General features: G+C 65.3%; 113 protein-coding genes, 2 tRNA genes and 1 pseudogene (2 of these 116 only partly in view). 83 read left to right on the forward strand and 33 right to left on the reverse strand.

Annotation, left to right across the window (positions count from 1 at the left end):
• The 8 genes from birA to ACSQ19_RS10135 form a co-directional block, all read left to right on the forward strand.
• Positions 1-680, forward strand: the 3' portion of a protein-coding gene (gene birA / locus ACSQ19_RS10100) for a bifunctional biotin--[acetyl-CoA-carboxylase] ligase/biotin operon repressor BirA (RefSeq protein WP_436000937.1). It extends 322 nt beyond the left edge of the window; the window shows 680 of its 1,002 coding nt (coding positions 323-1,002); the start codon falls outside the window, past its left edge; it ends in the stop codon at positions 678-680.
• On the forward strand, positions 677-1,414 hold the full coding sequence (locus ACSQ19_RS10105) for a type III pantothenate kinase (RefSeq protein ID WP_435996722.1): 738 nt from the start codon (positions 677-679) through the stop codon (positions 1,412-1,414). The genes birA and ACSQ19_RS10105 overlap by 4 nt, the downstream gene beginning before the upstream one ends.
• 19 nt (positions 1,415-1,433) lie before the next feature.
• Positions 1,434-2,090, forward strand: a complete 657-nt coding sequence (locus tag ACSQ19_RS10110) for an SPOR domain-containing protein (RefSeq protein WP_435996724.1) — start codon at positions 1,434-1,436, stop codon at positions 2,088-2,090.
• 12 nt (positions 2,091-2,102) lie between these two features.
• Positions 2,103-2,178 (forward strand) — tRNA-Thr (locus ACSQ19_RS10115).
• Between the two features lie 97 nt (positions 2,179-2,275).
• Complete coding sequence (gene rocF / locus ACSQ19_RS10120) at positions 2,276-3,199, forward strand: arginase (protein WP_435996726.1); 924 nt, start codon at positions 2,276-2,278, stop codon at positions 3,197-3,199.
• Positions 3,200-3,347: 148 nt separating this feature from the next.
• The gene (locus ACSQ19_RS10125) at positions 3,348-3,500 is read left to right on the forward strand and encodes an entericidin A/B family lipoprotein (protein WP_055937078.1); all 153 of its coding nucleotides are present in this window, start codon (positions 3,348-3,350) and stop codon (positions 3,498-3,500) included.
• Positions 3,501-3,701: 201 nt separating this feature from the next.
• Positions 3,702-3,836: an entericidin A/B family lipoprotein gene (locus tag ACSQ19_RS10130; RefSeq protein WP_055937075.1), complete on the forward strand. Its 135-nt coding sequence runs from the start codon at positions 3,702-3,704 to the stop codon at positions 3,834-3,836.
• A 215-nt stretch (positions 3,837-4,051) separates the two neighbouring features.
• Positions 4,052-4,273: a CsbD family protein gene (locus tag ACSQ19_RS10135; protein WP_296279403.1), complete on the forward strand. Its 222-nt coding sequence runs from the start codon at positions 4,052-4,054 to the stop codon at positions 4,271-4,273.
• 63 nt (positions 4,274-4,336) lie between these two features.
• On the opposite strand, the gene ACSQ19_RS10140 is transcribed toward ACSQ19_RS10135, so the two are convergent.
• Entirely contained in the window at positions 4,337-5,140 is an 804-nt protein-coding gene (locus ACSQ19_RS10140; protein WP_435996730.1) for a hypothetical protein, read from the reverse strand.
• A gap of 191 nt (positions 5,141-5,331) precedes the next feature.
• Between ACSQ19_RS10140 and ACSQ19_RS10145 the strand changes: the two genes are divergently transcribed.
• The 5 genes from ACSQ19_RS10145 to ACSQ19_RS10165 all read left to right on the forward strand — a co-directional run bounded on the left by ACSQ19_RS10145 (position 5,332) and on the right by ACSQ19_RS10165 (position 10,249).
• Positions 5,332-6,627, forward strand: coding sequence for a tryptophan--tRNA ligase (locus ACSQ19_RS10145; RefSeq protein WP_435996732.1), 1,296 nt, complete (start codon positions 5,332-5,334; stop codon positions 6,625-6,627).
• Between the two features lie 3 nt (positions 6,628-6,630).
• On the forward strand, positions 6,631-6,930 hold the full coding sequence (locus tag ACSQ19_RS10150) for a hypothetical protein (RefSeq protein WP_435996734.1): 300 nt from the start codon (positions 6,631-6,633) through the stop codon (positions 6,928-6,930).
• Positions 6,931-7,024: 94 nt separating this feature from the next.
• Entirely contained in the window at positions 7,025-7,954 is a 930-nt protein-coding gene (locus tag ACSQ19_RS10155) for an MBL fold metallo-hydrolase (protein ID WP_435996736.1), read from the forward strand.
• A 141-nt stretch (positions 7,955-8,095) separates the two neighbouring features.
• Entirely contained in the window at positions 8,096-9,742 is a 1,647-nt protein-coding gene (locus ACSQ19_RS10160) for a M28 family metallopeptidase (protein WP_435996738.1), read from the forward strand.
• 72 nt (positions 9,743-9,814) lie between these two features.
• A complete protein-coding gene (locus ACSQ19_RS10165; protein WP_296279413.1) occupies positions 9,815-10,249 on the forward strand; it encodes a BLUF domain-containing protein in 435 nt (144 codons plus the stop codon).
• Between the two features lie 7 nt (positions 10,250-10,256).
• Here ACSQ19_RS10165 and ACSQ19_RS10170 read toward each other — a convergent pair whose 3' ends face one another.
• From ACSQ19_RS10170 to ACSQ19_RS10195, 6 genes are all read right to left on the reverse strand, one after another.
• On the reverse strand, positions 10,257-10,643 hold the full coding sequence (locus tag ACSQ19_RS10170; RefSeq protein ID WP_296279414.1) for a VOC family protein: 387 nt from the start codon (positions 10,641-10,643) through the stop codon (positions 10,257-10,259).
• Between the two features lie 135 nt (positions 10,644-10,778).
• Positions 10,779-12,197, reverse strand: a complete 1,419-nt coding sequence (locus ACSQ19_RS10175; RefSeq protein ID WP_435996740.1) for a dihydrolipoamide acetyltransferase family protein — start codon at positions 12,195-12,197, stop codon at positions 10,779-10,781.
• Positions 12,194-12,562, reverse strand: a complete 369-nt coding sequence (locus ACSQ19_RS10180; protein ID WP_299340320.1) for an SH3 domain-containing protein — start codon at positions 12,560-12,562, stop codon at positions 12,194-12,196. Before ACSQ19_RS10180 ends, ACSQ19_RS10175 begins: the two co-directional genes overlap by 4 nt.
• Complete coding sequence (locus ACSQ19_RS10185) at positions 12,562-13,605, reverse strand: alpha-ketoacid dehydrogenase subunit beta (protein ID WP_299342577.1); 1,044 nt, start codon at positions 13,603-13,605, stop codon at positions 12,562-12,564. The genes ACSQ19_RS10180 and ACSQ19_RS10185 overlap by 1 nt, the downstream gene beginning before the upstream one ends.
• Before the next feature lie 8 nt (positions 13,606-13,613).
• Complete coding sequence (pdhA, locus tag ACSQ19_RS10190) at positions 13,614-14,699, reverse strand: pyruvate dehydrogenase (acetyl-transferring) E1 component subunit alpha (protein WP_435996743.1); 1,086 nt, start codon at positions 14,697-14,699, stop codon at positions 13,614-13,616.
• Positions 14,700-14,973: 274 nt separating this feature from the next.
• Positions 14,974-18,213, reverse strand: a complete 3,240-nt coding sequence (locus ACSQ19_RS10195; RefSeq protein WP_436000939.1) for a lamin tail domain-containing protein — start codon at positions 18,211-18,213, stop codon at positions 14,974-14,976.
• 217 nt (positions 18,214-18,430) lie between these two features.
• On the opposite strand from ACSQ19_RS10195, the gene ACSQ19_RS10200 reads away from it, so the two are divergent.
• Together ACSQ19_RS10200 and ACSQ19_RS10205 are read left to right on the forward strand one after the other, a co-directional pair.
• A complete protein-coding gene (locus tag ACSQ19_RS10200) occupies positions 18,431-19,291 on the forward strand; it encodes a tryptophan 2,3-dioxygenase (protein ID WP_435996745.1) in 861 nt (286 codons plus the stop codon).
• Between the two features lie 196 nt (positions 19,292-19,487).
• Positions 19,488-20,984 (forward strand): peptide MFS transporter, encoded by a 1,497-nt coding sequence (locus tag ACSQ19_RS10205; protein WP_435996747.1) that lies wholly within the window; start codon positions 19,488-19,490, stop codon positions 20,982-20,984.
• Between the two features lie 185 nt (positions 20,985-21,169).
• Here ACSQ19_RS10205 and ACSQ19_RS10210 read toward each other — a convergent pair whose 3' ends face one another.
• Positions 21,170-21,646, reverse strand: coding sequence for a MarR family winged helix-turn-helix transcriptional regulator (locus ACSQ19_RS10210; RefSeq protein WP_296279425.1), 477 nt, complete (start codon positions 21,644-21,646; stop codon positions 21,170-21,172).
• Positions 21,647-21,723: 77 nt separating this feature from the next.
• On the opposite strand from ACSQ19_RS10210, the gene hppD reads away from it, so the two are divergent.
• The 3 genes from hppD (at position 21,724) to hmgA (ending at position 24,598) form a co-directional block, all read left to right on the forward strand.
• On the forward strand, positions 21,724-22,821 hold the full coding sequence (hppD, locus tag ACSQ19_RS10215; RefSeq protein WP_296279426.1) for a 4-hydroxyphenylpyruvate dioxygenase: 1,098 nt from the start codon (positions 21,724-21,726) through the stop codon (positions 22,819-22,821).
• 63 nt (positions 22,822-22,884) lie between these two features.
• Complete coding sequence (locus tag ACSQ19_RS10220) at positions 22,885-23,283, forward strand: endonuclease domain-containing protein (protein ID WP_435996749.1); 399 nt, start codon at positions 22,885-22,887, stop codon at positions 23,281-23,283.
• 10 nt (positions 23,284-23,293) lie between these two features.
• Positions 23,294-24,598, forward strand: a complete 1,305-nt coding sequence (gene hmgA, locus ACSQ19_RS10225) for a homogentisate 1,2-dioxygenase (protein ID WP_435996751.1) — start codon at positions 23,294-23,296, stop codon at positions 24,596-24,598.
• A gap of 7 nt (positions 24,599-24,605) precedes the next feature.
• Here the strand turns inward: hmgA and ACSQ19_RS10230 are convergent, their stop codons facing one another.
• Positions 24,606-25,136: a hypothetical protein gene (locus tag ACSQ19_RS10230; protein ID WP_435996753.1), complete on the reverse strand. Its 531-nt coding sequence runs from the start codon at positions 25,134-25,136 to the stop codon at positions 24,606-24,608.
• A 125-nt stretch (positions 25,137-25,261) separates the two neighbouring features.
• Between ACSQ19_RS10230 and ACSQ19_RS10235 the strand changes: the two genes are divergently transcribed.
• The 9 genes from ACSQ19_RS10235 (at position 25,262) to ACSQ19_RS10275 (ending at position 33,848) form a co-directional block, all read left to right on the forward strand.
• Positions 25,262-25,882: a lectin gene (locus ACSQ19_RS10235; protein WP_296279433.1), complete on the forward strand. Its 621-nt coding sequence runs from the start codon at positions 25,262-25,264 to the stop codon at positions 25,880-25,882.
• Positions 25,883-25,972: 90 nt separating this feature from the next.
• Positions 25,973-26,923, forward strand: coding sequence for a sodium:calcium antiporter (locus ACSQ19_RS10240; protein WP_435996756.1), 951 nt, complete (start codon positions 25,973-25,975; stop codon positions 26,921-26,923).
• A gap of 93 nt (positions 26,924-27,016) precedes the next feature.
• Complete coding sequence (locus ACSQ19_RS10245) at positions 27,017-29,848, forward strand: monovalent cation/H+ antiporter subunit A (protein WP_435996758.1); 2,832 nt, start codon at positions 27,017-27,019, stop codon at positions 29,846-29,848.
• Positions 29,848-30,270 carry a Na+/H+ antiporter subunit C gene (locus ACSQ19_RS10250; RefSeq protein ID WP_296279438.1) on the forward strand — a complete coding sequence of 141 codons (423 nt, stop codon included), beginning with the start codon at positions 29,848-29,850 and terminating at the stop codon, positions 30,268-30,270. The genes ACSQ19_RS10245 and ACSQ19_RS10250 overlap by 1 nt, the downstream gene beginning before the upstream one ends.
• Positions 30,267-31,832 (forward strand): monovalent cation/H+ antiporter subunit D, encoded by a 1,566-nt coding sequence (locus tag ACSQ19_RS10255; protein WP_435996760.1) that lies wholly within the window; start codon positions 30,267-30,269, stop codon positions 31,830-31,832. Before ACSQ19_RS10250 ends, ACSQ19_RS10255 begins: the two co-directional genes overlap by 4 nt.
• A 2-nt stretch (positions 31,833-31,834) precedes the next feature.
• Entirely contained in the window at positions 31,835-32,335 is a 501-nt protein-coding gene (locus tag ACSQ19_RS10260; RefSeq protein WP_296279442.1) for a Na+/H+ antiporter subunit E, read from the forward strand.
• A 17-nt stretch (positions 32,336-32,352) separates the two neighbouring features.
• On the forward strand, positions 32,353-32,616 hold the full coding sequence (locus tag ACSQ19_RS10265; RefSeq protein ID WP_296279827.1) for a K+/H+ antiporter subunit F: 264 nt from the start codon (positions 32,353-32,355) through the stop codon (positions 32,614-32,616).
• Entirely contained in the window at positions 32,613-32,984 is a 372-nt protein-coding gene (locus ACSQ19_RS10270) for a Na+/H+ antiporter subunit G (protein WP_299340356.1), read from the forward strand. The genes ACSQ19_RS10265 and ACSQ19_RS10270 overlap by 4 nt, the downstream gene beginning before the upstream one ends.
• 6 nt (positions 32,985-32,990) lie before the next feature.
• Complete coding sequence (locus ACSQ19_RS10275) at positions 32,991-33,848, forward strand: SDR family oxidoreductase (protein ID WP_299340358.1); 858 nt, start codon at positions 32,991-32,993, stop codon at positions 33,846-33,848.
• Between the two features lie 82 nt (positions 33,849-33,930).
• On the opposite strand, the gene ACSQ19_RS10280 is transcribed toward ACSQ19_RS10275, so the two are convergent.
• Complete coding sequence (locus tag ACSQ19_RS10280; protein ID WP_299340361.1) at positions 33,931-34,410, reverse strand: DUF962 domain-containing protein; 480 nt, start codon at positions 34,408-34,410, stop codon at positions 33,931-33,933.
• Between the two features lie 170 nt (positions 34,411-34,580).
• Positions 34,581-35,507: a phosphoribosylaminoimidazolesuccinocarboxamide synthase gene (locus ACSQ19_RS10285; protein WP_299340364.1), complete on the reverse strand. Its 927-nt coding sequence runs from the start codon at positions 35,505-35,507 to the stop codon at positions 34,581-34,583.
• Positions 35,508-35,704: 197 nt separating this feature from the next.
• On the opposite strand from ACSQ19_RS10285, the gene ACSQ19_RS10290 reads away from it, so the two are divergent.
• From ACSQ19_RS10290 to ACSQ19_RS10340, 11 genes are all read left to right on the forward strand, one after another.
• The gene (locus tag ACSQ19_RS10290) at positions 35,705-36,034 is read left to right on the forward strand and encodes a J domain-containing protein (protein WP_296279451.1); all 330 of its coding nucleotides are present in this window, start codon (positions 35,705-35,707) and stop codon (positions 36,032-36,034) included.
• Between the two features lie 8 nt (positions 36,035-36,042).
• Positions 36,043-36,717 carry a ribulose-phosphate 3-epimerase gene (rpe, locus tag ACSQ19_RS10295; RefSeq protein ID WP_299340367.1) on the forward strand — a complete coding sequence of 225 codons (675 nt, stop codon included), beginning with the start codon at positions 36,043-36,045 and terminating at the stop codon, positions 36,715-36,717.
• A 344-nt stretch (positions 36,718-37,061) separates the two neighbouring features.
• Positions 37,062-37,994 (forward strand): lipid kinase YegS, encoded by a 933-nt coding sequence (gene yegS, locus ACSQ19_RS10300; RefSeq protein WP_435996766.1) that lies wholly within the window; start codon positions 37,062-37,064, stop codon positions 37,992-37,994.
• Between the two features lie 246 nt (positions 37,995-38,240).
• Positions 38,241-39,710, forward strand: a complete 1,470-nt coding sequence (gene trpE, locus ACSQ19_RS10305; protein ID WP_435996768.1) for an anthranilate synthase component I — start codon at positions 38,241-38,243, stop codon at positions 39,708-39,710.
• Entirely contained in the window at positions 39,710-40,774 is a 1,065-nt protein-coding gene (locus ACSQ19_RS10310) for a threonine aldolase family protein (protein ID WP_435996770.1), read from the forward strand. Before trpE ends, ACSQ19_RS10310 begins: the two co-directional genes overlap by 1 nt.
• Positions 40,775-40,841: 67 nt before the next feature.
• Entirely contained in the window at positions 40,842-41,621 is a 780-nt protein-coding gene (locus ACSQ19_RS10315) for an SIMPL domain-containing protein (protein WP_435996772.1), read from the forward strand.
• 10 nt (positions 41,622-41,631) lie between these two features.
• On the forward strand, positions 41,632-42,210 hold the full coding sequence (locus tag ACSQ19_RS10320; protein ID WP_299340382.1) for an anthranilate synthase component II: 579 nt from the start codon (positions 41,632-41,634) through the stop codon (positions 42,208-42,210).
• Between the two features lie 65 nt (positions 42,211-42,275).
• The gene (gene trpD, locus ACSQ19_RS10325; RefSeq protein ID WP_435996774.1) at positions 42,276-43,319 is read left to right on the forward strand and encodes an anthranilate phosphoribosyltransferase; all 1,044 of its coding nucleotides are present in this window, start codon (positions 42,276-42,278) and stop codon (positions 43,317-43,319) included.
• A 1-nt stretch (position 43,320) separates the two neighbouring features.
• Complete coding sequence (locus tag ACSQ19_RS10330) at positions 43,321-43,680, forward strand: antibiotic biosynthesis monooxygenase family protein (protein ID WP_435996776.1); 360 nt, start codon at positions 43,321-43,323, stop codon at positions 43,678-43,680.
• Positions 43,681-43,730: 50 nt separating this feature from the next.
• Positions 43,731-44,525: an indole-3-glycerol phosphate synthase TrpC gene (trpC, locus tag ACSQ19_RS10335; protein WP_435996778.1), complete on the forward strand. Its 795-nt coding sequence runs from the start codon at positions 43,731-43,733 to the stop codon at positions 44,523-44,525.
• Positions 44,522-45,241 (forward strand): HAD-IB family phosphatase, encoded by a 720-nt coding sequence (locus ACSQ19_RS10340; protein WP_299340390.1) that lies wholly within the window; start codon positions 44,522-44,524, stop codon positions 45,239-45,241. Before trpC ends, ACSQ19_RS10340 begins: the two co-directional genes overlap by 4 nt.
• 99 nt (positions 45,242-45,340) lie before the next feature.
• Here ACSQ19_RS10340 and ACSQ19_RS10345 read toward each other — a convergent pair whose 3' ends face one another.
• The 3 genes from ACSQ19_RS10345 to ACSQ19_RS10355 all read right to left on the reverse strand — a co-directional run bounded on the left by ACSQ19_RS10345 (position 45,341) and on the right by ACSQ19_RS10355 (position 48,088).
• A complete protein-coding gene (locus ACSQ19_RS10345) occupies positions 45,341-45,715 on the reverse strand; it encodes a zf-TFIIB domain-containing protein (RefSeq protein ID WP_299340393.1) in 375 nt (124 codons plus the stop codon).
• A gap of 70 nt (positions 45,716-45,785) precedes the next feature.
• Positions 45,786-47,456 carry a type IV secretory system conjugative DNA transfer family protein gene (locus ACSQ19_RS10350; protein ID WP_435996781.1) on the reverse strand — a complete coding sequence of 557 codons (1,671 nt, stop codon included), beginning with the start codon at positions 47,454-47,456 and terminating at the stop codon, positions 45,786-45,788.
• 41 nt (positions 47,457-47,497) lie between these two features.
• Complete coding sequence (locus tag ACSQ19_RS10355; protein ID WP_435996783.1) at positions 47,498-48,088, reverse strand: hypothetical protein; 591 nt, start codon at positions 48,086-48,088, stop codon at positions 47,498-47,500.
• A 655-nt stretch (positions 48,089-48,743) separates the two neighbouring features.
• Here ACSQ19_RS10355 and ACSQ19_RS10360 point away from each other — a divergent pair.
• From ACSQ19_RS10360 to ACSQ19_RS10440, 17 genes are all read left to right on the forward strand, one after another.
• Positions 48,744-49,184 (forward strand): hypothetical protein, encoded by a 441-nt coding sequence (locus ACSQ19_RS10360; RefSeq protein WP_435996785.1) that lies wholly within the window; start codon positions 48,744-48,746, stop codon positions 49,182-49,184.
• A 16-nt stretch (positions 49,185-49,200) separates the two neighbouring features.
• Entirely contained in the window at positions 49,201-50,118 is a 918-nt protein-coding gene (locus tag ACSQ19_RS10365) for a virB8 family protein (RefSeq protein WP_435996787.1), read from the forward strand.
• Positions 50,115-50,879 (forward strand): TrbG/VirB9 family P-type conjugative transfer protein, encoded by a 765-nt coding sequence (locus tag ACSQ19_RS10370; RefSeq protein ID WP_435996789.1) that lies wholly within the window; start codon positions 50,115-50,117, stop codon positions 50,877-50,879. Before ACSQ19_RS10365 ends, ACSQ19_RS10370 begins: the two co-directional genes overlap by 4 nt.
• The gene (locus ACSQ19_RS10375; protein ID WP_435996791.1) at positions 50,876-52,075 is read left to right on the forward strand and encodes a TrbI/VirB10 family protein; all 1,200 of its coding nucleotides are present in this window, start codon (positions 50,876-50,878) and stop codon (positions 52,073-52,075) included. Before ACSQ19_RS10370 ends, ACSQ19_RS10375 begins: the two co-directional genes overlap by 4 nt.
• 13 nt (positions 52,076-52,088) lie before the next feature.
• Entirely contained in the window at positions 52,089-53,129 is a 1,041-nt protein-coding gene (gene virB11 / locus ACSQ19_RS10380; RefSeq protein ID WP_296279481.1) for a P-type DNA transfer ATPase VirB11, read from the forward strand.
• 113 nt (positions 53,130-53,242) lie between these two features.
• A complete protein-coding gene (locus ACSQ19_RS10385) occupies positions 53,243-54,043 on the forward strand; it encodes a lytic transglycosylase domain-containing protein (protein WP_436000941.1) in 801 nt (266 codons plus the stop codon).
• A gap of 74 nt (positions 54,044-54,117) precedes the next feature.
• Positions 54,118-54,492, forward strand: a complete 375-nt coding sequence (locus ACSQ19_RS10390; protein WP_435996793.1) for a TrbC/VirB2 family protein — start codon at positions 54,118-54,120, stop codon at positions 54,490-54,492.
• Entirely contained in the window at positions 54,485-54,799 is a 315-nt protein-coding gene (locus ACSQ19_RS10395; RefSeq protein ID WP_435996795.1) for a type IV secretion system protein VirB3, read from the forward strand. Before ACSQ19_RS10390 ends, ACSQ19_RS10395 begins: the two co-directional genes overlap by 8 nt.
• A gap of 3 nt (positions 54,800-54,802) precedes the next feature.
• Entirely contained in the window at positions 54,803-57,310 is a 2,508-nt protein-coding gene (locus ACSQ19_RS10400; RefSeq protein ID WP_435996797.1) for a VirB4 family type IV secretion/conjugal transfer ATPase, read from the forward strand.
• A 21-nt stretch (positions 57,311-57,331) separates the two neighbouring features.
• Positions 57,332-58,114 (forward strand): hypothetical protein, encoded by a 783-nt coding sequence (locus ACSQ19_RS10405; protein WP_435996799.1) that lies wholly within the window; start codon positions 57,332-57,334, stop codon positions 58,112-58,114.
• A gap of 59 nt (positions 58,115-58,173) precedes the next feature.
• Positions 58,174-59,247 carry a type IV secretion system protein gene (locus ACSQ19_RS10410; RefSeq protein WP_435996801.1) on the forward strand — a complete coding sequence of 358 codons (1,074 nt, stop codon included), beginning with the start codon at positions 58,174-58,176 and terminating at the stop codon, positions 59,245-59,247.
• 185 nt (positions 59,248-59,432) lie between these two features.
• Complete coding sequence (locus ACSQ19_RS10415) at positions 59,433-59,798, forward strand: DUF4189 domain-containing protein (protein ID WP_435996803.1); 366 nt, start codon at positions 59,433-59,435, stop codon at positions 59,796-59,798.
• A gap of 774 nt (positions 59,799-60,572) precedes the next feature.
• Positions 60,573-61,148 (forward strand): hypothetical protein, encoded by a 576-nt coding sequence (locus ACSQ19_RS10420; RefSeq protein WP_435996805.1) that lies wholly within the window; start codon positions 60,573-60,575, stop codon positions 61,146-61,148.
• Positions 61,145-62,434, forward strand: a complete 1,290-nt coding sequence (locus ACSQ19_RS10425) for a lipase family protein (protein ID WP_435996807.1) — start codon at positions 61,145-61,147, stop codon at positions 62,432-62,434. Before ACSQ19_RS10420 ends, ACSQ19_RS10425 begins: the two co-directional genes overlap by 4 nt.
• A 55-nt stretch (positions 62,435-62,489) precedes the next feature.
• The gene (locus tag ACSQ19_RS10430) at positions 62,490-62,846 is read left to right on the forward strand and encodes a hypothetical protein (RefSeq protein WP_435996809.1); all 357 of its coding nucleotides are present in this window, start codon (positions 62,490-62,492) and stop codon (positions 62,844-62,846) included.
• Between the two features lie 49 nt (positions 62,847-62,895).
• Entirely contained in the window at positions 62,896-63,777 is an 882-nt protein-coding gene (locus ACSQ19_RS10435) for a hypothetical protein (protein WP_435996811.1), read from the forward strand.
• Between the two features lie 97 nt (positions 63,778-63,874).
• The gene (locus ACSQ19_RS10440) at positions 63,875-65,710 is read left to right on the forward strand and encodes a peptidoglycan-binding protein (protein ID WP_435996813.1); all 1,836 of its coding nucleotides are present in this window, start codon (positions 63,875-63,877) and stop codon (positions 65,708-65,710) included.
• 576 nt (positions 65,711-66,286) lie between these two features.
• On the opposite strand, the gene crp is transcribed toward ACSQ19_RS10440, so the two are convergent.
• Positions 66,287-66,973, reverse strand: coding sequence for a cAMP-activated global transcriptional regulator CRP (crp, locus tag ACSQ19_RS10445; RefSeq protein WP_296279500.1), 687 nt, complete (start codon positions 66,971-66,973; stop codon positions 66,287-66,289).
• Between the two features lie 186 nt (positions 66,974-67,159).
• Here crp and speD point away from each other — a divergent pair, with 186 nt between their 5' ends.
• Together speD and sugE are read left to right on the forward strand one after the other, a co-directional pair.
• Positions 67,160-67,954: an adenosylmethionine decarboxylase gene (gene speD, locus ACSQ19_RS10450; RefSeq protein WP_055936923.1), complete on the forward strand. Its 795-nt coding sequence runs from the start codon at positions 67,160-67,162 to the stop codon at positions 67,952-67,954.
• Between the two features lie 180 nt (positions 67,955-68,134).
• Positions 68,135-68,449, forward strand: a complete 315-nt coding sequence (gene sugE / locus ACSQ19_RS10455; protein ID WP_435996816.1) for a quaternary ammonium compound efflux SMR transporter SugE — start codon at positions 68,135-68,137, stop codon at positions 68,447-68,449.
• A gap of 89 nt (positions 68,450-68,538) precedes the next feature.
• Here the strand turns inward: sugE and coq7 are convergent, their stop codons facing one another.
• On the reverse strand, positions 68,539-69,180 hold the full coding sequence (gene coq7 / locus ACSQ19_RS10460) for a 2-polyprenyl-3-methyl-6-methoxy-1,4-benzoquinone monooxygenase (RefSeq protein ID WP_296279518.1): 642 nt from the start codon (positions 69,178-69,180) through the stop codon (positions 68,539-68,541).
• A 189-nt stretch (positions 69,181-69,369) separates the two neighbouring features.
• Between coq7 and rplM the strand changes: the two genes are divergently transcribed.
• The 6 genes from rplM (at position 69,370) to maiA (ending at position 72,926) form a co-directional block, all read left to right on the forward strand.
• Positions 69,370-69,798, forward strand: a complete 429-nt coding sequence (gene rplM, locus ACSQ19_RS10465; protein WP_055936916.1) for a 50S ribosomal protein L13 — start codon at positions 69,370-69,372, stop codon at positions 69,796-69,798.
• Between the two features lie 2 nt (positions 69,799-69,800).
• On the forward strand, positions 69,801-70,193 hold the full coding sequence (rpsI, locus tag ACSQ19_RS10470) for a 30S ribosomal protein S9 (protein WP_056879499.1): 393 nt from the start codon (positions 69,801-69,803) through the stop codon (positions 70,191-70,193).
• 33 nt (positions 70,194-70,226) lie between these two features.
• Positions 70,227-70,301, forward strand: a tRNA-Gln gene (locus ACSQ19_RS10475).
• A 67-nt stretch (positions 70,302-70,368) separates the two neighbouring features.
• Entirely contained in the window at positions 70,369-71,115 is a 747-nt protein-coding gene (locus ACSQ19_RS10480; RefSeq protein ID WP_435996819.1) for a 2OG-Fe dioxygenase family protein, read from the forward strand.
• Between the two features lie 63 nt (positions 71,116-71,178).
• The gene (locus ACSQ19_RS10485; protein ID WP_435996821.1) at positions 71,179-72,168 is read left to right on the forward strand and encodes a fumarylacetoacetate hydrolase family protein; all 990 of its coding nucleotides are present in this window, start codon (positions 71,179-71,181) and stop codon (positions 72,166-72,168) included.
• Between the two features lie 98 nt (positions 72,169-72,266).
• Positions 72,267-72,926, forward strand: a complete 660-nt coding sequence (maiA, locus tag ACSQ19_RS10490; protein ID WP_435996823.1) for a maleylacetoacetate isomerase — start codon at positions 72,267-72,269, stop codon at positions 72,924-72,926.
• 75 nt (positions 72,927-73,001) lie between these two features.
• Here the strand turns inward: maiA and ACSQ19_RS10495 are convergent, their stop codons facing one another.
• Positions 73,002-74,138: a PilT/PilU family type 4a pilus ATPase gene (locus ACSQ19_RS10495; protein ID WP_296279530.1), complete on the reverse strand. Its 1,137-nt coding sequence runs from the start codon at positions 74,136-74,138 to the stop codon at positions 73,002-73,004.
• A 94-nt stretch (positions 74,139-74,232) separates the two neighbouring features.
• On the opposite strand from ACSQ19_RS10495, the gene ACSQ19_RS10500 reads away from it, so the two are divergent.
• The 12 genes from ACSQ19_RS10500 (at position 74,233) to ACSQ19_RS10555 (ending at position 85,543) form a co-directional block, all read left to right on the forward strand.
• Positions 74,233-74,610 carry a DUF4398 domain-containing protein gene (locus ACSQ19_RS10500; RefSeq protein WP_296279832.1) on the forward strand — a complete coding sequence of 126 codons (378 nt, stop codon included), beginning with the start codon at positions 74,233-74,235 and terminating at the stop codon, positions 74,608-74,610.
• The gene (locus ACSQ19_RS10505; protein ID WP_435996826.1) at positions 74,607-75,500 is read left to right on the forward strand and encodes a hypothetical protein; all 894 of its coding nucleotides are present in this window, start codon (positions 74,607-74,609) and stop codon (positions 75,498-75,500) included. The genes ACSQ19_RS10500 and ACSQ19_RS10505 overlap by 4 nt, the downstream gene beginning before the upstream one ends.
• 189 nt (positions 75,501-75,689) lie before the next feature.
• Positions 75,690-75,815, forward strand: a complete 126-nt coding sequence (locus tag ACSQ19_RS10510) for a hypothetical protein (protein WP_296279532.1) — start codon at positions 75,690-75,692, stop codon at positions 75,813-75,815.
• 41 nt (positions 75,816-75,856) lie between these two features.
• Positions 75,857-76,075, forward strand: a complete 219-nt coding sequence (locus ACSQ19_RS10515; RefSeq protein ID WP_055940917.1) for a YdcH family protein — start codon at positions 75,857-75,859, stop codon at positions 76,073-76,075.
• 109 nt (positions 76,076-76,184) lie between these two features.
• On the forward strand, positions 76,185-77,555 hold the full coding sequence (locus ACSQ19_RS10520) for a pyridoxal-phosphate dependent enzyme (protein WP_435996829.1): 1,371 nt from the start codon (positions 76,185-76,187) through the stop codon (positions 77,553-77,555).
• A gap of 94 nt (positions 77,556-77,649) precedes the next feature.
• Complete coding sequence (locus ACSQ19_RS10525; protein WP_435996831.1) at positions 77,650-78,843, forward strand: cystathionine gamma-synthase; 1,194 nt, start codon at positions 77,650-77,652, stop codon at positions 78,841-78,843.
• A 107-nt stretch (positions 78,844-78,950) separates the two neighbouring features.
• Entirely contained in the window at positions 78,951-80,078 is a 1,128-nt protein-coding gene (locus tag ACSQ19_RS10530; RefSeq protein ID WP_435996833.1) for a DegT/DnrJ/EryC1/StrS family aminotransferase, read from the forward strand.
• Complete coding sequence (locus tag ACSQ19_RS10535; RefSeq protein WP_435996835.1) at positions 80,075-80,632, forward strand: GNAT family N-acetyltransferase; 558 nt, start codon at positions 80,075-80,077, stop codon at positions 80,630-80,632. Before ACSQ19_RS10530 ends, ACSQ19_RS10535 begins: the two co-directional genes overlap by 4 nt.
• Positions 80,629-81,426 carry an ABC transporter permease gene (locus ACSQ19_RS10540; protein WP_435996837.1) on the forward strand — a complete coding sequence of 266 codons (798 nt, stop codon included), beginning with the start codon at positions 80,629-80,631 and terminating at the stop codon, positions 81,424-81,426. Before ACSQ19_RS10535 ends, ACSQ19_RS10540 begins: the two co-directional genes overlap by 4 nt.
• On the forward strand, positions 81,423-82,148 hold the full coding sequence (locus ACSQ19_RS10545; RefSeq protein ID WP_435996839.1) for an ABC transporter ATP-binding protein: 726 nt from the start codon (positions 81,423-81,425) through the stop codon (positions 82,146-82,148). The genes ACSQ19_RS10540 and ACSQ19_RS10545 overlap by 4 nt, the downstream gene beginning before the upstream one ends.
• Entirely contained in the window at positions 82,145-82,750 is a 606-nt protein-coding gene (locus ACSQ19_RS10550; RefSeq protein ID WP_435996841.1) for a hypothetical protein, read from the forward strand. Before ACSQ19_RS10545 ends, ACSQ19_RS10550 begins: the two co-directional genes overlap by 4 nt.
• A 69-nt stretch (positions 82,751-82,819) precedes the next feature.
• The gene (locus tag ACSQ19_RS10555) at positions 82,820-85,543 is read left to right on the forward strand and encodes a glycosyltransferase (RefSeq protein ID WP_435996843.1); all 2,724 of its coding nucleotides are present in this window, start codon (positions 82,820-82,822) and stop codon (positions 85,541-85,543) included.
• Positions 85,544-85,564: 21 nt separating this feature from the next.
• Here the strand turns inward: ACSQ19_RS10555 and ACSQ19_RS10560 are convergent, their stop codons facing one another.
• The 5 genes from ACSQ19_RS10560 to ACSQ19_RS10580 all read right to left on the reverse strand — a co-directional run bounded on the left by ACSQ19_RS10560 (position 85,565) and on the right by ACSQ19_RS10580 (position 91,035).
• Complete coding sequence (locus ACSQ19_RS10560) at positions 85,565-86,740, reverse strand: hypothetical protein (RefSeq protein ID WP_435996845.1); 1,176 nt, start codon at positions 86,738-86,740, stop codon at positions 85,565-85,567.
• A complete protein-coding gene (locus tag ACSQ19_RS10565; protein WP_435996847.1) occupies positions 86,737-88,137 on the reverse strand; it encodes a glycosyltransferase family 2 protein in 1,401 nt (466 codons plus the stop codon). The genes ACSQ19_RS10560 and ACSQ19_RS10565 overlap by 4 nt, the downstream gene beginning before the upstream one ends.
• A 189-nt stretch (positions 88,138-88,326) precedes the next feature.
• Positions 88,327-89,277 carry an electron transfer flavoprotein subunit alpha/FixB family protein gene (locus ACSQ19_RS10570; protein WP_435996849.1) on the reverse strand — a complete coding sequence of 317 codons (951 nt, stop codon included), beginning with the start codon at positions 89,275-89,277 and terminating at the stop codon, positions 88,327-88,329.
• Positions 89,277-90,023 (reverse strand): electron transfer flavoprotein subunit beta/FixA family protein, encoded by a 747-nt coding sequence (locus ACSQ19_RS10575; RefSeq protein ID WP_435996851.1) that lies wholly within the window; start codon positions 90,021-90,023, stop codon positions 89,277-89,279. The genes ACSQ19_RS10570 and ACSQ19_RS10575 overlap by 1 nt, the downstream gene beginning before the upstream one ends.
• Before the next feature lie 79 nt (positions 90,024-90,102).
• Positions 90,103-91,035, reverse strand: coding sequence for an ATP-grasp domain-containing protein (locus ACSQ19_RS10580; RefSeq protein WP_435996853.1), 933 nt, complete (start codon positions 91,033-91,035; stop codon positions 90,103-90,105).
• 112 nt (positions 91,036-91,147) lie between these two features.
• Here ACSQ19_RS10580 and ACSQ19_RS10585 point away from each other — a divergent pair, with 112 nt between their 5' ends.
• The 3 genes from ACSQ19_RS10585 (at position 91,148) to ACSQ19_RS10595 (ending at position 95,048) form a co-directional block, all read left to right on the forward strand.
• Positions 91,148-91,879 (forward strand): CoA transferase subunit A, encoded by a 732-nt coding sequence (locus ACSQ19_RS10585; RefSeq protein ID WP_435996855.1) that lies wholly within the window; start codon positions 91,148-91,150, stop codon positions 91,877-91,879.
• On the forward strand, positions 91,879-92,514 hold the full coding sequence (locus ACSQ19_RS10590; protein ID WP_435996857.1) for a CoA transferase subunit B: 636 nt from the start codon (positions 91,879-91,881) through the stop codon (positions 92,512-92,514). The genes ACSQ19_RS10585 and ACSQ19_RS10590 overlap by 1 nt, the downstream gene beginning before the upstream one ends.
• A 179-nt stretch (positions 92,515-92,693) precedes the next feature.
• Positions 92,694-95,048: a reprolysin-like metallopeptidase gene (locus ACSQ19_RS10595; protein ID WP_435996859.1), complete on the forward strand. Its 2,355-nt coding sequence runs from the start codon at positions 92,694-92,696 to the stop codon at positions 95,046-95,048.
• 89 nt (positions 95,049-95,137) lie between these two features.
• Here ACSQ19_RS10595 and ACSQ19_RS10600 read toward each other — a convergent pair whose 3' ends face one another.
• Positions 95,138-97,198 (reverse strand): glycoside hydrolase family 99-like domain-containing protein, encoded by a 2,061-nt coding sequence (locus ACSQ19_RS10600; protein ID WP_435996861.1) that lies wholly within the window; start codon positions 97,196-97,198, stop codon positions 95,138-95,140.
• Between the two features lie 7 nt (positions 97,199-97,205).
• Positions 97,206-98,816: an electron transfer flavoprotein-ubiquinone oxidoreductase gene (locus ACSQ19_RS10605; RefSeq protein WP_435996863.1), complete on the reverse strand. Its 1,611-nt coding sequence runs from the start codon at positions 98,814-98,816 to the stop codon at positions 97,206-97,208.
• A gap of 82 nt (positions 98,817-98,898) precedes the next feature.
• Between ACSQ19_RS10605 and ACSQ19_RS10610 the strand changes: the two genes are divergently transcribed.
• Positions 98,899-99,522, forward strand: coding sequence for an alpha-ketoglutarate-dependent dioxygenase AlkB family protein (locus ACSQ19_RS10610; protein ID WP_435996865.1), 624 nt, complete (start codon positions 98,899-98,901; stop codon positions 99,520-99,522).
• A gap of 19 nt (positions 99,523-99,541) precedes the next feature.
• Here the strand turns inward: ACSQ19_RS10610 and ACSQ19_RS10615 are convergent, their stop codons facing one another.
• Genes ACSQ19_RS10615 through ACSQ19_RS10635 form a run of 5 tightly spaced genes read right to left on the reverse strand, consistent with a single transcriptional unit; the run spans position 99,542 to position 103,916 of the window.
• On the reverse strand, positions 99,542-100,171 hold the full coding sequence (locus ACSQ19_RS10615; protein WP_435996867.1) for an ABC-type transport auxiliary lipoprotein family protein: 630 nt from the start codon (positions 100,169-100,171) through the stop codon (positions 99,542-99,544).
• Entirely contained in the window at positions 100,168-101,094 is a 927-nt protein-coding gene (locus ACSQ19_RS10620; RefSeq protein ID WP_296279576.1) for an MlaD family protein, read from the reverse strand. Before ACSQ19_RS10620 ends, ACSQ19_RS10615 begins: the two co-directional genes overlap by 4 nt.
• 3 nt (positions 101,095-101,097) lie before the next feature.
• The gene (locus ACSQ19_RS10625) at positions 101,098-101,907 is read right to left on the reverse strand and encodes an ABC transporter ATP-binding protein (RefSeq protein ID WP_296279577.1); all 810 of its coding nucleotides are present in this window, start codon (positions 101,905-101,907) and stop codon (positions 101,098-101,100) included.
• Between the two features lie 6 nt (positions 101,908-101,913).
• Positions 101,914-103,029, reverse strand: a complete 1,116-nt coding sequence (locus ACSQ19_RS10630; protein ID WP_299340472.1) for an ABC transporter permease — start codon at positions 103,027-103,029, stop codon at positions 101,914-101,916.
• Positions 103,026-103,916 carry a DMT family transporter gene (locus ACSQ19_RS10635; RefSeq protein WP_435996870.1) on the reverse strand — a complete coding sequence of 297 codons (891 nt, stop codon included), beginning with the start codon at positions 103,914-103,916 and terminating at the stop codon, positions 103,026-103,028. The genes ACSQ19_RS10630 and ACSQ19_RS10635 overlap by 4 nt, the downstream gene beginning before the upstream one ends.
• An 83-nt stretch (positions 103,917-103,999) precedes the next feature.
• Between ACSQ19_RS10635 and ACSQ19_RS10640 the strand changes: the two genes are divergently transcribed.
• Positions 104,000-105,247: a threonine/serine ThrE exporter family protein gene (locus ACSQ19_RS10640; RefSeq protein WP_299340475.1), complete on the forward strand. Its 1,248-nt coding sequence runs from the start codon at positions 104,000-104,002 to the stop codon at positions 105,245-105,247.
• Between the two features lie 67 nt (positions 105,248-105,314).
• Here ACSQ19_RS10640 and ACSQ19_RS10645 read toward each other — a convergent pair.
• From ACSQ19_RS10645 to ACSQ19_RS10660, 4 genes and pseudogenes are all read right to left on the reverse strand, one after another.
• Positions 105,315-105,677, reverse strand: a pseudogene (locus ACSQ19_RS10645) (H-NS histone family protein); the annotation flags it as partial.
• A 120-nt stretch (positions 105,678-105,797) separates the two neighbouring features.
• Positions 105,798-107,492: a proline--tRNA ligase gene (locus tag ACSQ19_RS10650; protein ID WP_435996873.1), complete on the reverse strand. Its 1,695-nt coding sequence runs from the start codon at positions 107,490-107,492 to the stop codon at positions 105,798-105,800.
• Between the two features lie 70 nt (positions 107,493-107,562).
• The gene (locus ACSQ19_RS10655) at positions 107,563-107,850 is read right to left on the reverse strand and encodes a DUF4124 domain-containing protein (protein WP_435996875.1); all 288 of its coding nucleotides are present in this window, start codon (positions 107,848-107,850) and stop codon (positions 107,563-107,565) included.
• A gap of 9 nt (positions 107,851-107,859) precedes the next feature.
• Positions 107,860-108,261, reverse strand: a complete 402-nt coding sequence (locus ACSQ19_RS10660) for a DUF4124 domain-containing protein (protein WP_435996877.1) — start codon at positions 108,259-108,261, stop codon at positions 107,860-107,862.
• Between the two features lie 91 nt (positions 108,262-108,352).
• On the opposite strand from ACSQ19_RS10660, the gene pssA reads away from it, so the two are divergent.
• The 3 genes in view from pssA to rimI are tightly spaced (each overlapping or abutting the next) and all read left to right on the forward strand, a layout consistent with a single transcriptional unit that may run on beyond the window.
• Positions 108,353-109,132: a CDP-diacylglycerol--serine O-phosphatidyltransferase gene (gene pssA / locus ACSQ19_RS10665; protein WP_296279591.1), complete on the forward strand. Its 780-nt coding sequence runs from the start codon at positions 108,353-108,355 to the stop codon at positions 109,130-109,132.
• A complete protein-coding gene (locus ACSQ19_RS10670) occupies positions 109,129-109,566 on the forward strand; it encodes an alanine acetyltransferase (protein WP_299340490.1) in 438 nt (145 codons plus the stop codon). The genes pssA and ACSQ19_RS10670 overlap by 4 nt, the downstream gene beginning before the upstream one ends.
• Positions 109,563-109,729 carry the beginning of a ribosomal protein S18-alanine N-acetyltransferase gene (gene rimI, locus ACSQ19_RS10675; protein ID WP_296279593.1) on the forward strand. It continues 343 nt past the right edge of the window, so the window shows 167 of its 510 coding nt (coding positions 1-167); its start codon is at positions 109,563-109,565; its stop codon lies beyond the right edge, outside the window. The genes ACSQ19_RS10670 and rimI overlap by 4 nt, the downstream gene beginning before the upstream one ends.

Consider the following 109,729-nt stretch of genomic DNA (forward strand, 5'->3'; position numbering starts at 1 on the left):
TGCGGCGCCCGGCACCGGAGCGCGGCGTGGAGGTGTTGTTGGCCGAACAGCAGACCGGGGGCCGCGGACGACGTGGCCGCCAGTGGGCATCGCCGATCGCGTCGAACCTCTACCTGTCGCTCTCGCGCCAGTTCTCGGGCGGGCTCGCCCGCCTGGCAGGCCTGAGCCTGGTGGTCGGCGTGGCCGTCGCGGAGGCGCTGCGGCAGGCCGGGTACGCCGCGGTAGGGGTGAAATGGCCCAACGACCTGCTGGCGCACGACCGGAAGCTGGGTGGCATCCTGGTGGAAGGGGGGGGCGAGCACGGCGGACCGGTACGTGCGGTGATCGGCATGGGCGTGAACGTGCGCATGCCGGCGCCGGTCGGTGCCACCATCGACCAGGCATGGACGGACTTGGCGAGCCTTGCCGAGGGCGCGCCATCGCGCAACACACTGGCGGCCCGACTGCTGGACGCCCTGCTGCCCGCGCTCGACCAGTTCGACCGTGATGGGCTTTCGCCCTTTCGCGCGCGCTACGCCGCGCTGGATGCACTGGCAGGACGTGCCGTCACCGTGCATGGATCGCAGGGCGACGAGCAGGGCGTGGCCGACGGCATCGGCGACGATGGCGCGTTGCGGGTCAGGATGGGCGAAGCGGTGAAGTACGTGCATGCGGGCGAGGTCAGCGTGAGGGCGATATGACGCAGTGGCTGTTCGATCTCGGAAATTCGCGGCTGAAATGCGCGCAACTGCACGACGATGGGAGCGCCGGGGACGTGCGGGCGATGGCGTATGAGGAAGGCCTGGCGGACGCGCTCGCGGCTACCGTGGGGCATGACGGAACGTCGGCCGTCCTCGCCAGCGTGGCGTCGCCGGTGCGCACGGCGATGGTCGTCGACTGGTTGACGACACGCTTCCAGACCGTATCCATCGCACGCACGCAGGCTGCATTGGCGGGCGTCCGTATCGCATATCCCTACCCTGCCCGGATGGGCGTGGACCGCTTCCTGGCCCTGCTCGGGGCGCGCCGGCGAGGTGCTGTCCCGTGGCTGGTCGTGGGGGTGGGCACGGCGATCACCGTGGACCTGCTCGATGGCCGCGGGCAACACCGGGGTGGGCGCATCGCGCCGTCGCCGCGCCTGATGCGCGATGCGCTGCAGGCCGCGGCCGCGCAACTGCCGGCATGCGGCGGCGACTATGTGGAGTTCGCCACGGAGACGGCCGATGCCTTGGCGTCCGGCTGCGAGGGCGCCGCGTTGGGGCTGATCGAGCGCAGCCTGCAGCAGGCGCATGCACTGCTGGGAGATCGGCCCGCCCTGCTGCTGCATGGCGGGGGTGCCCCCGGGCTGGCGTCGCAGTTGGATGCGCCGGCCGTGGCACCGGCACTCGTGCTCGAAGGACTGGCGGTGTGGGCACGTCTCGGTGCGGCCGCTTGAGCGCGGATAGAATCGCATCATGCTGATCCGCGCCCTGATCGTCTTGTTGGTCGTCCTGAATCTGGGAGCCGCCGCGTGGTGGCTGAGCCGCCCCGCGCCGTTGCCCGAACCGGAGCCGGTGCTTCCTGCAGGCGTCGCCCGCCTGCAATTGGTGGATGAAACGGGACCGGCGGCGCTTCCGTCATCCCCCACGGCCGCACCTTCGGCCACGCCTACCGCCTGCGTCAGCCTGGGGCCCTACACGAGCCAGGCTACCGCGACCCAGGCACAAGCCACGGCCGCCCGCCACCTGGTGCGCCCGCGCGTGCGTGAGGTCCCCGGCATGAGCGCCAGCGGCTATCAGGTGGTGATCCCGCCCGCAGCATCGCTGGAAGACGCACAGGCGGAAGCGGCGAAGATCGGTGCTGCCGGCTTCGACGACTTCCTCGTCGTGCGGCAGGGTGACCAGGCCAATGGCATCGCCCTGGGACGCTACCGCAGCCGCGACGCGGCGGAGCGTCGACTCGCCCAGCTGCAGGCAGCGGGCTTCGCCGCGCAACTGCAACCGGTCGGTCGCGCCGGGCCCGGCCTCTGGTGGCTGGATGCCGGCATCGTCGAGGGTACCGACCCCGCCGCACTCGCGCGCACGGCAGGCAGTGGGGAGCCGCAGCCGCTCGAATGCACCGCGCTGCGCTAGAATTGCGCCCGCGCCGCTTTAGCTCAGCTGGTAGAGCAACCGCCTTGTAAGCGGTAGGTCATCCGTTCGATTCGGATAAGCGGCACCACGCTTCCCCGCCTCGCCGTCGCGCCACGTGCTGCGATGCCACAGGCCCGTCATCGCCGACCGCATAGACTGTGCGCCTGTTTTCGCAGGACGTACCCATGAGTCGAGTCTTTCCCCCCGTCTCCCTGATCGGCGTTCCCACCGACGTCGGCGCCGGCCATCGCGGCGCCCGCATGGGCCCGGATGCACTGCGCATCGCCGGCCTGGGCGAGGCGCTGGCGGCGCGTGGCGTGGACGTCGTCGATACCGGCAACGTGCAGGGGCCCGCCAATCCCTGGACCGGTCCGGTCAGCGGCTACCGTCACCTCGACGAAGTGGTGGCATGGAACCGGGCGGTGATGGATGCCACCGCGGCGGAACTGGCGCGCAACCGTCTCCCGATCATGCTGGGGGGTGACCACTGCCTGGCGATGGGGTCCATCACGGCCGTGGCGCGACACTGTCGCCAGGCCGGCAAGAAGCTGCGCGTGCTGTGGCTGGACGCGCATTCGGATTTCAATACCAGCGACGTCACGCCGTCGGGCAACATCCACGGCATGCCGGTGGCGTGCCTGTGCGGCATCGGCCCGGATGCGCTGACGAAACTGGGTGGGGAGTCGCCGGCCATCACCCCGGCGATGGTCCGGCAGATCGGGATCCGCTCGGTCGATCCGGAGGAGAAGCGGCTCATCAAGGACCACCAGGTCGATGTGTACGACATGCGATACATCGACGAGGTCGGCATGAAGCGCACCATGGAAACGGCGCTGGAGGGGCTGGATGCCGATACCCACCTGCACGTGAGCTTCGACGTGGATTTCCTGGACCCCAGCATCGCGCCCGGCGTAGGCACCACGGTGCCCGGCGGGCCCAACTACCGCGAGGCGCAGCTGGTGATGGAGATGATCGCGGACACGCGGCTGATGGGTTCGCTGGACATCGTCGAACTGAATCCCGTGCTGGATCGCCGCAATCGCACTGCCAAGCTGACGGTGGACCTGGTGGAAAGCCTGTTCGGCAAATCCACCCTGATGCGCGACTAGGCCTGCCGGGACGAGGAAACTGCGCCTGAACGCGCCGGCAGGGGCTTCACGCGGCCTATACGCCACGACGACGAAGGTGCACGCACACGCCGCTGCGGTGTGGGACGCACCCGCATCGGCACCCCTTTTTCCACCCAGGAGATGACACATGAAGCGTGCAATGATGCTGCTGCTGACGGCGATGTTCTCGATGGCGGTCCTGTCGGGCTGCAACACCATGGCCGGTGCCGGCAAGGACGTGCAGAAGGTCGGCGAGAAGGTCGAGGACAAGGCCCAGGACTGCAAGGACGGCAAGTGCTGATGCATGCGGGTTGATGCGACCGCTCCTCGCGGAAGCGTTACAGGAAGGGGCCGGGCGACCGGCCCCTTTTGCTTGTCCGCCCGCGGCGCATGGTCAGCCTGCAGCCAGCGTGGTTGAATGACACTGCGGTCGTGGGGAGGCCGGGTCCCGCACCCGGTTCGGCTTGCCCCGGCCCGTGAATACTGTCCACAGGAGTCGCCTATGAAGCGTGTCGCCGCGTTGCTGATGTTGTCCCTGTTCTCCATCGCCGTGCTGTCCGGCTGCAACACCGTCAAGGGGTTCGGCAAGGACGTGCAGAAGGTGGGCGAAAAAGTCGAGGATTCCTCCGGCAAGTAAGCGCCGGCTTCCTCATGCGTCATCGAGACGGGCCGCCATGCGGCCCGTCTTTTTTTGCCTCGCCGCGTGTTCATTGCCGCGAAGGCGCCGTCATTCGACTGAACGAGCCCGCGTTTCCTAATACCGCGTTGACACGCGTTTGATCGGATGGGAACGCCTGCCTTGCGATGCTGTCCCCGCGGCGCCCCCTGCCGCTCACTCAATGAGGCAACACCATGAATCAGGACATCATCGCCGGCAACTGGAAGCAGCTGAAAGGCAAGATCCAGGCGAAGTGGGGCGATCTGACCGATGACGATTTCAAGGTCGCGGAAGGCAACGCGGAGTATCTCGAGGGCAGGCTGCAGGAGCGTTACGGTTACGATCGCGACCGCGCCCGCACCGAGGTCGCGGACTTCCAGCGCACGCTGCGTTCCGACAGCAGCTTCAAGCACTGAGCCATCCGCGTTTCGCGGACGCCGGAACAAGACGGGCCGCCCCAGGGCGGCCCGTCTTTTTTGTCAGCGGCGAGGAGGATCGGCGACGAATCCACCCGGGAAGGCACGTGGCGCATCGTCGCGCCAGATCGGGCCTTGGCGGTGGCGCGGCAGGATGCCCATCGCGACCAGTCGACGATGCTCGTCGTAGCGCAGTTCACTCACCTGTTCGGGCTGGCGGGTTGCGCGCTCGAAGCCGGTACGTGAGGTCGGGGCCCATTCCCGGCCACCATGGCCGGTGCCGATGCTTTGCTGGCGCGAATATTCGTCGGCAACGATGCTGCGCGATGATACGACAGGCGCCGCGGCTTCGGCTTCCGCCTGCTTGCTCATCGTCCCGCGGGCGATCGGCGGCGGTTCGTACTGCGGGTAGCGGTAGGCAGGCGCTTCGCGGAATGCCGCTACGCCGATGACACCGACGTTGCGTTGACGCCCAGTACGCGCGGCGTAGCTGTCGCCCAGATCGGTGAACACGAACTGCGCCACGTCGTCCATCGACTTCCGCCAGCCGTTGATCTCGGTGGTCTGCCATGGCTCCAGTACATAGCCGGCTTGTGAGGGGTTCGCTGTCTGGCCGGTGACGGCGTTGATGCCGTCCACCGACAGCACGACCAGCACGCGCTCGCCGGTGGTGTTGGCCAGCCGCACGCTGTAGCGATGACCAGGCATGCCGGCGACCCAGAGCTCACCGCGATGCGGGTACCGTGCCAGCGATTCGCCAGTGTCGCGGTCGACCACGCTGACGTCCACCAATGGGCGGGCATGAGACGGGGCGCACGCGGCGAGCAACGCCAGCGTGGCCAGGGAAGCAAGGAAGCGATGCAGCATGTCCGTTCTCCAGGTGGGGACGATGCTGGGAACGGATCGTCGGCGGCAGTGGGGTTGCCTGGAACGGCGATGCCTGCCCCGGTTAAGCCGCCAGTGGGCCGCGCCTGCGACGCCGTGTCGCAGGCCGGCCACCGGCATCGCCCGCCCCCAGCCGGTAAACTGGCCGCTTTCCCGCATTCCCCGCTTCGCACATGACCACCCGCGTCCTTACCGGCATCACCACCTCGGGCACGCCGCACCTGGGCAACTACGTCGGCGCCGTGCGCCCCGCCGTGGCCGCCAGCCGTGCCTCGGACACGGAGAGCTTCTACTTCCTGGCCGACCTGCACAGCCTGATCAAGGCCCAGGACCCGGCGCGCACCCAGCGCTCCACGCTGGAGATCGCGGCGACCTGGCTGGCCTGCGGCCTGGAACCGGACAAGGTCTGGTTCTACCGCCAGAGCGACGTGCCGGAGATCACCGAGCTCACGTGGTTCCTGACCTGCGTGGCGGGCAAGGGCATCCTCAACCGCGCGCATGCGTACAAGGCCGCGGTGGACAAGAACAACGCCGACGGTGAAGACCCGGATGCGGGCGTCAGCGCGGGCCTCTTCATGTACCCGGTGCTGATGGCGGCAGACATCCTGATCTTCAACGCGCACCAGGTGCCGGTGGGTCGCGACCAGATCCAGCATATCGAGATGGCGCGCGACTTCGGCCAGCGCTTCAACCACGTCTACGGCAAGGAGTACTTCACCCTGCCGGAGGCGCTGATCGACGACAACGTCGCCACGCTGCCCGGCCTGGACGGGCGCAAGATGAGCAAGAGCTACAACAACACCATCCCGCTGTTCGCGCCGCGCGAGGAGCTCAGGAAACTGGTGTTCTCCATCCTGACCGACTCGCGCGGACCCGGCGAGCCGAAGGACACCGAAGGTTCGGCGCTGTTCCAGCTGTATCAGGCCTTCGGCAGCGCCGAGGAAACGCGCGCGTTCGCCCAGAAGTTCGCCGACGGCATCAGCTGGGGCGATGCCAAGCAGCAGCTGTTCGAACGCATCGATGCGGAAATCGCACCGCTGCGCGAGAAGTACGAAGCGCTGATGGCCAAGCCGGCCGACATCGAAGCCATCCTGCGCGACGGCGCCCGCCGCCTGCGCGAACGCTATGCCACGCCGCTGCTGGCCGAGCTGCGCCATGCGGTGGGCCTGCGTGACCTGTCCCAGCAGCCGGTAGTCGAGGCGAAGGCCACGGCATCGAAGGCCGCGCTGCCGGCGTTCAAGCAGTACCGCGATACCGATGGCCGCTTCTACTTCAAGCTCACGGACGCCGAGGGCAACGTGCTGGTGCAGAGCAACGGCTTCGATTCGCCGAAGGACGCCGGCAAGCTGATCGGTGTGCTCAAGCAGGCCGAGCAGGCGGACGCGATGGAGACGCCGGAGATCGTGCTGCAGGTCCCCGCCGGTGATGTGCTCGCGGCGTTGGCCGCGCTGCGCGCCGCGGAGGCCTGAGCCATGCCGTACCTGGCGGTCATCCTGTTCCTGCCGTGGTTCCTGTTGCTGGGATCGTTGTACTGGCTGTTCCCGCGTCAGCCGCGCAACGGGCGCCGCAAGGGCTTCGATCTCGCGGCGCTCGCGGTGGCCTTCGTGCTCAGCTTCATCGGCATGCAGTGGGGATACGCGCTGGGTGCGTCCGATGTGGGCACCGGCGCGATCTGGAAGCAGGTGCTGGCGACGCTCGTCGCCTACGGTGCTTTCCTGTTCGTGCTGACGTTGGCGGTACCGCTGCGCGGCTGGTGGTTGTCGCGCGGTTGACCTGCGCGTGGATGGCGGGTTCCACCAAAGGCGGGTCGTGCTGCCGCGGATCGCGGACTAGAATCGGGTCATCCGTCCCCACACAGGCCCGCGGATGAGCCTCCACGGCATCCATACCATCGACACCGCGTTCCAGCGCGACCACTTCGACGCCGCCTACCTGATCGTCGAGGAAGGTCGCGGTGCGTTCATCGATTGCGGCACCAACCATTCCGTGCCGCTGTTGCTGGCGGCGGCGCAGCGCGCCGGCCTCGCCGCTGCCGACATCGAGCTGCTGATCGTCACCCACGTGCACCTGGACCATGCCGGTGGCGCTGGCCTGCTGATGCAGCACTTGCCGAACGCCACGCTGGTCGCACACCCGCGTGCGGCGCCGCACCTCATCGACCCTGGGAAGCTCATCGCTGGGGCGACCGCGGTGTATGGCGAAGAAGAGATGCAGCGCAGCTACGGCGCCATCCAGCCGGTGCCGGAGGCGCGCGTGCACATCGTCGAGGATGGCGAGACGGTGCTGTTGGCCGGCCGCGCGCTGGAATGCATCGATACGCCGGGGCATGCGCGCCACCACCACTGCATCTGGGATGCGCGCAGCCGCAGTTGGTTCACCGGCGACACGTTCGGGCTTTCGTATCGCGAACTGGACGGACCACACGGCGCCTTCATCCTGCCGACCACCACGCCCGTGCAATTCGAACCCGGGGCGCTGAAGGCCAGCATCGCGCGCATGGTCGAGCGCGCGCCGGAGGCCATGTACCTCACCCACTACGGGCCCTTGTCCGACGTACCGCGCCTGGCGCAGTCGCTGTACGAACAGATCGATGCGATGGTGGCCATCGCCGACGCCTGCGACGGGCGTGCGGATCGTCATCGCTGCATCGCCGCCGCACTGTCGGCGCTGTACCTCGAGCGCGCCCATGCCCAGCAGGTGCCGCTGGCGGACGAGGACGTGCTGAGCCTGCTCGCCATGGATGTCGAACTCAATGCGCAGGGTCTGGGCGTGTGGCTGGATCGTGGGCGGCCGTGACGCGCCGGCGACGCTGAATCTCTGCTCTCGTGGGAGCGACCTAAGTCGCGATGATGCCTCGTTGGCGCTCCATCGCGACTTACGTCGCTCCCACATCGATCCTTTAGACTCGCGACGTCTGCCGGATGAACCAGAATACACATGAAGCATGCCCTCCCGTTGCTGCTCCTCTCGCTCGGCACGCCCTCAGCTTTCGCCGCCGACATCCCCGGCGGCGGCATCAATGCCGACAACCTGTCGCGGCATGTGCGCGTGCTTGCGTCGGACGAGTTCGAGGGCCGTGCACCGGCGACGCGCGGTGAAGAGAAGACCGTCGCCTATATCGTCGACGAATTGAAGAGGGCGGGCGTCCGCCCCGGCGGCGAGCAAGGCACCTGGACGCAGGACGTGCCGCTGGTGCGTGCGCAGGTGGATGGCACGGTGACGGCATCCCTTCGCATCGGCGGCAAGACGCAGGTGCTCGCCAATGGCGATGACGTTGTTCTGCAGAGCCTGAGCCCGGTTGACCGTGTGTCGCTCGTCGACGCGCCGCTGGTGTTCGTCGGCTACGGCATCACCGCGCCCGACCGCAGGTGGAACGATTACAAGGGTGCCGACCTGAAAGGCAAGGTCGCGGTGGTGCTGGTCAACGATCCGGACTTCGAAACCGCGTCGCCCGGTGCATTCGACGGCCGCGCGGTGACGTACTACGGCCGATGGACCTACAAATACGAGGAACTGGCGCGACAGGGTGCCGCAGGGGTGCTGATCGTCCACGAGACGGAACCGGCCGCGTATGGCTGGGCGACCGTGCGCGCGTCGGGCGTGTCTCCGGTGTTCGACATCCCGCGCGCGGACGCCGCGACCTACCACACGCCGCTGCGCGGCTGGATGCAGCGCGACCTGGCGGTGTCGCTGTTCCAGCGTGCCGGACTGGACTTCGAGATGGAGAAACGCCGTGCGCAGACGGCCGCCTTCGCTCCCGTGGCGCTGGGCGATGCGACCTTGTCGGCCACGTTCGCCGTCAAGCGTGACCAAGTGGTAACGCGCAACGTCATCGGACGCTTGCCGGGTGCGACCCGACCGGACGAAACGGTCATCTATTCCGCGCATTGGGACGCCTTTGGCATCGGCGAGCCGGACACGACAGGCGATGCGATCCGTCATGGAGCGGTCGACAATGCCACCGGTGTCGCGGCGGTGATCGAACTGGCGCGCGTGTTCGCCGCCGGTCCACGCCCGCAGCGGACCCTGTTGTTCATGGCGCTGACCGCGGAGGAAAAAGGTCTGCAGGGCGCCAGCTATTACGCCGCCAACCCGGTGGCGCCGCTGGAGAAGACGGCGGCGGTGCTCAACATCGAAATGCTCAGCTCCGATGGCCCGAATCGCGATATCGCTTCGTGGGGCAAGGGCCGTGTGTCGCTGGAAGGCGACCTGAAACGCGTGGCGGAAGCGCAGGGACGCAACTATTCGGAGGATCCCAACCTGGAGGCGGGCTTCTTCTATCGCGCGGACCACTTCGCCTTTGCGCGCGCGGGCGTTCCCGCGATCACCGTGGGTGCGGGACTGGATCGCGTGGAGGGCGGCGTCGCAGGCGGCCGGGCGCTGCGCGATGCCTATTTCGCCCGTTGCTACCACCAGCCCTGCGATGCGTGGACACCGTCGTGGGATGCAGGCGGTCAGGCACGGGACGTGACGCTGCTCTACACCCTCGGCCGCGAGATCGCGGACAGCGATGCCTGGCCCCGCTGGCTGAACGGTTCAGAATTCGAAGCGATCCGCGCGCGCAGCGAGACTGAACGCGAATAGCGGCGCACGCGCACGGCGTTCATGTGATTCGCTGCGCTATGCTGCGTGTCCTTTCCCAATACCGGAACGCACGTGGCCCCTCTTCATGCCCTGGTCTATCAGAGCCAGGCCACGCGCCCGCTGGATGCGGCCGATCTCGACCAGCTGCTGCTGGATGCGCGCGTGGCGAATGAACTCGCCGAGGTGACCGGTGCGCTCCTGTACGGTGGGCAGCGCTTCGTGCAGTACCTGGAAGGCGCACGTGCCGACGTGGAGCAGATCTACGCCCGCATCGCGCGCGCCAGCCAGCATCAGCGGCTGGAGATCCTGGAGCAGGGCAGGGTGGAAAAACGCCAGTTCCAGCGTTGGCATATGGGTTTCGCCACCGCACCGCAGACGCTGGTGCAGCAGCTCAGCCAGTCGCAGTGGCGTCGCGAGATTCCGTGGCTGGAAGACGAATCCGCCGACTCTGCGGGCCTGACGCGCTTGCTTGCCTTCTGGAAAGACGAAGCCAGGCTGACGCGCTGAAGGCGCCTCAGGGCCAGCGGTTGGGTCTGCCGCGCGGGCTGCCTTCGTCCATCGGCACCACGCAGAAGCGATGGCCGGTGGGCGCTTCCATCACCCACCAGCGGTTGCGTACGTGCTGGATGCGCCTGGCGCCGAGCGCTTCCAGCCGCGCGACTTCGGCCTCGATGTCGTCGGTCTCGATATCGAGGTGCACGCGCGCGTCATGCTTCACCTTCTGCACTTCGATATGCAGGCCACCCGGGCCGGGCTCGAACTTGTCGTAGATGCCCAGGCCGCCGTCGTCGGGATCGGTGACCTTCAACCCCAGGGCGGCGCTCCAGAAGGCGGAGGCGGCGGGCAGGTCGTCGACCTGGCTGTCGATGATGAAACCGGCGAGACGGCTGCGGTGGCTCATGGCGACTCCTGCGGTGGGATCATGGCGGCATCCTGCCACGCTTCGCGGTCGCGCGTTGTCCTCTCACCACAGCGCTTGCCCACTGGAGGATTGAGCGACGAAACCCTGCGTCGCTCATCCCTTGCGACGGCCGCTCTACTGGGGCAGGGCCAGATCGTCGATCAGCGCCTTCAGGAAACGCGCCGCTTCGCCACCCGTGCACGCGCGATGGTCGAACGTCACCGACAACGGGATCACCTTGTGCGATTCGAAGCCGCCCATCACCGGCGTAACCTGGTGGCGCGCGCGACCGGCGGCGACGATGGCCACGCACGGCGGCACCACCACAGGGGTCGCGTAGCGGCCGGCGAACATGCCGAAGTTGCTCAGCGAGATCGTGTAGCCGGTCAGCTCCGACGGCGGGATGCTGCGGTCTTCCACCTGCGCGCGCAGGCGGTTGATGCTCTCGCGCACGCCGCCGGCCTCCAGCAGGTCGGCGTTGCGCAGCGCGGGGACGAACAGGCCGTCATCGGTATCCACGGCGATGCCGATGTCGACATGCGGGTGCAGCGTGCGGGTGAGCTTCTCGCCATCGAACCAGGCGTTCATCGCCGGCACCGACTTGCAGGCACGGACGATGGCGCGGACCAGGCGGCCGGTCATGTCGTTGCCGGGTGTCCAGTCGTGCACGTCGGCGTCGTCGCTGAGCGTGGTCGGCACGACCTTGGCATGCGCATCGGCCATCACGCGCGCCATGTTCCGGCGCACGCCCTTGAGTTGTTCCGGCTGTCCGCTGACCGACACGCCCGGCGGCTGCGTGCGCATCGGCTTGCCGCTGGCGGACAGCGCAGTACGTTGATCTTCCCTTCTCCCTTCGGGAGAAGATGCCCGCAGGGCGGATGAGGGTTCGGTGCGAGTACTGGCGGTCGGATGCTGCGAACCCTCACCCCCAACCCCTCTCCCGACGGGAGAGGGGAGCAGGCGCGTCCCGTCGGCAGCCGCCTGCTTGACGTCCTGCATCGTCACCGCGCCATCGGCGCCAGTGGCGCGCACGCGCGCGAGGTCCACCCCGAGCTTCTTCGCCATCGCGCGCACGGCGGGCATGGCCTTGACGCCGCCCACGGCGATCGCCTGCTCGGTATGGATCGCGTTGGACGATTGCATGGCACCGACCACGGTGCCGGCGTCGGTCTCCGCGGGAGCGACGTCAGTCGCGACGACGGGGGATCCGGTTGCAGGGGTCGCGACTGACGTCGCTTCCGCAGAAGCGGACTTCGGCGGACCGTGGTGATGGCCGGTGTCCTGGCCCTCCGCACGCTGCGGCAGGCTGGCATCGGGCTCGAACACGGCCAGCATGCTGCCGGTGATGACGACATCGCCCGCGGCGCCGGCGAGCTTCATCACCTTGCCGGACACCGGGGAGGGCACTTCGACCACGGCCTTCGCGGTCTCCATCGACACCAGCGGTTCGTCCAGCCGGATCACGTCGCCTTCCTTGACGAACCATTCGACGATGGTCGCGTCCGGGAGGCCTTCGCCCAGGTCGGGAAGATGGAAGGTCTTGCTCTCGCTCATTCGGAAGTCTCTTCGGAAGTCGTGTCGTTGATCAGGTACAGGTCGCGCGCCGGCAGCCAGCCTTCGCGTCCATCCGCATGCGTGCACCACCACCAGTCGCCGAGGTCATGATGCAGTTCGACGATGTCGCCGGCCCGCACGTCCAGTTCCTGCGCGGAATAGTCGCGCAGGGCGACGGCAAGGCCGTCGTCCTGTGGTTGCAGCCAGTCCACCGGCGCCCAGCCGGCATTGCCATCGGCCGTGGTGGTCCAGGCGAAGGCCGGCCATTCGGTGTCGCGTGCGCCGAGTGCGACCACGTCGCCGCGCGCGAACCGGATCGGGTTCGCGTACTGCCTTCGGTAGTCGCGGACGGCGCGGGCGCGCATCAGCCGTTCGCCATCGCCCGCTTCGCCGCCGCGACGATCTTGTCGACGCTCGGCAGGTACTTCATTTCCAAGCGGAACAGCGGGATGTGGGTGTCGTAGCCGGTGACGCGTTCGACCGGGGCCAGCAGGTCGTACATCGAGTGTTCGGCCAGACGCGCGGCGATCTCGGCGCCGAAGCCCGCGGTGCGCGGCGCTTCGTGCACGATCACGCAGCGGCCGGTCTTGGCCACCGATTCGGCGATGGTGTCGAAATCGAGCGGACGCAGCGTGGCCACGTCGATGACTTCGGCGCTGATGCCTTCGCCGGCCAGCTTGTCGGCGGCTTCCAGCGCTTCCTTCACCTGCGCGCCCCAGGTCACCAGGGTCACGTCGGTACCGTCGCGCAGTACGTAGCACACGTCCAGCGGCAGCGCTTCGCCGTCGTCGGCGACCACTTCCTTGTACTGGCGGTAGATGCGCTTGGGCTCCATGTAGATGACCGGGTCCGGGTCACGGATCGCGGCCAGCAGCAGGCCGTAGGCGCGCTGCGGCGAGGACGGCATCACCACGCGCAGGCCGGGCACGTTGGTGAAGATGGCTTCGTTGGCCTCGCTGTGGTGCTCCGGCGCGCGGATGCCGCCGCCCCACGGCACGCGCAGCACCATCGGGCAGTGCAGGCGGCCGCGCGTGCGGGTGCGCAGGCGGGCGGCGTGGCAGATGATGTGGTCGACCATCGGATAGACGAAGCCGTCGAACTGCGCTTCGGCCACGGGCTTCATGCCTTGCGCCGCCAGGCCGACGGTCAGGCCGGCGATGGTGGTTTCGTCCAGCGGCGTGTCGAGCACGCGCTCCGGGCCGAACTTCTGCTGCAGGCCGGCGGTGGCGCGGAACACGCCGCCGTTCACGCCCACGTCCTCGCCCAACACCAGCACGGATTCGTCGTGCGCGATCTCCCACGCCAGCGCCTGGGTGATGGCTTCGATCAGGGTGATCGCGGTCGGGGTCGCCGCGGCGTCCTGCTTCGCGACTGACGTCGCTCCCACAGTCTTGTTCTCGGGCTTCATCACGGTGCTCATGGGCGGTTCTCCGCGGCGATCGCGGCGGCGCGTTGCTGCAGCAGTTCCGGTGGGGGATCGGCGTACAGGTAGTCGAACATCGTCTCGACCGGCTGCACTGGCGTGTTGAGGTAGCTGTTGACCTCTTCGTCCACGCGCACGCCGCACTCTTCCTTCCATGCGGCCTCGTCGGCTTCGCTCCACGCGCCCTGCGCGGTCAGCCAGGTGCGCAGGCGCGTCATGGGTTCGCGTTCCCAGCCGGCTTTCACTTCGGCGTCATCGCGGTAGCGTCGCGCGTCGTCGGCGGTGGTGTGGTCGGACAGGCGGTAGGTGACGAATTCGATCACCGTGCCGCCCTGGCCCTTGCGGGCGCGCTCGCTGGCACGGCGCATGCCCTCGAGCACGGCGATCAGGTCGTTGCCGTCCACCTGCAGGCAGTGCAGGCCGCCGGCCAGGCCCTTCTGCGCCAGCGTCTGCGCGCCGGTCTGCGCACTGCGCGGCACCGAGATCGCCCAGCCGTTGTTGATCACGCCGAGCACCAGCGGCAGCTCATAGGCGCCGGCGGAATTCAGCGCGGCATAGAAGTCGGTCTTCGACGAACCGCCATCGCCGCAGGTCGCCACCGCGATCTGGGGTTGCTTGCGCAGCTTGAACGACAGCGCCGCGCCGGCGGCGTGCAGGCACTGGGTGGAGATCGGCACGCAGAACGGGAAGTCGATGCGCGCATCGCTGTCGCGGTCGTAGTCGCTGCCGCGCTCGTCGCCGCCCCAGTACATCAGTACGTCGCGCGGCTTCACCCCGCGCATGAACATGGCGCCGTACTCGCGGTAACTGGGGGCGTAGACGTCGCCGGTGCGCATCGAGGCGCCGATGCCCACATGGGTGGCCTCGTGGCCGAGGCAGCTGGCGTAGGTGCCCAGCTTGCCGGTGCGCTGCAAGGCGATCGCCTTGGTATCGAACGTGCGCACGAACAGCATCTGCTTGAACAGGTCGCGCAGGCGGGCGATGTCGCGCCCGGCTTCGGGCAGATCATTGCGCACCAAGGAGCCGTCGGGGCCCAGGTACTGGAGGTATTCGATCTCGAAGCTTGCGGCGGTGGTCATCTGGACGGTGTTCTCGTCAGCCGGCGGAATTGGTTTCAGATGTAATTTTAGGAGCGATGGGGCTGGCGGCTGTCGTGCAATGCAGCAAGACGGGGGTGCATGGCAGGTGGCTGCGCGGAGAAACCGGTGCGGAAACAGGCGCTTGCCCGGGTGTCGTTCGGTGTCAGCCTGCCTGCAGCCGGCGTGGGCCGGACGTGATCCGCGTCGCGGGCTGCGCAAACGACAAGGGGCGCGGTCGCCCGCGCCCCTGTCGACCCCACGATGGCGGGAAAGTTCAGCGGATGCGCTGGACCAGCCGGTCGTGGTTGTTGGCGGGGTTGGGGTCCGTCGTCGTGCTGCTGACGGTGGCGTCGAACTCCAGTTCCGTACCGCGCTTCGGCTTGCCCGGCACCACCAGGGCGAAGGCCAGCGTCTGCACGCCGCGCGGCATGGTGCCACGACGGGTGCAGTCGGCGGCGGCGCCGTCGGTGGTGTCCTGCACGCGCGTGCAGCTCCAGCCGCTGGGGGCGGCGACGGCGGCGTAGCGGGCATCGACGTTGCTGGTCAGCCGCACGGTGACCTGCTCGGCCGCATCGGGGCCGGCGTTGCGCACCGGCACCAGCAGCGTGGCGATGGTGCCGCGACGCAGCGGCAGGGCGGCGCCGAGCAGCTGCACCGACAGGTCCGCGCGGGTCTGCGGCAACGCGGCCACGGCCACCGACACGGCGGCGGTGTTGTCGCCGTTGGCCGGGTCGAGCACGGTCGAATTGGCCGACACGCCCAGGCCGAGCGTGGCACCTGCTGCGCTGGCCGGGACGACGGCGTCGAGGGCGAAGGTCGCTTCGTCACCGACCGCCAGCGCCGGCACGGTGCAGGCCACGCGGGTGGTGCCCGCGGAGACTTCCGGTGCCGCGCAGCTCCAGCCGGCCGGCAGCGTGGCCAACGACGGCGACAGTTCGGCCGAGAACACGAAGGCGAAGGCCGCCGGCGATGCCGCGCCGGGACCGGCGTTGCGCACCGTGGCGGTGTAGCGGACGGTCTCGCCCACGTTGGCGGTGGTGCGGTCTGCGCTGACGGTGGCCGACAGGTCGGCGCGGGCGAAGGACGGCACGCGGATGCTCAGGCGCACCGGGTCGTGGTCGGACGAACGGAGGGCCAGCGTGGCATCGCCGAAGTTGTCCACGCCGAAGTCCGCGTTGATGCGCGCATGGTCCACGCGCAGGCCGGCGTCCATCACCAGGGCTTCGTTGACCAGCACGTGGTCCAGCGTCTGCGCGTTGCCCTCGAACGAGTACGAGTAGCGCTGCGCAGGATCGGCGATCAGCTGGGAGCCGTCCACGAGCGGCACGCTCAACGGGCTGGGCATGTGCGTCAGCACCTGGTCTTCCGTCGCGGCTTCGCCCTTGATGATGCCCATCACGTCGACATAGCCGTCGTTGAACTCGAACGCGTTGAAGTCGCCGACCAGCACGATCTTCTCGTCCGGGTTCGCCTGCTGCATCTCCTGCACCAGCTGGGCCAGGTAGACCGCCTGGGCGCCGCGCTTCACCCGCACGCGCTCGCCGCCGGTGGCCCAGCCGCTGCTGCCGGGCAGGGTGTCGTTGATGTCGTTGAGCGAGCGCAGGTGGTTGACGACGACCGTCAGCGGGTAGCTCGACGTGCCGTCCTGGTGCACGCGGGCGCGCAGGCGCAGCGGCGGACGGTCGTTGAGCAGGCTGGTGGTGCCGTTCGGGTTGGCGATGGTGGTTTCCTTGCCGAACTGCGCGACGTCCAGCACTTCCACGCGGGCGATGCCGTCCGCGGTCAGGCGCGAACTGACCAGGAAGCCGACGTTGATGCCGCCCACGTCGTTGCCAGGCTGCAGGTACGGCACGTAGCCCGGGCGCGTGGCGCAGGTCGCGTCGATGCGCTCGGACAGCAGCTGCAGAACACGCAGGTTCTCCACTTCCACCGCGCCCAGGATGTCCGGGGTCTTCAGGTAGTCGCAGATCGCCAGCGCCGCCTTGGCCAGGCGCTTGTCCAACGCTTCCGGCGTCAGCGTCACCGCGCCGTTGCTGTCGTTGACCTCGTCGAACAGTCGCAGCAGGTTGAAGCTGCCGACGGTGACTTCATCGTAGGCGGCATCGTCGACGGCTTCCGGCGACATGCCGCCGGTGACCGTCGGCGGCGTGGCCACGTCGGGCAGCAGCGCCCACGTGCCGGCGAAGTAGTCGAGCACGCCGAGCAGGCCGGCGACGTCGGCACCGGTGTCGGCCGACAGCGGCGATGCGCCGACCTGGCCGCGGCTGCGCACCATCAGGCGTTCCTGGTTGGTGTCGAAGCGCGGCGGGCTCTTGCCGGCCGGCAGGGTGATGGCATCCATCACGGCGATGCCGGGCTCACGGAACGGACGCGCCACGCCGGGCAGCGCCACGTGGAAAACGCCGTCGCTGAAGGACAGCGCATCGTTCTCGTCGATGCTGCCGCCGGAGGGGGCGATCACGACCGACTGCGCCACGCTGACGCGCATGCCTTCCAGGCGTTCCAGCGTGCCGGGCAGGGCGTCAGGACCCAGCTCGGCGGCGGTCAGCTCGATCGCGGCAGGCAGGGCGACGCCGGTTTCCAGCACTTCGAGCGTCGGGGTGACGATCTCGGTGATGGCCAGCTGGTGCGGATTGGACGACGGGGTGAATTCCTCGACCGTACCGGTGACGCGCACGCGGTTGCCGACGGCGGCGGTGGCGGGCGGCGCGCTGCTGGTGAACACGAACACGGCTTCGGACGTGGTCGGGTCGCCGTCGTCGTTGGCGGCCTGCAGGAAGAAGCCGTTGTTGAACTTGATCGCCGTGACGATGCCTTCGGTCACCACGCGCTTGCCGTTGTGCGGCGACAGCAGGCCGTTGCCCTGGATCTGCGCGATGGTCAGCGCCAGCGGCGGCTCGGGCGGTTCCGGCGGCTCGGCGCCGCTGTTGCGCGGATTCGGCGCACCGACCGCGAAGTCGGCGCCGTTGTTGTTGGTGTCGATGCTGCCGTCGCCGCCACGCAGCGCAGCGGTGGTGTTGCTGAGCGTGCCGGTCGGCGCGCTGCCTTCGAAGCAGTTGGCCGCACTGCCGAAGCCGACGAAGTCGACCACGTTCGCATCGGCCGTCGGGCAGGCGCCCGTCAGCGCCGTGGTGCTGCGGCTCAGCGCGACCTTGCCGGCGGTGCCGCTCATCGCAATGGTGCCCACCGCGTCAGGCGCGGGCAGGTCCACCGTGCCGCCGGCGCCCTGCGCCTGCTGGACCAGGTAGAAGCCGCCGGCCGGGATGGTGCCCGTCAGGTTGGTGCGCCCGCTCCAGGTGGTGCCTGCGGAGGAGGTGTACTGCACGCTCCAGCCCGTCAGGTCGACCGCAGTGGGGCCGTTGTTGCGCAGCTCGATGAAGTCGTTCTTCAGCGTGGCACCGCTGTTGCCGCCGCCGCCGTAGACCTGGCTGATGACCACCTGTGCCTGTACCGACGAAGCGGCGAACAGCAAGGCGAAAGACGCGAGCACGGCCGCGACGCGGCCCCGTGGCATTTCCATGTAACGGGTTCTCCCTCAGTGGATTGGACGCCGACCCCCGCGGGAGCGATGCCGCCCCCGGCCGACGCAATGTAGCCCAAGCCTGTGGTACGCGCATTGCATGGGCGTGACACGGGCGCCGGTTTCCCGTCGCATCGCCCGGGCCGTCGACCGGCATCGGTTACGCTGGCGTCCCCGCCGCCGCTTGGGTGGTGCACCGGTTGAACGACGGATGGCCGTAGAGAAGAACGAACGCCCGCTGGAAGCAGGCATCCACACCGACCTGTCCGGCCGGATGAGCTACGGCGGCTACCTGCAGCTGGACCGCCTGTTGTCTGCGCAGCACCCGGTGTCGGACCCGCCGCACCACGACGAGATGCTGTTCATCGTCCAGCACCAGGTCTCGGAACTGTGGATGAAGCTGATGATCCACGAGTTGCAGGCGGCGATCGGCTTCCTCCAGCGCGACCAGGTCTGGCAGGCCCGCAAGGTGATGGCTCGCGCCAAGCAGGTGCTGCGCCAGCTGACCGAGCAGTGGTCGGTGCTGGAAACGCTGACCCCGTCCGAGTACATGGGCTTCCGCGACCTGCTGGGCCCGTCGTCGGGTTTCCAGTCGCTGCAGTACCGCACCATCGAATTCCTGCTCGGCAACAAGAATGCGGCGATGCTTAAGGTGTTCGCCCATGACCCGGAGGGCCATGCCGGGCTGGAGGCCGTGCTCGACGCCCCCAGCCTCTACGACGAATTCCTGATGTACCTCGCCCGCTGGGGCCACGGGATCCCCCCGCAGCACCTGCAGCGCGACTGGCGCCAGTCGCACGCCGCCGACGCCGCGCTGTTGCCGGTGTTCGAAGCGATCTATGAGGACACCGACCGCTACTGGCGCGAGTACTCGCTGTGCGAGGACCTGGTGGATCTGGAAAGCCAGTTCCAGTTGTGGCGCTTCCGCCACATGCGCACGGTGATGCGCATCATCGGTTTCAAGCGCGGTACCGGCGGGTCCAGCGGCGTGGGCTTCCTGCGCCAGGCGCTAGAGCTGACCTTCTTCCCGGAACTGTTCGACGTGCGCACGTCGATCGGCCCCAATCGCTGATGGGCGAGCGGGGTCGGCCGGATCGAAATCCCTTGGAAATCAGTAGGTTGACTCGCTGAACAGGCAAGGCGACTGCTACACCACCGGCGTTTCAGCGATTTGACGAGGGCCCGCCGGGTCGGTGATCCTCGCCCGTCCCCTGCGCTCGTTGCAGGGGAAACCGAAATCCTGAACTACTTTTCTAGGGGGAGCCCGCATGAGCGGAGCCGTCGATACGCAACCGGGGCACGTTCCCGACTACGCCCAGGTCATGGGCCATCCGCGTCCGTTGTGGATGCTCTTCATGACCGAGTTCTGGGAACGCTTCGCGTTCTATGGCATCCGTTGGGCACTGGTGCTCTACATCGTGGCCCAGTTCCACGGGGGGAGTGGCACGGGTGAGGCACCCGCCAACCAGATTTACGGTGCATATCTGGCGCTGGTCTACGCCGCGGCGATCTTCGGCGGTTACGTAGCGGATCGCGTGATCGGCTATCAACGCTCGATCCTGGTGGGCGCGGTGATCATGGCGGCAGGTTTGTTCATGATCGCGGTGCCCAACGAGAACATTTTCCAATTGGGTCTGGCCACGATCATCGCGGGCAACGGCCTTTTCAAGCCGAACATCTCGACGATGGTCGGCAAGCTCTACACCACCGGGGACGAGCGCCGCGATTCGGGTTTTACCCTGTTCTACATGGGTATCAACCTGGGCGCCATGGTCTCGCCGCTGCTCACCGGCTGGCTGGCCGAGAAGGTATTCGGCGCTGAGGGTATGCCGGCCTACAAGGTGGTGTTCATCACCTCGGGTATCGGCATGCTGGTGAGCCTGGTGTGGTTCTGGTTTGGTCGCGGCCAGTTGAAAGGGGTAGGTACGCCACCTGCCGGTGGCGAGGGCAAGGGCAGGGTGCTGTTGACGGCGATCGGTGCGGTGCTTGCGATCCCGGTCATCTACTTCCTGCTGCGCCTTGGCGCCAGCACGCTCCAATGGGTGCTGACCGCGATGTTCATCGGTCTGGGCATCCTGTTGCTGGTTGAGGGTATCCGCAACGGACCCAAGCAGCGCGACATGGTGATTGCGATGCTGATCATCTTCGCGTTCAACGTGCTGTTCTGGTGCTTCTTCGAACAGGCGGGCAGCTCTTTCAGCTTCCTGGCGGACAAGATCGTCAACCGCGATTTCGGCGGCTGGATCTTCCCGGTGGGCTGGTTCCAGTCGGTGAACTCGGTGGCCATCATCACGCTTGCGCCGATCATGGCCTGGCTGTGGGTGAAAATGGGGCGCGCGAATCCGTCGATTCCCCGCAAGTTCGGCCTGGGCCTGATCTTCAATGGCCTGGCATTCCTGCTGCTGATGTTCGCGCTGTCCACGTTGGTGGACGGCTTCGGCAAGATTCCCTTCTGGACGCTGTTCGCGGTGTACTGGATCCAGTCCATCGGTGAGCTGTGCCTGTCGCCGATCGGCCTGTCGATGGTGACCAAGCTGGCGCCGTTGCGCCTGGTCGGCTTCGGCATGGGTGGCTGGTTCCTGTCCACCGGCATCGGCAACAATCTTTCCGGCATCTTCGCCAGTCACGTCAGCGGCGAGAGTGGCATGAACGTGGAGTCCGCGTTGAGCGGCTACACGTTCGGCTTCTGGGCGCTGGTGATTCCGGGCGCGCTGCTGTTCCTGATCGCGCCGCTGATCCAGAAGCTGATGCACGGCGTGAAGTGACGCATCGGCGCGCACCCCGCGGGTGCGCCTTTGCCGATGTGTCATCCCTGCGCAAGCGGGGATCCATTGAAAACGGCGGCCATGGGCCGCCGTTTTTTTGTTCGTAGAGCGGAGCTTGCTCCGCTGCTGTCGGGTTCGCACGCATCGCGCAGCCAAGCAAGCTCGGCTCTACGGAAGCGGGCCGCTCAGCCCTCGATGCGCTTCACGCCTTCGCCGGCCAGCTTGTCGATCAACTGGTCGAGCATCGCGCGTTCCTCGTCGCTCAGCGGCTCCAGCATGCGCTGGTGGTACTCGATCACCATCGGTGCGACTTCGTCGTAGACCCGGAAACCCTCGTCGGTCAGCGCCAGCACCGAGCGGCGCCGGTCGTCGCCGTGGATCTCGCGCTGGATCAGGGCCCGTTCCAGCAGGCGGGCGACCGCCCGGCTGACGGCGACCTTGTCCATGGCGGTGCGGCTGGCGACCTCGCCGGCGGACAGGCCCGGGAAGCGGCCCAGGACGGCCATGACCCGCCATTCGGTGATGGCCAGGCCGAAACGGCGGTGGTATTCGCGGGAAATCGCGCTGCTGATCCGGTTGGACAGCACGCTCAACCGATAAGAGAACAGGCGGTCGAGGTCGAAATCGGCGTGGACGGGCGGGCTGTCGGGCGGCTGGCTCATTGTTGCGCTGCTACTTGTGGGTGGTTTCAGCTGAAACTATATTGGCGTGCATCCACGCAAGCCTAGCGAGACGCCCCATGAACGCACAACCCAACCTGGGCATGCAGCCCACGACGTTCGACAACCCGATGGGCATCGACGGCTTCGAATTCGTCGAGTTCGCCGCGCCCGCCGGGCAGGCTCACCACCTGCACGATTACTTCCGCAAGCTGGGCTTCGTGCAGGTCGCGCGCCACAGGACGCGCGCCATCAGCACCTATCGCCAGGGCGACTGCACCTTCCTGATCAACGAGGACCCCGATTCCTTCGCTGCCCGCTTCGCTGCCGAACACGGCCCCAGCGCGTGCGGCTTTGCGATCCGCGTGAAGAAACTGGCCGAATGGGCGCGCGTGCAGGCGCTCAAGAACGGCGCCGAGTCGTTCGACGCGGCGGACGAGCTGACCAAGGCCGTGGCCGCGCCGGTCATCAAGGGCATCGGCGACTGCATGCTCTACATCGTCGACCGCTATGACGACCAGGGCACCATCCACGACCCCGACTACGAATACCTGCCCGGCGTGGACCTGATGCCGAAGGGCTTCGGGCTGACTTTCATCGATCACCTGACCCACAACCTCTACCACGGCAACATGGCCAAGTGGGCGGACTACTACGAGCGGCTGTTCAACTTCCGCGAGATCCGCTACTTCGACATCAAGGGCGCAAAGACCGGCCTGCTGTCCAAGGCGATGACCGCGCCGGACGGCATGGTGCGCATCCCGCTCAACGAGTCCAGCGACCCGAAGAGCCAGATCAACGAGTACCTCGACGCCTACAAGGGCGAGGGTATCCAGCACATCGCCTGCTTCACCGACGACATCTACACCACGGTGGAGAAGATGCGCGAAGCGGGCGTCGAGTTCCTCGACACGCCGGATACCTATTTCGACGTGATCGACCAGCGCATCCCGAACCATGGGGAAGACGTGGCACGCCTGGCGCGCAACAAGATCCTGATCGATGCCGACGTCGAGACCAAGCAACGCAAGCTGCTGCAGATCTTCACCCAGAACGCGCTGGGCCCGATCTTCTTCGAGATCATCCAGCGCAAGGGCAACGAAGGCTTCGGCGAAGGCAACTTCCAGGCACTGTTCGAGAGCATCGAGCGCGACCAGATGAAGCGCGGGGTGCTGTAGTCTTCTGCCTCAAGCCCCTCTCCCGACGGGAGAGGGGTTGGGGTGAGGGGCAGGAGGACAAGGATGACGAACCACCGCAGACCTCCGATGGCCACTCGTGCTTTGGAACGGGTGAGGGAACTGCGGGCACGATCGACAGATGCGGAACGCAAACTTTGGTCGATCCTCAGAGGCGGTGGCATCGAGGGTTTGAAGTTCCGTAGCCAGCATTCCATCCCGCCCTACACGGTCGATTTCTGTTGTGTATCGGTCAAGTTGGTGATTGAAGTGGATGGATCGCAGCACACGGAAACATCCGATCACTTACGAACGCAGTTCCTGGAATCAAAGGGTTTCACCGTCCTGCGGTTCTGGGACAACGAAGTACTGATGCAGATCGAAGCGGTGGCTGAGGCGATCTGCAGGACCGTCTCACCATCGCCCCTCACCCCAACCCCTCTCCCGTCGGGAGAGGGGCTTTAAAGGCATCGAGATGAAAACGCCCCCCGATCGCGGATACATGACCGGCTTCGGCAACCACTTCGCCACCGAGGCGATTCCCGGCACGCTGCCCGAAGGCCGCAACTCGCCGCAGCGCGTGGCGCACGGTCTCTATGCGGAGCAGCTCAGCGGCACCGCGTTCACCGCGCCGCGCGCCGAGAACCGCCGCAGCTGGCTGTACCGCATCCGCCCGGCGGCGATGCACGGCACCTTCGCGCCCTACGCGCAGCATCGCCTGCACAGCGATTTCAGTGCCGGTCCGGTGTCGCCGGACCAGATGCGCTGGTCGCCATTGCCGATGCCGGAAACTCCCACCGATTTCGTCGATGGCCTCTACACCATGGCCGGCAACGGCACGCCGGAAGCCCAGCACGGCGTGGGCATCCACCTGTACGCCGCCAACCGTTCGATGCAGGGGCGCTACTTCTACGATGCCGATGGCGAACTGCTGATCGTCCCGCAGCAGGGCAGCCTGCGCATCGCCACCGAGTTCGGCGTGATCGATGTCGAGCCGCAGCAGATCGCGGTGATTCCGCGCGGCGTGCGCTTCCTGGTCGAACTGCCTGACGGTGAGGCGCGCGGGTATGTCTGCGAGAACTTCGGCGCGCAGCTCCGCCTGCCGGACCTGGGGCCGATCGGCTCGAACGGGCTGGCGAATCCGCGCGACTTCGAAACGCCGGTCGCCGCCTACGAGGACGTCGAGGGCGAATTCGAACTGATCGCCAAGTTCCAGGGCCACCTGTGGCGCGCGGACATCGGCCATTCGCCGCTCGACGTGGTGGGCTGGCACGGCAACTACGCGCCCTACCGCTATGACCTGCGCCGCTTCAACACCATCGGCTCGATCAGCTACGACCATCCGGATCCATCGATCTTCCTGGTGCTCACCTCGCCGAGCGATACCCCTGGCGTGGGCAACATGGACTTCGTGATCTTCCCGCCGCGCTGGCTGGTGGCGCAGGACACGTTCCGTCCGCCGTGGTTCCATCGCAACATCGCCAGCGAGTTCATGGGCCTGATCCATGGCGTCTACGATGCGAAGGCCGAGGGTTTCGCGCCGGGCGGCGCTTCGCTGCACAACTGCATGACCGGTCACGGGCCGGATGCTGCGACGTTCGAGAAAGCGTCGGGCGCCGATCTGTCCAAGCCCGATGTCATCACCGGAACAATGGCTTTCATGTTCGAGACGCGTGCGGTGATCCGGCCAACGCGGCAGGCGGTGGACGCCGCACACCGCCAGCGCGACTACCAGGTGTGCTGGGCCGGCCTGCGCAAGCACTTCGCGCCGAAGGACTGAGCCGCGTTCACCGCAAGGCGTTTTCTTCCTGCGGGACCAGGCTCTCGTGCATGCGGGGCAGGGCCTCCGTGGGCAGTGCCTCGAAAAGGCGCTGCCGGATGCGTCCGGCGAGCGTGGCGGCCACGCGTCCCTCCAGGAAGCGGAAGGCATCGGCGAGCGCGTCGAGCATCGCCGCATCGTCCAGCCGCGCCTGCAAGCGGTCACGGTGGCGGCGCGCGCCGTCGTCGCGTTGCAGTTCCAGCATGCCCGACAGGTAGACCTTGGCCGCCACCAGCGAACGCCGTGGTCCTGGAGTAGTGGCGGAAGCGACGACGGCGGCGGCAGGCGCGGTGACCTGCATGCGCGACCCGTCGACGAGATATCCGGCCTGTACCAGGCGCTGCACCAGCAGCGGTGCATCCTGTCCCAGCAACTGCACCAGCTCGGCGAGGTCGCGTCGACCGTCGCAGAGGATCAGCGTGCGTCGCTCGCGCATGCCCAGTGCACCCGTGTGGGCCTGCAGGATGTCACGGGCCAGATCGGTTTTCGACGGTCGCATGGCGAAAGGAGCGGAAGGTCGCGCGCAGGCTATTCGCCGGCCATGAAGTGCGCATGACAACTGCACGTTCGCAGCGAATTAACGCGTGAACGCTACGATTCAGGTTTGTGCAATGGAGAGAGCCGATGAAGTCGATGCTGCCGATCGTGATGGTCGTCACCTTGTTGTCCGCGTGCCAGCGCGAAGAAGCCGGTACGCCGCCAGCCGAGCCGACGACCACGGCGACCAGCACACCGATGGCGGAAGCCCCGGCACCGACGCCCGCCGTGGACGACACCGCCGCGCCCGCCGGTCCGGTGACCCAGGCCAGTTTCCTCGGCTACGGCGACATGAAGCTGGGCAGCACGGTCGATGAGGCACGCGCGGCATGGGGCGGTGAACTCAATGGCGCGCCGATGGAGGGCACCACCTGCCACTACCTGTGGCCGAAGTGGATCACCCGCCCCGCCGACTTCGCTTTCATGATGGAAGAAGGCAAGTTCGTTCGCTACGACGTCGGCACCGACAAGGAAACCGCGCCGGGTGGCGGCAAGGTCGGGATGGGCATCGATGAATTGCAGAAGCTCTATGGCGGCGCGTTGAAGGCCTCGCCTCACAAGTACACGCAGGGTGGCCAGTACCTGGCGATGGACGCGGGCGACGTGGCACCGACCCGCCTGGTGTTCGAGGCCGACGCATCCGGCAAGGTCACCGCCTGGCGCGTGGGCCTGTCGCCGCAGGTCGACTACGTGGAAGGCTGTTCCTGAGCCATTCCGCCGCGCGGCGGTGCCCATGCTGGCTCCACCGTCGCGCGCAGGCATAGAATCGCCGCACACCACACGGGAAGGGGTCGTGCGATGACGGAAGCCTGGGGATATTTCGCGCTGGGACTGGTGCTGCTGGCGCTGGGCGGCGACTCGATCGTCAAGGGTGCATCCGGGCTGGCGCAGCGGATCGGCGCGTCCCCCTTCGTGGCAGGCCTGTTGCTGATCGCGTTCGGCACGTCGTTGCCGGAACTGGCGGTCAATGCGCGCGCGGCCTGGGTCGGGGCGCAGGAACTCGCTCTCGGCAATGCGGTAGGCAGCAACATCGTCAACCTGGGCCTGACGCTGGGCGTGGCGGCGCTCGCCGCGCCGGTGCTCGTGCGGTTGCGCGTGCTGTCCCCGTTGCTGGTATTTCTGGCGCTGGCCTCGCTGGGGCTGATCGTGTTCGGCCTGGATGGCGTGGTCAGTCGCGTCGAAGGCGGCATGCTGTTGCTGGGTTTCGTCGCGGCGCTGGCGTTCCTGCTGGCGCGCGCGCCACGCGAAGCGCAGGCGGTGCGGACCGACGTCGAGGCGTTCGCCAGCACGCGCACCGTGCTCTGGTTGAACCTGCTGCGATTCGCGGTGGCGGCGGCCCTGCTGTACTTCGGCGCACGCTACGTGGTTCAGGCAGCGCCGGTGATCGGGGAGGGATGGGGGTTGTCGCCGCTGCTCACCGGCCTGCTGCCGGTCGCCATCGGCACGGCGCTGCCGGAGATCGCGGCCGCAGCCATGGCGGCGCGGCGTGGACAGGGCGACATGGTCGCCGGCCACGTCATCGGCTCCAGCCTGTTCAATCTGCTGGTGGTGGTAGGCGGCATGGCGGCATTCCGTCCGCTGGCGCTGCCGGAGTCCTTCGTGCGGCTGGAACTGCCGGCGGCCATCGCGTTCGTGCTGGTGCTGTATCCCATGCTGCGCGGCGACCTGCGTATCAGCCGCGTGGAAGGCGGCATCCTGCTCGCCGCCTTCGTCGGCTGGCTGATCCTGGAGATCGCATTGCTCGCCTGACCTGAACCGCGGGGTCAGGCTAATGTGAACGGGTTTGTTAAACTCGGGGCGATTGCTCGCGAATGACGCATTCCCTGCAACGCAAGGCGGTAGATGATTCCTTTCCTTGAAATCCTGCTGGCGCTGCCATTCGTGCTCGCGCTGGTGGTGGCGCTGGCGCGCGGCCTGCCGCGCGGCGCCACCGCATGGCTGGCCGGGCTCGCACCGCTGCTGGGCCTGGTGCTGCTGGCGTGGATGACGCCGAGCGTGCTGCAAGGGTGGAACCTGCGCGCCGATCATGCGTGGATCCCGCAGATCGGTCTCGCGTTCACGCTGCGCCTGGACGGGTTGGCGTGGATGTTCGCCGGGTTGGTGCTGGCGATCGGTGCGCTGGTGGTGATGTACGCGCGCTACTACCTCTGCGAGAAGGACAGCGCGCCGCGCTTCTTCGCCAGCCTGCTGCTCTTCATGGGGTCGATGCTCGGCGTGGTATTGGCCGGCAACCTGCTGTTGCTGGTGGTGTTCTGGGAACTGACCAGCATCAGTTCGTTCCTGCTGATCGGCTTCTGGTCGCATCGCCAGGATGCGCGTGAAGGTGCGCGCATGGCGCTGGCGATCACGGGCGCGGGCGGACTGGCGTTGCTGGGCGGCGTGTTGCTGATCGGCCGCATCGTCGGGAGCTACGACCTGGATATCGTGCTGGCGTCGGGCGACCTGATCCGTGCGAGCACGCTGTATCCGTGGGCCCTGCTGCTGGTGCTGGCGGGCGTGTTCACCAAGAGCGCGCAGTTCCCGCTGCATTTCTGGCTGCCGCATGCGATGGCGGCGCCCACGCCGGTATCGGCCTACCTGCATTCGGCGACGATGGTGAAGGCCGGCGTGTTCCTGCTTGCGCGCCTGCATCCTGCGCTTGCGGGCACCGACCTGTTCTTCTACGTGGTGACCAGCGTCGGCGCACTGACGCTGCTGGTTGGCGCCTGGTACGCCATCTTCCAGCACGACCTCAAGGGGTTGCTGGCGTATTCGACGATCTCCCACCTCGGCCTGATCACGCTGCTGTTCGGCATCTCCACGCCGATGGCCGTGGTGGCCGGCGTGTTCCACATCCTCAACCACGCCACGTTCAAGGCGTCGCTGTTCATGGCGGCGGGCATCATCGACCACGAGACGGGCACCCGCGACATGCGCAGGCTGGGGAACCTGCGGCGCTACCTGCCGTGGACCAGTGCGCTGGCGATCATCGCGTCGCTTGCGATGGCAGGCATTCCGCTGCTCAACGGGTTCCTGTCGAAGGAAATGTTCTTCGCCGAGGCGATCGATATCCCCGGGCACCGTGCGATGCGGAATGCGATCGCCGTCGCCGCGCTGCTGTACGGCATTTTCGGCGTGGCCTACAGCCTGCGCTTCGTCTACGAAACGTTCTTCGGCCAGGGACCGCGCGCCCTGGATGTCACGCCGCACGAGCCGCCGCGCTGGATGAAGATCCCGGTGGAGGTGCTCGTGGTGCTTTGCGTGGCGGTGGGCATGTTTCCCGCCTGGACGGTGGCGCCGGTGTTGCATGCCGGTGCCGGAGCGATCCTCGGCGAGGCCATGCCCGCCTACAGCCTGGCGGTCTGGCACGGCATCAACACGCCGCTGTTGATGAGCCTGGCGGGCATCGCGGGTGGCATTGCGCTGTACTTCGGGCTGCGCCGTCTGTTCGACCTGCATGCCATCGCATGGCAGTCGTTCGGACGTGTCGTGTTCCGCTGGAACATGGAGGCGCTCTATGCGCTGGCGGGCCGTTTCACCGCCAGGCTCGCCAATGGCAGCCTGCAGCGCAGCCTGCTGCTCCTGGTGCTGGCGGCGATCGCGGCGGGCGCGGCGCCCTTCGTCGCAAGTGACGCCGTGCCGCTGTCATGGCGCGCGCCGCAGCCGATGCCGCTGCTCGGCTGGCTGCTGTGGCTGGTGCTAGTGACCTGCGCCGTGTGGACGATCCGCCTGTACCGGCAACGGCTGCTCGCCGTCGTGGTGCTCGGCGGCGCGGGACTGGTGGTCAGCCTGACGTTCGTGTTCCTGTCGGCGCCGGATCTGGCCCTGACGCAGTTGATGGTGGAAATGGTCAGCCTGGTCCTGCTGCTGCTGGGCCTGCACTATCTGCCGCCGCGCTCGCCGCCCGAGCGCACGCCGCGCCGCCGCGTGCGCGACATCGTGGTGGCGCTCGCGGCGGGCATCGGCACGGGCGTACTGTCCTATCTGGTAATGACACGGCCGGGCGACACGATCAGCGGCGAACTGCTGGCGCGTTCGCTGCCCGAGGCCTATGGCAGCAACGTGGTCAACGTGATCCTGGTGGATTTCCGCGGCTTCGATACGTTCGGCGAGATCACCGTGTTCGGCATCGCCGCGCTGATCGTGCACGCGCTGCTGCGCCGTGCGCGGATGGCGCCGGAGAAGATCATGTCCGGCTCGCCGATCCCGCTGCCGGTACCGGCGGACCTGGCGCAGATCATGTTCCCGCTCACGCTGACCGTCTCCGTATTCCTGTTCCTGCGCGGCCACAACGCACCGGGTGGCGGTTTCATCGCCGGCCTCGTACTGGCGGTACCTCTGTTGGTGCAGTACGTGATCCAAGGCGCGGCCTCGGTGGAATCCCGCTTCGGCTTCGATTACGTACGCTGCATCGGCGTGGGCCTGATCGTCGCCGGCCTGAGCGGCGTGGCGTCGATGGGCTTTGGCGTGCCGTTCCTGACCAGCGGGCATCTGGATCTCGAGCTGCCGATCATCGGGAAGGTGCCCCTTGCCAGCGCGATCGGCTTCGACACCGGCGTCTACCTGGTGGTGTTCGGTGGCGCAATGCTGATCCTGTCGATGATGGGCACCATCAAGCCCTCGCGCACGCGCGTCTCGCACCTGGGCGTGATGGAGCCGGGCGAACGCTCCACCCGTACCGGAGAACTGCGCTGATGGAACTGGCCATGGCGAGCGCGATCGGCATCCTTACCGCAGCCGGGGTGTACCTGCTGCTGCGTGCGCGCAGTTTCGACGTCATCCTGGGGCTTACGCTGCTCTCGTATGCGACCAACCTGCTGATCTTCAGCGGCGGTCGGCTGGTGCCCGGCAAGCCGGCGGTGCTGCGCGACGGCGTGGCGCCGACCCTGGCGAACTACACCGATCCGCTGCCGCAGGCATTGGTGCTGACGGCCATCGTGATCGCTTTCGCGATGACGGCGGTGACCGTGGTGCTGGCCATCCGCAGCCGTGGCGACAACGACAGCGACCATGTCGACGGCAGCAGGGCCGAGCGTGCGTTCCTCGCCGCCGAGCAGCGCCGGCACGATGAAGCCCGCGATGCCGCCAAGGCCGATGAGGCGGAGCCACGCGCATGAGCCATCTGCCGGTGCTGCCGATCCTGATCCCGCTGTTCGCTGCGTCGATCGCGCTGTTCTTCGAACACCGCCGGTTCGGCATGGTCCCGCAGCGCATCGTCGCGTGGGCCTCGATCTTCGCCATGCTGGCCGTGGCCTGCGTGCTGGTCGCGTCCGCGGGGTCCGGCGAGGTCTCGGTCTACCTGCTCGGCGACTGGCCGGCGCGATTGGGCATCGTGCTGATAGTGGACCGGCTGTCCGCCCTGATGCTGCTGGTGGGCCTGCTGCTGGGTGCGGCCTGCCTGCTGCACGCATGCGCCGGCTGGGACAGGCGCGCACCGCACTTCCACGCGTTCTTCCAGTTCCAGCTGATGGGCTTGAACGGCGCGTTCCTGACCGGCGACATCTTCAATCTGTTCGTGTTCTTCGAAGTACTGCTGATCTCGTCGTACGGGTTGATGCTCAGCGGTGGTCGTGGCGAGCGGATGCGCGCGGGCCTGCATTACGTGACGTTCAACATCGCGGCGTCGACACTGTTCCTGATTGCGCTGGGACTTCTGTACGGACTGCTCGGCTCGTTGAACATGGCCGAGCTGTCGGTGCGGGTGGCGAAACTGCCGCCGGGCGACATCGCGCTGGTGCAGGCGGCGGCAGGCCTGCTGTTCGTGGTGTTCTGCGCGAAAGCGGCGTTGCTGCCGATGTATTTCTGGCTTCCCGAAACCTATACCCACGCGCCGGCAGCGGTCGCCGGCCTGTTCGCCATCATGACCAAGGTCGGCCTGTACGCGGTGTTGCGGTTGGGCACGCTGACCTTCGGCGCAGCGGGACCGCTGGACGGGTTCGCCTGGCCCGCACTGTTGGCGCTGGGCGCGGCGACGCTGGTGCTGGCGTCGCTGGGCGTCCTGGCGGCGAACCGGCTTCGCGCGCTGGCCGCATATCTTGTGCTGGGCTCGGCGGCGACGCTGTTCGTTGCATTCGCACTGCATACCGCCGGCACGATCGGTGCGGGGCTGTATTACCTGGTACACAGCAGTTTCGCGGGTGCCGCACTGTTCCTGCTGGCGGACCTGATCCGTCGCCGGCGTGGCCGTGCCAGCGACCGCAAGGACGTGATCGCGGCGCTGCCCGACAAGACCGTGCCGGGCCTGCTGTTCCTGGTCGCTGCGGTTTCGCTGGCGGGCCTTCCGCCGCTGTCGGGCTTCATCGGCAAGCTGCTGCTGCTGGAAGCGGTGCCCTCCGGTCCGCGTACGTTCTGGATCTGGGCGCTGGTGCTGGGCACCAGTTTCCTGATGCTGGTCGGATTGGCGCGCGCGGGCACGCGGTTGTTCTGGCGCGTGGAGCCGTGGCCGGACGCGAGTGCGGAACGGCAGGAAGCATTCATGCCTGCCGACCAGGTGGCGGTGGCACCCTCGCGTCCGCTCGAGACGGCGGCCGTTGTGCTGTTGCTCGCCTATGGCATCGCCCTGGTGCTCGCTGCGTCGCCGATCCTGGACTACACGCGGGCCACTGCGGCGCAGCTGCAGGCGCCCGAAGACTACGTCGATCACATGCGCGCCGCCGCGCCCATCCTGAGGGAACCCTGAGCATGGCTGCGACCTTGCGCAAGCGCTTGCTGCCGTCGCTGCCGCTGAGCGTGACGGTGTTCTGCTTCTGGCTGCTGATGAACGACGAGATCAGCGCGGGCCAGGTGACGATGGCGCTGCTGCTGGCGTTGTTGATTCCTCCCTTCGCCGCACGGCTGGACCGCGAGTTCGCGAGCATCGGCCGCCTGCGCAGCGTGCCGCGCATGCTGGGCGTGCTGGCGCTGGACATCGTGCAGGCGAACGTGACCGTGGCGCTGCAGGTGCTCGGTCCCGAACGGAACATCCGCCCCGGCTTCATCTGGGTGCCGCTCGACATCAACAACATCCATGGCATTGCGGCCCTGACCAGCATCATCACGCTGACCCCCGGCACGGTGTCGTCGGTGCTGTCGGATGACCGGAGCCACCTGCTGGTGCATGTGTTGAACCTGGATGATGCCGACGAGGTGATCCGGCAGATCAAGACACGCTATGAAATGCCGCTGATGGAGATATTCCCGTGACCCCGCAGGCGCTAGTGATGTACGCGATCGTGGGCTCGATGCACGTGGTCGGGCTGGCGATGCTGTTGGCACTCGTGCGGCTCGTTCGCGGGCCCAGCGTGCCCGACCGCATCCTCGCGCTCGATACGCTGTTCGTGGCGGCGATCGCGCAGCTGGTGCTGTTCGGCATGTACCTGGGCACGGCAGTCTACTTCGAAGCGGCGCTGATCATCGCCATGCTGGGCTTCGTCGGCACCGTGGTGCTGAGCAAGTACGTGCTGCGCCGGGACATCGTCGAATGAGCTGGGTCTTCGCCATCCTGCTGGTGCTGCTGCTGGCCGTGGGCAGCTTCTTCATCCTGGTCGGCTCCTTCAGCCTGTTGAAGCTGTCGGAGTTCTTCAAGCGCCTTCACGGCCCCACCAAGGCCAGTACGCTGGGCGTGGGCTGCATGCTGATCGCGTCGGTCGGCTATCACGCGCTGAGCGGCACCGATCCGCAGCCGCGCGAACTGCTGATCACCGCGTTCCTCTTCATCACCGCGCCGATCAGCGCGCACCTGATGGCCAAGGCCGCGCTGTCGCTGCACATGGCCGAGCGTCCCCCGATGCCGGGCGGTGAACCGGCCAAGCCCGTCGATGCGGTCGACGAAGACGCCGGCCAGGACGCCTGATCCGCAATGCGTACCGCCCTCGTCTTCGGTGCCAGCGGCCAGATCGGCGAGGCGCTGCTCGCGCGGCTCGACGCACGCGACTGGCAGGTGTTCGCGGTATCGCGGACCGCGCGTCCTCCGTTGTCGAACGTGCAGTGGCTGCCGGGCGGGTTCGCCGGCATCGAGGGACTGCCCGACAGCGTCGATGTGATCTTCAGCACCGGCCCGCTGGATGGTTTCGCGCAGTGGTATGCCCGCGGGCTGGTCGCGGCGCCACGCGTGGTCGCGTTCGGATCCACCAGCCTCGACACCAAGAAAGCGTCGGGCGACGCGCACGAGCGCGACGTCGTCGCGCGGCTGCAGACCGCCGAACGAACCGTGTTCGAGACCGCGTCGGCCAATGGCGCCGCAGCAACGTTGCTGCGTCCGACCCTGGTCTATGGCGCAGGACGCGACCAGACGCTCGCGCGGATCGCGGCGATGGCGCGGCGCGTGGGCTTCTTCGTGTTGCCGCGTGGCGCCGAGGGCAAGCGCCAGCCGGTGCACGTCGACGATCTGGCGATGGCAGCACTCGCCGTCGTGGAGGCATCCGCCACCCACGGACATGCCTATTCGCTGCCGGGAGGCGAAACGCTGGCCTACAGCGACATGGTGTCGCGCACGCTGAAGGCGCTCGATCCGCCGGCGACGCTATGGCAGCTGCCGATGCCGGTCTTCCGCGCGGTGCTGTCGTTCGCCCGGATGGCGGGCGCGATGCGAGGGCTCACCGACGATGCGGTGGCGCGCATGCGCGAGGATCTGGTGTTCGATGCGGCGCCGGCGCGACGCGACTTCGGCTACGTGCCGCGGAAATTCATGGTCGACAAGCGCGCGGTGGAATCGTAGAGCGGAGCTTGCTCCGCTGCTGTTCGCAGTTCAGATCGATGCCGTGCACGGCATCAGCCAAGCAAGCTCAGCTCGGCCCTACTCAGTACTTCCAGCCCATCTTCCTGTAGAACTTGCTCAGAACCCAGGCCGGCCCGATCAGCAGGTAGGTCAGGTCGGTCAGGAAGCTCGGCTTCTTGCCCTCGATCTTGTGGCCGATGAACTGGGCGATCCACGCCAGCACGAACACTGCGACCGCCACGAAGAACAGGTTCTGCAGCCCGAGCACGGCTTCCAGCCAGCGCGTCAGCCACGCCATCGCGATGAAGATCGCCAGCATGCCGAAACCGAGCGGTCGCGAGAGTTTGTAGTAGTACATCCACGCGCCGAACATCGCCAGCGCCGCCCACATGCCGGATTTCACCCAGGTGCCGAACACCGGGATGCACCAGAGCAGCGCCACCACCGTCCACAGGATCGCCGGCACGGCGAACACGTGGATCAGCTGGTTGGTCTCGTTGACGTGGTCGCCGGAATAACTGGCGAACCAGCGGTCCACCGGACGTTGCGCGGTCGCGTTCATTCATCCCTCCCGAGGATGGCAATGCGGCAGGGTATGGAGCATACCCCAGCCCGTCGGGCGCTGCCGGCCCGGCCGTCAGGTCGGTGGAGAGGTTCGACTGTGGGAGCGACGTCAGTCGCGATCAGTCTGGCCGCGGCCTTCCATCGCGACTGACGTCGCTCCCACAGGGGTCAATCGACGACGATGCCGGCCAGTTTCTGCAGCGCTTCGGCGTACTTGGCGCGTGTGCGCTCGATGACCTGGGCGGGCAGCGCCGGGCCGGGCGCGGTCTTGTTCCAGTCCAGCGTTTCCAGGTAGTCGCGCACGAACTGCTTGTCGTAGCTCGGCGGGCTGGTGCCGACTTCGTACTGGTCCGCGGGCCAATAGCGCGAGGAATCCGGAGTCAGCATCTCGTCCATGATGTAGAGGCGGCCGTCTTCGTCCGTGCCGAACTCGAACTTGGTGTCGGCCAGCAGGATGCCGCGTTCGGCGGCGACATCGGCGGCGAAGCGGTAGATGCGCAGGGTGGCGTCGCGCACGCGCTCGGCCAGTTCGGCGCCGACGGTCTTCACCATGGCGTCGAAGTCGATGTTCTCGTCGTGGTCGCCGACCGCGGCCTTGGTCGACGGGGTGAAGATCGGCTCGGCCAGCTTCTCCGCCTGGCGGAGGCCGTCGGGCAGCTCGATGCCGCTGACCTTGCCGGTGCGCTGGTAATCCTTCCAGCCGCTGCCGATCAGGTAGCCGCGCGCAATGGCTTCCACCGGCACCGGCTTGAGCTTCTTCGTCACCACCGCGCGCTTGGCGTACAGCGAGGCGTCGACGCCGGCCGGCAGCACGCTGGCCACGTCGATGCCGGTCAGGTGGTTCGGCATCAGGTGCGCGGTCTTGGCGAACCAGAAGTTGGAGATCTGGCAGAGCATCTCGCCCTTGCCGGGAATGGGGTCGGGCAGCACCACGTCGAACGCGCTGAGGCGGTCGGTGGCGACCATCAGCAGGTAGTCGCCCGGGGGCGCATCGGCGGGCAGGCGCTCGCGGGGCAGGTCGAACACGTCGCGGACCTTGCCGCGATGGCGCAGGGTGAGGCCGGGCAGATCGGATTGAAGCAACGTCGTGGGCACAAACACTCCTTGGGGAGTCCGGAAACCAGCGAAGCGGTACAGCGTCGTCGGGGCGTGCGGCAGGCCGTGCGCCCGTGCCCCGGGGCGGCCGTCTACCCGCGGTGGCGGGGCCGGGTACCTGACCGGGCCGCGTAGTGTACGGGCTGACGGGCGGCGTGTGCCGTAAAATGCCGCGATTGCCGGAGAAGGCGGGCCGAATGAAGCGCTGGTACGGAAAACTGCTGGGATTCGTGGCCGGTTGGCTGCTGATGCGCCATCCCCTGGGCGGCCTGGTGGGCCTGATCATCGGCCATGCCTTCGACGAGGACTGGTTCAGGCTCGGCCGCGACAATCCGTATCGCGCGCTCGGCCTGACCAGCGACGCCAGCGATGCTGAGGTCGATCAGGCTTATCGCCGGCTCATTTCCCAGTACCACCCCGACAAGATGGCTGGTGCCGCGGAAGACCTGCGCCGCCAGGCCGAACGGAAGGCAGGCGAGATCAACGCCGCCTACGACCGCATCAAGACCCAGCGCAAGCGCAAGTGAGCCTCTCCATGTCGAACTGCATCATCGCCCCGTCCATCCTGTCCGCGGACTTCGCCCGCCTCGGCGAGGAAGTCGACAACGTACTGAAGGCCGGCGCCGACTGGGTCCACTTCGACGTGATGGACAACCACTACGTCCCCAATCTGACCATCGGCCCGCTGGTGTGCAGCGCGCTGCGCAAGCATGGCGTCACCGCGCCGATCGACGTGCACCTGATGGTGGAGCCGGTGGACCGCATCATCCCGGACTTCGCCGAAGCCGGCGCCAGCATCATCAGCTTCCACCCGGAAGCCTCGAAGCACGTGCACCGCACGATCCAGCTGATCAAGTCGCTGGGCTGCAAGGCCGGCCTGGTGCTCAACCCCGGCACGCCGGTCGAAGTGCTGGACTGGGTGCTGCCGGAACTGGACCTGGTGCTGCTGATGTCGGTGAACCCGGGCTTCGGCGGGCAGGCCTTCATTCCGTCGGCGCTGGACAAGCTGCGGGCCGTGCGCGCGATGATCGACAAGACCGGCAAGGACATCCGCCTGGAGATCGACGGTGGCGTGAAGGCCGACAACATCGGCCAGATCGCGGCTGCGGGCGCGGATGCCTTCGTCGCCGGCTCGGCGATCTTCAATGCACCGGACTACAACGACGTGATCGATCGCATGCGCCAGGCCGTGGCGCATGCGCGCAGCTGAAGGGTGCATAGAGCGGAGCTTGCTCCGCTTGCCTTGCAAACAGCCGAGCAGGCTCGGCTCTACATTGAAAAAGGCGATGGCTTTCGCCACCGCCCCGGAAGAATTGGAGGCTGATCCTGCCTCCGCCCGTCGTCCCTGCTATGGCCTTCCATACTACGAACCGACTGTGACGAGTCCGTGACAGCGGCTTTGCCCTTGTAGGAGCGACGTGAGTCGCGACCGTTGACTTCGAGTTCCGGGATTACGGGTCCGCGGCTTCCCTGCCAGCCATAACGTGCGGTCGCGACTCACGTCGCTCCTACAGAGGGAAACGCTATGCTCGGCGCTTCCACCAAGGACCCCCCATGACCACACCCCGCTGGCGCCTCATCCTCAACGGCAAGTCCGCCGGCGATGACGACCTGCGCGAGGCCGTGGCGAAGATGCGCGAAGACGGCATCGCCCTTGACGTGCGGGTGACCTGGGAGGATGGCGACGCCGAGCGCTATGTCGCGGAGGCGATCGCCGATGGCGTGGACACCGTCATCGCCGGGGGCGGCGACGGCACGCTCAGCGAAGTGGCGACGACCCTCGCTCACCGCGACCAGAGAGCCGACGCGCTGCCTTCGCTCGGGTTGGTGCCGCTGGGCACCGCGAACGACTTCGCCACCGCCGCCGGAATTCCGGACGACGCGCTGCCTGCGCTGCAGCTCGTCCACGCGGCGGCCGCCGTGCCGCTGGACCTGCTGCGCATCGAGGCCGACGACGGTGTGCACTGGTGCGCCAACCTCGCCAGTGGCGGCTTCGGTACCGAGGTGACGGTGGAAACCGACGAAGGCCTGAAGAAGATGCTCGGCGGTCTGGCCTATCTCATCACCGGTATCGCCAGGCTGGGGCGCATCGAGCCGATGACCGCGAGCGTGCGCGGCCCGGAGTTCGACTGGCGGGGCGACTTCATTGCACTCGGCATCGGCAACGGGCGCCAGGCCGGCGGCGGGCAAGCGCTGTGCCCGGATGCGCTGGTCGATGACGGCCTGCTGGACGTGACGCTCGTGCCGGAGCTGTCCGGCGAAGTCGCCGCCACCCTCGGGACGCTGGTCAAGGACGGCAAGCATGCGGCGCTGGACCGCGTCGCCACCCGCGCACGGCTGCCCTGGGTGGAACTGGACGCGGACCAGCCACTGACCCTCAATCTGGACGGCGAGCCCGTGCAGTCCCGCCGTTTCCGCATCGAGTGCGTTTCCGGCCGGGTCCGCATGCATCTGCCAGAGGCCTGTCCGTTGCGGATGCAACCTTAGGGAAGCGCTGAAAGCGCTCGTTTGCTCGTCATTCCCGCCTGACCAGACGTGCGTCTGTTGAACGCCGCGCGGATGACGGCAACAATTCATGCGTTCCCCAGTGGTCGTCGGCCCGATGCGTCGGGTAAAGTAGGCCCGTGTCCCATCCCGTGCTCCCGCTTTCCAAAGATTCCGCACGCCATGGCTGGCGATGGTGGCCCGTTGCCGTCGCCCGCACCGTCACCGTGTCCCGGAAGGAAAGCCCGCTTGATCTCGCACGCCCAGTTCCAGCAGTACGCTGAAGGTTCCAACCGCATCCCTGTCGTCCGTGAAGTGCTGTCCGACCTGGACACGCCGCTCTCGGTCTACCTGAAACTCGCCGACGCGCCATACACCTACCTGTTCGAATCGGTGGAAGGTGGCGAGCGCTTCGGCCGCTATTCCATCATCGGCCTGCCCGTGCGCCGCGTGGCGACGTTCCGGGGCCACACGCTGCAGATCCACGATCACGGCCAACTGGTCGAAACGCGCGAGGTCGCCGATCCGTTCGCCGAAGTAGAGGCACTGCGCGCCGCTTATGCGGTGCCGAAGCTCGAGGGTCTGCCCGGATTCACCGGCGGCCTGGTCGGCTGGTTCGGCTTCGAATGCATCGGCTATATCGAGCCCCGGCTGGCGACGGGCGCGAAGCCCGATGAACTGGACACGCCCGACATCCTGCTGATGCTGTCGGAAGAAGTGGCCGTGTTCGACAACCTCAAGGGCCGGCTCTACCTGATCGTGCACGCCGATCCGCGCGAAGCCGATGCATGGGAACAGGCGCAGGCGCGGCTGGACGCACTGACCGCCAAGCTGCGCCAGCCGGGTTCGTACCCCACCCCGATCGCCTGCGATGTGCTGGACGAGAGCCACTTCGTTTCCGGCTTCACCCATGACGGATTCATCGCCGCGGTGGAGCAGTCGAAGGAATACATCCGTGCCGGCGACATCTTCCAGGTGGTGCTGAGCCAGCGCCTGAGCGTGCCCTTCAACGCGCGGCCGGTGGATGTCTACCGCGCGCTGCGTGCGCTGAATCCCTCGCCGTACATGTACTTCCTCGACGTCGGCGACGTGCAGGTGGTGGGCTCGTCGCCCGAGATCCTGGTGCGCCTGGAGCAGGGCGAAGTGACCGTGCGGCCGATCGCGGGCACGCGCCCACGTGGGAAGACGCACGACGAGGATCTCGCGCTGGAAGCCGAGTTGCTCGCCGATCCGAAGGAACGCGCCGAGCATCTGATGCTGATCGACCTGGGCCGCAACGACACTGGTCGCGTGTCGGAAGCCGGCACGGTGCAGGTGGGCGAGCAGTTCGTCATCGAGCGCTACAGCCACGTCATGCACATCGTCAGCGAAGTCACCGGAAAACTCTTGCCGGGCCTGAGTTACGCGGACGTGCTGCGCGCGACGTTCCCCGCCGGCACGGTCAGCGGTGCGCCGAAGATCCGTGCGCTGGAAGTCATCCGCGAACTCGAGCCGATCAAGCGCAACGTCTACGCCGGTAGCATCGGCTACATCGGCTGGCACGGCGATGCCGACACCGCCATCGCCATCCGCACCGCCGTCATCAAGGATGGCCGCCTGCACGTGCAGGCCGGTGCCGGCATCGTCTACGACTCCGATCCCGAGAAGGAATGGGACGAGACGATGAACAAGGGGCGTGCGCTGTTCCGCGCCGTGGCTGAAGCGGCGAAGGGGCTGTGATGGAGACCGCGGTCGAGGGTGCCCGGATCAGCCTGCGCAACGACTACAGCGAGGGTGCGCATCCGCGCCTGCTGCAGGCGCTGGCCGTGGCGAGTGCCGAGATCAACCGCGGCTACGGGCTGGATGTCCACAGCGTCCGCGCCGCGGCCCTGATCCGCGACCGTCTCGCCCGCGACGCCGACGTGCATTTCCTTGCCGGCGGCACGCAGGCCAACCTCGTCGCGCTCGCGGCCTTCCTGCGTCCGCATGAGGCCGTGATCGCGCCGGCCAGCGGCCATATCGCCACGCACGAGACCGGCGCCATCGAGGCCGGTGGGCACAAGGTGCTGACGGTCGCCACGCCGGACGGCAAGTTGAGCCCGGCGCTCATCCAGCCGTGTATCGACGGCCACGCCAGCGAGCACATGGTGAAGCCCCGGCTGGTCTACATCTCCAACACCACCGAGTGGGGCACCGTCTACAGCGCGGCGGAGCTGCATGCACTCGGCACGTTCTGCCGTGCTCGCGATCTGCTGCTTTATGTGGACGGCGCGCGGCTGGGTTCAGCGCTGACCACGCAGGACAACGATGTGGATCTGGCCGTGCTGGCGGCGGAAGCGGACGCGTTCTACATCGGCGGCACCAAGAACGGTGCGCTGCTGGGCGAGGCCCTGGTGATCATCAATCCGGCACTGCGCGCCGATTTCCGCCACATCATCAAGCAGCGCGGCGCGATGCTCGCCAAGGGCATGGTAGTCGGTGCGCAGTTCGAGGCCCTGTTCGAGGACGGCCTGTACTTCGTGCTGGCGACGCATGCCAACGTCATGGCCGAACGGTTGCGCGGGGTCCTGCAGCAGGCGGGCGTGCCGCTGGCGGTGGACTCGCCCAGCAACCAGGTGTTCCCGGTGTTGCCCGATGCCGTCGTCGAGCGCCTGCAACAGCGGGTCGAGTTCGAAACCTGGGAGCGGCGCGGCGACGCCACCACCGTAATCCGGCTGATGACATCGTGGGCGACGCCGGAGTCCACCATCGAGGCATTCGCGGACGTTCTCGTACACATCCGCCACGAGAGGGCCGCCGAGTGAGCGGATACGCAACCCCGCTGTCGCCGCCGGTGCGTTCCACCCCAGGGTCCACCCACGGAGAGGTCCGATGAACGTTCGCTGCCTGTTGCTGGTCGCCACCCTGCTGTGGTCGCCCCACCTGTCCGCACAAGTCAACACGCTGCCTTCCCAGCCGCACCTGCTCGTGAAGGGCCAGGCCGAACGGACCGTCATGCCGGACCGCTTCACCCTGGACTTCCTCGTGCAGTCCACGATGCCGTCCCCCGGGGATGCGCGCGCGAAGGTCGAGCATAACGTGGCAACGGTGCTCGCCCTCTTCAAGGCGAACAGCGCACTCGCCGACAGCATCCATGCGTCGACGCTGTCCATTTCCCCTGAGCATGCCTTCGAGGAAGGGAAGCAGGTGTTCAAGGGAACCAAGGTGGTCCGCAGGCTACGTGCCACGTTCGTCCGGCTCGATGATGTGCGCGCCGTGTTGTCCGGGGTCGAATCCGGCCCGGAACTGCAGATCACCGGCATCCGTTCGGGATACGCGGCCGCCGCCGGTCTGCGCGCAGAACTCAAGCGCGAAGCCGCACAGCAGTCGCGCCGGTCCGCCGAGGGCCTGGCCTCCGCCTACGGCACGCGCCTTGCCGGTCTCTACACCATTTCCGATGTCGCGCCGAGCTTTGCCTACGGTGTGCAGGCGGGCATGTGGCCTGCGGCAGACGACGACACGGGCGTGACGCCGCCCGCGCCACCCGCGCCGGCGGCGGACATCGGCACCACGGTCGAGGTTACCGGCACCCGGATCGCGCCCGAGACGCTGCAGACCGGCACGATCACGTTCACCGAGAACGTGTACGCCATCTTCCTGATTTCGCCCTGAGTACCGTCCCATGCTGTTGATGATCGACAACTACGACAGCTTCACCTACAACCTCGTGCAATACCTGCAGTCACTGGGTGCCGAGGTGAAGGTGGTGCGCAACGATGCGATGACGGTGGATCAGATCGCCAAGCTCGCGCCCGAGCGCATCGTCATCTCGCCCGGGCCGTGCACGCCGAACGAAGCCGGCGTGTCGCTGGAGGTCATCGAACGGCTGGGTCGGAACACGCCGATCCTCGGTGTCTGCCTCGGCCACCAGAGCCTGGGCCAGGCCTATGGCGGCAATGTCATCCGCGCGGGCCGCATCATGCATGGCAAGACGTCCCGCATCCGCCACGAGGGGAAGGGCGTGTTCGCCGGCCTGCCGGATGCGTACGAGGCCACGCGCTACCACTCGCTGGTGGTGGAGCGCAGGAGCCTGCCCGACGCATTGGAAGTCACGGCATGGACGGAGAACGAAGACGGCAGCTTCGAGGAGATCATGGGCCTGCGGCACCGCGAATTCCCGGTGGAGGGCGTGCAGTTCCACCCCGAGTCGATCCTGACCGAGCACGGCCACGCGTTGCTGAAGAACTTCCTCGAACGATGATGTAGGGCGGGCCTCGGCCCGCCATCGCCACACCGGTGGGCCAAGGCCCACCCTACGGAGCCGACATGCCCCTGACCCCCCAAGAAGCCCTGCAGCGCACGATCGAGCACCGCGAGATCTTCCACGACGAAATGGTCGACCTGATGCGGCAGATCATGCGCGGCGACGTGTCGCCGACGATGAGTGCGGCGATCCTGACCGGCCTGCGCGTGAAGAAGGAAACCGTTGGCGAGATCGCCGGCGCCGCCACCGTCATGCGCGAGTTCTCGCGCACCGTCGAGGTGCCCGACCGCACGCATCTGGTCGACATCGTCGGCACCGGGGGCGACGGCTCGCACACGTTCAACATCTCCACGTGCTCGATGTTCGTGGCATCCGCTGCCGGCGCGCAGATCGCCAAGCACGGCAACCGCAGCGTGTCCTCGAAGTCGGGCAGCGCGGACGTGCTGGAAGCACTGGGCGTCAACATCGAGTTGCAGCCCGACCAGGTCGCACGGTCCATCGTGCAGTCCGGCATCGGCTTCATGTTCGCGCCCATCCACCACCCGGCGATGAAGGTCGTGGCGCCCGTCCGTCGCGAGATGGGCGTGCGCACGATCTTCAACATCCTGGGTCCGCTGACCAATCCGGCCGGCGCGCCGAGCATCCTGATGGGTGTATTCCATCCTGACCTGGTCGGCATCCAGGCGCGCGTGCTGCAGGAGCTCGGCGCCGAACGGGCGCTGGTGGTGTGGGGCCGCGACGGTATGGACGAACTGTCGCTCGGCGCCGGGACACTCGTCGGCGAACTGCGCGATGGGCAGGTACGCGAGTACGAGCTGCACCCCGAGGACTTCGGCATCGCGATGGCCGCGAGCCGCAACCTCCGCGTCGCCGATGCTGTGGAGTCGAAGGCGATGCTGCTGGGGGTGCTCGACAACCGTCCGGGTCCCGCGCGCGAGATCGTGGTGCTGAATGCCGGTGCGGCCCTGTACGTGGCCGGCGTCGCCGAGAGTATCGAAGACGGCATCGCGCGGTCGCGCGACGCCATCGCCAGCGGCAGGGCGCTGGCGCGGCTGCATCAGTTCGTGGCCACAACGCAGGCACTGGGAAAACAGGGAACGCACTGACATGGCCGCCAGCGGATTCGCCAGCCTGCCCAAGCCGCCGTACTACGCGGTGATCTTCTCGTCGCAGCGCAATGCACATGACGATGCAGGATACGGCGCCATGGCCGAGCGCATGGTCGAGCTTGCCGTGCAGCAGCCGGGATTCCTGGGCGTGGAATCCACGCGCGGCGAGGATGGTTTCGGCATCACGGTGGCGTACTGGGAGAGCGAGGACGCGATCCGCGCCTGGCGCCACCATGCCGAACACACCGCGGCACGCGAGCAGGGGCGGCGCGACTGGTACGACCACTTCGAGCTGCGGGTGGCCAAGGTCGAACGCGCCTACGGTTGGGACCGTGCCGAAGCCCCTCCTGAAGCGTAGCGGATGCGACAATGTGCTGTTCCCGGCAAGGGAACCGAACCAGGATTCACATGAGCGACATCCTCACCACCATCCTCGCCCGCAAGGCCGACGAGATCGCCGAACGCAGTGCGCGCGTTCCGTTGGATGACCTGCGGGCGCGCATCGCCGAGGCATCGCCGACGCGCGGCTTTGCCGATGCGCTCCACGCGATGATCGCCCAGGGCGACCCCGCCGTGATCGCCGAAGTGAAGAAGGCCAGCCCGTCGAAGGGCGTGATCCGTCCGGATTTCCGTCCCGCCGACATCGCGGTGAGCTACGAATTCGGTGGCGCGGCCTGCTTGTCCGTGCTGACCGATCAGGACTTCTTCCAGGGTGCCGACGACTATCTGAAACAGGCGCGCGATGCCTGCACCCTGCCGGTGTTGCGCAAGGATTTCACCGTCGACCCGTATCAGGTCTACGAGGCGCGCGTGCTCGGCGCGGATTGCATTCTGCTGATCGTGGCGGCGCTGGACGACGGCGCGCTGGTCGATCTGTCCGGGCTGGCGATGGAGCTGGGCATGGACGTGTTGGTGGAGGTGCACGACATCGATGAGCTGGAGCGTGCGCTGCAGGTGCCTGTCCCGCTGGTCGGCATCAACAACCGCAACCTGCGCACGTTCGAGGTGTCGCTGCAGACCACGCTGGAGATAAAGGATGCGGTGCCGCGGGACCGCCTGCTGGTGACCGAGAGCGGCATCCTGGTGCCGGAGGATGTCGCCACGATGCGCGCCGCCGGCGTGGATGCGTTCCTGGTCGGCGAGACGTTCATGCGCGCGGAAGAGCCCGGCGAGGCGCTGCGTCAGCTATTCTTCGCCGCATGACGGACGCTCGCTATCCGACACCGCGCGCCGAGGCGCCGGTCGTCGTTTTCGATTTCGACCATACGCTGTACGACGGCGATTCCGGCGGCCATCTGGTCAGGTGGCTGATCCAGCGCAATCCGCTGCGCGCGGCGGTGGCGCTGGCGGCATCGGTCGTGCTGGGGCCGATGGTGGCCTTCCTGCCGACGCGCCGTCGCGGGATCTCCGGCTACATCTGGATCGGCACGTTCGGCCTGCATGGTCGGCGCAGCTTCGATGCGCTGATCGACCAGTACGTCGCGAAGCACCGCGAGGAAGTCCAACAGCGCCTGCTGCCGCACGCGCTTGATGTCTTCCGCGACCACCGCGCCCGCGGCGACAACGTGGTGGTGGCGACCGGCGCGCCGCCGGAACTGGCGCGTGCGATCCTGAGTTTCGTCGCCCACGAGGACGTGCCGGTCATCGGTACCGCCGTCGGGCCCCGCTTGGGTGCAGTGGTCGCCACGCGACACTGCCACAACGAAGAGAAGATGCGCATGCTGCGCGAGCGCGGCTACGGTGAGGTCGCGGTGGCGTACTCGGACAGCAGCGCCGACCTGCCGCTTCTGAAAGCGGCACGCGCGCCCGTGGTGGTCAATCCGAAGACCACGCGGGTGGCGATGTTCCGTCGCGTCCTGCCGCCGGGCACGCCCATCCTCAACTGGGGCTGCAAGGACCGCGGCGGTACGGCAGCGTAGCGCAGGCCCTGGCTCGCCATCGGAATCAGGTGGTGATCTGCGCTCAGTGCACAGGCCCGGCGACAACGGCGTACTGCTCGAATGCGCGCGCGAGGTGCATCAGATCCGTTCCGGCGCGTTCCAGTCCTTGACCAGGTCCGCAAGCTCGATCTCCGCGAAATCCTGGTACTCGCCCGCGTCGTAGAAACGGCCATAGCAGCCCTTGCAGCTCTCGAACCAGATGTGCGGCTGCAGCGGATCGACCATGCGGATCAGCGGGCGTTCGCCGACGCAGGCAGGGCAGTCGATCCGGTCGACCTTGTTGTACTGCTCGCCGACGGCCGGGTCGCCGATGTCGATCTCGTCCGCACGATCTTTCAGCGTCTCGTGGTCAACCATCTCGAACCAGAGCCCCCTGCACTGCGTGCAACGATGGACGTGGGCCTGCGGCATGGGGATCAGTTCCATCGCGCTGTGACACTTGGGGCACTGCATGGGGCGGGTCTCGGGCGGGCGAATGGCGGGATTCTACCGCGGACCTCCGCCCGTACCAGCGCTGCCGCCCTCAGATCCGCAGGGGATCGATATCGACCTTGGGAAGCAGCCGTTTGGTGAAGTAACTGTCCTTGTAATAGCGCACCTTGCGGCACAGGATGGGATGGGCGAGACCCTCGTACAGCACGATCTCCTTCTCCGGCCCCATCGCCTTCAGCTCCTGCGGCAGCATCAGCGCGCGCTTCTCCAGTACCTCGTTGTCGGACACGTTGCGTCCCTGCCCATGCGAGCGCGTGCGGGCGCGGCGCTTGATGGTGGTGTAGCCCAGCATTTCCGAATAGTCGTTGGCGTCCTGCTGCTCGCGCGGCGCATAGATGATCTGCAGCGCATGGTTGGTGATGATGGTGCGCGACAGCTCCTTGCCGTACACGGCGTCGAGCTGCGCCATCGACTGGATGATCGGGAGCAGGCGAAGGTTGTAGCCGGCCATGTACGCCACCGCTTTCGCGATGATGTCGACGCGGCCGATGGCGGTGAATTCATCCATCAACAGCAGGCACTGGTGCTTCAGGCTCGGGTCGTTCTGCGGCAGCACCTTGGTGTTGACGTTGATCAGCTGGCTGAAGAAGAGGTTCACGATCAGTCGGCTTTCCGCCAGCTTGTTGGGCTGGATGCCGACGTAGATCGTCATGCGGCGGCGGCGGACGTCATCGAGGCGGAAGTCGTCGGCGCTGGTGGCCGCGTCCAGCACCGGGTTCAACCACGGATTCAGCGGCTCCCGGAACGAGCCGATGATCGAGGCGAAGGTAACGTCCGCCTGCGACAGCAGGCCCGCAAAGGCGGTCCGCGCCTGTGCGCTCAACCAGGGCGCTTCGACGAGTTTCTGGAGATACGGCTTCAACTCGCCACCATCGCCCGACGCGAGCCGCAGCACTGCTCCCAGTGTCGGCTTCTCGGCGGCGTGGTCCCGGTCGTGCCGTTCGAACAGATAGAGGGTGAAGGCGAGGAACGCGTTGCGCGCCTGACTGACCCAGAACTTGTCCTTGTCGTCGCCATCCGGATACAGCATGGCGGCGATGCTCTGGAGATCGGAGACGCGGAAGGCGGGATCCGGCGAGACGTATGTCATCGGATTCCATCGGTGGCTGCGGCGGTCTTCGGCGAACGGATTGAACAGGTAGACCTCCTGGCCGATCGAGCGACGCCACCCGGAGGTCAGATCGAAGTTCTCCTGCTTGATGTCCAGCACCACCGCCGACTCGCGATAGTCGAGCAGATTGGGAATGACGATGCCGACGCCCTTGCCGGACCGCGTCGGCGCCGCGAGAATCACGAACTGCTGTCCCGGCAGGCGCAGCAGCTTGCCGTTCATCTGGCCGACGACGATGCCGGTGTCCTTGCTGGACAGGAAGCCCTTGTTGGCGAGATCGATCATGCCGGCAAAGCGCGCGCGACCATGCAGGTTCCGGTAGCTGCGCAGCTTGTAGACCATCACGGCGAGCGCTGCCCACACGAGCAACATCATGCCACCACCCACCGCGCCGGCGGTCTTGATGCGCCATGCATAGGGCTGCACGCGCGGATGGTCCAGGTGCCTGAGATACTCGAAATAGGTGCCCGCACCGACGAGGCCGCCATCGAGCCCGAGGAACAGCAGCGCGAGATAGCCGGAAAGATAGAGGGCGCCGACGGCCGCGAGCGCGGCGAGCGCCAGGATGATCACAACGCGTGTACTGCCCAAGTTGCCCCCTGTGGTCGTTCCCTGATGATGTGCCTGCGGCGTCAGCGGCCGTCAGCAGTCTTGCCTTCCTGCCTTGCGGTCGTGTCGATGAGGACGTACTGGTCGTTCTTCTGCCAGCGGGGCAATCCATCCTGCAACTGGATGCAGGGTTGCCCGCCACAGGACGTGATTGTGACGTGCTGCAACGCCTCCAGGACCTCCGCATCCACCTTCGCCTGTTCCGAGCGCTTCACGTTGTGCCACGCGACGTAACCGGTGCCCGCGACCATCAGGACACAGGCCGCTGCGAGTGCGCCCACCGACTGCGCGCCGAGAAAACGCGTACGTCTGGCGAATGTCGACTGTTCGTGATCGAGCTTCTCGATCGCCTGGCGCAGCCTCGACACCGTGTCGTCGATGCTCTGCGTGGCCGCGGGAACCTCCTGGGCCAGCGCTTCCCGCATCGCACGCCGCGCATGATCACCCATCTCGCGCGTGCCTTCCTCGAAGGCTTTCCTGACATCGAGCGCGGACGACTTGAGCTCCTGCGCGGACGCCTCCTGTGCGTTGGCGGCCCTGTTGCACTGGTCCGTCAGGTGCGCCGCCAGCAGGGCGGCGTTGGCGACGAAATCTTCCATCTTCGACTGTTCCATTTCGTTCCTTGCAGCGCGCGCGTTACTCGACTAGCTCCGCATCAGCATGATGCATGAGATGTTTTACGTTCAAGGTGCTTCGCCGCGCAACGAAGTCGTGTAGGAAAATTCCTACATCCAGCTGAAGTTTCGCGTGTATCCATTGATCGCGTCACGCAAGCGTTCATCGCAGTGAAGAATGATTTCACATTGGATGTGACGTCGTTCCTGCTTTCACATCGATCTTCACATTCATGATCGTACCTGTCGTTTCGATTTAATCGTATTGCAACAAGTGCCTTGTTTTATAGGGTTTTGATGCGATACGCGATGCGGGGTTGGAACGACATAAACATGTTTACGTTTCTTCTCGTGTTGACGTCGCAAAAACCCGTGGCTATGTTCGGCTCGACTGGCGTGATGCAGTGCGCGGCCGCAATGTGCGACGCACGTTAAGCGCTTGAAGGAAATGCAAGGAGCTTCGACGCATGGATGCGGTGACAGGGGGCAGTGCGCAGGACAGTTGCCTGCGCAGTGCGATGAGCACGGGATCATTCCTGATTCCCGCGCATGCTGGCGCGCATTGCCGCCCCGAAACATTCTTCAGTGCCGTGACGCGTTTCCCGAGAGGCGCGCAAGGGAAGTGGGTTGCTGACGATTGCAGAAAGGTGGATTCGTGATCCGAAACGTCGTTTTCCGCAGGATGATGGTGTCGTGTTTCGTGGTGCTGGTCGCGGGGTGCGCGACGCCGCAGGCGGCGGATATCCACGGGCGCTGGCGCCCGGTGAACCGGTTTGCCGAGGCGCCCCAGGCCATCCCGCTGCAGCAGGCTTACATCTACCAGGCCTCCCCGGCGGATGGCACGCTCAAGACCATGCTCACCCGCTGGGCGAAGGACGGCAGCCTTACGCTCGCCTACCTGCATCCCAACGACTACACGCTGCACGCGCCGGTCGCACAGATCCGTACCGGGAGCCTGGAGGATGCCGCCGCCGCGCTCTCCGCTGCTTACGCCGACCAGGGCGTTCGTGTGGTGATCGAACGCCCCCGGATCATCGTGAGCCAGGCGTCGCTACCCTCCGCCGACGTGACGCCCGCTGCGTCGCTGGGCGACTGACGGCGACGGCTCGCGCATGTTCAAGAAGAAAACCTCTTCTCCCGAGATCGACCGTGCCGTTGCGCATGGTGTCAGCTTCGAGCTGACACTGGCGGAACGCGCAAGCAAGAGCGAGCGTCGCGCATGGATGGTCGCGTGGTCGGCCATCCTGATGTCGTTGATCCTGGCGGGCGGCTATTTCCTCTTCCTGCCCCTCAAGGAGAAGGTGCCTTATCTCGTCATGGCCGATCCGTACACCGGTACGGCCAGCGTGGCGCGCCTCTCCGGCAACTTCCAGGACCGCGACGTCACGACCGAAGAAGCGATCAACAAGAGCAACGTGGCGCAATTCGTGCTGGCGCGTGAATCCTACGACTCGGGCCTGGTCGGTCAGCGCAACTGGCGCACGACGCTCTCGATGGCAGGCCCTGCGGTCGCGCCGGCATACATCGCACTGCATTCGGAGAGCAATCCGGAGCGGCCTTTCCGGCTCTACGGCAGCGCCAGTTCCGTGCGGACCCGGATCCTCAGCATCGTCCTGATCGGCGGCGGCGCCGGTGCGCGCCCCACGGGCGCCACCGTGCGATTCCAGCGCAGCCTGTACGACAAGGGGCGTGGCCAGGCACAGCCACTGGACAGCCGGATCGCGACCCTCGAATTCACCTACAACCCGGACCTGCGGCTGAGTGAGGAGGACCGGTTGCTGAATCCGCTCGGATTCCGCGTCACCAACTATCGCGTGGACGATGACTTCGCGGCGGCGACCGTGCCGGAGCGCGAGTTCCCCATGCCGCCGGCCGCCGCGCCCGTGTCGGCTGAGGCGACGCCGCAGGTCGCAGAGCCTGCCGCGGCCGGCATGCCGCCCGCGCCCCCCAGTGAGAACGATGTGTCGACGACCCCGCAGCCCGCGGAGCAGTCGGAACCCGAGACGCGACCCGGAGTGCCCCAACGATGAGGTTGAAGTACGCCCTGCGGCGCCTGGCCGCCATTGGCCTTCTGCTCATGACGCTGCCTGCGGTGGCGCAGGTGATCGAGGAGTACACGTACTCGCCGGACAAGGTGTACCCGGTGCGCACCGGCCTGGGCATCACCACGCAGATCGAACTGTCGCCGCACGAGGAAATCCTGGATTTCAGCACCGGGTTCAGCGGCGGATGGGATATCAGCCGCCGCGGCAACGTGTTCTACCTGAAGCCGAAGAACGTCGACGTGGACACCAACCTGCTGGTGCGCACGGCAGCGCATTCGTACATCTTCGAACTGAGGGTCGTGGCGACGGACTGGCGCGTGCTGGACCAGGCCCGCGCGGCAGGCGTGCAGTACCGCATCAAGTTCGCCTATCCGGGCGACACAAGTTTCGCCGGCACGGCCAACAAGCCGCAGGAAGTGGCGTCGGAACTCAACACCGCCGTGGAGCCGGGGCGCGCGTACCACTTCAACTACGAGTACGCCCAGCGCAAGCGCGGCCCCACCTGGCTGGTGCCCACGACCGTATACGACGATCGCCGCTTCACCTATATCCGGATGGGCGACCGCACGCGCTTCCCGAGCGGCAACTTCCCGGTCGTGTTCGCGCGCGACAGCGAGGACGGCGATGAATTCGTCGTCAACTCGACCGTGCAGGACGACACCATCGTCGTCCACGGCACGTATCCCTACTTGGTCATCCGCCACGGCGACAACGTGGTCGGCCTGCGCAGGAGCCCGGAGCAATGAACCAGACGCCGCACGATCAGCCGGACACGGGCCCCGAACGGGCAGCGCCGCAGAGCCCCTACCAGACATCGCGTCCCGCGCCGGAGCCGGACCTCGACGCGAATGCGCCATACCTGCGCTCTGCGGATGTACAGCGGCTCAATCGCAAGGCGCTGCTGTTCCTGGCGGGCATCGTCGTGCTCATGCTGCTCGTCGTCTTCTGGATATTCAGTGGCGGACTGTCGTCGAAAGACGACCAGGACCAGGCGCCCGCCAAGGGGGAGCAGGTCGTGATTCCCGCGGCTCCGCGCGATCTGCCCGACCTGCCGCCCGAGGCGCCGCCCGTGCCCATGGAGCCGGATCTGCCGCCCTTGCCGGTGGTCGACGACACGGATCGCTCGACGGCGTCGATGATGGCGATGCCTTCGGGATTGCCTGATCGACAGCAGCCCTCGCTGCGCGAACGCCGCATGCTCGACATGGCCAGTACGTTCGGGGAAGGGCAGCCGGGGCAGGCACCACAGGATCCCGGCATGGCCGACTATGCCGCATTGCTGGCCGGGCAAGCCGGGCAGGGGCCTGCCGCGCCTCGCGAGGCACCGGATGGCATGACCAGCGCGAAGCCGCTGTACAACCCCAATACCCTGCTGTTGCGCGGCACCTACATCCGCTGCGTGCTCGAATCCCGCGTGATCACCGATGTGCCGGGTTATACCTCCTGCGTGGTGACCGAACCGGTGTACTCGGTCAACGGCAAGCGCCTGTTGCTACCGCGCGGCTCGAAGGTGATGGGCAGCTACAACTCGGAGGCCATCATCGGTGAGCGCGCCGCCATCGTCTGGGACCGGATCACCACACCGACCGGCATGGACGTGAACATGCGCAGTCCGGGTACCGACATGCTCGGCGCGGCCGGCAACCCGGGACACTATTCGGCGCATTGGGCACAGCGCATCTCGTCCGCCCTGCTCATCAGCATGCTGAGCGATGCCTTCAAGTACGCGGGCGCGAAGAATGGTCCGCAGGAGACCTCCATCATCAATGGCGCCGTCGTCCAGAACCCCTACGAAAGCAACACCGCCAGGACGATGGAGCGCCTGGCCAACATGGCGCTGGACCGGAACATGGCGCGCCCACCGACGGTGACGATCAACCAGGGCACGATCGTCAATGTGTACGTGGCGCGTGACGTCGACTTCTCCGCGGTGATGCGCTGACGGGCGTTCATTCATGGATACGCAGAACGAGCCCCTTGCCCGCATCTCCAACGAGTTCCTGGACTACCAGTACCAGGTGCTCGGGATCGGCGATCACATGCAGTCCTCGGACGTCACCGAGATCTGCATCAACCGCCCCGGTGAGCTCTATCTCGAAACGGCACGGGCGGGGTGGCTCAAGGCCGACGTGCCGACGCTCACCTTCGAGCGCGCCCGGCAGTTCTGCACCTCGGTCGTCAACGAAAGCAACACCGGCCAGCGCATCACCGACATCGATCCGATGGTGTCGCTGACCTTTCCGACCGGCCAGCGCGCGCAGTTCGTGATTCCGCCGGCCTGCGACGCCGGCAAGGTATCGATCACCATCCGCCTGCCGGCGAAGTTCAGCAAGTCGTTGGAGCAGTACGAGCAGGACGGCTTCTTTGACGACATCCTCGAGCAGCAGCAGGTGCTCGGCGACCACGACCAGGAACTGCTGGAGCTCCGTCGCAGCCGCAACTATGCGGAGTTCTTCCGGAAGGCCGTGCACTACCACAAGAACATCGTGGTGGCCGGCGCGACCGGCAGCGGCAAGACGACGTTCATGAAGTCGCTGGTCAACCACATCCCCGACCAGGAGCGCCTAGTGACGATCGAGGACGCCCGCGAACTGTTCATCCGCCAGCCCAACGTCGTGCACCTGCTGTATTCGAAAGGTGGACAGAGCGCCAGCAACATCACCGCCAAGAACTGCATGGAAGCCTGTCTGCGCATGAAGCCGGACCGCATCATCCTGGCGGAGCTGCGCGGCGACGAGTCGTTCTACTTCATCCGCAATTGCGCATCCGGTCATCCGGGTTCCATCACCAGTTGCCACGCGGGCAGCACGGCGCAGACCTGGGACCAGCTCGCCCTGATGGTCAAGGCGTCTGCCGAAGGCGCGGGCCTCGAGTTCGAAGTCATCAAGCGCCTGCTGAAGATGACCATCGACATCGTCGTGCACATCAAGGCGCACGCCGGACGCCGCTACATCACCGGCATCGACTTCGATCCCGCCCGTGCCTTGGCCGCCTGAAGGACGCACATGAACGCCACGTACCCATCGACGACAGGGCAGGGATCCGGCAGGCGGGGCAGCCTCGGCATGCCGGGTGGCCAAGAAGGGAGGGTCTGCTGATGCTGCCTGGCATGGAGCTGATGGGCTGTACCGGACTGGCGGTTCCGCCGACGGTGATGGAGCACGTCGTGAAGGTCGAGTCCTCGTTCAATCCTTACGCGATCGGTGTGGTGGGGGGACGACTGGCCCGGCAACCCCGCAATCTGGCGGAGGCGCTGTCGACGGCCCGCATGCTGGAGGACCGTGGCTACAACTTTTCGCTTGGACTGGCGCAGGTCAATCGCTACAACCTCACGCGGCAGGGACTCGACAGCTACGAGAAGGCGTTCGATGTCTGCCCGAACCTGCAGGCAGGCTCGCGCATCCTCGCCGAGTGCTACTCGCGCTCCGGCAACGATTGGGGCAAGGCCTTCAGCTGCTACTACTCCGGCAACTTCACGACCGGCTATCGGCACGGGTACGTGCAGAAGGTATTCGCTTCCTGGCAGCGGCAGGCAGCCAGCGGCAACGCGCAGGCCATACCGGTGATCGATCGCAGGACGGTCGCCCAGGCATCGCGGACGACGCGACGCACGGCATATGAGCAGGCCTCACGCGCGGCCACGGGCGGTCGGGCGTCGTCACGCGTCGCACGCCGTGTCGAGGAAGCGAGGTCCCAGCGGGTGGATGCGCTGCGTACCGCCGCCGTCGCAGCGGATGCTCCGCGGCGCACGACGGCACTGCCGGCCGCACCCGTCATAGCGCCGGCCATCGCGCAGGCATCGGCCGATGCGCCCGTCACGGTGCAGGCCTATCACCAGAACACCACCACGGCGCCGCAAGCGCCGCAGGTCGTGCAGACATCCGGGAGGGATGACGCTTTCGTCTTCTAGCAGTACCCGCCAGGGATGGCTCGTCGGCACGCGAAAGTGCCACCTACCGTTGCAACCACCATTTGGGGTCCATCATGAACAACACGCACTCTATCCAGGCAAAGCAGGCTTCCAGCGCCATCATCATGCTGATCATCGCCGCCACCGCGCTGGCATTTCCGGAGCTGGCGCTCGCCCAGGACGCCACCGGCGCGCAGGGGCGGGTCACCAGCTTCTTCACCAACATCAATTCCCTGCTGAACGTGGCGTCGATCGCCATCGTGACCATCGCCGTGATCTTCGCGGGCTACCAGATCGCGTTCAACCACAAGCGGGTCGGCGACGTGGCGCCCGTGCTGATCGGTGGCTTCCTGATCGGTGCGGCCGCGCAGATCGCGAAGATGCTGCTGCCTTCCGACGTGACGTCGACCGCGATGGTCGTCGGACAGATGCTGACGCAGTATGCATAGGAACGTGCTGTTCAGGGGCTGCACCCGCCCACCCATGTTCATGGGGGTTCCGTATGTGCCCTTCACGATCGGGGCGGGCAGCTGCCTGCTGCTCACGTTCTACTTCAACATGTTCTTCCTGGCCCTGCTGCCGGTCGTGATCTTCATCATGCGGCAGATGGCGCGCCGCGACGAAATGATCTTCCGGCTGCTCGGCCTGCGGTGGCAGTTCCGGACCAAGGTCCGGAACCTCCGCCACCACGAGGGCATGTGGGTGTTCACGCCCAACAGCTATCGCAAGCGCTTCGACGACTCGATCCCGGATTGACCCATGCTCGCGCCCGACCTGTCCATCGCCGAATTCATCCCGCTGTCCGCCCACGTGTCCCCGCAGGTGGTCAAGACGACGGGGGGCGACTTCCTGCTGACGTGGCGGCTGGAAGGGCTGCCGTTCGTCGGGCGCGAGGAATGGGAGCTGGAGCACAGGCACAACACGTTCAACCGCATGCTGCAGACGTTGCGGGCGCCCGATTTCGTGAACGTCGCATTCTGGGTGCACGACCTGCGCCGGCGTGGTGGCATACGCTCCGGCGCGCGCTTCGGCCAAGCGTTCAACCAGGCGCTGTCGGACGGCTACTTCGATGCGCTGTCCGCGCAGAAGATCATGCAGAACGAGCTTTACCTCACGATGATCTACCGCCCCATCGTGATGGGGAAGAAGTTCGTCGAGAAGTCCGCCAACGTGCCGCGCCTCCAGGCCGAGCAGGAGCAGGCGGTGGACAAGATCATGGAGCTGGCGGGCAACGTCGAGGCCGTGCTCAAGGACTACGCACCGACCCGGCTGGGCATGTACGAATCCGATGCGGGCGGCGTCTTCTCCGAAACGCTCGAGTTCTTCGGCTTCGTCCTCAACCGCATCTCCGAACCGGTCCCGGTCCTGCGCGCGCCGCTGTACGATTACCTGGCAGTGAGCCGGCACATGTTCTCGTCCAAGACGGGCGATTTCGTCGTCAGCACGCCGGATGGACGGAACCATTTCGGCGCCATCCTGAATATCAAGGAGTATACGGACGGTACCTGGCCCGGCATCCTCAACGGCCTGAAGTATCTCGACTTCGAGTACGTCATCACGCACTCATTCAGTCCGATGGGGCGCCAGGACGCACTGAAGGTGCTGGACCGCACCAAGGGCATGATGATCTCGTCGGGCGACAAGGCGGTGAGCCAGATCATCGAGCTGGACGGCGCCATGGACCAGGTCGCGTCCGGCAACTTCGTGCTGGGCGAGTACCACTTCATCATGACCCTGTACGCGGAGGACCAGCAGCGTCTGTCGCAGAACGTGGCCGTGGCGCGGGCGGAGCTGTCCAACGCCGGCTTCGTGTCCGCCAAGGAAGACCTGGCCGTCTGCTCTTCGTTCTATTCCCAGCTGCCGGGCAACTGGCGCTACCGTACGCGGCTGGCGAACGTCAGTTCGCTGAACTTCCTGGGACTGTCGCCGCTGCACAATTTCGCCACCGGCAAGCGCGACAACAATCCGTGGGGCGACAGCGTGACGGTGCTGCAGACCACCAACGGACAGCCTTACTACTTCAACTTCCACGCCACGCATCCCGCCGAGAATTCGCTGGGTGAGAAAGCCATTGCCAACACCATGGTCATCGGCAAGTCGGGCACCGGCAAGACCGCGTTGATCAACTTCCTGCTCAGCCAGGTGCAGAAGTTCGATCCCGTGCCGACCATCTTCTTCTTCGACAAGGACCGGGGCGCGGAGATATTCGTACGCGCCTGCGGCGGCAACTACCTGGCGCTGGAGAACGGGCAGCCTACCGGCTTCAACCCGTTCCAGTGCGAACGTACCGATGCCAACGTGCAGTTCCTGGCGGGGCTGATCAAGGTCTTGGCGGCCAAGAGCCACTACACGGCACGGGAGGACGAGGACATCTTCCGGGCGGTCGAGTCCATGCTGGACATGCCGCTCCACTTGAGGTCGATGACCAACTTCCAGAAGAGCCTGCCCAACATGGGGGACGACGGACTCTATGCCCGCCTCCGCAAGTGGACGTCAGGCAACGCGCTCGGCTGGGTGTTCGACAACCCCGTCGACACGATCGACCTGAGCCGGGCCAGCATCATCGGCTTCGACTACACCGATGTCATCGAGAATGCCGAGATCCGCGTCCCCGTCATCAACTATCTGTTGCATCGGCTGGAAGAGCTGATCGACGGTCGTCCGCTGATCTACGTGATGGACGAGTTCTGGAAGATCCTCGACGGCGGTGGTGCGCTCAAGGACTTCGCCAAGAACAAGCAGAAGACCATCCGAAAGCAGAACGGCCTCGGCATCTTCGCCACCCAGAGCCCGGAAGATGCGCTCGCCAGCGACATATCGGCGGCGCTGATCGAACAGACGGCGACGCTGATCCTGCTTCCCAATCCGAATGCAGCGCGCGAAGACTACATCGATGGGCTGAAGCTGACCGACGCGGAATTCAAGGTCATCAAGAGCCTGGACGAGCGCTCGCGCTGCTTCCTGGTCAAGCAGGGCCACGCCTCGACCGTGTGCCAACTCAACCTGCGCGGCATGGACGATGCCCTCGCGGTCATCTCGGCCAGCACCGACAACATCGAGATCATGCATCGCATCGTCGAGGAAGAAGCACTGCGACTGGGCGTCGACAAGGCCGACCTGCGCCCCGAGCAGTGGTTGCCGCGTTTCCAGGAGGAGCGCAAGGGGTCGCGCAGTCGTCGCGACACCTCCGCCCCCCCGTCTCCTCGGGAAGAGCGTTCCACCGGCCCGCGACCCGCGCGGACCACCCACTCCAGCTTTCAGCATTGACGGATAACCAAGGACATCATCATGAACGTCTCGACATCCCGTGTTCGCGTCCGACACGTCGCCCATGCCCTGCTGGCCGCGGGCTTCGTCTTCGCCGCAACGGCACAAGCGCAGTGGCGGGTCGTGGACAACGCTGCGAACAACAAACTCCAGGACATGAACAGCCGGATCGGCACGACCAGCGCGTCGGGTAACGGCAACGGCACGGTGAACGGAAATCTGAGGGATCTCTACCAGCAGCAGGTATTCGAATCTTTCAATGGCAACAATGAGGACAGCAAGGCCGCACCGGAGCCGGAGGAGAAACTCCAGCATGCGCAACCCACCCAGAGCGGGGTGAACATGAATGCGGACAACCGCTGCAGGCAGGCGACCAGTGGCATCGCGCAGCAGCAGTATCAGCTGTGCCGGGAGATCGTGAACACGGAACTGGCGAAGTACAACTATTCGCTGAAGATGTACGAAGTGACCACGCAGCGCCAGCGCTATCTCGATGAGCTCAAGCGTCAGCGCGCCAGCATCCAGAGCCATGAGGTCGGCAAGCTGCAGGACAACACGAACCGCATCCTGCTGCTGATGTCGCAGATGGAGATCGACCGCCAGCAACAGCAGACGTACATGGACGCCTATGTCGCCCGCATCGGGTACCTGCAGGAAGCCAGCAAGACCCTGTCGCAGCAGGCGCTGGAGGGCAAGGGGAGCGCGTCTGGTCCGGGCGGCGTGGGTGGACTCATCGGCGGCGCGGTGGGCATCGGCACGTTGAAGTTGGCGCTGGACGCGGCACAGTCAAAGCGTCGTCATTGATCCGCTGCGGGTTGTAGTACCCGCCACGGGACGCGATGTAGCAGCACGAAGGAATGGACATGGTGGATCTGCCTTCATTGGGTAATGGATTGGCGGCGTTGCTGCGCGAGGTGGGCGCTGCTCTGGGCGCGGTCGAGCGCTGGGCGTTCTTCAGGTTGGTGTTCGACTGGATCGACGAGGAGATCAATATCTTCCGCGACAATCTGCTCGGCGAGATGGCCGAGTGGGTGGGAGGCGTGGCATTCGTCCTGCTCACGCTGTGGGTGCTGCTGCAAGGCTACCGAATCGTCACGGGCCAGTCGCGCCAGTTCATGATGGAACTGGTGGTCAAGTCACTGAAGTGGGTGCTGATCATCACGGTCGCCACGACGTTCGCCATGGGAAGCAGCAACATCCACCAACTGCTGACCGACGACATGCCTCGCTCGATCAACGAACTGGTGACAGGCGACGACGAAGGCCCCGAAGACTCCATCGACGACAACCTGCAGCAGATGGAACTGGCGATGGTGGCGATCGATGCGCTCTACACCAGCTTCGACGAAACCTTGCAGGAAGCCAAGACCCGCACCATGTGGTTCACCGGCGTAGGCGTCGCTGGCCCCTCGCTGATGGGGGGTGCCATCCTGCTGATGTACAAGATGGCCATGGCACTCTTCGTGGGGCTGGGGCCGTTCTTCATCCTGACCCTGGGATTCGAGCAGACCAAGGGCATGTTCCAGAAGTGGATCTGGTACGGCGTCGGCACCATGTTCTCGCTGGCGGTGCTCGCCTTCACCGTGTCGATGATCTCCAAGCTGTTGGGCGTGGTAGCGGTCTCGTTCGCTGCTCAATACCTGACACTGCTGGCCACCAACACGTCACCACAGGGAATCAGCAGCATGGCGATGCAACAGGGCGGCCTCGGCTTGCTGATGACGCTGTTCCTGGTCACCGTGCCGCCGATGGCGGCAGCGTTCTTCCAGGGCACGGTGGGTCAGTTCATGGCGTACAACGCGTTTGGGCAGGGACAAGCGATGCAGCCCACGCGGCCTGGTGGGGGATATGCTCCGGCGCCCGCTCCAGCGGAGAACTCAGCGACGCAAATGCATAATCCGATGAATACTCCCAGTTCAGCCCCGCGTATCGCCTAGAAGAGCTCGATATGGCTATCAGTAGTTCATCTCACTCTCCGTTTGGCACTCCCCTTCCACTGCTCGTGAGCATGTTGGCGCTAGCCTTCCTGATTGTGCCGGCTTCGGCGCAGATGGCTTGCCCGCAGGGAGTTACGCCCGGTAGCTCCCAATGTTTGCCAACCGGTGGTGCACCGCGAGCGCAGATGCCTAATCCCGTGCCAAGATGGAAGCTTACTTGGGGTGCTATCGCGATGAGTAGCAGGACGGGCGAAGTCGGCACATCTGTAGGCCGCTTTTCCAAAAGAGAGGCGCGCCGTGAAGCGATGGATAAATGCGAGCGACTGGGTGGTAAGGAATGTGTCTTGGCTGTCGCATACGAGAATCAGTGTGCAGTGATTGCATGGGCGTCAGAGTTGGGAAAGCCAACGGGAGGGGGAGCGATAGTGCAGAGCGCTGCGACCATAAGTGAGGCGACGCGGTTGGCAATTCCAGCATGTTCAGCATCACGTGGAGGTGGCGAGTGTTCGATTGTCTACTCTGCCTGCTCGGAACCCGTGTTGATTCAATGACGAGCCTGCAGAATCTTCGGCAAATGTCGTGCTGATTGCTTGATCGTCAAGATAAGGAAGTCAATTGAAAGGTGATCAAAAGGATACTGACAGATGCTTAGAGTGCTTTTCGTTACTGTTGTCGCCCTGATATCTGGCTGCGCATCCATCCCGGCGAACTTGGCAGCCAAGAAGTGGGTTGGACGGAGCATGGATGAAGCGACTTCGGTTTTCGGTGAACCCTTCCACTTGGAGGTACAGGGTGACGGAAAAAAGATGGGCATCTGGCATCTTGAGCGCTACATGGAGGAGCTCAGGCCCGTCGGAAACGTAATGGGGCGTGACGCGGGTGGAAGGCCTGTGCTTCACCCCGTTCATGAGATGAGACAGAACAGGTATGCGTGTGAGGTAACGCTGGTAAGCGAGGGCGGCCGGATTGTTTCCGCTAAGGTTCGGCCGATAGCCGGCATGGGGCCGCTGTTGGCAGGAGGTTGCGCTCAAGATGGGCTATGAGCATGGCCAAGCGAATCAACGGCCGGGTCGCTTTGAAGTGAATGCTAATGTCTGTGCCCGGTACGTAGCGACGTTTGCGCCGACAGTGTCCGAGCCCGAACCAAATAGCCTCGAACTCGGCGCCGCCGCGCGTTGCATGGTAACGCTGTCATGACGAGGCGGCCGACGTGGCGTATAGGTGAATTTTTCAGCGTACACGCGCGTCTTGGCATAGGACCGATGACTCGTTCACTACTTCCCGTAGCGTTGTTAGTGCTTTCCGCATGTTCGCAAGGAAAGGATATGAACATCACGACTGATATTCCAACCGAAGAGGGTGGGCCCCTCCGGAAAATCAATCCAGCGCCGAAACGCGGCTACGTCATTACCATGACATTGAAGGACGCGCCCGGACCGTTTGCCTCGATCGAAGGAGTGGCGCAGTACGACGTGGAGAACTCGGCCGAGTGTGGGAAGAAGCTTCCCGTAGCGGGCGCATTTCCTCGAATCAGCACGAGCGAGCCCTTCAAGCTGATCCGAGTCTCGGGGGAGGAGTTTCGTGGAACGGTGTACGCCGACTTGGTTCTTGATGAGGATTATTACGGGCATGGCTTCTGCCGCTGGAAATTCGCTTCTGTAAGTGTCCACTTGAGTGCGACAGCGGATGAGGCGGACGCTAGCTTCATCCCGAGTATCGATTCTGAGTCGGTGATTTCTTCAGGGTCAGAGGTTAGGTACTACTGGAAGAGTCGATATCCACGTGTGGCTGACTACGACGGATTTCCCGTGTCCGGCGAGCGTAGCCTCGATGGCCTACCTGATGAGAAGCGGAGCGAATTTTTCATGATTTCCTTGGCTTCTGCAGAGGTGTTGCCGTGAGGATCCAGTCCCACGACTATGCTGAGCTTGCCAACGATTCATATGCGGATCGCGCTGTCGGCATGCGGCCTCCTGCGCAGCGGGAGCCCGTCACTCTCGGCGGCGTCGATTACCGCATCTTGGAGCATGTCGACAGCAAGAAGACTGGGTACCAAGGCACGCTATATCAGCGTGTTGATGGCGGGGAGATCGTGGTCGCTCATCGTGGCACCGAACAGATATGGAAGGATGGCGTCGTCACCGACGGCTCGATGGTGTTGAGCCGTATCAATCCGCAGGCCAACGAGGCGGTTGAACTGACGAGGCGTGCGATCGCGTTTGCCATGCAAGAAGGGATGCAGCCCGGGAAGAACGCTCCGGAGGTCACCGTGACGGGCCACTCACTCGGTGGAACGCTGGCCCAGATCACGGCGCATTACTTCGATCTGCGGGGTGAGACGTTCAATGCGTATGGCGCAGCAAGTCTGGACCGCCGCATCCCAGAAGGTGGCGGTAGAGTACTCAACCACGTGATGGCGGCCGATACCGTCAGCGCGGCCAGTCCACACTACGGTTCCGTCAGGGTATATGCCACCGAGAAGGAGGTAGCGACATTGCAGGCCTCCGGTTACCACAATAGCCGCCTGTTGGATGTCGTCACGCCAGACAATCCTCTTTTGGCTGCAGGCGCTTCGTTGGGTTCGCATTCAATGCACCACTTCCTCCCAGTCGATGGCCAGGGTGCGCGCGACCGCTCCGTGCTGGATGACTCCCGAGCGAGCGCTCTTGCAGCAGAAAGCCATCGCGCGATCGCCGGTTACCGGGACGATGTGGCGGATCTGCGCCGGGGGATCACCGTGGTTTCCCGCGGCCCCTTCGGCGCGTTGCGGGATGGGATCGATGCTGCACGCGGCCCACTTCTGCCAGGAGAGCCCGCTGCGCGTGAGAAATGGACGGGCCAGACACAGCCGCTATCGAAGTGGGGCGCGAATGCCGCGACCGCGAACACCACCAGCGAACGCGTGGGTGCGGCGGATGTCGTAAACGACTCCCTCCCGTTCCATCCGCCGCTCCGGCGTGAGGCGCGGCCTCCGTCGTCGGAAGTGGAGCGCTTGTTGCAGGCGGCAAGGACGGGCGAGTCGGGCGCCCTGCGCGCCGCACAGGAAGAGCTGCAGGCATCCGAGTTCGGTCATGCCTGGTTTGCGCGGGTACATGAGCACCGCGGCGAAATTCCGCAACAGCTGCCAGTCCAGGAAATCCTGCAGCGTGAAACCCTTGCTCCGTCCGGTCACCCGATGGCGCGATGACTTGGATTGTGTCCGCAGAGCGTTCGCCAGGCCTCTGCCCAAAAGGAGTACGACGATGAAAAAGACCATCAAGCTTGGAATTCTGTTGGGACTGGTAGTGCTGTTCGATCTCAGTGCCCAGACCGACGGCTACTACCAGCCGCTTCACTACCGCATGGACGACCCCTTCGTGTTCTGCACGCAGGGCCAGGACGTGAGGAAGAATCCGATGCCGTGCTGGAAGCCCATGCCACCCTTCACCGGGGCTTTCATGTTGATGCCCTATTGTCGGCCACCGAACCCGTACGGCAAGGATTGGACCCAGGACGACACGCTCTCGTTCGCCCAATACAAGTCGGTCTGTCCGAAGGCGATCGAGTCGGGTCGATGGGAGGGTCGCGGCCGGCCCGAGAACACGCCCATCCGTCACTGATGCCGGCGCCTTTCTTGCCCACGAACGCTCTTGTCATGGAGTCGCCCACATGAGGTTGCAACGCATGAAGGTCCTTTCCCCCGTGCTCCTGGTCGCAATGGCAATGATCGTGGGCGCGTGCGACGTGCCTGCTCCGCGAAGTGCGCAGGCCGTGGAGCAGGCGACGCCCCCCCAGAATAAGGAAGAAGCCATGTCAGAGCTGAAGCCGCCCTCCGCGGACAGCGTGTTGTATTTCATCTACCAGCGGGATGGCGACGGTGCGGTCAGCTACGAGGTCGACGGCGGTGCCACCGTCAGCTACTGGTACGGCCATGCGTTCGATCTCAAAGGAAAGCACTACTTCACGGGCTTCGGCAGCAAAAGCGAGGGCGAGGGTCCAGAGGGCGACAACGGGATGATGGACCCCGAGCATGTCGCCATCTCACAGGCGACGTTCACGCGCGTGGAGAAGGAGGGCAAGGCCGAGTGGTCCAAGCCCGACACGGACGGCTATGTCGGCGAGTTCGGCAGGATGGGGCGGGCCGAGCAGATCGATGAATCGCGAAAGGCACAGTCTTTCACGACCGGCGACGGTCGCTACCTCTTGGCGGTACCGACGTTGGATTTCGTGAACGGCACGGACGTACGCATGTTCGCCTTGCTTCTGTTCGATCCTGACGACGTGGACGCACTCGGATTCAGGCAATGGGGCTATCTGGGGAGCATTCCCGTGAGCTACGACAATAGTGATGCGTGCGATGGTGGGGAGGTGATGCCTTGCGCGGCGAGCAGCGGGACGCTCGCATTCGAGCAGACCGGTGCGGGCCTGCCTGACCTCAAGGTTGTCTCGAAGGGAACCACTATCGCCGCGCCCGGCAAGGTTCGCGACATGACGGAGGCGGACACCGTGGTCTACACCTTCGATCAGGCGACGCAACGCTACGAAAAGTAAGCGGATTCACAGTTGACCGACTTGTAGCAGGCCCAGGGAGGGGCCCGGTTGACGTCCAGCGACCCCCCGGTCGCGTACTTCAGCAAAGGAGCCAACGATGGCCAGTCAGTACACACGTGAGCAGATTCTCGACATCATCGAAAGACAAGCACAGGAAAGCGGCATTCCGCGGGAAGATTTCCTGCGATTCGCCTACATCGAGACAGGCGGTCGCTTCGATCCGAATGCAAGCAATCCCAGTGGCGCGAAAGGACTTTTCCAGTTCGTACCGGGCACTGCCGAGGATTACGGAATAGCGGGGCGCGAGTTCGATCCGGTGGCGAACACCCGCGCGGCGGCGGCGCTGTATTCGGACAATCTGGCCGACATCACACGTCGGCAGGCCCGCAGTGGACACGATTTCCTCTCCGGGAACGAGACGCCGAGCGGACTGGACCTGTATCTGGCCCACCAGCAGGGCGCGGCCGGCTATGCGTCCATCCAGAATGCGATCGAGGCGGGTGAGTTCACCCGTACCAACACGCGCAGGAATATCCTCAACAATATCAGCGAGCGAGACGTGGAGCGCCTGACGGGGCGTGCCTACGCAGACCTGCGCGGCCTCGACGATCGCGAGTTGGCAAATACGTTCTCGCAGTACTGGAATACCAAGTACGCGGCTATCAGTATCCCGGACCGCGGCATCCAGGCGAGCCAGCCGGATGCGGCTGCCCGCGAGCGCACGTCGCCGCTGGCGGATGGTGTGCTGCAGCGTGGCGAACGCGGTGAGGACGTGCGCGCGCTGCAAACCTCATTGAACCAGCTGGGATTCCGCGACGGCCAGGGTGCGGAACTGGAGACGCGCTCCGGCATCTATGGAGGCAGGACGCAGGAAGCCGTGCGTGCGTTCCAGGCTGCGAACCAGCTTGAAGCCACCGGCAACGCCGACGCGCGTACGCGCGAGGCGATCGCACAGCAGCTTGCGCTTCCCGAGCAGGATCGCAATCGCGCCCCAGCCGCTGAAGCACGGCAGCGCGAGGGCGGATTGGCTTGGCCGACCCCAGGCAACCATGACATCAACCAGGCCGACAAGCCACGCGAGGGCCGGGGGGAGTTCGGTACGCCACGCAGCGGTGGGCGGCGTCATGGCGGCATCGACATCGAGGGCAACGTCGGCGATCCGGTCGTGGCCGTCGCGGGAGGTACCGTGGTGGTGCGTCCGAACAATGGGGCGGCAGGCAACACCGTGCACGTGCGGCACGATGACGGCACGCTGACCAAGTACTTCCATCTCGACGCCTTCAGCGTGCGCAATGGGCAGCGTGTCGAAGCCGGGCAGCAGATCGGCACCATGGGCAGGACCGGCAACACGCCTGCACAGGGAGACACGCACCTGCATTTCGAGATGTGGCGCGATGGCCGACAGGTGGACCCGTTGCCGCACCTGCAGGGCGCCGAACGTGGTGCTGCTGTTCCGATGCGGACGGCAGCACCCGAGGTGCTGCGTGACGGAGCGTCCGGTGCCGCGGTGCGTGACCTGCAGCAGCAACTGAACCAGCTGGGGTATCGGGGCGCCGATGGTCGGCCACTGGAGACGGCGTCGGGCAAATTCGGTCCGCAGACCGAACATGCCTTGCGAGCGTTCCAGGAAGACCGCGGGCTGAAAGTGGACGGGATCTTCGGGGAGCGCTCGCGTGATGCACTGGCGACCGCCAATCGCGACCCCCGGCCTGCGGACGCCACAGCGCAGAATCCGCGCAGCGAGGATGCGCAGCGTTCGTTCGTAGACCGCATGTTCTCCGCGATGCACGGGGGTGATGATCGTGCCATGCGCCAGGCGCTGGACGATTACCTCAAGACGCCCGCCGCGCAGGGCTGGCAGCCGAAAGACCCGCCATCGGTCACCGACCAGCAAGTGGCGCAGCAACGCGAGCAGACCGGGCCGTCGCGCTGACAGGACGGGACACGCATGGGCCGATTCATCGGCCCATGCGTCGCACTGCGGCCTGGCGGCGGCTGCGTGCGTATTCAGGACGCGGGCGCGAGCAAGTTCTGGCCACGCGGGATCAGTCGCGCGCCGAAGCCGCGGCCGAGACGCAGTGAGGTTTCGGACGCCATGGGTGCGACCCGCTCGGTTGCGTCGGTCAGGTGCAGGGTGGGCCGGCTTGTGCCGCGCCCATCCTGCACGCTTTGTGAGGCATGACTTCTGCAAGAGCCGTGGCCAACGGCGCGCTGCTGGCGACCGTCATCAACCCCGGGCGCGATAACGCCGCCTATCAATGCGGTGAAGGCAAAGATGACGCAGGCAGTCCTGTCCGACATTCCGCTGGCTTGGCCATGCGGGCGCAGCGTCAACCTCGGAAAGGTATCGGCGCTTTGGCGCGCCAGCCCCCTGCGGAAGGGGTGCGGACAAACGAGGTGGCCCAGCGCTGCGCAGTATTACAGGCGAGGGCGCTGCAACGGTCGAGCAGGTGGAGACGACGACCCGGGCAGCGGCAGGCCCACAAGACCGGCCGCCTGTTCCCTGCGGTCAGCGGGTGCCGTACAGCACGACGGTCTTGCCGCGTGCGTGCAGGGAACCGTCGGCCTGCAGCTTCTTCAATACACGGCCAGCCATTTCGCGTGAGCAGCCGACCAGGCGTGCCAGCTCCTGGCGGGAAACGCGCAGCTGGGTGCCCTGCGGGTGGCTCATGGCCTCCGGTTCGCGGGCCAGATCGTGCAGCGTGCGGATGATGCGGTCGGTGACGTCGAGGAATGCGAGGCGGCTGGCCTTCCTGCTGGTATCCAACAGGCGACGCGACAGCTGGGCGCCGATGGCATACAGCAGCTTGGGTGCATCGGCCGACAGCGTGCCGAGGAACAGCTGGTGCAGGCGCTCGTAGCTGACTTCCGCCAGCTCGCACTGTGTCCGCGTGCGCAGGATGACCTCGCGGCGGTCGGACTCGATGAACAGGCCCATCTCGCCCACGAATTCGCCGGAACCGAAGTAGCCGAGGACCAGCTCGCGGTCATCGTCTTCCTCGGTGATGATGCTTACCGACCCGCTCACCACGTAATAAAGCGTGCCGGCGGGGTCGCCCGGGCGGAAGACATCGGCGCGGGCCGGATACCGGCGCCGGTGGCTGTGGGCCAGGAAGCGCTCAAGCGTGGCGTTGTCCGGCGTCAGGGGGCTGGCGGCGGGGCGAGCAGGGGCTGAAAGGGGGATGCCTGGGCTCATGGTGGTCACGGCTTGTAATTCAGGAAGCTTAGTCCGAATACGTGGCCCACGGCAAACGCAGGCCATGCAAGGGCTGGGCCACTGTGCGACGGCCCGCTGGCGGATGGGCGGCGGACATTTCGCTGTCACCCCATATGGCGCATAATCCGCCCCCTCATCCGACACCCCCGAAGAGGGATCACCGCCGTGGTAAAACCCCTGCCTCGCCTGCGGCTGCAAGGCTTCAACAACCTCACCAAGGCGCTGAGCTTCAACATCTACGACGTGTGCTATGCCTCGTCCGAAGACGAGCGTCGCCGGTACATCGAGTACATCGATGAGGAATACAACGCCGACCGCCTCACCCAGATCCTGACGGACGTGGCGGAGATCATCGGTGCCAACATCCTCAACGTAGCCCGCCAGGACTACGACCCCCAGGGCGCGTCGGTGACCATCCTCATTTCCGAGGAGCCGGTGATCGACAAGAAGGATGCGGGCAAGGAGATCATCTCCGACGCGGTGGTGGCGCACATGGACAAGTCGCACATCACGGTGCACACGTATCCCGAAACCCATCCGGACAATGGCATCGCGACGTTCCGCGCGGACATCGACGTGGCGACCTGCGGCGTGATCTCGCCGCTGAAGGCGCTGAATTACCTGATCGAAAGCCTGGAATCCGACATCGTCATCATGGATTACCGGGTCCGTGGCTTCACCCGCGACGTGAAGGGCAAGAAGCACTACATCGACCACAAGATCAATTCGATCCAGGACTTCCTGGCCAAGAACATCAAGTCGCGCTACGAGATGCTCGACGTGAACGTCTACCAGGAAAACATCTTCCACACGAAGATGCACCTGAAGGAGTTCGACCTCGACAACTACCTGTTCGAGGAGAAGGCCAAGAACCTGTCGTTCAAGGAGCGCATGAAGATCGAGGCGCGCCTGAAGCGGGAGATCGAGGAGCTGTACCACGGGCGCAACCTGCCGGAATGAGGGGTTGGCGACGGGCGCGGGTTACATCCGGTTCGGATGGCCTTCGCTAGTCTGCCCACACACATGGCGGGACGACCCGCCCGCGGCGCGAGCCGTGCATCAGGACCGACGGCGGTCCGGAACGAAGGTTCCGGGCCGTTTCGCGTTATGGCCCGGGCACTCAACCTGAGGAGGTGACGTATGGCGTGGGTCTATCTGGTGTTGGCGGGATTGCTGGAAGTGGTGTGGGCGGTGGGCTTGAAGTACTCCGAAGGTTTTACCCGGCTAGTCCCCAGCGTGGTCACGGCCGTGGCCGCGGCGGCCAGCTTTTGGCTGCTGGCGGCAGCCCTGAAGCACATCCCGCTGGGAACGGGCTATGCGATCTGGGTGGGCATCGGTGCCGTCGGGACTGCCTGTGTGGGCATGTGGCTGTTCCAGGAGCCTGCCACGGCGGCGCGGCTGGTCTGCATCGGCCTGATCGTGGCCGGCATCATTGGCCTGAAGCTCGCGTCGTAGCGGGTGCCGCGCGAGTGAACCCGTGAACCCGTCGTCCAGGCTGGATTGCGGAGCATTCAGCGCCATGGGACGGTGCGCCAAGGCGCACCCTACAAGCGATACGCGACGGCCTTCATCAGCTTCGAGGCCCCGGCCATCAGCATCGGGATGGGGGCCGGCAGGATGCGCGCGCCTGCTTCTTCGGCGTGTTCGGCATGGCGTGCCTCATCGGCCTTCATGACCTTCAGGATCTCGCGGCTGCGCAGGTCGGCGGGCGGGAGGGATTCAAGGTGTTCGTCCAGATGGGCCTCGACCTGGTGTTCGGTCTCCACCACGAACCCCAGGCTCCAGCCATCGCCGCGCAGGCCGGCGAGGGCGCCGAGGGCATAACTGCCCGCGTACCAAAGCGGATTGAACAGGCTGGGCCGGCTGTCCAGTTCACGCAGCCGGTCCGCGCACCAGGCGAGGTGGTCGGTTTCTTCCTGGGCGGCGTCCAGCAGGTGGAGGCGGGTGGCATCGTCCCGTGCCACGGCGGCTTGGCCGAAGTACAGGCCCTGCGCGCAGACCTCACCTACGTGGTTGATGCGCATCAGGCCGGCAGCATGACGCTGTTCGTCCGGCTCTAGCGCGACCTCGGGGGTATCCCCGGCGGGGTTTGCGCGCTGGGCGGGGGGGCTGCCGAACACCGTGTCCAGGCCGCGCTGGGCCTCCACCAGCCATTGATCGAGGGGCGAATAGGTCCGGGTGTTCATGAGGCCATTGTGCCGCCTAGGCGCTCCCGGCGTCTGCCCCGGGGCCCTGCGTGTCCGAGGCTCCGGAGGGTTGCGCACTGCGGTATCGCCCCGTACAATCCCGCCTCTTCCGTTTCACCCTTCACAACGCGTGGCAAAGTTCCGCCCGGGAAACCGCGGAATCCGCCCGACCAGACACATGAGATCCACATGAGCACCTTTACCGCCAAGTCCGAGACCGTCCAGCGTGACTGGTACGTCGTCGACGCAGCAGGCAAGACCCTTGGTCGCCTGTCCACCGAGCTGGCCCGCCGCCTCCGCGGCAAGCACAAGCCCGTCTATACCCCTCACGTTGATACCGGCGACTACCTGGTCGTGATCAACGCCGAGAAGATCCACGTCACCGGCAACAAGCTGGCCGACAAGAAGTACCACCGCTTCACCGGCTACATCGGCAACCTGAAGACCGAGACGCTGGCCCAGGCGCTGGAGCGCCATCCGGAGCGCGTCATCGAGACCGCGGTGAAGGGCATGCTGCCGAAGGGCCCGCTGGGCCGCGACATGTATCGCAAGCTCAAGGTTTACGCCGGCCCGAATCATCCGCACGCCGCTCAGCAGCCGCAGGTCCTGGACATCTAATCATGGCTATCACTCAGAACTACGGCACCGGCCGTCGCAAGTCTTCCACCGCCCGCGTGTTCCTGCGCAAGGGTTCCGGCAACATCACGGTCAACGGTCGTCCGCTGGATGAGTTCTTCGGCCGCGAAACCGGCCGCATGATCGTGCGCCAGCCGCTGGAGCTGACCAAGAACACCGAAACCTTCGACATCACCGTGACCACCACCGGTGGCGGCATCACCGGCCAGGCCGGCGCCATCCGCCTGGGCATCGCCCGCGCGCTGGTGGAATACGATGAAACGCTGAAGTCGGAACTGCGCAAGGCAGGCTTCGTGACCCGCGATGCGCGTGAAGTCGAGCGCAAGAAGGTCGGCCTGCACAAGGCGCGTCGCGCCACGCAGTTCTCCAAGCGCTAACAGACGCGCTACACTACGCGTCACTGGTTACACAGCCCCGTCGCCAAGCGGTAAGGCACCTGACTCTGACTCAGGCATTCGGTGGTTCGAATCCATCCGGGGCTGCCAACTTGACGTCCACTGGACATCCGCAAAAGCCCGCCCATGGCGGGTTTTTGCGTTGAGGGGTCTTGCCATGGTCGCGATGTTCCAACCTCCGTTCTGCCCTGCCGACGAGGCCGTGCGCCGCGTGCAGGAGCGCGGCTACGCGGTGCTCGAGCCGCGGGCCATGGCCGACGCCGTGGACGTCGATCTCGGCGCGCTCGATGCATTGCTGCCAAGCTGGGATCGGCTGGAAGTGGACGAGTACCTCAAGGACGGCGGCCGCTATCGGCGGCGGCGGCATTCGTGCTTCGTCCTGGATGCGGAAGGCATCGTGCAAGCGCCACACCGCGCGCACTGGCAGTCCCTGGATTACAACGCCCTGCATGGCGGCATGCAGCGCTGGTTCGAGCCGATCGAGCCGGCCGTCGCGGAAGCCCGGGCATGGCGACAACTCCTGCTGGGGCTGGGCCGCTGGTGTTCCGAACTCAAGGGCGAGCGCGCGTGGTACGTCGAGGCGCACCAGTTCCGCATCGACACCACCGACGGCATCGGCCGGCCAACCCCGGAAGGTGCGCACCGCGATGGCGTGGATTTCGTCGCGGTGCTGTTGTTGGGCAGGCAGGGCATCAAAGGGGGCGAAACACGCGTGTTCGCCGCCGCAGGGCCGGACGGGCAGCGCTTCACGCTGGAGGCGCCCTGGTCGCTGCTGTTCCTCGATGACGAACGCGTCATCCACGAATCCACCCCGATCCAGCCGCTGGATGGGCAAGGTCATCGCGATACCCTGGTGCTGACCTTCCGCAAGGACGGTTTCCAGGGCGATCCGATTGCGGCTTGACATGGCCGGTCTTTCGTTACAATTGAAACCATGGCGCATGGGCGCCCGCATCCTGGAGTTCCGATGAAGCTGGGTTCCCTGAAGGAAGGTGGTCGCGACGGTACGTTGATCGTCGTGTCCCGTGATCTGGCCCGCGGTGTGCGCGCCACCGGCATCGCGCCGACGCTGCAGCGCGCGCTCGAGGACTGGAGCAACACCGCGCCGCGCCTCAACGCACTGTACGAATCCTTGAATGCGGGCGACGCCGATGGCGCGTTCGACATCGACCTTCAGGCGCTCGCCGCGCCGCTGCCCCGTGCCTACGAGTTCGTCGACGGCAGCGCTTACCTGCCGCACGTGGAGCGCGTCCGTCGCGCCCGCAATGCGGAAGTGCCGGAGAGCTTCTATACCGACCCGTTGATGTACCAGGCCACGAGCGCCGCGTTCTACGGACCGCGCGATCCGGTGAAAGTGGTCAGCGAGGAGTACGGGATCGACCTGGAAGCCGAGATCGTCGTCGTCACCGACGACGTGCCGATGGCGGTGACACCGGTGCAGGCGGCGGGTCACATCCAGCTGATCGGCCTGGTCAACGACGTGTCGCTGCGCAACCTGATCCCGGGCGAACTCGCCAAGGGCTTCGGCTTCCTGCAATCCAAGCCGCGCTCGGCACTGTCGCCGGTATTCGTCACGCCTGACGAACTGGACGCTGCCTGGCGCGACAGCAAGGTCCACCTGCCGCTGGTCACGCACATCAACGGCGAGTGGTTCGGCGCGCCGGAGGCGGGGGTGGACATGCAGTTCGACTTCGCCCAGTTGGTCGCGCATGCGGCCAAGACCCGCCCGCTGTCGGCAGGCACCATCGTCGGTTCCGGCACCATCGCCAATGAGGACACGTCGAAAGGTGCGTCCTGCTTCGCCGAGCAGCGTACGGTCGAGACCTTGCGCGATGGCAAGCCGTCCACGCCGTTCATGAGTTTCGGCGACGTGGTCCGCATCGAAATGATGGACTGTGACGGACGTTCCATTTTTGGCGCGATCGAGCAGCGTATCGAGCCGCAACCCTTGCCTTGAGGGCGCGGCCGGCCCCAGTGTGACTTCAGGACGGAGCGGGTCGGGCATGGACATGGATTCCGGGGATTCGAAGGCGCAAGCCGCGGGGAGCGGGTTGCATGGCTGAGCACCTCAGGCTGTATTCCTACTGGCGTTCCAGCGGCGCGTATCGCGTGCGCATCGGTCTGAATCTCAAGGGGTTGGCCTACGAAACCGCGCCCGTGCATCTGGTCCGCGACGGCGGCCAGCAGCACGCGCCGGACTACGTCGCCAAGAATCCCCAGCACATGGTGCCCACCCTGCAGCACGGCGTGCGGGTGATCCGCCAGTCGCTCGCCATCCTCGAGTACCTGGACGAAGCCTGGCCGTCGCCACGCTTGTTGCCGATGACGGCCCGGGACCGCGCGCGGGTGCGCGCGCTGGCGCAGATGGTCGCGTGCGACATCCACCCGCTCAACAATTTGCGCGTGCTGCAGTACTTCGAAGGCACCTGGAACGTGCCGCAGGCCGAGCGCGACGACTGGGTGAAGCACTGGATCATAGAAGGGTTCGCACCGATGGAGGCCCTGCTTGCCGGCGATGCCGCCACGGGGGCCTTCTGCCATGGGCAGACCCCCGGACTGGCGGATTGCTGCCTGGTGCCCCAGGTGTTCAACGCGCGCCGGTTCGGTGTGGACATGAGCGCCTTTCCCACGATCGTCCGCATCGAGCAGGCCTGTCTCGCGCTCCCGGCCTTCGATCAGGCCAGGCCGGAGAACCAGCCCGACGCCAACGCCTGACCGGATGTCGCCGAAAACGGAACGGGCGGGTTTCCCCGCCCGTTGACCCGCATGCCGTTCGGCGACGCGGCGTGCTCAGCCGAAGCCGTGGGTGATCCGCGGCGAGCTGCTGGCCGTGTCGTAATCCGCGTACGGATCGTGCTCGCCCTTGCTGCCTTCGGAGAGGCGGAACTTCAGCGCCAGGCCATCGCGCGAGTCCGCAGCGCGCAGGGCTTCCTCCTGCTCGATCAGGCCTTCCTTCACCATGCGGAACAGGCACTGGTCGAAGGTTTCCATGCCTTCCTCGAGCGACTCCTCCATGGCGGCCTTGATCTCGTGCACCTGGCCGCGGCGAAGCAGGTCGCGGATCATCGGTGTATTGATCAGCACTTCCGCCGCCGGCATGCGACGACCGTCGGTGCCCTTGACCAGGCGCTGCGACACCACGGCGCGCAGGTTGAGCGCCAGGTTCATCAGCACGTTCTTGTGTGCGCTTTCCGGGAAGAAGTTGAGGATGCGCTCGATGGTCTGGTCGGCATTGTTGGAGTGCAGCGTCGCCAGGCACAGGTGGCCGGTTTCGGCGAAGGCGATGGCCGCTTCCATCGTGGTCGCGTCGAGGATTTCGCCGATCAGGATGACGTCCGGCGCCTCGCGCATCGCGTTCTTCAGCGCATTGTGGAACGCATGCGTATCCAGTCCGACCTCGCGCTGGTTGACGATGGACTGCTTGTGCCGGTGCAGGTACTCGATCGGATCCTCAATGGTCAGGATATGGCCGGTGCTGGTGGTATTGCGGTAGTCGATCATCGACGCCAGCGACGTCGACTTGCCGGAACCGGTGGAGCCGACGATCAGCACCAGACCGCGCGGGGTCATGATGATGTCCTTCAGCACCGGCGGCAGGTTCAGCTCCTCGATCGTGGGGATCACGCTGCGGATCGCACGGATGACCATGCCCACTTCGCCGCGCTGCTTGAACACGTTGACGCGGAAGCGGCCGGCGTCGTGCAGGGCGATGGCCATGTTGAGCTCGAGCTCGCGCTCGAAGACAGGCACCTGGCCTTCGTCCATCAGCGAGTAAGCGATCTTCTTGACCATGCCGGGCGGCAATCCGGTGTTGCCCAGCGGATAGAGCTTGCCTTCGATCTTGATGTAGACCGGCGCCCCGGTCGTGAGAAACATGTCCGAGGCGTTCTTCTCGGTCATCAGCTTCAGGAAATAGCCGATGTCCATGTGCAACACTCCCCACGATGCGCGGCACACGTTGCAACGGCGCCGAAGGCTACAGACAATGGCCGCGCGTACCCCTCAACGTCACGGCACCCCAATGACTGTTAGCTTCGCACACTTCCGCAGGCCCCTGCATGTGATGGCCGCCGCAGTAGCGGCAATCGTGCTGTCGCCGGCGTTCGCCCAGAACGCGCCGACCCCCGAACTGGAAGCGGCGATCAAGGCGGTGCAGCGTGCCGACCAGGCCGATGCGGACCAGTACGCACCCGCGCCGCTGGCGGCGGCCCGCCAGTCGCTCGCGCAGGCGCAGGCCACGCGCAGCAAGAAGGAGGCCCTCGATTTCGCCGTGCGCGCCGCCGCGGACGCCGATCTGGCGCGCGCGCGCAGCGAGGAGGCCGTCGCCATGGCGGATGTGGACCAGCGCCGCGCGGAGATCGCGGACCTGCAGCGCCAGCTCGGGGAGGGCGGTCGATGAGCGCTTACGACCGCATGGTTCGGCTGTCGCTGGCCCTAGTGCTGCCCTTGGTGGCGGCCACCGCGATCGCCGCCGACAACCCGGTGGTCGCCCAGCTCAGCCAGCGCCTGGCGGCACTGCAGTCCGATCCCGTCCTGAGCGAGCACGCGGCGTACGAGAAATTGCAGGCGCAGCATGCGGTGACGGCGCTGTACAAGGGCCGTCGCAGTCAACGCGAAACCCTGCAGTTCGTGGCCGAACGTCGGGTCGAGATCGCCGAGATCGCCGCGCGGACCCAGGCGGCACGCCGCGAGGCCGATCGCCTGGACCGTACGCGCAGCGAACTGCTGGTCGAGGCGAGCCGACGCGAGGCCGAGCGTGCCCGGCGCGAGGCCGAACGTCTTCGCGTGCAGGCGCAGATCCAGGCCGAGGAAACCGAACGCCTGCGGCTGGCCGCCGAGGCCGAGGCACTGGCGCGGCAGGAGGCCGAGACCACCCTCGATACCGTGGCAGGCCAGCAGGCCAACCGATTGAGTGCCGCTCGCCAGCGGGAGCTGAAACTCGCCCGCGAAGAGGCCGAGCTGGTGTCCGGGGCCAAGTTGCCTGCCTCGAAGTTCGAGGCGCGGGGCGAGGTATTCACGCTGGGCGCCAACGTGTTCGCTGGCAATTCCGCCAAGCTATCGGGCGGCGGCACATCCACCGCGAGCGCACTGGCCGCGTATTTGCAAGCCAACCCCAAGGCGCGCGCCCGGATCGAGGGCTACGGCGACAACCAGACGCCGGGGCAGCGTCGTGCGGATGCCTTGCGCGACGCGCTGACGGCGGCCGGGGTGCAGAAGTCGCGCCTGCAGAGCATCGCGAAAGGTACGGGTACCAAGGCTCGGGCGCTGGAAATGATCATCACGCACTGATTTTCCCTTGAAAATCATGAGCTTGGATGAACCTTTCTGGCTTCCCGGCGAATAGCCTGAACATTGTCCCGCGTGCGGTTTCCTTTCAGAATCAATGACTTGACATCGCGCTTGCCGGCCTGCTGGTCGAGGAGTAGGGTCATATTCCCAAGCGACTCCCGTCGCTTGGCTCACCGGAGAATCGACCCGATGACGCCCGTTCCGATACCCCTGGAGACCGCCGCCGGCAAGCAGCTGGCCGTGGGCGTCCTGGCGGGACGCACCGGTGCCGCCGGCCAGAGGCTCCGCTCCCAAGCCAACGCCCCGTGCCTGTGAAGGCCGGGGCGTTCGTATTTCCGCTGAAGGAGGTAATGATCATGTTCGAAGGTCAACCGCAGGCCGACATTGATGCGCTCATCAAGGCCGATCCGGAGTTCAAGCAGCTCTACCAGCGCCACCGCGAGCTGGACAAGAAGGTCACCGACGCCGAACTCGGCGTGCTGCCCATCGATGACACCCTGCTCGGCCAGATGAAGCGCGAAAAGCTGCACGCGAAGGAGCGATTGCTCCGGATCTACGACGCCAAACCGCACTAGGCGCCTCACTTTCTCGTCGCGGGCGGCGGCGGCCTCCTCGTCGGCCGTCGCCGTCCGCGTCACCCAAGTGCGATAATCCGGGCCCGTACCGCACCGGATGCACGGCCGCATGGCGATCCACTCTTCCGTACTCGAGCTGATTGGCGACACGCCGATCGTCCAGGCCAAGCGCCTCGACACCGGGCTCTGCACCCTCTACCTGAAACTCGAGAGCGCCAACCCCGGCGGGTCCATCAAGGACCGCATCGGCATGTCGATGATCGAGGCCGCCGAAAAGCGCGGCGACCTGAAGCCTGGCGCCACCCTCGTCGAGGGCACGGCCGGCAATACCGGCATCGGCCTGGCGCTGGTCGCGCAGCAGAAGGGTTACAAGCTGATGCTGGTGGTCCCGGACAAGATGAGCCGGGAGAAGATCTTCAACCTCAAGGCGATGGGCGCCGAGGTCATCCTGACCCGTTCGGACGTCGCCAAGGGGCACCCTGAGTATTATCAGGACCTGGCCGAGCGCATCGCGCGCGAGACACCCGGCGCCTACTTCATCAACCAGTTCGGCAACCCCGACAATCCGGCCGCGCACGAGTACGGTACCGGCCCTGAAATCCTGCGCCAGATGGACGGCCGGCTGGATGCCATCGTCTTCGGCTGCGGTAGTTCCGGCACCATGACCGGCCTGTCGCGCTGCTTCGCGGAGCAATCGCCGCAGACCGAAATGGTACTGGCCGATCCCGTCGGATCGATCCTGACGCAGTACATCAACGAAGGCACGCTCAGCACGAAGTCGGGCAGCTGGCTGGTGGAGGGCATCGGCGAAGACTTCCTGCCGCAGATCTCGGATTTCAGCCGGGTCAAGAAGGCCTACGCGATCAGCGACGCGGAGAGTTTCCACACCGCTCGCGAGCTGCTGGCGAAGGAGGGCATCCTGGGCGGCTCGTCCACCGGCACCCTGCTGGCGGCGGCGCTCAAGTATTGCCGCGAGCAGACCACGCCGAAGCGCGTGCTCGTGTTCGTCTGCGACACCGGCAACAAGTACCTGTCGAAGATGTACAACGACTACTGGATGCTGGACAACGGCTTCATCGAGCGTCCCCAGCACGGCGACCTGCGCGACCTGATCCTGCGCCCTTACAGTCAGCGGGATACGGTCGTGGTCAGTCCCACCGATCTGCTGACCACCGCTTACCAGCGCATGAAGCTGTACGACGTCTCCCAGCTGCCGGTAATGGAGGGCGACAAGCTGGCCGGCATCGTCGACGAAAGCGACGTGCTGCTGCATGTGTACGGCGACGAGGCGCGTTTCCGCGACCCCGTCTTGACGGCGATGGTCAGCAAGCTGGACCGACTCGATGTCCGGTCGCCGATCGAGGCGCTGCTGCCGGTGTTCGACCGGGGCCAAGTGGCCATCATCACCGACGGTGACGCTTTCCTGGGCCTGATCACCCGCATCGATCTGCTGAATTACCTGCGACGCCGCGCACAGTAGGAGCGACGCCCGTCGGTCGGCGGGCGGAGTTTCGCATGGACGGTACGTTAAGACCCGGCTGGTAGAATGTCCGGCTGTTTGAAGGAACATGAACATGGCGCACTCTTCGACCCCCGCCAGTGGGGCGCCCGGCGACCTTGCCCTGGGCACACTGGCTATTCATGGTGGGCAGTCTCCGGACCCCAGCACCGGCGCGGTCATGCCGCCCATCTATGCCACGTCCACATATGCCCAGAGCAGCCCGGGCGTGCACCAGGGGTTCGAGTATTCGCGAACGCACAATCCGACGCGCTTCGCCTACGAGCGCTGCGTGGCGGCACTAGAAGGCGGCAGTCGCGGTTTCGCCTTCGCCTCCGGCATGGCGGCCACCTCGACCGTGCTGGAACTGCTGGACAGCGGCAGCCATGTCATCGCGATGGACGACCTCTACGGCGGCAGCTACCGACTGTTCGAGCGCGTGCGCAAGCGCACCGCCGCGCTGGATTTCAGCTTCGTCGACCTGACCGACCTGGCGGCGTTCGAGTCCGCCATCACCCCGGCAACGCGAATGGTGTGGGTGGAAACCCCGACCAATCCCATGCTGAAGATCGTCGACATCGCGGCCATCTGCGACATCGCGCACAAGCGCGGCCTGCGCGTGGTCGTCGACAACACCTTCGCCTCCCCCATCCTGCAGCGCCCGCTCGCGCTGGGTGCGGACATCGTCATGCATTCGGCCACCAAGTACCTCAACGGCCACTCCGACATGGTCGGCGGCATGGTGGTGGTGGGAGACGATGCGGAACTGGCCGAACAGATGGCGTTCCTGCAGAACTCCATCGGGGCCGTGCAGGGGCCGTTCGACAGCTTCCTCGCGCTGCGTGGCTTGAAGACCCTGCACCTGCGGATGAAGGCGCATTGCGAGAACGCGATGGCGTTGGCGCAGTGGCTGGAGACGCATCCGGCGATCGAGAAAGTGATCTACCCGGGGCTCGCCTCTCATCCCCAGCATGGGCTCGCGGCGAAGCAGATGCACGGTTACGGCGGCATCATTTCCATCGTTCTGAAGGGTGGATTCGACGCTGCGAGGAAGTTTTGCGAGAACACGACGCTATTCACGCTAGCGGAATCGCTGGGTGGTGTGGAGAGCTTGGTGAATCATCCTGCGGTGATGACGCATGCGTCGGTGCCCGTCGTGCGACGGGACGCTTTGGGCATCACAGATGGGCTGGTCAGATTGAGTGTGGGGGTTGAAGTCCTAGCGGATCTGAAGGCCGACATATATCTGAGTCTAGGATCGAGCCTGTAGACTATCAAAGTGGCCTGCGTGGCCTGAAAGTATCTGTTTCAATTAACTTTTTTGAGCTGCCCGTGGATGGGGTAGTCACCTAAAAACGCCAGAATGTGGAGTAGAGAATGGCTATTCAATTGTTTGTACCGAAATTCCGTGTCGACGAATGCCTCGCTGAAATTCGTGAGTGCCTCGAGAAGGGATGGACGGGGTTGGGTTTCAAGACCGTGGCGTTTGAGGAAGATTGGAAAATCTACACGGGGCTACCGCATGCTCATTTCCTGAGTTCCAATACGGTCGGCCTCCAACTGGCGTTGGAAATACTGGGTCGTCGCCATGGCTGGCAGCCGGGAGATGAAGTCATCGCGACGCCCCTGACCTTCGTGTCGTCGAATCACGCGATCGTCTACAACGGCCTGACTCCTGTCTTCGCTGACGTGGACGAGACTTTGTGTCTGGATCCGCAAAGCGTCCGTGAGCGCATTACTGACAAGACACGTGCTGTGATGTTCGTGGGGTTGGGTGGCAATACGGGCAAATATGCGGAGATCGTCAAGCTATGCCGCGAGAAGGGCATAGCCGTGATCCTCGATGCCGCGCACATGGCGGGTACACGCGTGGGCGGGCGGCAGGTTGGCCATGACGCCGACGTCACCGTCTTCAGTTTCCAAGCAGTCAAGAACTTGCCCACCGCCGATTCCGGCATGATCTGCTTTGCCGACCAGCAAGATGACGAAGAGGTACGCAAGCTCTCTTGGCTAGGTATCAACAAGGATACCTACGCGCGCACGGCATCGCAGGGTGCTTACAAATGGATGTATGACGTCGAGCGCGTCGGCTACAAGTTCCACGGCAATTCGATCATGGCGGCCATAGGGTTGGTGCAGTTGCGTTACCTCGATCAGGATAATGCGTATCGGCGCCAGTTGGCGAAGTGGTATCGCCAGTATCTGGCGGACGCGAGCCAAGTACGTCTCATTCCCATGCAGCCAGGCATCGAAAGCGCCACGCACCTGTTCCAGGTTCGCGTCAACAATCGCGATGAGTTGATGCTGGCCCTCAACGAGAACGAGATCTATCCGGGTGTGCACTACCGCGACAATACCGAGTACAGCATGTACAAGTTCGGGGCGGGCACGTGTCCCAATGCCGCCAAGGCTAGTACGGAGATCCTCTCCTTGCCGATGCATATGGGCTTGACCCACAACGATGTACAAAAGGTCGCCACCCTTATCGCACAGTACGCAAAATGAACCCGTTCCTCACGGATGGCGTTGTGTGTGCCTCTGGTCAGATGATTCGTCTTCGTCCGCTATCCGAGGACGATCTGGTGAACACGCTGACGTGGCGAAACGACGAGCGTTCGCGCAAGTGGTTCAAGTCGCAGGGGCTTCTTCAAATGGATGCGCACATATCCTGGTTCCAACGTTATTCGGAGAGCGCATCGCCCGATTGCATGTTCTTTGCCGAAACGCATGATGGCGAACCCGTGGGTCAAACGTCGGTCTACAACTTCGACGAGGCCAACATGCGCGCGGAGGTGGGTCGCTTTCTCTCCGCGCCCGATTTGCGCGGAAAGGGTCTCTTCAGGGAGGCCCTGATACTGACGTTGGACTGGACCTTCGAGAACCTCGGGCTCCATGAAGTCCATCTGGAAGTATTTGAGGACAACGAGCGGGCCATCCGTCTGTACGAGTCGGTTGGGTTTTCCGGAACGGGTTCGCGCGATGGTCTGATCACGATGCTAATGCCCTCCAGCGCTCGCTCGAGCGGCGTGGATGGCGGGGGTCTGGAGTTCGCCCAATGAGGCAGTCGGGCGTATTCCATCGTGATGTTCTGAATGGCCTCAGACTTTGGCGAGTCTGGGGTTATCTCGCGATCAACGACTTGCGGGGGAAGTTTGCGCGGTCCAGTCTGGGCGCTGCCTGGATTGTGGTGAGTTTCGCGATCTGGGCGGGCGGGGTCGGACTCATTTATGCGCGGCTGTTCCAGCTGGACACCCGTACGTTTGTGCCGTTTCTGACAGTGGGCTTCGCGCTGTGGGGTTACATAACGGCTAGTTTCGTCGAGTCCAGTGGCAGTTTTCTGGGGTCGGCAGGCTATGTGAAGCAATTCAATCTACCTAAACAGGTCTACATCTATCGGACGTTGCTGGCTCAGACCATCACGCTGTCCTTCTCGCTGCTCGTCTGCGTGGTCGTGATCGCTGTCTTCGGCCACTTCAGCATTGCGGGGCTCGCACTCGCGTTGCCCGGCCTGTTCCTGCTAGTCGCGGCTGCGACCTTCCACGCGTTTCTGAGCGCATACATCACACCCTACATCCGCGATTTTCCGCATGCGATGAGCAGCCTGATGAATGTTATTTTCTTTGTCACGCCTATTATTTTTCCAGCAAAGATGCTGGAGGAACGCGGTCTGGGGGCTGTGTATCAGTTCAATCCTTTCTACTACCTACTGGAGGTGGTACGGCACCCCCTGTTGACGGGATCGCCGCCAACTCTGGAAATCTGGGGTGGGGCGCTTGGCTACGTCATGGTGCTCGCGCTGGTGGTCATGCCGTTCTGCAAGCGTCTGGACTCCCGCCTGGTGTACGCGCTATGAGTAGCGAGGCCATTCGTGTGGAGCGAGTCGTCGTCGACTATCCGCTGGAAAACAGTTTGGGTATCGCCAGGCGACTGCTCAGAAGAACTACGGTTCCGCACAAGCGAGCACTGAACGGCATCGATCTTAGTATTCAGGACGGCGAACGCGTCGGTATCATTGGCCCAAACGGCGCCGGAAAGAGCACGTTGCTGCGGGTGCTGGCCGGCATCCTGCCGCCAACCTCTGGAACTGCTCGAGTACAAGGCACCGTAGCCCCGCTCTTCGAGTTCGCGACAGGATTCGAAATGGAGCTTAGTGGGTATGAGAACGTACGGATTCGTTCCTTGCTGCAGGGAATGGAATGGCAACGGATCAAAGAGACCATGCCTAGCATTGTGGAGTTCTCTGAGCTTGGCGAGGCCTTGAGCCAACCCGTTCGGACGTACTCCAGCGGCATGTTCATTCGGTTGGCGTTCTCCACGGCGACCTCTATTGACCCGGATATCTTGCTCATCGATGAAGCGTTCGGTGCTGGCGATCAGCATTTCTCGGTAAAGTCCGGCAGACGCATGCGCGAGCTTATGGATCGAGGTCGTGTCCTGGTTTTTACATCTCACAATCTGGATCTGGTCAGATCCCTGTGCAATCGGATCGTATGGATCGAAAAAGGCGCTATCGTTGAAGATGGCCCTGCTGATTCAGTAATTCCCCGTTATCTGTCCATGGAGACTAAGGCATGAAAATTCTTCTGAATGCGATCGAGAAACACCGCAGCCCGTTGGTCGTCGCAATTGCTATCGCGGCGATGGCCAGCGCGTGCACGCAGCAAGCAGGCACGCCGGCGCAAGCGCCCGACACGGCCGCTCCTGCCACTCCCGTGGAGCCTGTCACGGAAACAGTTCCTGCGCCGCCCGAGGCGACGGCCAGCCAGTTCGGCCCTGCGCTCCCTGCGGATCTGCAGGGTGCAGTGGTGGGTGGCGGGGAATGCGGCATCGAAGCGACGCCAGAAGTGCCGCAAGGCGCCGAGATTCCATTGTCTCGCTCCAAGACGCAGCTTATCGAAGGTTGGATTCTCGATCGCCAGGAAAAATCCAAACCCACCTCCGCCTATCTGAAGCTGGAGTCTGGTGGAGAAGCATCCTATTTCGTTGCGCTTACCCTCGGCAATCGACAGGGATTGGGTGTGAGGTTAGGTGACGCATCCTTGGACGATGCGGCCTTCGCAGTGACCGCTGGTCTTAGCGAGGTTCCGGCTGGTCAATACAATGTGCAGGTTGCGCAACGCGTGGGTGAGAAGATCCTACTGTGCGCTACTGGACGCACGGCGAAAGTCGCGGACTGAGCCATATCCGGGGTGCGGGCATCGGCTCGTGTCCCGCACGCGGTTAACGAAGCTGTTTTGGGGGGTGTGATGGCAGGGGCGAAATTCAGGGTTCTGGCCGTAGCGGACGGAATGATCCCGTCTGTCGAATTAGTGCTCGAGCGCCCCTTGTCGTACCTCGCCAACGAGGGCGAGATAGAGTTCAGCTTGCATACGATCGAAGATGCCGATGGCATTGGGCGGGAGCTGGATCGTTGCGATCTTCTTGTACTGATGCGCGCATGCCAGGCAAACGCGCTGGCTCTCGTCAAGGCAGCCAGAGCCAGAAGCCTTCCGGTTGTTTACGCGATCGATGACGACTTCGAGAGCCTAGATCCGGCCACCCCCTTGGGGCGCCACTACCGCGACTCAGGGGCGTGGCCGCGACTACTCGACATTTGTGGTCTTTGCGATCAGGTATGGGCGTTCTCGAATGTTTTGAAACGGAAGATCCTTCCCAGGCAACGCAATGTTGTCGTTCCGCCTGCTATCGCGAGCCTTGAAAGCATTGGCGAGATCCGAAGTGCGGTAGGCGGAAGCGCCGCCTCTAAAGCTGATGTATGTATCGGATATGCCGCCTCGTTGTTGCACAGCACCGATATCGAGGATATCGCTCCTGTACTGCTTGGTTTGATGGAAGAGTACCCGCAAGTACGTATAGAGCTGATAGGTGTTCGTTCTGAACTATTGGCGGCGAACCCAAGGGTATCCCATTTTCCTTCGCTGCCGGGCATCCAGAAATACTACGAGTTCGTTCTTGGCAGGTGCTGGGACGTCGGAATCGCCCCATTGCTGCGCTCGCCGGCGAACGACGCGAAGACGGACAACAAGTATCGAGAATACGCAGCGCTCGGAATACCGGCGGTTTACGCGGATGCTCCGCCTTATTGGCGATCGGTAATTGACGGTTACAACGGTCTGGTCGCAGGTAGTCATTCTGATTGGCGGGACTGTCTAACGCGACTGATCCAAGACAAGACTCTTGCCGATCGTATCGCCGTTAATGCGATTGCAGATGTTAGACATCGATATGGCCTTCCGAATGTCGCCAGGAAATATCTCGATCTCATGCGCTCGGCTATCGAGCCACGCAGAAAAGTGCTGGTGATCGCGGCGCCTATCGCAACCACCGCGATCGATATCACGCTTCCCTTCGAGCAACTGGAATCGGAGGGTAAGCTGGAATGGCGGACCAAAGATGGTGCAGAGGTCACTCCTGAAGACTTGGCGTGGGCGGACCTGCTGGTTATCAGCAGACTGAGCGACCCGCCGACCTTGCTTGCTGCTCGACGTGCGAGGAACGACTACGGGTTGCCCGTAGTGTTCTCATGGGACGACGATTTTTTTGTCATCCCCGATTCCATTGGTGCGGTAGCCAAGTATCACAAGGACCCTGTCATCCTCAAAGGGCTTGAGGAATTGTTGTCCAGCGCAGACTTGGTTAAGGCATCAACGCTGCGCATTGAGCAGCGTTCGAAGGCCTACAATGCGAACGTGGTCCGACACCACTACGGATTCGACTTTTCTCAACTAGACGATCTCCCGCAGACAGGGACGCGTGATCCGGGCGCAGTGACTATAGGCTTTTTCGGGTCCGCGGATCACTCCAAGGCGCTGGAAACTTTGCTGGATGCGCTGCACGAAGTTGCACGTTTGGTGCCCCAGGCGCGCTTCGAGTTCTTTGGGCCACGTACGGCACGACTCGAAGGCCTTCCCAACACAAGTTTCATTCCATTCAGTGCTTCCTCACGTGATTCGCTGAGAACGCTGGCGACGCGTCACTGGGACATCGGGTTGGCTCCCCTTGAGATAAGCGACTTCAATCGGGCCAAGCTGCCGACCAAATATCGCGATTATGGCGCCTGCCATATCGCCGGCGTGTACACACGGATTGATCCCTACGAAGCTGTCGTCGAAGAGGGGCGAACCGGGTTCCTCGTCGACAACGATAAGCAGTCTTGGGTTGGAGCGATCATGCGTCTGGTGGAGGCGCGTGACTTACGAAGCTACATTGCGGCGAACGCCCATGCGCATGTTCGAAACGAACTGAGCCTCGAGCAAGCGGTCGAAGCTTGGCGCAGCATATTGTCGGCAGTGGCGCCAACCCTTGATGCAGGCCCAGCGATTACCGAGAGGCACGCGCGTAGGCAAGCAATGCTGGAACTGCGAGTCGAGCACTTGGCCCGCCAGGTGGACGCGTTGAAGGAGTCCGGACGACGGCTTCTGATGCTAGAGGGACGCTCGGCGTATCGCAACCCGAGATCACGAGCCCTTGTGCATAGGGTGATCAATCGACTCATCACAATGTATTTGCGGCGATCGCCGATCCATGCATCGGTGGGTCCGATCCATGCCGAGGCGTTGGAGTTCGCGCAGGAGATTCATGGGAGCGCCGCCGGTGTCACCTATGAGCTCAGCGCGAACCTGCAAGGCGTCCCTTTCGTTGAGTATGCGGTGAAATCAGTGGGTGCAGAGGTGTCGAGTATGAGGGTTGCTTTTGCGGCGACCGTTCCGACGCTGGCAGGTTACCTGGGTATGGAACTCGTGAGTCCCGCGGATGAGATATATGATCATGTGGTGCTGCCTATCGAGTCTCTCGATCCCGATCTATTGGTCGACTTCGAGATGAAGGCGCCAACGAAGCTTGGTAAGGGCTGGAGAGTCAGGTTCTTCGCGCGCGAATCCCAGAGCCCGATCTTCGTCCGAGAGTTTTCGAGAGAACCCCATGAGCGTCAGGGTCTCTACGCATTGCGTTCCGCACCGCGTCTCGACTAGGGCGCGGCGTGAGCAAAGGCGTTAACCCGCGAATCGGCGGGCGAGTCGTCCCTTGACCTTTCCGAGCAGGCGGAGCGTACGCCATTCGAAGCCACTGATCGCGGCGGTGGTTGGCGTAAGCGCGGCGCTCTCCAGTACCGCTGCCCATTGTGGCGCGACCACCTGCAAACGATGCTTACGCCAGACATGCTCCCTCGCTCGGCCTCCCATCTGGGGAAGTGTCTTCCGGTGCTGGAGAGCCCACTCGAGGGCGCTAGTCCAATCTTCTTCTCCGTGGCCGACGAGTAGGCCGCTCAGGGCATGTTGGACGCTGTCGGCATAGGGAGCTACGTCGCTGTACAGCCCAGGAATTCCCAGGGCACCGTACTCGCGAAATTTGTTGTTGGTCTTTGATCTGGAGAACGCATCGTCCTCCAATGGCGCCAACGCCAGCTCCCATCCTCGCGCCTGTTTGAAGTCAAGAAACTGGCGGTAGTTCGAGATGTTTTCGAAATGGCGGACCCCTGGTGTGTTCTTCAGCTCTTCAGGCATGTGGCCTATGAACTCAAACTCGAACGCGCCAGGGCGATTCAGGATCGTACGCTTAATGGCGGAGACGACAGTGCTGAACCCTCCACCGCGCTCACTGCCCGCATAGCCGACGCGCAGAGGTCGATCAGGTGCAGTCTCCTGTCGTGAATGTGGCGCTCGCTCAGCCAGCAGGTCGAAGTCAAAAGAGGCGGGCACATGCTCAACTCTCGACTTCGGGAACTCGGCGCGCAGATGGTTGGCGAGATGAGGCGAACTGACCAAGACAATCGTCGCGTTGCGGATGAAAAGGGCCAGCGACTGTCGTACGGCGGGGTTCGCGTAATAGGCTGACAGTGCGTTATCCCTGCGGTACTCCCAGAGATTGTCGTCGAGATAGTAGGCGTAACGCGCTGCTCGCCGCGCCAACGCAACCGGAAGCCATGAGAACTCAGGAGCGCATACCCTTGAGAACATCGTGGGTCGGAGGTGGTAATCGTGTTGGGAGGCCTGATTCCACAATTTGACATGCAGGCTTGCCGGCTGCACGCATTTCTCAAGCACGCTTGAAGTCAGGGTGGCGGTCGGCCCCGCGCTGTCTACCACCAAGTTCAATCCCGCAACGAATTTGGCTGCTGGGTCGGCGGCAGCGCGCCGAATGTTGCCCCAATCCGGCTGGTCACCGCTCATCGCGGTTTTCGCTTCCTGCCAGTGTTGCGCTTCGATCGATTCACCTGATCGGCCGGTGTGGGCTCGCCCTCCGCCGGCAGCTGGGTGCTACCGACTTCAAGCGCCTCGGCAAGTTGCTGTTCGAGTGCGCGGATCATCTCCAGTCGCCGGTCAGCGGCGTCACGGAAGATGAAGAGCGAGTACTTCGTTTCGGCTAATTCTCGGGCGAGCTCGACATCGAAGTGGTCGGCGGGAGACTTCTCGGGTCGATGCTGACTGTCTGCCAGAGCGGACGCGAGTCTACTCAGTTCTGCCTGAGCTTCGGCGAGCTTGGCTGACATCGAGGTCAGTTCATCCGTTCTCTGATCCGCTGCTCGCAGCGCATCACGTGCGGCAACTTCCATACGGATCAACGACGATGCGTCTTTCTCGATGCGCTCTCTGGTGTAGCCGACAATCGCGGTGAAAAGGGAATCGATCTTGCTCTTGCCTGTTTCTCTGGCCCTGTTGCGGGCGCGGCGAGCGATGTCGAGGTCCAAAAGCCCAAGCGCCCTCATTCGGGAGGCCGTTCTCATGGCCCCGACGGTATCAAGCGTGAACATTTGGTGCTCGAGCAGCGCATTTTGAAGTGCGGCATTCTCAGCTGGCTCGAGATCGATCCCGATGTCGGTGCTGCAAGCATCTTCGAGGCGAAGCGATGTAGGAGCCAGACGATGGTTGCGGTTCGTGCGCGAGTACTTGAGGGCGAGTGCAGCATTTTCCTGGTTCAGCCTTCCGAGAGACCCCGGTAGGCCGACGCCAAACTCGGTGGCGAGAACCTTCGGCTCGTACCCGATCTCGAACTCGGCGGCCACGCGCAGCCACAGATCCCAATCGCAAAGCCGCTTGAGGATGATGTGCGGATCGTACCAGCCGATCTTGTCGATCGTACTTCGCGGTAGGACGACACATGTATTCGGAATCGAGTTCGCACCCCCCAGCATCGCGTCCATATCCAGCGGTCCGCCGATGATGAAGCTGCGGTCTCCGATGAGTTGCGCTCGCGCCTGAGCATAGACCATCCCCAGTTGTGGCTCGCGTTGCAGGCGTGCCACGAGGGTCTCTAGGTGGTCCGGCTCCAGCTGGCAGTCATCGAAAAGCCAGGCAAAGTAACTGCCTGTCGCGAGTGGATACGCCTGTGCAAGCGCATAGGCGGGTAGCCCCGTATTCTCCTGCAGGCGGATATGCCGCACGCGGGCGTCACTCGCCGCCACAGCGCGGAGGTACTCGGCAGTCCCGTCGGTGGACCCATCGTCAACCACCAGCAATTCGAAGTCCTGCCATGTTTGCCGCAACGCGCTTTCAACTGCCCTTTGCAGGAAACCGTCACCATGGCGTGCGAATGTTGGAAGAAAGATCGAAACTGTTGAGGTTGTCAAAAGATTGTCTCGATATGCCGTGATCCGGTATGGGCCGGGACGGCGTCCGGCAGGATTTCAATCGGCGGACAGGTCAGTCGGGAGGTCTCTAGCCTGATGCCCTTCATTCTGGCCGAGCCGAGACCGTGGGGCATCGCTGTTCTACGCCCGGCCAGCAACTTTGTGAGAGAAGTCCAGCTGTTGTGTGATCTACGACCGGTTACTCAGATGGGACGAAAGTTCGGGCAGCAACTGAAACAAATCCCCCACCAATCCGATATCCGCAATCTCGAAGATCGGGGATTCTGGATCCTTGTTGATCGCCACGATGGTGCCGGCGTCCTTGATGCCGGTCAGGTGCTGGATGGCGCCGGAAATGCCGACGGCCACGTACAGTTCGGGCGCGATGATCTTGCCGGTCTGGCCGACCTGGAGTTCGTTCGGTACGTAGCCGGCGTCCACGGCGGCGCGCGAGGCGCCGACAGCGGCGCCCAGCTTGTCGGCCAGCGCATAGATGACCTTGAAGTTCTCGGCCGAGCCCACTCCGCGCCCGCCGGAGACGACGCGCTTGGCGCTCTGCAGGTCGGGGCGGTCGGACTTGCCGGCGGCGAGGCCGACGTAGCGGGTGTGCGTGGGCAGGGCAGCGTCCACGCTGGTGGCCTCGATCGCCGCGCTGCCGCCCTTGGCAGCTTCCGGCCAAGATGCGGTGCGCACGGTGGCGACGACGGTCTGGTCGGCCGGAGTTTCGACGGTGATGATCGCGTTGCCGGCGTAGATCGGGCGCTTGAAGGTGTGCGTGCCTTCCACGGCCATCAGGTCGGAGACCTGGTTGACGCCGAGCAGTGCGGCGACGCAGGGCAGCAGGTCCTTGCCGAACGTGGTGGATGGCGCGAACACGTGCGTGTAGTCCGCGGCGAGCTTGGCGATCTGCGGGGCGAGTACCTGGGCGATGGCGTTCGCATTGGCGACGTTCGCGACGGTCAACACCTTTGCGACGCCCGCGATCTGCGCGGCCTCGGCGGCGACGGCCGTCGGGTCGGCCGCCAGCACCACCACGTCGATGGCGTCGGCCTTCACGGAGGCGGCGGCGCTGACGGTCTTGGCGGTGGAGGCGTTGAGCTTGCCGTCCAGGTGTTCGGCGATGACGAGAACCTTGGCCATTACAGCAACCCCTTCTGCTTGAGTGTGGCGACCAGCTCGGCCGCGTCCTTCACCATGACGCCCTTGCTGCGCTTGGCAGGCGGGGCGTAGTGCGTGGTCTTGTGCGTATCGGCGGATTCGACGCCGAGGTCGGCCAGCTGCAGCGTTTCCAGCGGCTTGCTCTTGGCCTTCATGATGTCGGGCAGCTTGATGAAGCGCGGTTCGTTGAGGCGCAGGTCGGTGGTGACGACCGCGGGAAGGTCGACCTCGAGCGTTTCCAGGCCGGCATCGACCTCGCGGACCACCGTGGCCTTGGCGTCGGCGATGTCGAGCTTGCCGGCGAACGTCGCCTGCGGACGGCCCCACAGCGTGGCCACCATCTGGCCGGTCTGGTTGGCGTCGTCGTCGATGGCCTGCTTGCCGAGGATCACCAGGTCCGGCGATTCCTTCTCGACCAGCTTCAGCAGGGTGCGCGCGGCGGTCAGCGGCTGGATGGCCTGGTCGGTGACCACGTGGATGGCGCGGTTGGCGCCCATGGCCAGGCCGTTGCGCAGGTGCGCCTGCGCGTCGGCGGGGGCGATGGTGGCGACCACGACTTCCGTGGCGATGCCCTTGTCGCGCAGGCGCAGGGCTTCTTCCAGCGCGATCTCGTCGAAGGGATTGGGGGACAGCTTGACGCCGTCGGCGACCACGCCGGACCCGTCCGGCTTGACCTGGATGCGGACGTTGTAGTCCACCACGCGCTTGTAGGCGACGAGAATCTTCATCCTGAGGGAATTCCTGTATGCGACGGTGAGGCCCGGCGGCGGCGGCTGGCCGACGAGGGCAGACGTTGGATTTTAGCCGTCAGGCGGGGTCCATGCGAGTCCGTACGGTACCGTCCGCCAGCTGGGAGACCAGCACGGCCGCGAAATCGGCGGCGCTGCCGGGGGCCTGGGCGAAAAACAACGAGGGCTCCGTCAGCTCGAGCTCCAGCAGCTGCGGTTTGCCGTCGGCGCCCTTCAGCAGATCGATGCGCGCATACGGAAGAGGCGCCTCGAGCTGGCGCAGGCGCGCGGTTGCGGCAAGAACCTGTTCTGCCAGCGCTTGCTCGGCGAGGGAAGCGACCGTTGCCGCGATCTCACCGAGTGCCATGGGCGCCTGTCGCGCCGTCTCCCCCAAGGGCAGCTGCGCGCACTTGCGAGCGGCATGGCTGAACCGGCCGTCGAAATACAGCAGGGCGGTCTCGCCGTACTGGTCGACCGAGGGCAGGTAGGGCTGCAGCATCACGCTGCGCTCCTGCTCGAGCAGGCGGCCGATGTGGTTGCCGGCCACGAACTGCTGGTCCCGGGCATATCGTTGGGTGTCGCGGGCGCCGGCGCTCACCGCGGGTTTGACGACGAACTCCGGTACATCGAACTCGTCCAGAAATCCGGACAACGCGTCCATGGGCTCGGCATCGGGCTCGACGAACCGGGTTGGAACCACGGGGATGCCGATGGTGGCCAAGTCCGCGAGATAGTGCTTGTCGGTGTTCCAGCGGACGACATTCAGCGGGTTGAGCAGACGGGTCACCCGGTCCGCGTGTTCGCACCAGGCCAGGAACTCGGACAGTCGTTCGGTGTAATCCCATGGCGAACGCAGCAGAGCCGCATCGAAGCGGCCCCAGCTCACGGTGGGGTCGTCCCAGGCCACGGCGCGGGCGTGCAGGCCGGCGTCGGCGCACGCATCGAGCAGCGGTACGAGGTCGTCATCGTGGCCGGTGGCTCCCACGGCGGTGACGAGGGCAAGGGTCTTCATGTGCCTCAGTGTACGCGCACGTCCCGCGCGGGATTCCCATTGCCCGAAAGTACCTGTGTCGGCGACGGGGTGCTGGGTAGAATGCCGCTTTCCTTATCGAATGGATCACGCCATGGCGGGTAACCCCGGCTCCGGAGGCAAGCAGAAGCTCTACCCCAGCGCGGCGGATGCGCTGCGGGGTGTCCTAGCCGACGGCCAGACGCTCGCGGTCGGTGGCTTCGGCCTGTGCGGCATTCCGGAAGCGCTGATCGGCGCGCTGCGGGACAGTGGCGTGAAGGGGCTGACGGCCATTTCCAACAATGCGGGCGTGGACGGTTTCGGCTTGGGCTTGCTGCTCGAAACCCGGCAGATCAAGAAGATGATTTCGTCCTACGTGGGCGAGAACAAGGAATTCGAGCGCCAGTTCCTCTCGGGCGAGCTGGAACTGGAATTCAATCCGCAGGGCACGCTGGCCGAGCGCCTGCGCGCCGGCGGCGCGGGCATTCCCGCGTTCTTCACCCGTACCGGTTACGGCACGGTGGTGGCCGAAGGCAAGGAAACCCGCCAGTTCGGGGAGCACTGGTATGTCATGGAGACAGCGCTGATCGCCGACGTGTCGCTGGTCAAGGCGTGGAAGGCCGACAAGGCCGGCAACCTGGTGTTCCGCAAGACGGCCCGCAACTTCAACCCGGCCTGCGCCATGGCCGGCAAGGTCTGCATCGCCGAGGTCGAGGAAGTGGTGGAAGTCGGCCAGATCGACCCGGACCACGTCCACCTGCCGGGCATCTACGTGGACCGCATCGTCCACAACCCGACCCCCGAGAAGCGCATCGAGCAGCGCACCGTCCGCCAAGGAGACAAGTGATGCCCTGGACCCGCGATGAGATGGCGCAGCGCGCCGCCCGCGAACTGACCGATGGCGCCTACGTGAACCTGGGCATCGGCCTGCCTACGCTGGTCGCCAACCACATTCCCGTCGGCGTGGACGTCTGGCTGCAGTCCGAGAACGGCCTGCTCGGGATCGGCCCGTTCCCGCCCGAGGACGAGGTCGACGCCGACCTGATCAACGCCGGCAAGCAGACCGTCACTGCCCGCGCGGGCGCCAGCTACTTCGGCAGCCACGACTCCTTCGCCATGATCCGCGGTGGCCACATCGACCTGGCGGTGCTGGGTGCCATGCAGGTCACCGACCAAGGCGACCTGGCCAACTGGATGGTCCCGGGGAAGATGGTCAAGGGCATGGGCGGCGCCATGGACCTGGTGGCCGGCGTCAAGCGCATCGTCGTGCTGATGGAGCACGTGGCCAAGGACGGAAGCCACAAGATCCTGCCGCAATGCGACCTGCCGCTGACCGGCGTGGGCGTGGTGGACCGGATCATCACCGATCTGGCGGTGTTCGACGTGACCCCCGACGGTCTGGTGCTGGTGGAAAAAGCCGACGGTGTGACGGGGGAGGAACTGGTGGCGAAGACCGGCGTACCCTTCCGGCCTGTCGCCTGAGTCGCCCCGAGTCGTGACGCACGTCCACTTCTTTTGCGCGATGGCGCACGCCTGACTTTCAGCTGTACGTTTTGCTGCCGATAACCCGGAGAGGCGAACCCGTTGGCTGTTTTGTGGCCCGGGGGCTGGGCTATAGTGTCGGTTCAGGGGCTCTATCCGTTTTTCTCAGAGGCGTACGTATGAAACTCCGGGTCGGCGCTTGCGCCTTGATGTTGGTCTTGGCCGGGTGCAGTGGGGAAAGCCCCGAATCGGGCATGGCAGGGATGCGGGGTGTCGCCGCCAGCAAGCCGACCGGCGCGCTGCCGACGTCGCTGCCCCTGGCGCGCGCGATTGGCGCTTCCATCGCGAATTTGCCGGACCGCGGCGCGCTGCTGTCCTTTCCCGACAAGGCAAAGCCTACCAGGCAGGAGGGCGCCTATACTTGGTTCCCGACCGCGATCAGCGAAGCGCACGCCTTCAAGGGCATCGCCACGGGTGAAATGACCGTGCCCTCGCCCGATGGCAGCCAGGTCAAGTTGCGTTATGAGCGTCACGTCGAAGAGATCGACGGCAACTGGACCTGGATCGGCCGCGTCGTCGGTGGCGATCCGATGCAGGAAGCCATCATCACCTTCGGCGAGAAGGCCGTGTTCGGCTCGATTCCCCAGGCGAACGGCAAGCCGGCCCTGAGCCTGCAGACCCGCAACGGCACCGTCTTCGCGGTCCAGACCGATCCCACCAAGGTGGTGTCGGCGACGAAGGGCCATGTGGACGTGATGATCCCCGAGGCGAGGGCGCTTCGCTCGTCGATGGGCGCAGCGGTCACCGCCGCGGCTCAGGTGACCCAGAATGCAGTGGCGGTAGCGCAGGGTGCCCCGCAGACGGCCGCCAACACGATCGACGTGGCGATCGGCTATACGCCCGAGTTCGCAACGGCCAACGGTGGCGCCTCCGGTGCCGCAACGCGATTGGTGTTCCTGATCCAGGTCGGCAACCAGGCGTTCGTGAACAGCAACGTCAACGGCTACCTGCGCGTCGTCAATGCGGTGCAGGTGAGCTACACCAACACCAACAGCAACCAGACGGCCCTGTCCGAGCTGACCGGCAGCAATGGCCAGTCCGCCGTCACCGTCCCCGCCAGCTTGGCGCCGCTGCGCACCGCACGTGACCAATACGGCGCCGATATCGCCATCCTGGTGCGCAAGTTCAACACGCCCGAAAACGAGGGCTGCGGTATCGCTTGGTTGAACGGCGCGAATGGCGCCAACACCCCCAACCAACCGCCGATAACCTCCGCCGATGCGCCTTGGGGCTACGCGGTCGTGAGCGATGGCTTCGATGCGGGTACCGACGGCAAGACGTATTACTGCGCCGACGAGACGCTGGTGCACGAAGCGGCTCACCTGATGGGTTCGGCGCATGACCGCGGGAATTCCACGAGCGCGGGCGCCTTCGCGTATTCCTACGGTTACAAGACGACGGCATCCACCGGTAATTTCTACACGGTGATGGCTTACGGAGATACGGGCCAGACAGCGCACCGCATCTTCTCGACCCCGCTCAAGAGCACGTGTGGCAGCGCGGGGAACTTGGCGTGTGGCGTTGCGAACAGTGAAGACAATGCTCGGAGTTTGAATCAGACGATTCCCGCCGTTGCTGCGTTCCGCTCGACGGTAGTCCCTTTCGGCAATCCGCTGAATCTTGTGTACATAGCGAAGCGTGGAGGTAGTGGTCGCGTTGAACTCCATACTGTGACGGCTTCTAGCGTTTTCCAGACGTTCTCCAGTCACATTGCTACAGGGTTAGCAGCGGGTACGGCCGATAAAGCTGCAAATTATCTGCTTGGAGACTACAACGGTGATGGTGTTTCAGATCTGTACTTCGTGATGAAGTCCGGCACCGCTAGTAACAAGACCGAAGTTCACGTGTTGAGCGGCTCTTCATACAGCTCTTTCTCATTGCATGCAGCAACACCCTATGGAGTGACTGGGTCGAACAATCGGTGGATTTTTCGATTGGGTGACTACAACAATGATGGCAAGCCTGATCTCTATGTCATCGATAAGGCGAGCGCCGGCGGCAAGCTTGCGGTGTACATTCTGAGCGGTGCGAGCTCCTTCCAGACAGAGCTACTTGCGCGAACCACCATTACTGGTGCGCTGCCCACGGGAACTGAGTGGGTTGTCGATTTGGGGGATTTCAACGGTGACGCTGTCCCGGACATCTTTTTGATCGGAAAGAATGGATCAGGCGGTAAGACCGAAGCGCATATTCTTGATGGCGCGACCCAATACCAGTCATATCTGAGGAACATCGCTACTGCCTTGGGATCAACAGGCACAGACAATCGCTGGGATTTCAAGATTGGTGATTACGACCGTGATGGCATTCCGGATATCTACGCAATTGACAAGGGGAGCAGCTCTGGCCGAACCGATATTCACGTTCTTTCAGGTCAGGCCTCCTACCAGACGTTCCTGCTGCACGCGTCAACGGCGATCGGCGCGGTAGGTATCGGCTTTGAATCAGAGTTCGAGTTGGTGCCGGGTTCGTAGCCCGCGAATCGGACATAAAAAAGGACCCGGCGTCTTTGGCTACGGGTCCTTTTCATTTCTGCGCGAACGCGGTTGCTTGTGAGATCTAGCTATGGAAGGTCCTTGGCTGCGTAGCGATAAGCTGAAGATATCTCGGCTTCATTTTCACCCCTGAAGCGTGCAACTGACGCAACCTCGAATCCAGCCGACGCCACATGCAATCCTATAATCCGCTCCAGCGCGTGAGCTAGGGTGCCATCTATCTGGCTCAGCTCTGGCTCAAAATCACTTGCAAAAATGTCCGCCTCCAGAATGCCGTCGATTGCTTTGAGTCGGCACCAATACATTGATCCGGCGGGGAAAAGGTGACTTCGGTTCCTGTCGACGCTGCAAATAATCTTGTCAAGGCGCTCCAGCCACCGGCCGTTGGCGCCAACGTAACTCGATACGGGTAATAAATGCCCCGAGGGCGCAATGAGTCCCGCGCTTTTGTCGTATTTCAATTTCTCAAGAAGCTCTCCAAGATCCTGCGGCAACAAGCCAGATATGAGCTCTTTGCACCATCTTGAACCGTCTGCCAAATGCGGCGACTTTTTCGTATGCAGCTTGAGTACCCACTGTACGCCTTGATGCTTCAGTCGGCTGGCTACTATCAAGAAAGAAAGTATGTCTCGCCCACGATTCTCAAAGATTTCAACCCTAACCGCGCATGGCAGTGAGCTTGTAAGCCGCCGAACTGCTTGCGCGTTATCTATCGTCGTGGTGAATGTTATGTTCATGTGGGCTGCAACGATTTGAAGATGCGGAAGCATCTCTTCAAGCACATCCACATACCAGGCGTGGATAACCGCGTGAACCCAGTCGCGCTCATCACGGGTGACGCTCAGCAACGCATTACGCGTGGCGGAAAGTAGCGCATAGCCGTGACGTGCGGATGGCTCAAGGAAAGCGCCTTCTGCCCATTCATTCCAAGCGTTGATGAAAGTGATGGGTGATTCATGTCCGTTGACGGTTTGAGATCGAATGCTGGACTCCAGCCATGCCCTATAGGCCTCGGGTGTGGAGTGTAAAAAGGTGCGGCCGCGACCCGGTCTGCGCGCTTCGTTATCCCATCCGGTTGACACGCCTCTGTAAACATTGGGCGAACTGACTTCGCTGGCTGCGCTCTTCAGGCCTCGCCAGTCGAGTACGCTTCCTTGATAGTGCGGATTGATCAATTGCTGTTGAGCGGAAAGTTCGGGGGCATTGAAAAAGTTTGGCGGAAATTGCGTAGCGGCATCGAATCCCAAGTCGCCGGGAGGGGATCGGTCGAATGATTGCACATATACCAAGTGGAGATCGCCAATCCCAGCCTTGGTACACCATTCACGCCATCGCGATGTTGTAACGCTCGGCTCAGGCAACAAAGCAGGGCGATAGATCAGCAACATAGGCTTCCCATCCACCCGCAAATACCGCGGGTCCCTCATGTACTCCGCCACGTGCTCGATGAACGCAATATCATCTTCCGGCGAGTGCTTCTGATCGATCAGGATCTCGTCGCCACGGCCATCCCAAGTGCGGGTCCACTTCTCGTTTGCCCAGCACAGGCAGAACTTCAGGTCGATGGTCTTGTCGTTTAGCCAGTTGCGTAGCGGGGTTTCGAGCAGGGTCTTGCCGCCGAACCAGTAGAAGTAGAAGCAGAACGCGCTGATGCCGTACTCGCGGGCGAGGCGCGCTTGTTCATGCATGACCTCGACGTTGCGCAGGTCGTAGAAGCCGAGGTCGCCGGGCAGCTTGGGTTGGTAATGGCCTTCGAACTGGGGCAGGGCACGAGTGACGTTGCGCCATTCGGTGAAGCCTTTGCCCCACCACTCGTCATTCTCGGGAATGGTGTGGAATTGCGGCAGGTAGAACGCGACGAGCGTGGCGGGCAGCGGGTCCGGCAGCTCGCCTTTCTCATAGGGCACGTAGCCGATCGCGCGCTCATCGGAGCGTACGTACGGCCGGCGCGGCAGCTCGCCGGACGGCGCCTTGCCCTTGGGGCCTTCCGGCACCCAATGGCCCTTCGTGTCAAGAAAGCGCTCGCGCAGTCTGTCGCGCGTGCCTTGCGGCATCGGCGTCAGCCGGAATGCGGTTCGCAGCGCGTAGAAAAGACCGGTGCGAAGGCGGCGTGACAGTGGAGTCGCCACAGGCGTCCTAGAGGTTCTGGTAATTCGGCCCCGCGCCGCCTTCCGGCGTCACCCAGTCGATGATCTGGTAGGGGTCCTTGATGTCGCAGGTCTTGCAGTGCACGCAGTTGGCGGCGTTGATCTGCAGCCGCTTGCCGTCGCCGTCGTCGACGATTTCGTAAACGCCTGCCGGGCAGAAGCGGGTACAGGGGTTGTCGTATTCGGCGGCGCAGCGGGTGACGCACACGGAGGTGTCGTGCACGCGCAGGTGCACGGGCTGGTCTTCGTCATGCTCGGTGGCCGCGTAGTAAACGCCCTGCAGGCGATCACGCGGTGCCAGCGTGCGGTCCACGTAGTCGCGTTTGGTCTCCTCGTGCTCGCCGACCTTGTCGAGCGAGGACCAGTCGGGCTTCACCCTGAGCGTCCACGGCGACAGGCCGCCGGTGAGGGTTTCCCACGCGGCGTTGGCCATGCCGAACCACAGGCCCTTCTTGAAGCCGGGCTTGATGTTGCGGACGGACTTCAGCTCGGCCATCGCGTCCGAGGCGCGCAGCTTCGCGTCAAACCCTTCGGGTGCCAGCTGCGATGCCACCAAGTGCTCGGCCGCCAGCATGCCGCTGCGGATCGCCTGGTGCGTGCCCTTGATCTTCGGCACGTTGAGCAGGCCGGCGGTGTCGCCGATCAGCAGTGCCCCCGGCATCTCGACTTTCGGCAGCGACTGCCAGCCACCGGTGACGATAGCGCGCGCGCCGGCGGACAGTATGCTCCCGCCTTCGAGCAGCGGCTTGATCAGGGGGTGGTTCTTCCACTGCTGGAAGGCCTCCCAGGGCTTGTACTCGGGGTCCTTGTAGTCCAGGCCGCTGACGTAGCCGAGCGCGATCTGGTTGTTCTCAAGATGGTAGAGGAAGCTGCCACCGTAGATGTCGTTGCTGGCCGGCCAGCCCAGTGTGTGCACGATCTTGCCGGGCGTGACGCGGCCCTCCGGCACCTGCCACAGTTCCTTGATGCCGATCGAATACGCCTGCGGATCGCTGTCCTTGTCCAGCGCGAAGCGCTTCACCAGCCGCTTGGTCAGGTGGCCGCGCGCGCCTTCGGCCAGCACGGTGACCTTGGCTCGGATGTCGATGCCGGGCGTGTATCCTGGTTTGTGGCTGCCGTCTTTCGCGATGCCCATGTCGCCGATGCGCACGCCCACGACTTTGCCGTCGTCATCGTGCAGCGTTTCGGACGCAGCGAAACCCGGGTAGATTTCCACGCCCAGCGCTTCGGCCTGGGGGGCCAGCCAGGCGCACATCGCGCCCAGCGAGACGATGAAGTTGCCATGGTTGCGCATGCCCGGCGGTACCACCGGGAACTTGCGGCCGCCGTCCTTGCTGAAGTACCAGAACTCGTCGTCCTTGGCCGGCACGCAGACCGGCGGCGGGTTGTCGCGCCAGCCGGGGAGCAACGCGTCGAGCGGCTCGGGTTCGATGACGGCGCCGGACAGGATATGTGCGCCAATGGTGCTGGCCTTCTCGATGACGCAGACGGAGATATCAGGATCCAGTTGCTTGAGCCGGATGGCAAAGGCAAGCCCCGACGGTCCTGCGCCGACGGTGACGACGTCGTACTCCATCACATCGCGTTCGACATCGGACATCGGGTTCGGCTCCAGCGTGGCGTTAGGCTTCCCGCATTTTCGGCGTTTGCGCGGAGCGGGGCAAATCCGCGAGCATCACGGCATGACCATACCCCTTCCGCTCTCGCCGGATGGACGCCATGAGGCGCTGCCGGGCGCATCGCTGGCCTGTCATGCCGACTGGCTGCCGGCCATGGAAGCCGACACGCTCTTCGCCGATTTGCGGACGTCGCTGCCGTGGAGCGTGCATCGCATCCGCCTGTTCGGCCGCAGCGTCGATTCGCCGAGGTTGAGCGCATGGATCGGCGATGCGGATGCCGTGTACCGCTATTCCGGCACGGATTTCCTGCCGCATCCGTGGACCCCGGCGCTGTCGGGACTGCGGGCGCGACTGCAGGACGCACTGGGCGTGCCGTTCAACAGCGTGCTCGCCAATCTCTACCGCGACGGCCGCGACGCGATGGGATGGCATAGCGATGACGAGCCGGAGCTGGGCCCGGCGCCGGTCATCGCGTCGATCAGCCTCGGCGGCGTGCGCCGGTTCCTGCTCAAGCACAGGCAGGATCCCGCGCAGAGGGCGGCGTTCGAACTGCCGCATGGCAGCCTCTTGGTGATGGCGGGCGAGACGCAAAGGCACTATCGGCATGCGCTGCCACGCACGGCGAAGCCGGTGGCGCCGCGCATCAACCTGACGTTCCGCCTGATCGATCCCGCGCGTCGGCGCTGAGGTTCCGGGGGGGGGGCAGCTAGCGGTTCGCTTTGGGGTCGCTGTTGCCCGACACCAGGATCCAGCCGGCGATGTCGCCAGTGGCCGCTTCCAATGCCTGTTCGAAGGCGTCCGCGACCTGCGGGACATCGGTGCTGGCGGCCGGCTTCTGCTGCAGGAACGTGCGCGACGCGACCACGCGCTGGTCGCGGTTGTTGACCAGCTTCGCGTTCACCTCGACCACGGCGGCGGGTACCGCGCCACCCGCGTAGTCGGCCTCGAAACGGCGCAGGTCCATGACCAGCTTGTAGTCGCCGAGGATGCCGGCGTCGGCGCTGGCCACGGCGGGAATCTTCCCGGAATCCTCCAGCGTGCGCTGCACGGCGTCCTGCAGCATGTCGGTCGCGGGCAGGGCCCACGAGACGCCGCGATACACCTGCAGCTCGCCGGGCGTCGGCCGCACGCTGATGCGCGGGCTGTCGATCACGCGCGCGGCGGTGGGCTTGGCCACGATGAGGGTCCAGGCGACCTGCGGCCAGCCCGGCTCGGGCGCGACCCTGACATCGGGCGCGTAGATCGTGACCGGGTCGCGCTGCTCGCTGCCCAGGATCGAGCAGCCCGCGAGGGCGAGGGAGACAGGAAGGGCGAACAGAAGGCGCATCGGCTTCATTTCGGGTCGAACTCCTTGGGTGCGTCGCGGCCGAGCAGGTAGCGCGCGGGATTGCCTTCGAGACGGTCGCTGACGCGGCGCAGATCGCGTACGAGGCCACGCAATTCGGTCAGCGTGGGGCCGAGCTGGCCGAGGCCATCGCTGGCGAAGCTGTTGATGGCGGCTCGGTTCTCGCCGAGGATCGCGTCCGCATTGCCAGCGGCGGAATCCAGCTTGCCCAGCGTGGTTTCCAGCTTGTCTAGGATGCCGGGCAGCTCCTGCACCAGGTTCTTGTCCAGCCGCTCGATGGCACCGTTGGTGGTGGTGAGCGTCTTGTCCAGGTTCTGCGCGGCATCACGCGCACTGACGATCAGGGCCTCGATGCCATCCTCGCGGCTGGCCAGCGACGTGCTCATCGCTTCCAGGTTCGCCAGCGTGGTGGTGATGCTGGCGACGTTCTTGTCGCTGAGGGCCTGGTCCAGCCGCTCGACGATGCGGTTGGCAGTATCGGTGATGTTCTGCAGTGCGGACGGCGCGGTCTGGATGACCGGCGCTTCGCGCGTGTCCACGCTGGTCAGCGACGGCGCCTGCGGTGTGCCGCCGCTGAGCTGGATGATGGTCGGGCCGGTGAGACTGGTGATGGCCAGCTTCGCGCGGGTATCGGTCTTCACCGGGGTATACGACTCCACCCGGATGCGGGCGATCACCTGGCGCGGATCGTTCGGCGCCAACGAGAGTTTGGTGATGGAGCCGACCGCAATGCCGTTGTACTGCACCGGGCTGCCGACGGTCAGGCCGGTGACCGCTTCGCGGAACACCACCTGGTATTCCTGCCAGGTGCGCTCGGAGGAGTACTTCGCCGCCCACAGGCCGAACAGCAGCAGCGCGGCGGCGATGATGAGGGTGAAGGCACCGATGAGGACGTAGTTGGCGCGTGTTTCCATGGATCAGACCGCCGTTTGCGATTGAAGGGGCCCGGAGGCCTGCTGCCCGCCGCGCGCTGCGCGTGCGCGGGGGCCGTGGAAGTATTCCTGTACCCAGGGGTGATCGAAGCGCTCCACCTCGGGCAACGGTGCCACGGTGATGACCTTGTGGTCCGCGAGCACCGCCACGCGGTCGCAGATCGCGTACAGCGTGTCGAGGTCGTGCGTGATCAGGAAGACGGTCAGGCCGAGCGCTTCCTGCAGTGTCTTGATCAAACGGTCGAACGCGGCCGCACCGATGGGGTCCAGGCCCGCGGTAGGCTCGTCGAGGAACAGCAGCGGCGGATCCAGCGCGAGTGCCCGCGCCAGGCCGGCGCGCTTGCGCATGCCGCCGGACAGCTGCGAAGGCAGCTTGTTCAGCGCATCGGCCGGCAGGCCGGCCAGCTTCACCTTCAGCAGCGCCAGCTCGTAGCGCCAGCTGTCCGGGAGTTCCGGGTGATGCTCCTTCAGCGGCACCTGCACGTTCTCGCCGACGGTCAGCGACGAGAAGAGGGCGCCATCCTGGAACAGCACGCCGGTGTTGCGCTCGATGTGCTGGCGCGCGGCGGGATCTTCCGAGCGCGCATCTTCCCCGAGCACGGTGATCTGCCCTTCGTCGGGTTGGCGAAGGCCCAGGATCGAACGCATCAGCACCGACTTGCCGGTGCCGGACCCGCCGACCACGCCGAGGATCTCGCCGCGACGCACGTCCAGGTCCAGGCCCTCGTGCACGGTCTGTGCGCCGAAGCGGTTGGCCAGTCCGCGCACCTGGATGATGGGGGATTCGTCGGTCATGCGCCGTCACCAGTCCATGTGCATGAACCACAGCGCAGCCAGCGCGTCGATCATGATGACCAGCGAGATCGTCTGCACCACGCTGGAGGTCGTCCGCTCGCCCACCGACTGCGCCGTGCCTTCCACGCGCAGGCCTTCCAGGCAGCCGATCAGGCCGATCACCAGCGCGAATATCGGTGCCTTCGACAGGCCGACGAGGAAATGCTTCACCTCGATGGTGTCGTGCATGCGCGCGATGTACATCTGCGGCGGAATGCCGAGGTCGAAGGCGCCGACGGTGACGCCGCCGGCCAGGCCCGCCATCATCGAGATGAAGGTCAGCAGCGGCAGCATCACCAGCAGCGCGATCAGCCGCGGGATCACCAGCAGGTCGACCGGGTCCAGGCCCAGCGTGCGGATCGCATCGATCTCCTCGCGGCTCTTCATCGCGCCGATCTGCGCGGTGAATGCGGAGGCGGTGCGACCGGCCAGGACGATCGCCGTCATCAGCACGGCGAACTCGCGCAGGAACGCGATGCTGACCAGTTCCACCACGTAGATTTCCGCGCCGAAATCGCGCAGCACGGTGGAGCCGAGGAAGGCGATCACCGCGCCCACCATGTACGACAGCAGGATCACCAGCGGCACCGCGTCCAGCCCGACGGCTTCCATGTGCGCCACGGTGGCGGTGGCGCGGAAGCGGCGCGGCTCCTTGACCATGCGGACCAGCTTGACCAGGTTCTCGCCGGTGAAGCTGAGCAGGGCGACGATGTCCTGCTTGTTCTGGTGCACCCGGTAGCCAAGGCGCGAGAGCGCAGCCAGGAAGCCGTAGTCGCGCTTGCGCGGCGGTCGGTCGTCGGCAACGTCCTCGATGGTGCTGACCAAGGCCTGGTGGTCCTGGCGGAACTCGATGTCCGACGGTTCCATGCCGCGGCGCTTGGCGAAGCGGAGCAGTTGCAGCACGCCAGCCGAATCGATGCGGTTGATGGTGGTCGCGTCGAGCCGGTTGACGGCGTCGGGCAACGTCTTCAGCTGTTCCGCCACCGTCAGCGCACTGGCGAGCGTCCAGTCGCCCGCCAGCTTCACGCGCTGGGGGTCACCGGGATCGGCTTCGTACTGCGGGCGGGCAAGGGTGGGGGTCATGGCGTCGCTCGGCCAAGGAGCATACAGGCTATCCCAGTGAACGTGAGTGCCACGCCGACAACGCCGCGACGGCCCAACGGTTCACGCAACCACAGCGCCGCCAGCACCACCAGGAAGACCGATGCGGACTCGTTTAGGATCGCCGCGACCGAGGCCGACGTGAACTTGTAGCCCCCCAGCCACAGCACCATCGACAGTCCCTGGCCGATCAGAGCGGCCAGCACCAGCCGGTGCCAGGGAACATCGGCGGGGACGAAGCGCATGCGTCGGCGCATGGAGGGCAGCAAGGCGAGCAGGAGCAGGCCGGCCAGCGCGCCGGACAGACGCAGCAGGGTGACCCACAACAGCGGCTGCGATTCCAGCGTGCGTTTCACCATCACGATGGCGACCGCCATCAGCGCGATCGCCAGCACGCCGAGCGCGATGCCGTGCACGGTGTGCCCGGGATCGGCAGGGCACCCACGCGAGGGGCGGCTGACCAGCAGCACGCCGCCGGCCACCAGCGCGAACCCCACCCACTGCACGCCGCCCAGGCGTTCGTCGAGGAAGACGAACCCCAACAACAGCACCAGCGGACTGTAGAGATTGCCGATGACGCCCATGCGGCCGGCACCGAGCTCGTTGAGCGCGCGGAAATACAACGTGTCCGCCAGCGCGATGCCGATCACGCCGCTGGCCAGCACGATCAGGAGGTCCTGCCCGGGCAGGACCGGCCACGCACCGGCATGCAGCAGCAAAGCAACCGGCGCCAGTACGCACAGCACCAGCGCGTTCTTGAGCAGGTTCAGCGTCAGGGGTGGCAGGTGCGCACCCAGCTGGCGCGCCAGGATGACGCCGACCGCCCATGCGGCCGCACTGCCCAGCGCCATGGCTTCGCCGATCCCCACGGTGCCCCCTGCCCACGTCGTGGTGCGTAGTGTAAGCAGCGCGAGGTGAAGTCATGTGCGGGTGCTTGGGCGATACTGTGCCGATGCCCGACGACATCCTGATGTCCGCCACCTACGCCCAGCGCATCGCCTTCGTCTGCGAGATCGCCGGGCGCCTGCACAGCTACGGCACGACCGCGCAGCGCCTGGAAGGCACGGTGGTGGGCCTGTCCCAGCGCCTGGGCCTGGATTGCGAACCGTGGTCGAACCCGACCGGGCTGATCCTCAGCTTCAGCGATCCTTCGCGCCCCCTGGGCGCCAGCGACAGCACGCGGGTCATCCGTCTGGCACCGGGCGAGACCGACCTGCACAAGCTGAGCGAAGCCGACCGCATCGCCGATGCGGTGTCGTCCGGCGAGATGAGCATCGCCCAGGGCCACACCGCGCTACGGGCCCTGGACCGCACCCCGAGCCGGCGCTGGCGCGCGATGCAGATCTTCGCCTCGGGGCTGGCAGCGGCGGCCGTGGCAGGCCTGTGGCGGTTGCCGTGGCTGGATATCGCCACGGCGGGGCTGATCGGCGTGATCATCGGTGTGCTGGGCGAACTGATCGCGCGTCGTCCGCAGATGAAGGAGGCCAGCGATGCGATCTCTGCACTGGTCGCCGGTTTCGTCGCGATCCTGGTGGCCAACTTCATCGCCCCGTTGAACCTCAACACGGTGATCATCGCCTCGCTGATCGTCCTGCTGCCCGGCATGGCGCTGACTAACGCGGTCAACGAGCTGACCAGCCAGCACCTGGTGTCCGGTGTGGCGCGCTTCGCGGGTGCGCTGGCGACGGTACTCAAGTTGACCGTAGGCAGCATGATCGCGGTGACGTTGGCGCAGTTGCTGGAGATGTACCCCGATGTGCGCGCCTCGCGTCCGCAGCCGGAATGGGTGGAATGGGGCGCCATGGTGGTCGCCGCCTACGCTTTCGCCGTGTTGTTCAAGGCGCATCGTCGCGACTATTTCTGGGTGATGGCGGCCGCCATCGCCGGCTACAGCATCTCCCGCTATGCGGGCCAGGCGTGGGGCGTGCCGGTCGGCATCTTCCTCTCCGCCCTGACGCTGACCGCCGCCGGCAATGCCTTCGCGCGCTGGGCCAACCGGCCGGGCGCGCTGATCCGTGTGCCGGGCATCCTGATGCTGGTGCCCGGCAGCACCAGCCTGCGCGGCCTGCTGACGCTGGTGCAGCAGCAGGATGTCGGCGTGGGCCAGTCGGCGCTGTTGGCCGTCACCAACGTGGTGATGGCGCTGATCGCGGGCCTGCTGTTCGGCAACCTGCTGATCTCGTCGCGCAAGAATCTCTGACGCGCGCAAACGGAAACGGGAGGCCCAGGCCTCCCGTTTCTTTCCATCACGCGAAGCGCGGTTACTTCTTCTTGATGATGAAGTCTTCGGCCTTCTTGCCCTTGGCGATTAGGGCGGCCATCCAGCGCGGATGCTTGCCGCGACCGGTCCAGGTTTCCTTCGGATTGGCGGGGTTGCGGTACTTCGGCGCAACCTTGCCGAGCTTCTTGCCGGCGCGCGGGCCAGGCTTGCTCGCTGCCTTGGCGGGGCGCGTGCCGCCGGTGCCGAACAGCTCCTCCAGCGTGTAGCCCTCGGCCTTGGCGAATTTGGTGATCTTGCCGCGCACCGTCGCGATGGGCGTGCGCTTGGCCAGCTTGCTCTGCTGTTGCTTGGCCTTTTCGATCAAGGCGCCAAGTTCCTTGGCGGACAGGTTACGCAGGTCGATCGACATCAACTATCTCCAGTCAGGAAGGGAAAGCCCGTCCTTGGCAGTGGTCCGATGGTAAGCGACCCCGGAATCGCCGCACAAACCCGGGGGTGCGGGGATGCCGGTTCGCGCATCCCCGCGTCATCAGCCGCGCAGGCGTGCGAGCAGGTCCTCGCGGCCGATGTTCTCCGCGTCCTGCGCGCGACGCGCACGGTATTCGAACGTGCCTGCCGCCAGCCCGCGCTCGGATACCACCACCCGATGCGGAATGCCGATCAGTTCGATGTCGGCGAACATCGCACCCGGGCGCAGGCCGCGGTCGTCCAGCACCGCTTCGATGCCGGCAGCGTGCAGGTCGGCGAGGAGCGCCTCGGCGGCATCCTTCACCGCGGCGTCGTCCTTCGGATTGATCATGCACACCGCAACAGCCCACGGCGCCATCGGCGCGGGCCAGACGATGCCGTTGGCGTCATGGTTCTGCTCGATCGCCGCCGCGACGATGCGCGACACGCCGATGCCGTAGCAGCCCATGGCCGGCGTGGCGGCCTTGCCGGTTTCGTCCAGCACGGTGAACTTCATCGCTTCGCTGTACTTGCGGCCGAGCTGGAACACGTGCCCCACCTCGATGCCGCGCACCAGGCGGATCTCTCCACCGTCGGCCGCCGTGTCGCCCGCGACCACGTTGCGGATGTCGGCCACCGTCTCCGGTTCCGGCAGGTCGCGACCCCAGTTGACGCCGGCGAGATGGAAGCCGGCCTCGTTGGCGCCGACGACGAAATCCGCCATCGCCGCCACGTCGCGGTCGGCGACCACGCGGATCGCCTGCTTCGCGCCGATCGGGCCGAGGAAGCCCGGTTCGCTGCCGAGGTGGGCGAGGATTTCCGCCTCCGTCGCCAGCCGGTAGTCGGCCATGCCGGCGACCTTGCCCAGCTTGATCTCGTTGACGGCATGGTCGCCGCGCACCAGTGCCAGCACGAAGCCGGCGTCGGTCATGACGGCGACCGACTTCACCGTGCGCTGCAGCGGGATGCCGAGCAGCGCGGCGACCTCCTCGCAGGTCTTCTGCGTGGGCGTGGCGACCTTGCTCAACGTCTCCGTGGCGGCCGGCCGCGGACCCGGGGCCGCCGCCTGCGCGGCTTCGACGTTCGCGGCGTAGTCGGAGCCGGTGGAGAACGCGATGGCGTCCTCGCCCGAATCGGCCAGCACATGGAATTCCTGCGAGGCATCGCCGCCGATGGCGCCGCTGTCGGCCTGCACCGCTCGGAAGTCGAGGCCCAGGCGGGTGAAGATGCGCGTATAGGCCGCATGCATGTTGCGGTACTCGCGCACCAGGTCCTCGTCGGTGATGTGGAACGAGTAGGCATCCTTCATCACGAACTCGCGCGCACGCATCACGCCGAAGCGCGGGCGGATCTCGTCGCGGAACTTGGTCTGGATCTGGTAGAAATTCACCGGCAGCTGCTTGTAGCTGGACAGCTCCTGGCGCGCGAAGTCGGTCACCGCCTCTTCGGCCGTCGGGCTGTAGCAGAAGTGCTGCTCCTTGCGGTCGGTGATCTTCAGCAACTGGCCGCCGAATTTCTCCCAGCGCCCGGTCTCCTCCCACAGCTCGCGCGGCTGGATGGTCGGCATGATCATCTCGATCGCGCCGGCACGGTCCATCTCTTCGCGTACCACGGTTTCCACCTTTCGCAGCACGCGCAGGCCCAGCGGCGACCAGGTGTACAGGCCGGCTGCGAGCTTGCGGATCATGCCGGCGCGGAGCATCAGCTGGTGGCTGACCAGCTCGGCATCGGCCGGGGTTTCCTTGGTGGTGCGGAGGTGGAACTGCGACAGGCGCATCGGCAGGGGGATCCGGGAGGGGCGAATCGCCTATTTTGCCAGCCTTGGCCGCACGCGGGGCGGCGCTGGGTCAATCGGCGTCGGTCGCGGCGTCGCCGCTCACGCGGATGCCGGCGGGCGTGTCGCGGTCGATGCGTTCGTAGCGCCGGCCCTTTGGCGGCTGCTCGGTGATCTGCAGCACGCCGGCGTCGTCGCGCCAGCGATACAGAGAAGGACGGGCTTCGCGCGCTTGGGCGGCCGCGGCGTTGTTCGGGCGCGCCTGCTTGCGCGATGTGGCGTCAGGGGCTTGCCGGCCGAGCCACCAGGCGACGCCGACCCCCAGTGCGATGCCTGCCGCGATCGCCAGCCAGGCGCGCATCCGGCCGGATCAGGTGCCGGCGGCCGGCTTGCAGTAGGCCTTCACCGCGGCCTCGGCGAGATTGCGCTGGTTCTCCCGACCGGTGTCGTCCAGCGTGGTGTCAGGCTTGCCGTCACCGTCGGTGTCCTGCTGGATCGGGCCTTTGGTGGCCGCCAGCATCTGCAGGTTGGCGCGCGCGGTCGTGCACTGCGGGTTTTCGACCGGCTTGCCGGCCGGCTGCGGCGCATCCGCGGCCGCGGCACCATGCTGGTTGATGCGGCGGTTCTGCGCAGCCTGCTGGTTGGGCGGCGGGCTGTCGGAGTAGTGCGTCACCCCGTTCTTGTCCTTCCACTGGTAGACCTGCTGGGCCTGCACGGCGGAGGCGGTAGCGAGGCAGAGCGCCAGCACGGACAGGCAGGACAGGAGGCGCATGGGAAGCTCCGGATCACGGGGGACCCGATTGCAGCACCCCCGGGCCGCGCAGGCAAGCCGGGCAGGGGAGCGCTGGGCTAAACTGCGACCCATGAACGAAATCAAGCCGCCCCCGCGCTCCCGCGGGATCTACCTGCTGCCCAACCTGTTCACCACCGCGGGCCTGTTCGCGGGGTTCTTCGCGATCATCGCCGCCGCCAACGGCCAGTTCGTGAATGCGGCCATCGCCGTGTTCGTGGCGGGCCTGATGGACGGCATCGATGGCCGCGTGGCGCGCCTGACGGGCACCAGCAGCGATTTCGGCGTGCAGTACGACTCGCTGGCCGACCTGGTCAGCTTCGGCCTGGCGCCGGCGCTGGTGATGTACCACTGGTCGCTGTCGGCGCTGAAGTTCGACGGTGGCGTGATGGGGCGCGTGGGCTGGGTCGTGGCATTCCTGTATGCGGCGTGCGCCGCCTTGCGCCTGGCGCGCTTCAACACGCAGGTCGGCACGGTGGACAAGCGGTGGTTCATCGGCCTGGCCAGTCCGGCGGCCGCCGGACTGATGATGTCCTTCGTATGGGCGTTCGCCGACGGCGAACTGGGCTGGACGGGCGAGGAACTGCGTTATCTGGCGCTGGCGGTCACGCTGGTCGCGGCGCTGCTGATGGTGAGCCGCATCCGCTTCTGGAGCTTCAAGGGCACTGGCGAGGGCGGGGCGAAGGCCGACCGCATTCCGTTCGTGGTGCTGGCGCTGGTGCCGCTGGTGCTGGCGATCCTGTTCATCGACCTGCCGCGCACCTTGTTCGCGGTGGGCGTGGTGTACGCGCTGTCGGGCCCCGGTTACTGGCTGTGGCAGCGCGCGCGCCGGCACAAGGATGCTTCCGCATGACGCTGGCGGCGGACCGTTTGTGGTCGGCCGAGCAGCAGGGCTGGCTTCGCGCACTCGGCCACGCCATCTACCTGCCCGCCGACTGGCCGACCGAGGCCGGCGGCCCGGCGGCGGCTCGGGTGGATATGCAGGACGTACGCACGGAGGCGGCGACACCGACAACGCCTGCGCCGCGTGCAAGACCACCGGCACCCGACGCTGACGAGCGACCCGCACCCGTGCGCCAGGCATCGGCGCCCCGGACCGGTGGCGCGAAGCTGCCGGACCGCCTGCATTTCGCGCTGATCCGCGCATCGGGCTGCAATCCCAATGCGCCGGAAGCCGCCGCCCTGATCGCGCAATGGCCGAGTTCGGCGGAATTGCGCGGCAACCCGGCCGCCAAGCGCGCGCTGTGGCCGCTGTTGCGTCGCCTGCGCCGCGGTATCGCGACATGAGCGCGCTGGGCGTCGAGGCCTCGCCGGGGTCCACGTCCAGCCTGCGGCCGATGCGCGAGGGCGACCTCGACGCGGTGATGGCGATCGAGCAGCGCGCCTATCCGTTTCCCTGGACGCGCGGCATCTTCAAGGATTGCCTGAAGGCCGGTTACCCGTCATGGGT

This window comes from Pseudoxanthomonas sp. LjRoot127 (assembly GCF_964253495.1).
Taxonomy (GTDB): domain Bacteria; phylum Pseudomonadota; class Gammaproteobacteria; order Xanthomonadales; family Xanthomonadaceae; genus Pseudoxanthomonas_A.

Excerpts from the sequence above, each read along its gene's own strand:
- ACSQ19_RS10670 (WP_299340490.1), top strand. The coding sequence starts at position 109,129 with ATGACGCTGGCGGCGGACCGTTTGTGGTCGGCCGAGCAGCAGGGCTGG.
- ACSQ19_RS10560 (WP_435996845.1), bottom strand. The coding sequence starts at position 86,740 with ATGAGCGGTGACCAGCCGGATTGGGGCAACATTCGGCGCGCTGCCGCC.
- ACSQ19_RS10435 (WP_435996811.1), top strand. The coding sequence starts at position 62,896 with ATGAGGTTGCAACGCATGAAGGTCCTTTCCCCCGTGCTCCTGGTCGCA.
- ACSQ19_RS10340 (WP_299340390.1), top strand. The coding sequence starts at position 44,522 with ATGACGGACGCTCGCTATCCGACACCGCGCGCCGAGGCGCCGGTCGTC.
- ACSQ19_RS10440 (WP_435996813.1), top strand. The coding sequence starts at position 63,875 with ATGGCCAGTCAGTACACACGTGAGCAGATTCTCGACATCATCGAAAGA.
- ACSQ19_RS10255 (WP_435996760.1), top strand. The coding sequence starts at position 30,267 with ATGAGCCATCTGCCGGTGCTGCCGATCCTGATCCCGCTGTTCGCTGCG.
- ACSQ19_RS10405 (WP_435996799.1), top strand. The coding sequence starts at position 57,332 with ATGAACGTCTCGACATCCCGTGTTCGCGTCCGACACGTCGCCCATGCC.
- ACSQ19_RS10535 (WP_435996835.1), top strand. The coding sequence starts at position 80,075 with ATGAACCCGTTCCTCACGGATGGCGTTGTGTGTGCCTCTGGTCAGATG.
- ACSQ19_RS10585 (WP_435996855.1), top strand. The coding sequence starts at position 91,148 with ATGGCGGGTAACCCCGGCTCCGGAGGCAAGCAGAAGCTCTACCCCAGC.
- ACSQ19_RS10385 (WP_436000941.1), top strand. The coding sequence starts at position 53,243 with ATGGAGCTGATGGGCTGTACCGGACTGGCGGTTCCGCCGACGGTGATG.
- ACSQ19_RS10480 (WP_435996819.1), top strand. The coding sequence starts at position 70,369 with ATGGTCGCGATGTTCCAACCTCCGTTCTGCCCTGCCGACGAGGCCGTG.
- ACSQ19_RS10415 (WP_435996803.1), top strand. The coding sequence starts at position 59,433 with ATGCCTAATCCCGTGCCAAGATGGAAGCTTACTTGGGGTGCTATCGCG.
- ACSQ19_RS10230 (WP_435996753.1), bottom strand. The coding sequence starts at position 25,136 with ATGCGACCGTCGAAAACCGATCTGGCCCGTGACATCCTGCAGGCCCAC.
- ACSQ19_RS10515 (WP_055940917.1), top strand. The coding sequence starts at position 75,857 with ATGTTCGAAGGTCAACCGCAGGCCGACATTGATGCGCTCATCAAGGCC.
- coq7 (WP_296279518.1), bottom strand. The coding sequence starts at position 69,180 with ATGAACACCCGGACCTATTCGCCCCTCGATCAATGGCTGGTGGAGGCC.
- ACSQ19_RS10140 (WP_435996730.1), bottom strand. The coding sequence starts at position 5,140 with ATGCTGCATCGCTTCCTTGCTTCCCTGGCCACGCTGGCGTTGCTCGCC.
- ACSQ19_RS10315 (WP_435996772.1), top strand. The coding sequence starts at position 40,842 with ATGAACGTTCGCTGCCTGTTGCTGGTCGCCACCCTGCTGTGGTCGCCC.
- ACSQ19_RS10500 (WP_296279832.1), top strand. The coding sequence starts at position 74,233 with ATGACTGTTAGCTTCGCACACTTCCGCAGGCCCCTGCATGTGATGGCC.
- trpD (WP_435996774.1), top strand. The coding sequence starts at position 42,276 with ATGCCCCTGACCCCCCAAGAAGCCCTGCAGCGCACGATCGAGCACCGC.
- ACSQ19_RS10525 (WP_435996831.1), top strand. The coding sequence starts at position 77,650 with ATGGCGCACTCTTCGACCCCCGCCAGTGGGGCGCCCGGCGACCTTGCC.
- ACSQ19_RS10270 (WP_299340356.1), top strand. The coding sequence starts at position 32,613 with ATGAGCTGGGTCTTCGCCATCCTGCTGGTGCTGCTGCTGGCCGTGGGC.
- ACSQ19_RS10660 (WP_435996877.1), bottom strand. The coding sequence starts at position 108,261 with ATGCGCCTCCTGTCCTGCCTGTCCGTGCTGGCGCTCTGCCTCGCTACC.
- ACSQ19_RS10650 (WP_435996873.1), bottom strand. The coding sequence starts at position 107,492 with ATGCGCCTGTCGCAGTTCCACCTCCGCACCACCAAGGAAACCCCGGCC.
- maiA (WP_435996823.1), top strand. The coding sequence starts at position 72,267 with ATGGCTGAGCACCTCAGGCTGTATTCCTACTGGCGTTCCAGCGGCGCG.
- ACSQ19_RS10395 (WP_435996795.1), top strand. The coding sequence starts at position 54,485 with ATGCATAGGAACGTGCTGTTCAGGGGCTGCACCCGCCCACCCATGTTC.
- ACSQ19_RS10280 (WP_299340361.1), bottom strand. The coding sequence starts at position 34,410 with ATGAACGCGACCGCGCAACGTCCGGTGGACCGCTGGTTCGCCAGTTAT.
- ACSQ19_RS10550 (WP_435996841.1), top strand. The coding sequence starts at position 82,145 with ATGAAAATTCTTCTGAATGCGATCGAGAAACACCGCAGCCCGTTGGTC.
- ACSQ19_RS10375 (WP_435996791.1), top strand. The coding sequence starts at position 50,876 with ATGAACCAGACGCCGCACGATCAGCCGGACACGGGCCCCGAACGGGCA.
- crp (WP_296279500.1), bottom strand. The coding sequence starts at position 66,973 with ATGAGCCCAGGCATCCCCCTTTCAGCCCCTGCTCGCCCCGCCGCCAGC.
- ACSQ19_RS10175 (WP_435996740.1), bottom strand. The coding sequence starts at position 12,197 with ATGAGCGAGAGCAAGACCTTCCATCTTCCCGACCTGGGCGAAGGCCTC.
- ACSQ19_RS10250 (WP_296279438.1), top strand. The coding sequence starts at position 29,848 with ATGGAACTGGCCATGGCGAGCGCGATCGGCATCCTTACCGCAGCCGGG.
- ACSQ19_RS10530 (WP_435996833.1), top strand. The coding sequence starts at position 78,951 with ATGGCTATTCAATTGTTTGTACCGAAATTCCGTGTCGACGAATGCCTC.
- rplM (WP_055936916.1), top strand. The coding sequence starts at position 69,370 with ATGAGCACCTTTACCGCCAAGTCCGAGACCGTCCAGCGTGACTGGTAC.
- ACSQ19_RS10495 (WP_296279530.1), bottom strand. The coding sequence starts at position 74,138 with ATGGACATCGGCTATTTCCTGAAGCTGATGACCGAGAAGAACGCCTCG.
- ACSQ19_RS10185 (WP_299342577.1), bottom strand. The coding sequence starts at position 13,605 with ATGAAGCCCGAGAACAAGACTGTGGGAGCGACGTCAGTCGCGAAGCAG.
- ACSQ19_RS10570 (WP_435996849.1), bottom strand. The coding sequence starts at position 89,277 with ATGGCCAAGGTTCTCGTCATCGCCGAACACCTGGACGGCAAGCTCAAC.
- ACSQ19_RS10355 (WP_435996783.1), bottom strand. The coding sequence starts at position 48,088 with ATGGAACAGTCGAAGATGGAAGATTTCGTCGCCAACGCCGCCCTGCTG.
- ACSQ19_RS10370 (WP_435996789.1), top strand. The coding sequence starts at position 50,115 with ATGAGGTTGAAGTACGCCCTGCGGCGCCTGGCCGCCATTGGCCTTCTG.
- ACSQ19_RS10555 (WP_435996843.1), top strand. The coding sequence starts at position 82,820 with ATGGCAGGGGCGAAATTCAGGGTTCTGGCCGTAGCGGACGGAATGATC.
- ACSQ19_RS10135 (WP_296279403.1), top strand. The coding sequence starts at position 4,052 with ATGAATCAGGACATCATCGCCGGCAACTGGAAGCAGCTGAAAGGCAAG.
- rpsI (WP_056879499.1), top strand. The coding sequence starts at position 69,801 with ATGGCTATCACTCAGAACTACGGCACCGGCCGTCGCAAGTCTTCCACC.
- ACSQ19_RS10610 (WP_435996865.1), top strand. The coding sequence starts at position 98,899 with ATGACCATACCCCTTCCGCTCTCGCCGGATGGACGCCATGAGGCGCTG.
- yegS (WP_435996766.1), top strand. The coding sequence starts at position 37,062 with ATGACCACACCCCGCTGGCGCCTCATCCTCAACGGCAAGTCCGCCGGC.
- ACSQ19_RS10275 (WP_299340358.1), top strand. The coding sequence starts at position 32,991 with ATGCGTACCGCCCTCGTCTTCGGTGCCAGCGGCCAGATCGGCGAGGCG.
- ACSQ19_RS10620 (WP_296279576.1), bottom strand. The coding sequence starts at position 101,094 with ATGGAAACACGCGCCAACTACGTCCTCATCGGTGCCTTCACCCTCATC.
- ACSQ19_RS10235 (WP_296279433.1), top strand. The coding sequence starts at position 25,262 with ATGAAGTCGATGCTGCCGATCGTGATGGTCGTCACCTTGTTGTCCGCG.
- ACSQ19_RS10540 (WP_435996837.1), top strand. The coding sequence starts at position 80,629 with ATGAGGCAGTCGGGCGTATTCCATCGTGATGTTCTGAATGGCCTCAGA.
- ACSQ19_RS10330 (WP_435996776.1), top strand. The coding sequence starts at position 43,321 with ATGGCCGCCAGCGGATTCGCCAGCCTGCCCAAGCCGCCGTACTACGCG.
- ACSQ19_RS10155 (WP_435996736.1), top strand. The coding sequence starts at position 7,025 with ATGAGCCTCCACGGCATCCATACCATCGACACCGCGTTCCAGCGCGAC.
- ACSQ19_RS10655 (WP_435996875.1), bottom strand. The coding sequence starts at position 107,850 with ATGCGCGCCTGGCTGGCGATCGCGGCAGGCATCGCACTGGGGGTCGGC.
- ACSQ19_RS10545 (WP_435996839.1), top strand. The coding sequence starts at position 81,423 with ATGAGTAGCGAGGCCATTCGTGTGGAGCGAGTCGTCGTCGACTATCCG.
- ACSQ19_RS10510 (WP_296279532.1), top strand. The coding sequence starts at position 75,690 with ATGACGCCCGTTCCGATACCCCTGGAGACCGCCGCCGGCAAGCAGCTG.
- ACSQ19_RS10150 (WP_435996734.1), top strand. The coding sequence starts at position 6,631 with ATGCCGTACCTGGCGGTCATCCTGTTCCTGCCGTGGTTCCTGTTGCTG.
- ACSQ19_RS10145 (WP_435996732.1), top strand. The coding sequence starts at position 5,332 with ATGACCACCCGCGTCCTTACCGGCATCACCACCTCGGGCACGCCGCAC.
- sugE (WP_435996816.1), top strand. The coding sequence starts at position 68,135 with ATGGCGTGGGTCTATCTGGTGTTGGCGGGATTGCTGGAAGTGGTGTGG.
- ACSQ19_RS10160 (WP_435996738.1), top strand. The coding sequence starts at position 8,096 with ATGAAGCATGCCCTCCCGTTGCTGCTCCTCTCGCTCGGCACGCCCTCA.
- ACSQ19_RS10640 (WP_299340475.1), top strand. The coding sequence starts at position 104,000 with ATGCCCGACGACATCCTGATGTCCGCCACCTACGCCCAGCGCATCGCC.
- pdhA (WP_435996743.1), bottom strand. The coding sequence starts at position 14,699 with ATGACCACCGCCGCAAGCTTCGAGATCGAATACCTCCAGTACCTGGGC.
- ACSQ19_RS10595 (WP_435996859.1), top strand. The coding sequence starts at position 92,694 with ATGAAACTCCGGGTCGGCGCTTGCGCCTTGATGTTGGTCTTGGCCGGG.
- ACSQ19_RS10580 (WP_435996853.1), bottom strand. The coding sequence starts at position 91,035 with ATGAAGACCCTTGCCCTCGTCACCGCCGTGGGAGCCACCGGCCACGAT.
- pssA (WP_296279591.1), top strand. The coding sequence starts at position 108,353 with ATGAACGAAATCAAGCCGCCCCCGCGCTCCCGCGGGATCTACCTGCTG.
- ACSQ19_RS10420 (WP_435996805.1), top strand. The coding sequence starts at position 60,573 with ATGAACATCACGACTGATATTCCAACCGAAGAGGGTGGGCCCCTCCGG.
- rocF (WP_435996726.1), top strand. The coding sequence starts at position 2,276 with ATGAGTCGAGTCTTTCCCCCCGTCTCCCTGATCGGCGTTCCCACCGAC.
- ACSQ19_RS10485 (WP_435996821.1), top strand. The coding sequence starts at position 71,179 with ATGAAGCTGGGTTCCCTGAAGGAAGGTGGTCGCGACGGTACGTTGATC.
- ACSQ19_RS10320 (WP_299340382.1), top strand. The coding sequence starts at position 41,632 with ATGCTGTTGATGATCGACAACTACGACAGCTTCACCTACAACCTCGTG.
- ACSQ19_RS10400 (WP_435996797.1), top strand. The coding sequence starts at position 54,803 with ATGCTCGCGCCCGACCTGTCCATCGCCGAATTCATCCCGCTGTCCGCC.
- ACSQ19_RS10195 (WP_436000939.1), bottom strand. The coding sequence starts at position 18,213 with ATGCCACGGGGCCGCGTCGCGGCCGTGCTCGCGTCTTTCGCCTTGCTG.
- ACSQ19_RS10265 (WP_296279827.1), top strand. The coding sequence starts at position 32,353 with ATGTACGCGATCGTGGGCTCGATGCACGTGGTCGGGCTGGCGATGCTG.
- ACSQ19_RS10170 (WP_296279414.1), bottom strand. The coding sequence starts at position 10,643 with ATGAGCCACCGCAGCCGTCTCGCCGGTTTCATCATCGACAGCCAGGTC.
- ACSQ19_RS10125 (WP_055937078.1), top strand. The coding sequence starts at position 3,348 with ATGAAGCGTGCAATGATGCTGCTGCTGACGGCGATGTTCTCGATGGCG.
- ACSQ19_RS10390 (WP_435996793.1), top strand. The coding sequence starts at position 54,118 with ATGAACAACACGCACTCTATCCAGGCAAAGCAGGCTTCCAGCGCCATC.
- ACSQ19_RS10290 (WP_296279451.1), top strand. The coding sequence starts at position 35,705 with ATGAAGCGCTGGTACGGAAAACTGCTGGGATTCGTGGCCGGTTGGCTG.
- ACSQ19_RS10345 (WP_299340393.1), bottom strand. The coding sequence starts at position 45,715 with ATGCAGTGCCCCAAGTGTCACAGCGCGATGGAACTGATCCCCATGCCG.
- ACSQ19_RS10615 (WP_435996867.1), bottom strand. The coding sequence starts at position 100,171 with ATGAAGCCGATGCGCCTTCTGTTCGCCCTTCCTGTCTCCCTCGCCCTC.
- ACSQ19_RS10245 (WP_435996758.1), top strand. The coding sequence starts at position 27,017 with ATGATTCCTTTCCTTGAAATCCTGCTGGCGCTGCCATTCGTGCTCGCG.
- ACSQ19_RS10105 (WP_435996722.1), top strand. The coding sequence starts at position 677 with ATGACGCAGTGGCTGTTCGATCTCGGAAATTCGCGGCTGAAATGCGCG.
- ACSQ19_RS10205 (WP_435996747.1), top strand. The coding sequence starts at position 19,488 with ATGAGCGGAGCCGTCGATACGCAACCGGGGCACGTTCCCGACTACGCC.
- ACSQ19_RS10625 (WP_296279577.1), bottom strand. The coding sequence starts at position 101,907 with ATGACCGACGAATCCCCCATCATCCAGGTGCGCGGACTGGCCAACCGC.
- ACSQ19_RS10605 (WP_435996863.1), bottom strand. The coding sequence starts at position 98,816 with ATGTCCGATGTCGAACGCGATGTGATGGAGTACGACGTCGTCACCGTC.
- hppD (WP_296279426.1), top strand. The coding sequence starts at position 21,724 with ATGAACGCACAACCCAACCTGGGCATGCAGCCCACGACGTTCGACAAC.
- ACSQ19_RS10260 (WP_296279442.1), top strand. The coding sequence starts at position 31,835 with ATGGCTGCGACCTTGCGCAAGCGCTTGCTGCCGTCGCTGCCGCTGAGC.
- ACSQ19_RS10210 (WP_296279425.1), bottom strand. The coding sequence starts at position 21,646 with ATGAGCCAGCCGCCCGACAGCCCGCCCGTCCACGCCGATTTCGACCTC.
- ACSQ19_RS10200 (WP_435996745.1), top strand. The coding sequence starts at position 18,431 with ATGGCCGTAGAGAAGAACGAACGCCCGCTGGAAGCAGGCATCCACACC.
- virB11 (WP_296279481.1), top strand. The coding sequence starts at position 52,089 with ATGGATACGCAGAACGAGCCCCTTGCCCGCATCTCCAACGAGTTCCTG.
- rpe (WP_299340367.1), top strand. The coding sequence starts at position 36,043 with ATGTCGAACTGCATCATCGCCCCGTCCATCCTGTCCGCGGACTTCGCC.
- ACSQ19_RS10575 (WP_435996851.1), bottom strand. The coding sequence starts at position 90,023 with ATGAAGATTCTCGTCGCCTACAAGCGCGTGGTGGACTACAACGTCCGC.
- ACSQ19_RS10410 (WP_435996801.1), top strand. The coding sequence starts at position 58,174 with ATGGTGGATCTGCCTTCATTGGGTAATGGATTGGCGGCGTTGCTGCGC.
- ACSQ19_RS10365 (WP_435996787.1), top strand. The coding sequence starts at position 49,201 with ATGTTCAAGAAGAAAACCTCTTCTCCCGAGATCGACCGTGCCGTTGCG.
- ACSQ19_RS10240 (WP_435996756.1), top strand. The coding sequence starts at position 25,973 with ATGACGGAAGCCTGGGGATATTTCGCGCTGGGACTGGTGCTGCTGGCG.
- ACSQ19_RS10110 (WP_435996724.1), top strand. The coding sequence starts at position 1,434 with ATGCTGATCCGCGCCCTGATCGTCTTGTTGGTCGTCCTGAATCTGGGA.
- ACSQ19_RS10310 (WP_435996770.1), top strand. The coding sequence starts at position 39,710 with ATGGAGACCGCGGTCGAGGGTGCCCGGATCAGCCTGCGCAACGACTAC.
- ACSQ19_RS10220 (WP_435996749.1), top strand. The coding sequence starts at position 22,885 with ATGACGAACCACCGCAGACCTCCGATGGCCACTCGTGCTTTGGAACGG.
- ACSQ19_RS10630 (WP_299340472.1), bottom strand. The coding sequence starts at position 103,029 with ATGACCCCCACCCTTGCCCGCCCGCAGTACGAAGCCGATCCCGGTGAC.
- ACSQ19_RS10430 (WP_435996809.1), top strand. The coding sequence starts at position 62,490 with ATGAAAAAGACCATCAAGCTTGGAATTCTGTTGGGACTGGTAGTGCTG.
- ACSQ19_RS10520 (WP_435996829.1), top strand. The coding sequence starts at position 76,185 with ATGGCGATCCACTCTTCCGTACTCGAGCTGATTGGCGACACGCCGATC.
- ACSQ19_RS10180 (WP_299340320.1), bottom strand. The coding sequence starts at position 12,562 with ATGCGCGCCCGCGCCGTCCGCGACTACCGAAGGCAGTACGCGAACCCG.
- ACSQ19_RS10590 (WP_435996857.1), top strand. The coding sequence starts at position 91,879 with ATGCCCTGGACCCGCGATGAGATGGCGCAGCGCGCCGCCCGCGAACTG.
- ACSQ19_RS10505 (WP_435996826.1), top strand. The coding sequence starts at position 74,607 with ATGAGCGCTTACGACCGCATGGTTCGGCTGTCGCTGGCCCTAGTGCTG.
- hmgA (WP_435996751.1), top strand. The coding sequence starts at position 23,294 with ATGAAAACGCCCCCCGATCGCGGATACATGACCGGCTTCGGCAACCAC.
- ACSQ19_RS10130 (WP_055937075.1), top strand. The coding sequence starts at position 3,702 with ATGAAGCGTGTCGCCGCGTTGCTGATGTTGTCCCTGTTCTCCATCGCC.
- trpC (WP_435996778.1), top strand. The coding sequence starts at position 43,731 with ATGAGCGACATCCTCACCACCATCCTCGCCCGCAAGGCCGACGAGATC.